We start from the raw sequence: 103,900 nt of genomic DNA, 5'->3' as shown, positions 1-103,900 counted from the left end.
ACCCGCGCCACGTGTTGGACAGGTGGAACTCCGCGGTGCGACGGTCCGGCTGCGGCTGCCCGGCGGTGGAGAAGGTGAAGGACCACTCGGCCACCGCGCCCTCGGCGAGCACGAAGCCCTCCGTCGCCCGCGCGATCACCTCGACGGTCCCGACACCCGGGTAGGTCCCCGCCGGCACGACCTCACCGTCCACCAGGTACTCCACACCCTCGACCGCGGGGATCGTGAACGTGTCGTTGGCGAAGCCGGCCCGGTCGGTGAAGGTCACCGCGAGCGGCGTCACCTCCACCGGCTCCGCCGGCCCACCATCGGTGGAGAAGGTGTGCACCCACTCGGCGGTCGCGCCCTCGGCGAGCACGTAACCCTCGAGGGCACGTGCGGTGACGGTGACCGTCCCGGAGCCCGGGTAGGTCCCGGCCGGCACGACCTCACCGTCGACGAGGTACTCCACGCCGGTGGTGGCGGGGATCGTGTACGTGTCGTCCGCGGTGCCGTCCTCGTCGGAGAACGTCACCGGTGCGGGCGTCACCTCCACCGGCTCGGGCTCCCCGTCGGTGAACGTGTGGGTCCACGTCGTCGTCGCGCCGTCCGCGATGACGAAGCCCGCGAGAGCACGGGCGGTGACCGTCACCTCACCGGAGCCCTGCACGGTCCCCGGCTCGACGACGTCGCCGTCGACGAGGTACTCCACGCCCGGGCTCCACGGCACCGTGTACGTGTCGTCCTCGGTGCCCTCCTGGTCGGAGAAGGTCACCGCGGCGGGGGTCACCTCCACGGGGCGGGAGCCCTCCTCGCCGGCCGGCTGGCCGGTGAGGTACTCGAACCCGGTCTCGACGAAGTCCTCGCCCTGCGGCGCCACGTCGTACTCCATGACGTAGTAGGCGATGTCCGCGTGCTCCTGCGCCGCGGCGAGGATCTCCTGCAGCGGCACGTCTCCCTCACCGAGGTTCGTGAAGGCGATGCTGCCGCCGAGGCCCGTGGCGTCCTTGATGTGGAGCAGCTCGATGCGGTCCCCGTGCTCCGCGAGGAGCGCCGGGACGTCCACGCCCGCGTGCGCCGCCCAGGCCACGTCCACCTGGAAGGTGACGTACTCCGGGTTCGTCTCCTCGACGAGGATCTCCCACGCCGACATCTGCTCACCCTCGTGCTCGTACATGGTGGTGAACTCGACCGCGTGGTTGTGGCCGAAGAACTTCCCGATCCCGGCCTCCACGGACCGCTCGCCGAGACGGTCCATCGCCTCGGCCGTCGCCAGGGTGTTCTCGTAGCTGCCGATGCCCGGGGCGGGGAAGCCGCCGGACCCGACGTACTCCTGGCCGATCGTCTCGACGTACGCGAGCGTCTCGTCGAAGCTCGCCTCGCCGACGTTGTAGTGCGACGAGGGGACCCGCAGGCCGATCTCGTCGACCAGGGCACGGAACTGCTCGGCCGTGTAGCCGTTGAAGTTCGCGCCGTAGGGCTCGATGTTCTCCAGCCCGATCTCGGCCAGACGCGCGAGGACCGTGGGCAGGCCCTCCGCGTTCACCCACGGGATGAGGGAGTACAGCCCGATCGACACCTTCTCCACCGGCACGAGCACCGGCTCGGTCGGCTCGTCACCGAGGACGCGGAAGTAGTCGAAGCGGAGCGTCGGCTCCTCCTGTGAGGCGGCGCCGAGCGCGAAGAGACCCACGCGCCCGTCCGCTGCGACGCCCGCGTTGGTGACCGACGGCAGGTCGGTCCACGTCTCGCCACCGTCGACGGAGTAGGACCCGGTGAAGGTGTCCCCCGCCTTGGTGAGCCGCAGGTGCACGGTCGTCGCCGTGATCGCCGGCGAGTTCGGCTGCGGGTCCTGGACCGCGCTGTCGATCTCGCTGCGGATCTCGACCAGCCGCGACACCGCTGCGCCGGGGCTGTTGGTCGTGAGCACGTCGAGCTTGACGTAGTTGTCGTCGTCGACGTACGCGATGAGGCCGCCCTGCTCGTACTGGCGGGTGGTCTCGGAGGTGTCGACGACCGTCTCCACCGTCCAGTCCTCGTCGCCGAGGTCCTGGACCACGAAGTTGGCCGGCGTCTGGTTGTCGCCCCCGTAGATGTCACCAGGGGTGGCGTCCAGCTCGAGGTGACCGTCGACGACCCGCAGGTGCTCCGGGTCGGGGCGCACGACCTCCCAGCGGCACTCGTCGAGCGCGGTGCCGCTGAACTCGTCGCTCGGGTCGACCTCACCGGAGGCGTCGACCGACGAGATCGACACGAAGTCGAAGGAGGCGTCGACCGGCGCCTGCGGCCGGTCACCACCCTGGACGGCGAAGACACCGACCCGCGGGTTGTCGATGCCGGCGAGCGACTTAGTCTCCGACATCTCGGTAAAGGTGACCCCGTCCGCGCTGTAGGACGCGTTGAGGTTCTCCCCGTCACTCGTGAAGCGCACCCACCCGGTGGAGGGGTAGTCCGCACCGAGGGCGGGGCTGTTGGAGGCCCCGACCTCGTTCGGCGACCCGGCCTCCTCACGGATGAACTGGTACACCCGCTCGGCCCGGTTGTCGCTGCGCTCCTGGAGCACCATCTTGGCGTAGTTGTCGTCGTCGCCGTAGATGAGAAGCCCGGCCTGCTGGTAGGCGCCGGTGCCCTCCATGGTCACCTTGGTGGTGACCGTGAACGGACCGTCCGGCAGGTCCCGCAGGACGAGGTTGGGCGAGTCGCTGTTGTTCGTGCCGTAGATGTCGGTGCCCGACGTCGGCATGATGAGGCTGCCGCCGCTCACCCGGAGGTTGTGGTCCCTGCGGACCACGGTCCACGACTCGGCGTCGAGGGTGTCGCCGTCGAAGTCGTCGGTCCACACGTCGACGCACTGCGCCGGGGGCGCCCCGACGGTGATGGTGACCGTGGCCGTGGCCGCGGCTCCACCCTCGTCGGTCGCCGTGACCGTCGCCGTGTACGTGCCGGCCTCGGTGTAGGTGTGGGTCACCTCGGCGCCCTCACCCGTGGCCCCGTCGCCGAAGTCCCACGTGAGGGTGACGTCGTCACCGTCGGGGTCGGACGCCGTCGCCGTGAAGGTCACCTCGAGAGGTGCCTCCCCGGACGTCGGGGTGGCCTCGACCTGGATCGTCGGCGCGACGTTGTCCGCCGCTCCGCGGCCGGAGAAACGGATCTCGTCGATGTCGAACAGCGCGTCCTCGGTGTCACCGGTGAACACGAAGAACACCGGCCCGCTGCCGGGCTCGGCGTCGACGGCGACCGTCTCGCTGACGTCCCAGGTCTCCCAGCCGCCCGTGCTCGCGAGCTCGACGGAGGCGACGACGGGACCGTCGACCGCTCCCTGACGCACCTCGACCGTGCCCCCGGCGCCGCCGGAGGAGTACCGGAAGGAGATGCCGTCGATGCCCGTGAAGTTCAGCGGGTCGAGGGAGATCCAGTCTCCGTCGTGGATGTCACCGACCTGACGGCCGCCGGCGGCGCCGTCCTTGGTGACGACGTTGACGCCGGAGGCGTCGTCGTAGAACTCCGCCTGCTGGCGGCGCAGCCGCAGCATCGCCTCGTCGTCACCGGTGAGGCTGGGCACGCCGTCCGCGCCCTGGTCGGCGTAGCGGGCGTTGATGATGCCGAAGACGTTGGCGTCCAGGCCGTGGCCCTCGTCGGCCGCCGTCGCGATCGACCCCTCGCAGCCCGTGGTCCGCGAGAGCGGGTGCCCGTGGCTGTCGTGGCCGAGGATGTACTCGACGATGACGTCGTCGCAGTCGATGTCACCGTCCTCCACGTCGGTGACGTTGACCCGGAAGGGCACCGTGTCACCGAAGTAGAAGACCGAGCCGTCCTCGGGGATCTCGAGCTCGACGACCGGCGCGGTGTTGCCCGCCGTGATGTTGACGGTCGCCGTCCCCACCCGGCCGTCCTCGCTCACCGCGTTGAGGCGCACGGTGTGCACGCCCGGCTCGGTGAACGTGTGGGAGGTCGTCACACCTGTCGCGTCGATCTCGCCGTCGTTCTCGAAGTCCCACTCGAAGGTGAGGTCCGACCCCTCGGGATCGGTCGAGGTGGACGCGTCGAAGTTGACTGTCAGCGGCAGGGCGCCGTTGGTCGTCGAGGTCTCGATGCGCGCGACCGGGTTGAGCGTGCCGACGTAGTCGATGCGGTAGAGCGCCGAGAACTGGTCACCACCGAACCAGCTCCGCCCGTAGTCGAGGACGTACAGGGCACCGTCGGGACCGAACTCGACGTTCATCGGCCACGAGAGCTCGAGCCAGTCGAAGGACGGGACGATGTCGACAAGACCACCCTCCTCGTCGATGACGAACTCACGGATCCATCCGCGGCCCCACTCGTAGTTGAAGGTCTTCCCGTCGTAGTACTCGGGCCACTTGGTGTCCGAGTCCAGCTCGGGGTCGTAGTTGTAGGTCGGGCCGCCCATGGGCGACTCGCTGCCGGAGCCGAGCTGCGGCTCGGAGCCGCCGTCGTAGGGCAGCCACGCCGGCACGGCCGGCGGGAGCTCGGTCAGCCCGGTGTTGTGCGGACTGTCGTTGACGAGGTTCTCGCAGTCGAACTTCGGGCCGGAGGTGCCGGTGGCGAAGTCGTAGTCGTTGTACGCGTCGTTCGCGCCGTGGCAGAAGGGCCAGCCGAAGTTCCCGGGCTCCTTGATGAGGTTGAACTCCACCTGCCCGCCCGGCCCGCGGTTCGGGTTCGCCGCACCGGCGTCCGGACCGTAGTCACCGAGGTGGACCCAGCCGGTCTCCTTGTCGACGGCGAAGCGGAACGGGTTGCGGAAGCCCATCGCGTAGACCTCCTCGCGCACGAGGTCCGCGTCCCCGGAGTACTCGTCGAAGAGGTTGCCGCTGGGGATGGTGTACGTGCTGCCCGGGCCCGGCTCTGCGTCCTCGGCGATCTCGTCCAGGACGTCGATCCGGATGAGCTTGCCGCGCAGGTCGTTGGTGTTGCCCGAGGTGCGACGCGCGTCGAACGCCGGGTTGCGGGTGGCCCGCTCGTCCAGCGGCGAGTAGCCGTCGGAGGCGAAGGGGTTGGTGTCGTCGCCGGTGGACAGGTAGAGGTTGCCCTCGGCGTCGAAGTCGATCTCGCCGCCGGCGTGGCAGCAGATGCCGCGGTCGGCCTCCACCCGGATGATCTCCTGCTCCGAGGCGAGGTCGAGAACGCCGTCCTCGCTCAGCTGGAAGCGGGAGAGGCTGTTGTACCCCTCGAAAGCGGCGAACTGCTCGGCGGTGCCGTCCTCGGGCGCGTCACCCGGCGGCGTGTCGAGCGGGGGTGCGTAGTAGATGTACACCCACCGGTTCTCCTCGAAGTTCGGGTCGATCGCGATGCCCTGGAGACCGTCCTCGTCGTGGCTGTAGACGGGGATCGTCGCGGCCGTGCGGGTCGAGGCGTCGGCGGTCGTGTAGAAGACCCGGCCGTCGCGGGCCGTGTGCAGGACGTCGCCGTTCGGCAGGACGGCGAGCGCGATCGGCTCACCGATCGTCGCCCCGCCCCGTGCCAGGGTCACCTGCTCGAAGGAGCTCTCCACGGTGGCGGTGCAGTCCGCCCCCTCGACGCCCGCCGCGGTGCGCAGGCCGCCGAGGATGTGCTCGACGAACTCCGGCTCGGAGAAGGACGCGCTGGTGTGGCCGCCACCGGTGTACCAGGACCGACCGCCGTCATGGTTGTGGCACCAGGCGATGGGGTGGTCGGTGCCCATGGCGTTGTTGCCGGGCGCGTAGGTCGTCTCGTCCAGCGTGGCGAGGACGTGGACGTCACCGCGCGGGTTGTCGCGGTAGTTGTACCACTCGTCGGTGCGGTTCCACCTCATCGGCAGGTGCGCGGTGGACGGGTGGACCTGGTCGACGACCGCGACGTCAGCGTTCGGCGTGCCGGGAGGGTGGCTGGCGAAGTAGGCGCCGACGAGCTCCCCGTACCAGGGCCAGTCGTACTCGGTGTCGCTGGCCGCGTGGATGCCGGCGTAACCGCCACCGCCCTGGATGTACTCCTCGAAGGCGGCCTGCTGCTCGTCGTTGAGCACGTCTCCCGTCGTGGACAGCCAGACGACGACGTCGTACTGGGCGAGATTGTCGGTGGTGAAGTCGGTGGCGTCCTCGGTGGCGTCCACCGAGAAGTTGTGCTCCTCGCCGAGCTGCTCGATCGCGGCGATCCCCGCCGGGATCGAGTTGTGGCGGAAGCCGGCGGTCTTGCTGAAGACGAGCGCGCTGAACTCCGCGTCGTCCGTCGGTGGCGGTTCAACGTCTGCATTGGCGCCGCTCACGGCGAGCGGCAGTACGAGGGCGCTGGCGAGCACCGTGCTCGCGCCTCGGGCCCACCACCGCCCGCCCATCGGTCGTCTGGTCACGCTTCCTCCTCGAATCGTGGACACGTCCGGCCTGTCGGCCGGTGCCAGGCCCGGCGTCCTCGCATCGGTGCGGGGAGCCAGGCCGTGTGCGTTAGATCACAGGCGGTCACAGCCTAGGGTCAGTTTTGCGTGCAGGTCAACAAAAGTCGGTAGCCGAGGTCTGGTGATCGGCGACCCTCTCGTCCTTTCGGAGGAGCCGGGACACGGCGCAGGGCCCCGCAGCCGGGACGGCTGCGGGGCCCTGGGCCCAGCTCTCGGATCAGCCGATCTTGCTCAGCGAGCTGATCGTCTTGGCAGCGGCGGCACCGCCGACGGGGCGACGGATCCCGAGGGTGTCGGTCCCGTCCCCGTTCCAGTCACCGACGTACACCTCGTCACCGAGGCGGCCGAAGGTGAGGACCGTGTCCGCGTCCCCGCCACGCAGGGAGTTGTTCACGTGGAAGACCCGACCGCGCTGGATGGCGAAGGTGTCGACGCCGTCGCCGTCCCAGTCACCCGCGTGGGTGACGTCCGAGGGACGGCCGTAGGTGAAGACCACGTCGGCGTCGCCGCCGATGACCGAGTTCTTCACGTGGTAGGTCGCACCACGGCGGATCGCCAGGGTGTCGTTGCCGTTGCCGTCCCAGTCACCGACGAGCACCTCGTCGTCCGCGCGGCCGTAGGTGAAGCTCACGTCGGCCGGACCACCCCGGAGGCTGTTCTTGACGTGGTACTCCGCACCGCGGCGCACCGCGAAGGTGTCCCGGCCGTCACCGTCCCAGTCACCCGCGAGGATGACGTCACCGGGCCGGCCGTAGGTGAACACGGCGTCGGCGTCACCGCCGCGCTGCGCGTTGGACACGTGGAACACGTTGCCGCGGCGCACCGCGATCGTGTCCCGGCCGTCGCCGTCCCAGTCACCGATGAGCACCTCGTCGGTCATCCGGCCGTACATGAAGTGGACGTCGGTGGTGCCGCGCCAGGTGTTGGACAGATGGAACTCCGCCGTCCGACGGTCGGGTGGCGGGGCACCCTCGGTCGAGAAGGTGTGGCTCCACTCGGTGGCCGAGCCGTCGGCGAGCACGAAGCCCTCCGCGGCCTGCGCGGTGACGGTCACCGTGCCCGCGCCCGGGTACGTCCCGGGTGCCACGACCTCACCGTCGACGAGGTAGACGACACCGGTGGAGCGCGGCACCGTGAAGGTGTCGGCGTCCGTGCCGTACTCGTCGGTGAAGGTCACCGGTGCGGGCGTCACCTCGACCGGGCGCGAGCCCTCCTCGCCGGCCGCCTGGCCGGTGAGGTACTCGAACCCGGTCTCGACGAAGTCCTCGCCCTCCGGGGCGACGTCGTACTCCATCACGTAGTACGCGATCTCGGCGTGCTCCTCCGCCGCGGCGAGGATGTCCTGGAGCGGGACGTCACCGTCACCGAGATTGGTGAAGTTCGGCCCGTCCTCCTCACCGAGACCGGTCGCGTCCTTGACGTGCAGGAGCTCGATGCGGTCGCCGTGCTCCTCGATGAGAGCAGGAACGTCGACCCCGGCGTGCGCGGCCCAGGCAACGTCCAGCTGGAAGGTCACGTACTCGGGGTTGGTCTCCTCGACGAGGATCTCCCACGCCGACATCTCCTCACCGCCGTGGTTGTACACGGTGGTGAACTCGACCGCGTGGTTGTGGCCGAAGAACTTGCCGATGCCGGCCTCGACCGAGCGCTGGCCGAGGCGGTTCATCGTCTGAGCCGTCTCGAGCACCCGCCCGTAGGAGCTGATCCCCGGCTGGGCGAACCCTCCCGAGCCGACGTACTCCTGCCCCAGCGTCTCGACGTAGTCCAGCGTCTCGTCGAAGGTGCCCTCGTTCGTGTTGTAGTGCGAGGAGGGCACGTCGAGCCCGATGAGGTCGACCATCGCGCGGAACTCCTCGGCGGTGTAGCCGGCGAAGTTCCCGCCGAAGGGCTCGATGTTCTCCAGCCCGATCTCCGCGAGCCGGGCGAGCACCGACGGTAGTCCGGCCTCCTCGACCCACGGGATGAGGGAGAACATCTGGACCGAGACCCTCTCCACGGGGATCTCGACCCGGTCAGGGTCCGGATCCTCGGCGGACATGCCCTGGCCCTCGAAGTGGATCTCGTCGATCTCCACGGCCGCGTCACCGGTGACGACGAAGTACACCGGGTCGGGTCCGCCGACGGGGCTCACGGCCGCGGTGGCGGAGCTCGTCCAGCCGTCGGTCGCCTCGAGCTCGACCGTCGCCATGAGCTCGCCGTCGACAGCGCCCTTGCGCACCTCGACGGTGCCCGTGCCCGTCGAGGTGTAACGCAGCGAGACCCCGTCGATGTTCGTGAGGTCCATCGGCGCGAAGGAGATCCAGTCGCCGTCACCGGCCTCGCCCACGGCGCTGCCGCCGCCGGCACCCTCACGGTCGACGACCTCCACGCCCTCACCCTCGGTGAAGAACTCGGCCTGCTGGTGCCGCAGCCGCAGCACGGCCTCGTCGTCCGCCGAGAGGGCGGGCAGGTCCTCGGCACCGAGGTCGGTGTACGAGGCGTTGATGACGCCGAAGACGTTGGCGTCCAGACCGTGCCCCTCGTCGCGCGGTGTGGTGATCGTGCCCTCGCAGCCGGTCGCCGAGCTCAGCGGGTGGCCGTGCTCGTCGTGGCCGAGGATGTACTCGACGCGGACGCGGGAGCAGTCGATCTCGCCGTCCTCGACGTCGGTGACGGTGACCCGGAAGGGCACCTCGTCACCGAAGCTGAAGATGCCGCCGTCGACCGGGAGCTCGAGGGTGACCTCGGGGGCGGTGTTGCCGACGATGACGTTCGTCGTGATCGTGCCTGTCCGCAGCTCCTCCCCCTCGCCGGCGCTCACCGTGAGCCGCGCGGTGAACACGCCGGCCGTCTCGTAGGTGAAGCTGGCGGTCGGCTCGGTCGAGTCGATCTCGCCGTCGTTGTCGAAGTCCCACGCGTAGGACAGCGGCATCTCCTGCGGGTCGGTCGACCCGGTGCCGTCGAACTCGACGGTCAGCGGGGGCTGGCCGTTGTTCGTCGACGTCTCGATCCGGGCGACGGGGTTGGGGCTGTCGGCCACGTAGTCCACGCGGTACACCGCGGAGTCCCAGGCGCCGGAGAAGAACCCGCCGCTGCCGTAGTCGAGGACGTACAGCGCACCGTCGGGTCCGAACTCGACGGCCATCGGCGTGGACGGCTCGAGCCAGTCGAGGGACGGGACGATGTCGACGAGACCACCGTCGTCGTCGATGACGAACTCGCGGATCCAGTCCCGCCCCCACTCGTAGTTGAGCGTCTTGCCGTCCCAGTACTCCGGCCACTTGCGGTCGGAGTCGAGCTCGGGGTCGTAGCGGTAGGTCGGGCCGCCCATGGGCGACTCGCTGCCGTCACCCAGGTCGGGGACCGAGCCACCGTCGTAGGGCAACCATGCCGGGATCGCGGGCGGGAGCTCGGTGAGACCGGTGTTGTTGGGGCTCTCGTTCACGGGGTTGTCGCAGTCGAAGGCCTCCCCGGACTCACCCGAGCCCGCGGGCTCGCCCTGCGGCGGGAACTCGTAGTCGATGTAGGCGTCGTTGTCGCCGTGGCAGTACGGCCAGCCGTAGTTGCCGGGCTCCTTGATGAGGTTGAACTCGACCTGGCCGCCGGGGCCACGGTCGGGGTCGGCGCTGCCGGCGTCGGGGCCGTAGTCACCGAGGTGGACCCAGCCGGTCTCCTTGTCGACCGCGAAGCGGAAGGGGTTGCGGAAGCCCATCCCGTAGATCTCCGGCCGCGTGAGCTCCGTGCCGGGCGCGAAGAGGTTGCCGTCGGGGATCTCGTAGGTGCTGCCCGGGCCCGGCTCGGCGCCCTCGGGGATCTCCTCGAGCACGCTCACCCGCAGCAGCTTGCCGCGCAGGTCGTTGGTGTTGGCCGAGGAGCGCTGGGCGTCCCACGCGGGGTTGCGGCCCTCGCGCTCGTCGATGGGCGTGTAGCCCTCGGACGCGAAGGGGTTGGTGTCGTCACCGGTGGACAGGTAGAGGTTGCCCTCGGCGTCGAAGTCGATCTCGCCGCCCGCGTGGCAGCACGTGCCGCGGTCCGCCTCGACCCGGAGGATCTCCTGCTCGGACGCGAGGTCGAGCACGCCCTCCTCGCTCAGACGGAAGCGGGAGAGCCGGTTGTAGCCGTCGAAGGCGGCGAACTCCTCCGGGGTCCCCCACTCAGGGGCGTCCCCGGGCGGGGTGTCCAGCGGCGGGGCGTAGTAGGCGTAGACCCACCGGTTCTCCGCGAAGTTCGGGTCGATGGCGATGCCCTGCATGCCGTCCTCGTCGTGCGTGTACACGGGGACGGTGCCGGCGACGCGCGTGCCGCCGTCGCCCTCGGTGTAGAAGATCCGGCCGTCACGGGCCGTGTGGAGCACGTCCCCGTTCGGCAGGACCGCGAGGGCCATCGGCTCGCCGACGTTCTGCTCGCCCTGGACGAGGGTGACCTTCTGGTAGGAGCTGGCGACGGTCGCGGCGCAGTTCGCGTCCTCGACACCCGCCGCCGTGCGGAGACCGCCGAGGATGTGCTCGAGGAAGGCCGGCTCGGCGAAGGAGGCCTCGGTGTGCCCGCCGCCGGTGTACCAGGACCGGCCGCCGTCGTAGTCGTGGCACCACGCGATCGGGTGGTCCGAGCCCATGGCCAGGTCGCCCGGGTCGTAGCTCGTCTCGTCGAGCGTGGCGAGGACGTGGACGTCACCGCGCACGTTCTCGTCGTAGGTGTACCACTCGTCGGTGCGGTCCCACTCGAAGGGCAGGTGCGCGGTCGAGGGGTGCACACGGTCGGCGACGTCGACCGTGCCGTCCGGGGTGCCCGGTGGGTGGCCCGCGAAGTAGGCGCCGACGAGCTCGCCGTACCAGGGCCAGTCGTACTCGGTGTCGCTGGCGGCGTGGATGCCGGCGTACCCACCGCCACCCTGGATGTACTGCTCGAAGGCGGCCTGCTGCTCGTCGTCGAGCACGTCGCCGGTGGTGGAGAGCCAGACGACGACGTCGTAGTCGGCGAGGTTCTCCTCGGTGAAGTCTGCGGCGTCCTCGGTGTGGTCCACCGTGAAGCCGTTGTCGGCGCCGAGCTGCTCGATCGCGGCGACGCCCTCCTCGATGGACCCGTGCCGGAAGCCGGCGGTCTTGCTGAACACCAGCGCGCTGAACTCGCTGTCGTCCGGTGGTGGTTCGACGTCCGCGCCCGCACCGGTGGCAGCGAGCGGAAGGACGAGCGTGCTGGCGAGGACGGCGCCCGCGGCGCGGGCCCATCCTCGAGAGCCTGTTGGTCGATCGACCACGGCAATCTCCTTGGAGTCGCGTTCACGTGCGGGCCGCGCCGGGGCGCGGCCTTCTTCGGCCGGACAGCGTCCAGCTGGACGTCGCCCCCTGCGTCTGCACAGAACTCAGCGACCCCCACCGAGCACACGATCAGTGTGTGCTACGTCACTTCGTCGCCCGAGCGTATGGCCGGCGCCCCGCGACGTCAACGGCTCCGGGTGCACGGGCAGGGGCCCCCAGCCGGCTGGCTGGGGGCCCCTGTGTCGAGCGGTGGTGCAGGTCAGCCGATCTTGCTCAGCGAGCTGATCGTCTTGGCGGCGGAAGCGCCACCGACCGGGCGGCGGACACCGAGGGTGTCGGTCCCGTCGCCGTTCCAGTCACCGACGTACACCTCGTCACCGAGGCGGCCGAAGGTGAGGACCGTGTCCGCGTCCCCGCCACGCAGGGAGTTGGTCACGTGGTACGTACGCCCACGCTGGAGGGCGAAGGTGTCCACACCGTCGCCGTCCCAGTCACCCGCGAGGGTGACGTCCGAGGCCCGACCGTAGGTGAAGACCACGTCGGCGTCGCCGCCGATGACCGAGTTCTTCACGTGGTAGGTCGCACCACGGCGGATCGCCAGGGTGTCGACGTCGTTGCCGTTCCAGTCACCGACGAGCACCTGGTCGTCGGCGCGGCCGTAGGTGAAGCTCACGTCGGCCGGACCACCCCGGAGGGTGTTCTTGACGTGGTACTCCGCACCGCGGCGCACCGCGAAGGTGTCCTTGCCGTCGCCGTCCCAGTCACCGACGAGGATGACGTCGCCGGGGCGGCCGTAGGTGAACACCGAGTCGGGGTTCCCGCCACGCTGGCTGTTGGACACGTGGAACTCGTTGCCCTTGCGGACCGCGATCGTGTCCTTGCCGTCGCCGTTCCAGTCACCGATGAGCACCTCGTCGGCCCAGCGGCCGTACATGAAGTGGACGTCGGTGGTGCCGCGCCAGGTGTTGGACAGGTGGAACTCCGCCGTCCGGCGGTCGGGGGCCGGGGCACCCGCCGTCGAGAAGGTGTAGGTCCACTCGGCGTCAGCGGCGAGCACGAAGCCCTCCGCGGCCTGCGCGGTGACGGTCACCGTGCCGGCGCCCGGGTACGTCCCGGGTGCCACGACCTCACCGTCGACGAGGTAGACGACACCGGTGGAGCGCGGCACCGTGAAGGTGTCGGCGTCCGTGCCGTACTCGTCGGTGAAGGTCACCGGTGCGGGCGTCACCTCGACCGGACGCGAGCCCTCCTCGCCGGCCTCCTGGCCGGTGAGGTACTCGAACCCGGTCTCGGCGAAGTCCTCGCCCTGCGGGGCGACGTCGTACTCCAGGACGTACAGGGCGATGTCCGCGTGGTCGCGGGCGGCGCGCAGGATGTCCTGGAGCGGGACGTCACCGTCACCGAGGTTGGTGAAGGTGGGGTTGGTCGAGCCACCCAGACCGGTCGCGTCCTTGACGTGCAGCAGCTCGATGCGGTCGCCGTGCTCCTCGATGAGAGCAGGGACGTCCACCCCGGCGTGCGCAGCCCAGGCCACGTCCAGCTGGAAGGTCACGTACCGCGGGTCGGTGAGGTCGACGAGGATCTCCCACGCCGACATCTCCTCACCGCCGTGGTTGTACACGGTGGTGAACTCCGTCGCGTGGTTGTGACCGAAGAGCTTGCCGACGCCCGCCTCGACCGAGAGTCGACCGAGCCGGTTCATCGCATCGGCAGTCTGGAGCACCTTGCCGTAGGAGGAGATCCCGGGCTGGGGGAACCCTCCCGAGCCGACGTACTCCTGACCCAGCGTGTCCACGTACGCCAGCGTCGCGTCGAAGGTGTCCTCCGCGACGTTGTAGTGCGAGGAGGGCACGTTGAGACCGATGAGGTCGACCATCGCGCGGAACTGCTCCGCGGTGTAGCCGTTGAAGTTGCTGCCGAAGGGCTCGACGTTCTCGAAGCCGATCTCCGCCAGGCGGGCGAGCACCGACGGCAGGCCGTCGCTGTTCACCCACGGGATGAGGGAGAACATGCCGATCGAGACATCCTCGGTCTCCACCCGGACGGGGACGAGGTCCTCGCCCGTGAGGTAGGAGAAACCGGTCTCGGCGAAGAGCTCGCCGAGCGGGGCCTGGTCGTACTCGAGGACGTAGAGCGCGATGTCCGCGTGCTCCTCGGCCGCGGCCAGGATCTCCTGCAGCGGGACCTCACCCTCACCGAGGTTGGTGAAGGTCGGACGACCCTCACCCGCCACGTTGACGGCGTCCTTGACGTGCAGCAGCTCGATACGGTCGCCGTACTCCTCGATGAGAGCAGGGACGTCCACACCAGCGTGCGCAGCCCAGGCCACGTCCAGCTGGAAGGTCACGTACTCGGGGTTCGTCTCACGGACGAGGATCTCCCACACCGAGAGCTCCTCACCCTCGTGCTCGTACGTCCTGCGGAACTCACCGTCGTGGTTGTGACCGAAGAACTTGCCGATCCCGGCCTCCACCGAACGCTCGCCCAGACGGTCCATCGCCTCGGCCACCGCGAGGGTGGACTCGTAGGTGTCGAAGTTCAGGCCCTGGACGAAGCCACCCGAGCCCACGTACTCCTGGCCCAGCGTGTCGACGAACTCCAGCGTCTGGTCGAAGGTCGCCTCGGCGGTGTTGTAGTGCGAGGACGGAACCTTCAGACCGATCTCGTCGACCATCGCACGGAACTCCTCGGCGGTGTAGCCGTTGAAGTTGCTGCCGAAGGGCTCGACGTTCTGGAAGCCGATCTCCGCCAGCCGCTCGAGGACGGTCGGCAGACCTGCCTCACGGACCCACGGGATGAGGGAGAACATGCCGATCGAGACCTTCTCCGCGGGGATGCGGATGTTCTCGGCCGGGGGCTGCTCGCCCGAGGCGGTGAAGGCCAGGTAGTCCAGGTCGACGTCACCGGTGCTGGTGACGACGACCTCGCCCGAGCCCTCGGGGATGCTCGTGAAGCGGACCTCGACGTCCTGCCAGCCACCGTCACCGGGGGCAGCGGGGGCGTTCTGGTACGCCTCGACGAGCTCGGCGATCGCGTGCGCGGAGATCTGCCCCTCGGAGAGCTCGACGAGGTCCTCGAGCGGGACATCGCGAACGGCGTCGTGGAACTCCTCCGGGACGAGTCCGCTGACGAACTCGGCGCCGACCGGGTCGGCGAGCCACTGACCGACCGTGGACTGAGCGGTGAGGTTCCGCTCGGCCGGCTCCGCGCCGCCGAACTCGATGTCGGCGAACGGGGTGTCCTCGCCGGCCCAGGTGAGGGAGACGGTGCCCTCGCCCGCGCCGCGGGCGGTGACGGTGTCGATGACGTCGCCGGTGGGGGCGTGGGTCATGGCCATCGGGCGGAAGGTGATGGAGCCCTCGCCCAGCTCGACGTACGAGCCGGCGCCGGCCTCGGCGTCGTCGACGACGGTGACGCCCTCAGCGGCGTCGTACCACTCGGCCTGCTGCACCTCGGGCTTGAGGATGAGCGTGGCCTCACCGGTGATGGACGGGACGTCCGGCTGCGCCTGGTCGGCGTAGGTGACGACGAGGGTGCCGTAGATCTTCTCGCCCTCGCCGTGCTCGACGGCGTCCTCGCTGGTCTGGAGGGTGAACTCGCAGCCGCGCCCGGACTGCTCCGGGTGCGCGTGCTCGTTGTGTCCCAGACCGAAGGTCCAGCGCACGTTGTTGCAGACGAAGTCGTCGCCGTCCTCCGCGTCGGTGACCGACACGGAGACCGGGACGGCGTCGCCCCAGTTGAAGATGGCGCCGTCGTCCACGCTCAGCGTGATCTCGGGGGCCGTGTTGCCGACGCTGATCTGCGACGTGGCCAGGCCGGCCTTGCCCTGGGGGTCGACCGCGCGCAGCGCGACGTTGTACAGGCCGCGCTCCTCGTAGGTGTAGGTCGGGCTCACGCCGGTGGCGTCGTCGTACTGACCGTCGCCGTCGAGGTCCCACTCGAAGGTGAGCTCCTCACCCTCCGGGTCACGGGACGCCGAGGCGTCGAAGGTGACCTCGAGGGGGGCGTCGCTGCTGGACGCCGGGCTGGCCGTGAAGGCAGCCTGCGGAGTCTTGTTGCCGTCACCGACGTAGTCGATGCGGTACAGGCCCGCGTCGGGGTTCTGGCGGAAGAAGCCGTCGCCGTACTCGAGCACGTACATCGAGCCGTCCGGTCCGAACTCCATGTCCATGACGTTGTCCCAGATGGGCTGGTTCACCGTCTCGAGGTGGAGGTTCGGCAGGAAGTCGATGATGTCGGTGACGGTGCCCTCGGAGGAGAGCTCGTCCATCGTGATCGACACCACGTAGTCCTGGGAGAACTCCGCCAGGAAGGGCTTGCCGTCCCAGTACTCGGGGAACTTCGTCTCCGAGTCGTACTGGTCGGCACGGTAGATCGGGCCGCCCATGGGGGCCTGACCGCCGCCGCCGAGCTCGACGAGGATGTCCCACGGCTGGTCGCCCGGGTTGTCGCCGTAGTAGACCTGCGGCTCGGTGACCGGCGGGAGCTGCTCGAGGCCGGTGTTCCAGGTGGAGCGGTTGACCGGACCCTCGTCGCAGTCGAAGAAGCCGTTCTCGCCCGGGGCGTTGTTGGCGAAGTCCCACTCGTTGTAGGCGCCGCCGTCGTTCGGGCCGTGGCAGTAGGGCCACCCGCCGTTCATCGGCTCGGTGGTCAGCTGCCATTCGACGTAGCCCATCGGGCCACGGTCGGCCTGGGCCGCACCGGCGTCGGGGCCGTAGTCGCCCCAGAACAGGGCGCCGGACTCGGCGTCGTAGTCGATGCGGAACGGGTTGCGCAGGCCCATGACGTAGATCTCTTCGCGGACCAGCTCGGGGTCGACCTCACCCGTGTCGAAGAGGTTGCCCTCGGGGACCGTGTACGACGTACCGGGGCCGGGCTCGACGCCCGCCTCGATCTCGTCGTTGACGTTGATCCGGAGGATCGCACCGCGCAGGTCGTTGGTGCTGCCGGCGCCGCGACGGGCGTCGAAGCCCGGGTTCATGCCGGGGGCGTTGTTGATCGGCGTGTAGCCGTTCGCACCGGGGGTGCCGGCGGGGGTGTTGTCACCCGTCGACAGGAAGAGGTTGCCGTCCTCGTCGAAGGCGATGTCCGCGCCGACGTGGCAGCACTGGCCGCGCTGGGCGTCGACCTTGATGATCTCCTGCTCGGACTCGAGGTCGAGCGTGTTCGTCTCGGCGTCCCACTTGAAACGCGAGAGGAGGTTGTACCCGAGCCACTGGTCCCAGTAGGTCTCGGGGTCAGCGCCCTCGGGGAGGCTGTTGGGGGCGTTCCCGGAGGGGGTGGTCTCCGGGTAGGGCGTGCCGTCCTCGGTGGTCCCGGACATGACCCGGGGCGCGTAGACGAGGTAGACCCATCTGTTCTCCTCGAAGTCGGGGTCCAGCGCGATGCCCTGGAGGCCGTCCTCGGAGTTGGCGTACACGTCGAGCTGCGCGACCTGGGACGTCCCACCCGTCGTGGGGTCCGTCAGGCGGACGACGCCGTTGCGCGCGGTGTGGAGGACGCGCGAGTCCGGCAGCACGGCGAGGTCGATCGGCTCGCCCGTGTTCTTGGTGAGCAGGACCTTCTCGTAGTTGTTCCAGTCCAGCGCCGGGTCCTCGACCGGGGCTGGCTCCGCTTCCGGCGGCTCGGTTTGTGCTTGCGCACCGCTCATCGCGAGCGGCAGCACGAGAGCGCTGGTCAGCAGCGCACTCGCACCTCGGGTCGCCCAGCGGCGCCCCGTTGATCGTCTGACCACGATTCCTCCTTGAGTCGCGCACGCGGAGGTCCCGCTGTCGTCGACAGCGGGACCTGACCGGATCGATGACTGGCGGGCGGTCCGCCAAACTGCCACTCGGCCCAGCTAGTGGGGGCGGCGACAGCACACACTTCGTGGTGTGTGGGGCGCCCTCCCCACCAACGTGCTCCAGATCACGACCCGGCCCACGATAGACAGCGAGTTAAGGAACCGTCAATTCAAAAGTCAGCATGTAGACGACCATGTTCGGTCATCCAGTCGGCGCGGCGCGCGAACGGGGCCCCCAGCCGGATCGGCTGGGGGCCCCGGTGGAGCTCACGGGTGTCAGCCCACCTTGCTCAGGGCTCGCACCTCCCCAGTCGCCGCAGCTGCCGACGAGGGCACGACCTGCGCCGGACGACGGATACCGAGCGTGTCGGTGCCGTTGCCGTTCCAGTCACCGACGAACACCTCGTCACCGAGGCGACCGAAGGTCACGACCTGGTCGGCCGCCCCGCCTCGCAGCGCGTGGTTCACGTAGAACGTGCGACCACGCTGGACCGCGAAGGTGTCGCGTCCGTCACCGTTCCAGTCACCCGCCAGGGTGATGTCAGCGGCACGACCGTAGGCGAAGACGACATCGGCGGGGCCGCCGGACATCGAGTTCTTCACGTAGTAGGTCGCTCCTCGGCGCACCGCGAAGGTGTCCCGGGAATCACCGTTCCAGTCGCCCACGAGCACCTGGTCGGCCTCACGGCCGTAGCGGATGACCGTGTCGGCCTCACCGCCGCTGTGGGAGTTCTTCACGTGGTACTCCGCCCCGCGACGCACTGCGAAGGTGTCGCGGCCGTCACCGTTCCAGTCACCGACCAGGACGTCGTCACCGGGCCGACCGTAGGGGAACACCCGGTCCGCGTCGCCGCCACGCAGACTGTTGGACACGTGGAAGGTGTTCCCGCGGCGCAGCGCCACGGTGTCCCTGCCGTCACCGTCCCAGTCGCCGATGAAGACCTCGTCAGTCGTCCGACCGTACGGGAAGCGCACGTCAGTGGTGCCAGCCCACGTGTTGGACAGGTGGAACTCGGCGGTCCGCGCGGCCACCTCGGTGGAGAAGGTGTGGCTCCACTGCGCAGTGCTTCCCTCCGCCAGGACGTAGCCCTCCGCGGGGCGCGCCGTCACCGTCACCGTACCCGCGCCCGGGTAGGTACCCGGCGCGACGACGTCGCCGTCGACGAGGTACTCCACCCCGACCACGCGCGGCACCGTGAAGGTGTCGTTCTCCGTGCCCGGCAGGTCGGTGAAGGTCACCGCGGCAGGCGTGACCTCGACCGGGGCAGGCACCTCCCCGGGCTCCCGCCCGGTGAGGTACTCGAAGCCCGTCTCGACGAAGGTCTCGCCGTCGGCGGCGCGGTCGAGCTCCATGACGTAGTACGCGATGTCCGCGTGCTCCTCGGCGGCCGCCAGGATGCCCTGGAGGTCCACGTCGCCCTCGCCGAGGTTGACGAAGGTCGGGTTGGACGACCCACCGAGGTTGGTGGCGTCCTTGACGTGGAGCAGCTCGATGCGGTCCCCGTGCTCCTCGATCAGAGCCGGGACGTCAACCCCGGCGTGCGCGGCCCAGGCCACGTCGAGCTGGAAGGTCACGTACTCGGGGTTGGTGTTCTCCACGAGGATCTCCCACGCCGACATCTGCCCCTCGTTGCCGTGGTCACCGGGGATGTCGTGCACCGTGGTGAACTCGCTCGCGTGGTTGTGGCCGAAGAACTTCCCGACCCCGGCCTCGACGGAACGCTGACCGAGGCGGTCCATCGCCTCAGCGACCGCGACAGTGGACTCGTAGGTGTCGAGGTTCATGCCCTGGACGAAGCCGCCCGAGCCGACGTACTCCTGACCGAGCGTCTCGACGAACTCGAGCGTCTCATCGAAGGTTGCCTCGGCGGTGTTGTAGTGCGAGCTCGGCACGCTCAGGCCGAGCTCGTCGACCATGGTCCGGAACTCCGCGGCGGTGTAGCCGGAGAAGTTGCTGCCGAAGGGCTCGATGTTCTCGAAGCCGATCTCCGCCAGGCGTGCGAGCACAGCCGGGAGACCGACCTCGTCCACCCAGTTCGTCAGGGAGAACATGCCGATCGAGACCTGCTCGGCCGGGACGACGATGTTCTCGCCGGGCTCACCCGGCTCGCCCGGGGCCTCGCCGGAGGCGAGGAACTCGAGCGAGTCGAGGTCGACGTCACCGGTCGCGGTGACGACGACCGAGCCGGAACCCTCGGGGATCTCGGTCAGTGTCGTCTCGACGTCCTGCCAGCCGTCCTCATCGGTGAACGGGAACTCGGCGAACGGGGTCTCCGCCTCGCCCCAGCTGAGCGAGAGGGTCCCCTCGCCCTGTCCACGGGCGGTGACGGTGTCGATGACGTCGCCCGTCGGGGCGTGGCTGAAGGCCATCGGCGCGAAGGTGATCGACCCGCTGTCGAGGTCGGTGACGTACGCACCGGCCCCGGCGCCACTGTCGCTCACGACGGTCGCGCCGTCGATCGCGTCGAACCACTGAGCCTGCTGCACCTGAGGCTTGAGGACGAGCGTGGTCTCACCGGTGGTGGCGGGGACCTCCCCCTGCGGCTCGTCGGTGTAGGAGACGACGAGCGTGCCGAAGAGCTTCTCCCCCTCGCCGTGCTCGCGGGCGCTCTCGCGGGTCTCGACAGTGATCGTGCACCCCGTGCCGGACAGCTCGGGGTGAGCGTGGTCGTCGTGCCCGAGACCGAAGATCCAGCTGACCCGCTCGCAGTCCGGGTCGTCGCCGTCCTCGGCGTCACTCACGCGCACCTCGGCGGTGAACGTGTCACCCCAGTCGAAGATGGCGCCGTCGTCGATCGTCAGGCTGACCTCGGGCGCGGTGTTGCCCACGGTGATCTGGCCGACGGCCAGACCGAAGAGACCCTGCGGGTCGGAGACACGCAGGACGACCGTGTACTGCCCGCGCTCCTCGTAGGTGTAGGTGAGCGTCTCGCCGGTGGCGTCGATCTCACCGTTGCCGTAGAGGTCCCACTCGTAGGTGAGGTCCTCACCCTCCGGGTCGAAGGACGCGGAGGCGTCGAAGTTCACCGTGAGCGGTGCGTCGCTGCCGGAGACCGGGTCGGCCGTGAAGGACGCGCGGGGCGCCTGGTTGCCCTCGTTGTAGTCGATCCGGTAGAGCCCGGCGTCCGGGTTCTGGCGGAAGAAGCCCTTGCCGTACTCAAGCACGTAGAGGCTGCCGTCCGGGCCGAACTCCATGTCGATGATGCCGCGCCACTCCGGCACGGCCTGCTCGTACAGGTGCGCGTTGGGCAGGAAGTTCGTCACCCCGGTGACCTCACCGGCGCTCGTCGGCTCGTCCATCTCGAGGACGGCCATGTAGTCCTGGGAGAACTCCCCCATGAAGATCTTCCCGTCCCAGTACTCGGGGAACTTCGTCGGCGAGGAGCTGGCCGGGTCGTAGCGGTACATGGGGCCCCCCATGGGAGCCTGTCCACCTCGGTCGGCGAAGGTGACGAACTCGTCCCACGGCTGATCACCCGGGTTGTCGCCGTACCAGATCTGCGGCTCGGTCACCGGGGGCATCTGCACCATGCCGGTGTTCCAGGTCGAGTTGTTCACCGGGCCGGCGTCGCAGTCGAAGAAGCCGGTCTCCGTGGGGGCGCCCGTCTCGAAGTCCCACTCGCTGTAGGGCTCGTCGTTGGGGCCGTGGCAGTAGGGCCAGCCACCGTTCATCGGCTCGGTGGTGAGCTGCCACTCGACGTAGCCCATGGGGCCACGGTCGTCCTGCGCCTGAGGCGCGTCGGGACCGTACTCACCCCAGAAGAGCGCCTCGCTCTCGATGTCGTAGGCGATGCGGAAGGGGTTGCGCAGACCGAAGACGTAGATCTCCTCGCGCACCGGCTCGTCCGCGTACTCCTCGCCGGAGAACAGGTTGCCCTCGGGGATCGTGTACGTGCTGCCCTCGCCCGGCTCGGCGTCGGCGTCGGCGGCAATCTCCTCGTTCGGCGTGATCCGGAGGATCGCACCGCGCAGGTCGTTCGTGTTGCCCGCGCCACGGCGCGCGTCGAAACCGGGGTTGAAGCCCTCGCGGTTGTTGATCGGCGTGTAGGCGTTGGCGCCCGGCGTACCTGCCGGCGTGTTGTCACCCGTGGAGAGGAAGAGGTTGCCCTCGCCGTCGAAGGCGATGTCGGCGCCGACGTGGCAGCACTGCCCACGCTCGACCTCGAAACGGATGATCTCCTGCTCGGAGTCGACGTCGAAGGTGCCGGTCTCGGCGTCGAGCTGGAACCGGGAGAGCACGTTGTACCCGAGCCACTGGTCCCAGTATCCGATGTCCTCGCCCGCGGGCAGCTGCTCCGGGGCACTGCCCGCCGGGGTGGTCTCGGGGTAGGGGTCGCCCTTGGAGTTGAGCCCGTCCATCACGCGCGGCGCGTAGACGGTGTAGACCCAGCCGTTCTCCTCGAAGTTCGGGTCGAGCGCGATGCCCTGGAGTCCGTCCTCCGAGTTCGCGTAGACATCGATGTCCGCGATGAGTTCGGTGAGGCCCGTCTCGGGGTTGGTCAGCCGAATCTCGCCGTTGCGGGCGGTGTGGATCACCCTGCTGTCCGGGAGCACGGCCATGCCGATCGGCTCCCCGGTCTCCTTGGAGAGCAGGACGCGCTCGTAGTTGTTCCAGTCCAGTGCTGGGTCATCGGCTGGTGCCGCCGGTGGCGGCTCGGACTGAGCATGTGCTCCGCTCATCGCGAGCGGCAGCGCCAGCACTCCGGCGAGCAGCGCACTCGCCCCTCGGCTCGCCCAGCGGCGCCCCGTTGGTCGTTGGGTCACGATTCCTCCTTGAGTCGCACACGCACGGCGCCCATCACGCAGCGGGACGGGCTCGTACCGGTCCGATGACTGACGGGAGGTCCGCCACAACTACCGTCGGCCGGTGAGGGAGCAGGCGGCGTCACAGCCACCTCGGCGCGTAGCGCACCCTCCCCCGAGCGTGTTCTTGATCACGACCCCATCGACCATACGAACCAATTACGCCATCGTCAATCCAAAAGTCGGTAAGCCTTTGGCGAGGTTCGGTAACTCAACTCCTCACGAACTGGACGAGCCACGGACGCGCAGGGCGCAGGCGGTCCACCTCCCGGCTCCAGCAGATCAGCAGGTCAGGCGGCGGCGCGGACGTGGGTCAGGGCGCCCTCGAGACTGGTGGCGACGACGGCCCGGGCGGACCCGATGACGTCGGCCGCCGGGGCGAGGAGGGCGGAACCGTCGAGCACGCGGTCGACGCTGGCGAGCTCCTCGCGCGCCTGTCGCGCCACGCGCTCCGGTGCCTCGGACCGGGCGAGCTCACGGCGGATGACCGCTGCTGTGCCCTCGTCCAGGTCGACGCGCCCGACGTCCGCCCCGATCCGCGCCCAGACCGGCAGGGTGCGGGCGTGCAGGACGAGTGTCGTCGCCTTGCCCTCGCGCAGGTCCGACAGGGCACTCTTGCCCGTCACCGACTCGGGTGCGAAGACGCCGAGGAGGTCGTCGACGAGCTGGAAGGCCTTGCCGAGGGCGAGGCCCACGGCCTCGACCTCGCCCCGCAGCGCCGCCGGTGCCCCCGCGAGGATCGCCCCGGCGCGCAGGGGCGCCTGGAAGGAGTACAGCGCCGTCTTCTCCGCGGCGATGCGCAGCGCGTCCTCCAGCGAGACGTCCTGGAGCCCCAGAGCGGCGGCCACGTCGCCGAGCTCGCCCGCGACGCTGACGAAGACGGTGTCCCACAGGAGCTGCTGGAGACGGGCGTGCACGTCCGGCGGGGCGTCCACCGTGGCGACCAGCCGGTGCGCCAGGGAGATCGCCAGGTCACCGGCCAGCACGGCCGCCCCCTCGGCGAGCTCGTGCGCGGTCTCCTCGTCGGCGCCGCCGGCGCGTGCGGCAGCGGCCATGCGGGCCGCGAGGTTCGGCTCACCGCGGCGCATCGTGTCGTGGTCGATGAGGTCGTCGTGGACGAGGAACCCCACGTGGAGGAGCTCGAAGGCGGCCCCCACCTGCGCCGCGGCCGCTCTCCGCGTCCCCCCGAGCGCGTCGTGCAGCTCGACGACCAGACGCCCCCGGAAGCGCTTGCCGCCCGCGGCCGCCCGGCCGAGCTCGTCCCACAGCCGACCGTAGAGTTGCCCGTGCCGTTGCGCGGCGGGCCGCAGCTCGGTGAGGAGGTCGGTGAGCACGGCGCTGATGTCCGCCTCGGCGGGTCGCGCGGCGCCCGCGCGCGTCGGCGTCCTGTCCACTCCGTCTCCTCTCACGAGCTCGTGCACGGCCCGCAGCGTGCCGCGGGCCCGGCGACGACGAAGTAGGCTAAGGACAAGAGCACGATGTGTTAACGTCTTTTGTCAAGCCGTGTTTCGCGTCGACAACACTGTCTTACGTAACATTGCGGAGTTCGGGAACCACAGTCGGTTGCCCAAGCACATACAACGAGGTGATGTGATGACCCAGCCTAATGCCGTCCACGACCAGCGGGTCGGCGTGTGGTTCGTCGGCGCTCGTGGCTCGGTCGCGACCACCGCCACCATCGGCGCCCTGGCCATGGCGAGCGGGCTGGCCCAGCGCACGGGCCTTGTCAGCGAGCTGCCCGAGGTCGCCGTCGCCGGGTTGCCGCCCCTCGAGGGGCTCGTCACCGGCGGCCACGACATCCTCGAGACGCCGCTCGCGCACCGTGCACAGGTGCTCGCGGACTCCGGCGTCTTCCCGCCCTCACTCGTGACCGCTCTGGCGGACGAGCTCGCCGCCGCCGACTCGCGCATCCGCATCGCCCCCCGGCTCGGCACCCAGCGGGAGACCGCGCGGGCCGTCGAGCAGGACATCCGCGCCTTCCGCGAGGACAACGACCTGGAGCGCGTCGTCGTCGTCGACGTCTCCAACACCGAGCCGCCGGTCAGCCCGCGGCCCGAGCTCGACAGCCTCGCCGCGCTGGAGGAGGCCCTCGACGCCGGGCGCGCCCCGCTGCCCACGAGCTCCCTGTACGCGTACGCCGCGTTCCGCGCCGAGTGCCCGCTCGTGTCCTTCACCCCCAGCCCCGGTGCGACGCTCGGTGCGCTCACCGAGCTCGGCAAGGAGCAGGCGCTGCCCTGGGCCGGGCGTGACGGGAAGACTGGCGAGACGCTGGTGAAGTCGGCACTCGCCCCGATGTTCGGCACCCGCGCGCTCAAGGTCCGCTCCTGGGCGTCCTACAACATGCTCGGCGGCGGTGACGGCCAGACGCTGTCCGACCCGCGCGCCGCGGTGAGCAAGACGACGACGAAGGGCGCAGGCCTGGACGCCATGCTCGGCTACCACGTCGACGGCCCGATGCACATCGACTACGTCGAGGACCTCGGCGACTGGAAGACCGCCTGGGACAACATCTCCTTCGAGGGGTTCCTCGGCACGCGGATGACCATGCAGTTCACCTGGCAGGGCTGCGACTCGGCCCTGGCCGCCCCGCTCGTCATCGACCTCGTCCGGCTCGCCGCCCGCGCGCACGAGCGCGGGGAGAACGGTGTCGTCGGGGCGCTCGCCTTCTTCTTCAAGGACCCGCTCGGCGGCATCGACCACACCCTCGCCGGGCAGTGGCGCACGCTTGCCCAGTGGTGCGAGAACCTGGGCGCGTCGGCGTGACCACCGCACGCGACATCGCCGAGCTCGTCCGGCTGCCCGCCGCCCTGTCGGTGCCCGGCGACGCGCTCGCCGGCGCCGCCGTCACCGGCACGCTGGGCTGGCGCACGGCCGGCCTGGCCGCGTCCTCCACGTGCCTGTACTGGGCCGGCATGGCGCTCAACGACTACGCCGACCGGGACCTCGACGCGGTCGAGCGGCCCGAGCGCCCCATCCCCTCGGGCCGGGTGAGCCCGACGACGGCGCTCGGGGTCGCCGGTGGCCTCACCGCCGCGGGGATCGGGCTGGCAGCCCTCGGCGGACGGCGCGCCGTCGCCGTCGCCGTGCCGCTCGCCGCGACCGTGTGGGCCTACGACATGCTCGCCAAGCCGACCCCGCTCGGCCCGGTCGTCATGGCCGCCGCCCGCAGCCTCGACGTCGTGCTCGGCGGGTCGGCCGCCCCGCGGCGCGCGGTCCCGGCCGCCCTCGCTCTCGGCGCCCACACGTGCGCCGTCACCGTGCTCAGCCGCGGGGAGGTCCACGGCTCGAGCCCCGCCGTCGCGCGCGCCGCCCTCGCGACGACGACGGCGGTCGGCGCTGCCGTCGCGGGCACCGGGCTGCGCCGCGGCCGGGCCGGGGCGCTCGGGCGACTCGCCTCCGCCGCGCTCGCGGGCACCTACGCCCTCACGGTGGGCCGGGCCCAGGCGGCGGCCGCCGCCAGCCCGGACGCGGTCACCGTCCGCCGCGCCACCGGCACGGGGATCCGTGGCATGGTGCCCCTCCAGGCGGCGCTCGTCGCCGGCGGCGGCGCTGTCGCGACCGCCGTCGGCCTCATGGCCGCCGGCCCGGCACTCCGCGCCGCAGCGAAGGGAATCTCACCGACATGACCATGCGCCTGTCTTACGGGACCAACGGATTCACCGACCACCGCCTGCCCGAGGCCCTGGCGATCATGGCCGAGCTCGGCTACGAGGGTGTCGCGCTCACCCTCGACCACCAGCACCTGGACCCGTTCGCAGCGGACCTCGCCGCGCGGGTGTCGCAGACCGCGGGCCTGCTCGAGCGCTACGGCCTCGCGGTCGCCGTCGAGACCGGTGCCCGCTACGTGCTGGACCCCTGGCGCAAGCACGAGCCCACCTTCCTCTCCGAGGAGGGCGCCGGGGAGCGGGCGGGTCTCATCCGCGTGGCCGTCGACGTCGCCGTCGACCTGGGCTGCGACATCGTCCACCTGTGGTCGGGCGCGGTGCCGCCGGGGACCCCGGACGACGTCGCCTGGGAGCGGCTGGTCTCCGGTCTCGCGCCGGTGCTCGAGCACGCCGAGAACGCCGGTGTGCGCCTCGCCTTCGAGCCCGAGCCGGGCATGTTCGTCAGCCGCCTGTCCGGGGTGCGCGAGCTCCGCTCCCGTCTCGGCGACCCCGCCGCGCTCGTCGCGACCGTCGACGTCGGGCACGCCGTCGTCAACGAGGAGACCAGCCCGCAGGAGTGCATCCGCGAGAACGCCGAGCTCGTCGCCCACGTCCAGATCGAGGACATGCGGCGCGGGGTCCACGACCACCTCGAGTTCGGGGAGGGCGAGGTCGACGTCCCCGCCGCCCTGCGCGCCCTCCTCGACATCGGCTACGACGGCCTCGTCTCCGTCGAGCTGACCCGCCACAGCCACGACGCTCCCCGCGTCGCGGCCCGCTCCATCGCCGTCCTGCGCAGCGCCCTCGACGCCGCCCAGGCCTGACGTCCCCGCCCGTCCCCAGGAGCCCACATGAGCCGCACCCAGCAGATGCGCGACGCCATCGCCGCGGACCTCTCCCCCGCCGCCGCGAGCCGGCTGTCGCAGATGACGGCCGAGATCGCCGCCGACCCGTCCACCGCCGCCCGCCTGTTCCCGGCGGCGGCCCGGGAGGTCGCACGCGGTCCCCTCGACCACGCCGACCCCAGCGGCATCCACGGCCCGACCCTCGACGACGCCGTGCGTGGCGTGCTCCTCGCCGCCCTCGCCGAGAGCCTCGGTGACCACGCCCGCCTGCTGCGCGAGGTCAGCGACCTGTACCGCTACGGCGACGGCGACGAGAAGCGGGCCGTGCTGCGCGCCCTCGACCTCCTCGGCCCCGAGGCGCAGCCGATCGTCGAGGACGCGCTGCGCACCAACGACATCCGGATCGTCGCCGCCGCCATGGGCGCCTGGGCGGGCGCCCACCTGGACGACGCCACGTGGCGCCAGGGCGTGCTCAAGTGCCTCTTCGTCGGTGTCCCCCTCACCGCCGTCGACCGCCTCGGCGAGCGGACCGACCCCGAGCTCGCCCGCATGGTGGCCGCCTACGCCCACGAGCGGCTGGCCGCCGGCCGCAGCGTGCCCGACGACGTCCATCTCGTCCTCGACCAGGAGCCCCAGGCCCTGGACCAGTTCCCCGACGTCGCGGCAGCGCTGCGCCCGTCCGCCTGACCCCTTCACCTCATCAGGAGCCCCTCCATGCGCATCTTCGACCCGCACATCCACATGACGTCCCGCACCACGGACGACTACGAGGCCATGCACGCGGCCGGCGTGCGGGCCCTGGTCGAGCCGGCGTTCTGGCTCGGGCAGCCGCGCACGAGCGTGGAGTCCTTCGTCGACTACTTCGACAGCCTCGTGGGCTGGGAACGCTTCCGTGCCTCGCAGTTCGGCATCGCGCACCACGCGACCATCGCGCTCAACCCCAAGGAGGCCAACGACCCGCGCTGCCGGGGCATCCTGGACCTCCTGCCCCGCTACCTCGCCAAGGACGGCGTCGTCGCGGTCGGCGAGGTCGGCTTCGACTCGATGACGCAGGCCGAGGAGGAGGTCTTCGTCCGCCAGCTCGAGCTGGCCGGCGAGCACGGGCTGCCGGCCATGGTCCACACCCCGCACCGCGACAAGGCGGCGGGCACCCAGCGCACCCTGGACCTCGTGGCCCAGGTGGGCATCGCACCCGGGATGATCGTCGTCGACCACCTCAACGAGACCACCGTCGACATCGTCGACGACGCCGGGGCGTGGATGGGCTTCTCCGTCTACCCGGACACCAAGATGGACGAGCACCGCATGGTCGCGATCCTCCAGCAGCGCGGCCTGGAGCGGGTGCTGGTCAACTCCGCCGCGGACTGGGGCCGCAGCGACCCGCTCAAGACCTTCAAGACCGGGCAGGCCATGCTCGCCGCCGGCTTCACCGAGGACGACGTCGACCGCGTCCTGTGGCGCAACCCCGTGGAGTTCTTCGGGCAGAGTGGCCGCCTCATGCTCGGCTACGACACCTCCGACACCACGGCCGCCACCTTCGAGGGGAACTCCATCCTCCGCGGTGAGCGCAAGACCGCCGAGGCCTGAGCCGTGCGCCTGCGTCACCGCGACGGCACCGTCGTCCACCTCGCCTACTGCAGCAACGTCCACCCCGCCGAGGACCTCGCCGGCATCCACGAGCAGCTGCGGCGCTTCGCCGGACCGGTGCGGGCGCGTCTCGGCGTCGAGCGCCTCGGCCTGGGCCTGTGGCTCCCGGCCGCCGCGGCGGGCCGCCTCGCCGCCGAGCCCGCCGAGCTCGACGAGCTGCGCCGCGTCCTGGACGAGCAGGGCCTGGAGGTCGTCACCCTCAACGCGTTCCCCTACGGCGGCTTCCACGACCCCGTCGTCAAGCACCGCGTCTACCGTCCCGACTGGACCGAGCGTGCGCGGCTCGACTACACGCTGGCCGCCGCCCGCGTGCTGGCGGGCCTGCTGCCCGCCGACGCCGCTCGCGGGAGCATCAGCACCCTGCCGCTGGCGTGGTGGACGCCGTGGTCGGACGAGGCGGCGCAGGCTGCCCGGGCCAAACTCGACACGCTCGCGACCGGGCTGGCCCGGCTGCGGGAGGAGACCGGCCGCACCGTGCGGGTGGGCTTCGAGCCCGAGCCCGGCTGCGTCGTCGAGACGACGACGGACGCCGTGCGCGAGCTGGCCGGCATCGACACCGAGCACCTGGGGGTCTGTGTCGACACCGCCCACCTCGCCACCGCGTTCGAGGACGCCGACGAGGCGATGGGCCGGCTCACCGGTGCGGGGCTGCCGGTCGTCAAGGCGCAGCTGTCCGCCGCGCTGCACGTCGCCGACCCGGCCTCGGCCGCGGCCGAGGGCCTGCTCGACGACTTCGTCGAGGACCGCTTCCTCCACCAGGTGCGCGAGCCCGTCGCCGCCGGGGTGGCCGGCCGGGACGACCTGCCCGACGCGCTCGGCGGCTCCCCGCTGCCGGCGCAGGCGCCGTGGCGGGTGCACTTCCACCTGCCGCTGCACTCCGCGCCCCGCTCCCCGCTCGCAGCGACGACCACCGAGCTCAGCGCCTCCGCGCGGGCCCTCGTGGGCGGCGAGCGAGCACTGACCGACCACCTCGAGGTGGAGACCTACACGTGGTCGGTGCTGCCCGCCGACCAGCGGCCGACCGACGACGCCGGACTCGTCGCCGGCATCGCCGCCGAGCTGGACCACGCGCGCGCTGAGCTCCACGCGCTCGGACTGGAGGACGCATGACCGACAAGCTGCTCGTACTCAACGTCGTCGCGCTCACCCCGCGGCTGCTGGAGCACATGCCCCGCCTCAAGCGGGTCGCCCAGCAGGGCTACCGCGCGCAGCTCGACACCGTGCTCCCGGCGGTCACCTGCACCGCCCAGTCGACCTATCTCACCGGCCTGCCGCCGAGCGAGCACGGCATCGTCGCCAACGGGTGGTTCTTCCGCGACCTCGGCGACATCCTCCTGTGGCGCCAGCACAGCGGCCTCGTCGAGGGCGAGCGGGTGTGGGAGACGATCCGCCGTCACCGCCCCGACTACCGGGTCGCCAACGTGTGCTGGTGGTACGCGATGGGCGCCGACGTCGACACGACCGTGACCCCGCGCCCGGAGTACCACGCCGACGGGCGCAAGGAGCCGGACTGCTGGACCTGGCCGCCGTCGCTGCACGACCAGCTCGTCGCCGAGCTCGGCCCCTTCCCGCTGTTCACCTTCTGGGGCCCGGGCGCGAACATCGAGTCCTCGAAGTGGATCGTCGGCGCCACACGCCGCGTCATGCCCGACCACGACCTCACCCTCGCCTACATCCCCCACCTCGACTACGACCTCCAGCGCTTCGGTCCCTCCGGGCCGGAGGCCGTGCGCGCCGCCCAGGAGGTCGACGAGGCCCTCACCCCGCTGCTGGACGACGCCGAGCGGATGGGGGCGACCGTCGTCGTGCTCAGCGAGTACGGGATCACCGACGTCGACCGCCCCGTCGACGTCAACCGCGTGCTGCGCCGCGCGGGCCTGCTCCACGTCCACCGCAACTCCACCGGTGAGCTCCTCGACCCGTGGACGTCCAAGGCCTTCGCCGTGGCCGACCACCAGCTCGCCCACGTCTACGTCCGCGACCCCGATGACGTCGCGACCGTCCGGGACCTGCTCACCGGGCTGCCGGGCGTCGAGCAGGTGCTCGACGAGGACGGCAAGAAGGCCGCGGGCCTGGACCACCCGCGCTCGGGTGAGCTCGTGCTCGTCGCCGAGCCGGGCGCGTGGTTCACGTACTACTACTGGCTCGACGACAAGAACGCCCCCGACTTCGCCAAGCTCGTGGAGATCCACAAGAAGCCCGGGTACGACCCCGTCGAGCTGTTCATGGACCCGAAGGACAAGTGGGTCAAGCTGCGTGCCGGCAAGGCGCTGGCGCGCAAGAAGCTCGGTATGCGCTACCTGATGGACGTCGTGCCGCTGGACCCGGCGCCGCTGCGCGGCAGCCACGGCCGCCTGCCGGACACACCGGACGAGGGCCCGGTGCTCCTGTGCTCCGACCCCTCGGCGGCGACGGACCACGTGCGGGCGACCGAGGTCCGCGACCTCATCCTCCGGCTCGCCGGCGTCCCCGTCCCCGCCTGACGCCTCCCGCCCCACCCCCGACGGCCCACTCCTGCCGGAGGGCCCACCGGCCCGGCCGGGGGGTCAGGGGACGTCGGCCTGGACGAGCGTGCCGGCGCCGCGGACGGTGAGCGGGCCGTCGTCGGCGCGGACGAAGGCGGCCTGCCCGCGGCGGAGGGGCAGGCCACCTGACGCGGCCGCGACCTCCACCTCGCCCTCGATGCACACGAGCATCCGGGGGCCGCGGCCGGGGAGCGGACGTGCGCCGTCGGCACAGTCACCGTCGGCCAGCGTCGTGACGGACAGCTCGAAGTCGTCCACGGGCGCGTAGAACACGCGGGTGGCGCCGTGGAAGACCTCCGGCGCCACCCGGATCGGAGGTGCGGCGACGTAGTCGACGCAGTCGAGGACCTCACCGACGTCCACGTGCTTGCTCGTGAGCCCGGCGCGCAGGACGTTGTCCGAGGAGGCCATGACCTCCACCCCGATGCCCGAGAGGTAGGCGTGCACGCCGCCGGCCGGGACGAAGAGCGAGTCCCCCGGCTGCAGCGTCACCGGGTTGAGCAGGAGCGAGGCGACGACGCCGGGGTCGTGCGGGTGCTCCTCGGCCAGCCGTCCGACGATCGCGTCGGCACGCGGCGAGGGCGACCCGTCCGCGGCGCGCCGGCGGCACGCGTCGACGACGTCGGCCACCTCGGGTGCCGAGGGCCGGGTGGCCGGGTCGAGCAGGGAGGTGAAGGCCGTGCGCATCCCGCCGGGGGTGGGGTCCGTGAGGAGGGCGGCGTGGAGCGCCCGGGTGAGCGGCGCGTCGAGGTCGGCGAGGAGCTCGGCCGCACGCCGCGGCGCCCGGAAGCCGGACACGGCCTCGAAGGTCGTGAGCGCGAAGACGAGCTCGGGCTTGTGGTTGGGGTCGCGGTAGTTCCGCCACGGGGCATCCAGCGGCACGCCCGCGCGGTTCTCGGCGGCGAAGCGGGCACGGGCCCGCTCGAGGTCGGGGTGCACCTGGAGGGAGAGCGGCCGGCGCGGGGCGATGAGCTTGAGCAGGTAGGGCAGCTGGGCGCCGAAGCGGGCCAGCACGTCGCGGCCCAGGGTGCCGGCCGGATCGGACTCGATGAGGCCGCGCACGTCGCCGGCGCCGTCCTCGGCGACCGCGGGGCCGCTGGGGTGTGCCCCGAACCACAGCTCGGCGAGCGGGCGGCCGTCCGGCTCGGTGCCCATGAGCTCGTGGATCGCCGACGGGGAGCCCCACGCGTAGTCGCGCCGGACGCCGAGCACTCGCCGCATCTGCACCTCTCCCCGCCGCAGGCGGGCGCCTGCCGGCTCGCCTACCGTAGCGGTCGGCTCGGCGGGCATGCCGCACCCCGCGCGCCGGTGTGGTCGCGCGGGGTGCGGGCCGGACTCAGGAGCAGCTGCTGGCGAAACGCTGGGTGTTGTACACGTTGCCGTTGTCCGCCTGCGCCGACCCGGCCGCGAAGAAGCGGTGCGCGGGGTTGAGGATGTTGGCGCGGTGGCCCGGGGAGTTCATGTACGCCTCGACGGCGGCGTCCGGGTCGTCGGCGTAGCCGCGGGTGCCCCAGAAGATGTTCTCCGCGGCGGCGGTGCACCCGACGGCGCGGGCGTCGGACCGGATCGTCTCCGTGGTCGCGTGCTCGAAGTTGCCGGTGCGTCCCATCCACTGCGAGTGAGACAGCGCCCCCGTCCGCAGCCCCGGCCACAGGCGCATCGGCGCGACGCCCGCGGCCACGCGCTCCTCGTTCACCAGCCGGAACATCCGCTCGTCGTAGGCGGTGAGCCCGCCCTGCGCCGGTGGCTGCTCGACCTGCCCGGCGCGCTGGGTGCGCAGGCCGATCGTGTCGGTGCCGTTGCGGTTCCAGTCCCCCACGAGGACGGCGTCAGTGGTGCGGCCGTAGCTCATCACCCGGTCGGCGTCGCCGCCGGAGATCGAGTTCTTGATGTGGAAGACGTTGCCTCGGCGGATGCCGAGGGTGTCCCGCCCGTTGCCGTCCCAGTCCCCGACGACGACCTCGTCGCGCTGGCGACCGTAGCTGACGACGGAGTCGGCGTCACCGCCGCTGATGGAGTTCTTCAGGTGGTAGACCGAGCCGCGCCGCACACCCAGGGTGTCGCGGCCGTCGCCGTTCCAGTCCCCGACGATGACGACGTCGCTCCGCCTGCCGTAGGTGGCCACCCGGTCGGCGTCGCCGCCGGAGAGGCTGTTCCTGAAGTGGTAGGTGGCGCCGCGCCGCACGGCCGGGGTGTCGACGCCGTCGCCGTCCCAGTCGCCCATGAGGACGGTGTCCCCCGCCCGGCCGTAGGTGACGACGCGGTCCGCCTCACCGCCGGTGAGGCGGTTGGTGAAGTGGTACGTCGCCCCTCGACGGACGGCGAGGGTGTCCACGCGGTCCCCGTTCCAGTCCCCGACGTAGACGACGTCCCGCTCGCGGCCGTAGGCGAAGGCGACGTCGGTGCGCCCCTGCCAGCCGTTGGTGAGGTGGTACTGGTCCCCCCGGCCGCCGATCTCCCCGCCGCTCGCCCCGGCCGCCGGCGCACCGACGGCGAGCAGCGAGGCGGTCAGCGAGGCCGCGATGACGGCCACTCGTCGCAAAGTCATGTTCCCCCCGACCCGCGCCGCCGACGGCGACGCCCTGTTTGTGACGTGCTCCACTCTAGGTGGCCCTCACGACATCGTCACCCGCCGTCCTCGCTGGTGGATCACAGCGGTCCGATGGGCAACACTGGCCCCATGCGCGGGATCATTCTGGCAGGTGGCTCTGGGACACGACTGCACCCGATCACCCTGGGGGTGAGCAAGCAGCTGGTGCCGGTGTACGACAAGCCGATGGTGTACTACCCGCTGACCACGCTCATGCTGGCGGGAGTCCGGGACGTCCTGGTCATCACCACGCCCCACGACCAGGAGGCCTTCCAGCGCCTACTGGGCGACGGCTCCCAGTTCGGGATCTCGATCTCCTACCAGGTGCAGGAGGTCCCCAACGGCCTGGCGCAGGCCTTCGTCCTGGGTGAGGAGTTCATCGGCGGGGAGCCGGCCGCCCTCGTCCTGGGCGACAACATCTTCTACGGCCCGGGCCTGGGCCAGACGCTCTCGCGCTTCTCCGACGTGCACGGCGGGGCGATCTTCGCCTACCACGTGGCCGAGCCCAGCGCCTACGGCGTCGTGGAGTTCGACGCCGACTTCAAGGCCGTCTCCCTGGAGGAGAAGCCCGCGCGCCCGAGGAGCTCCTACGCCGTGCCGGGCATGTACTTCTACGACAACGACGTCGTGGAGATCGCCAAGAACCTGCAGCCTTCCGCGCGCGGGGAGTACGAGATCACCGACGTCAACCGCGTCTACCTCGAGCGTGGGGACCTCCACGTCGAGGTGCTGCCCCGCGGCACGGCCTGGCTGGACACCGGCACCTTCGACTCCCTGGCCGACGCCACCGCCTTCGTCCGCACCGTCGAGGCCCGCCAGGGCCTGAAGATGGGCTGCCCCGAGGAGGTCGCCTGGCGTCAGGGCTTCCTCACCGACACCGAGCTCGCCGAACGCGCCGAGGCCCTGAGCAAGTCCGGGTACGGGAACTACCTGCGCAGCCTCCTCGAGCACGGCTAGCCTCGGTCGGGACCTCATCCAGCCGAGCACCGGAGCCCGCCTTGTCGATCGAGCACACCGTCGCCTTCCGCCTGTCCCACCCCGCCGGGTCCGCCGACGAGGCGGCCTTCCTCGAGGAGGGGCGCACGGTCCTCACCTCGATCTCCGGCGTGGAGGACTTCGCGGTCATGCGCCAGGTCAGCGCCAAGAGCCCGCTGACCTGGCAGTTCCGGATGCGCTTCGCCGACCAGGCCACCTTCGACGCCTACGACGCGCACCCCTCCCACGTCGACTTCGTCGCACGCCGGTGGGTGCCGGAGGTCGCCGAGTTCCAGGAGCTCGACTTCGTCGCCCCCTCCGCGTAGGAGGGCGACCGGTCAGCCGCCCGCGAGCACCGTGGGCGCCGCGACGGTCCAGCGCTCCGCCCAGTGGCCGATCGGCTCGACCCCGGCCGCGAGCAGCGCCTCGTGGCCGAGGACCGAGTAGGCCGGCCTCGGCGCGGGCCGCGGGAAGTCCGCGGACGTCGTCTCCCGCACCATCGCCGGGTCCTTGCCCAGCGTCCGGACGATCTCCTGGGTGAAGCCGTGCCACGACGTCTCCCCGGAGGACGTGCCGTGGTACGTGCCGGCGGGAGCACCGGCGTCGACGAGTCGCACCAGCAGGTCGGCGAGGTCGGCCGTCCACGTCGGCTGGCCGACCTGGTCGGCGACGACGGTCAGCGCGTCCCGCTCGCCGGCGAGCCGCGCCATCGTGCGCGGGAAGCACGGGCCGTGGGCGCCGTAGAGCCAGGCGGTGCGCACGACGAGGTGGTCGGGGCACTCGACGCGCACCGCCCACTCCCCCGCCGCCTTGGTCCGCCCGTACGCGGACCGCGGCGCCAGGGCCGCGGACTCGGCATAGGGCCGGGAGGCGTCGCCGGCGAAGACGTAGTCCGTGGAGACGTGGACCATCCGCGCACCGGCGAGCCGCGCGGCGCGCGCGAGGAGCTGGGGTGCCACGGCGTTGAGGGTGAAGGCCTCGTCCTCGAGCCCCTCGGCGTCGTCGACGGCGGTCCACGCGGCGCAGTTGACGATGACGTCCACGTCCCTGATCAGCTCGGCCACCTGACCGGGGTCGGTGACATCGAGGTCCTGCCGGCCCAGCGCCGTCACCTGGGCACCACGGGCACGCAGCAGCGCGACGAGGTCGGTGCCGAGCATGCCGCCGGCACCCGTGACGATCCACCGCTTCTGCTCAAGGCTCACGTCGGCAGCCTACGTGCCCTAGCCTGAGCCCGACGTCGAGCGCAGGAGGAGTGTCCGCGTGGAGTTCCGCGAGCTGGCAGTGCCCGGAGCCTGGGAGATCACCCCGAGGCAGTTCACCGACCCTCGAGGGACCTTCCTCGAGGCCTTCAGCGAGCCACGGTTCGTCGAGGCCGTCGGCCACCCGCTCGACCTGCGGCAGGCCAACTCCTCGGTGTCTGCCGCGGGCGTGGTGCGCGGCATCCACTTCGCCGACGTCCCGCCGTCACAGGCGAAGTACGTCATGTGCCCGCGCGGTGCGGTGCTCGACGTCGTCGTCGACATCCGCGTCGGCTCACCGACGTTCGGGCAGTGGGACAGCGTCCTGCTCGACGACGTCGACCGGCGCGCCATCTACGTCTCCGAGGGGCTGGGGCACGCGTTCTGCTCCCTCGAGGACGGCTCCACCGTCCTCTACCTGTGCTCGGCGACCTACGCCCCGGGTCGGGAGCACGGCATCGACCCGCTCGACCCGGCGGTCGGTATCGAGTGGCCGACGACGGACCGTCAGGGCCGTCCGCTCGCGCCGCTGCTGTCGGACAAGGACCGCGACGCCCCCGGGCTCGAGGAGGCCGCGGCCGCCGGCCTGCTGCCCCGGTGGGAGGACGTGCAGGCCCACCTGGACGGCCTGCGGGCGCAGGCCCGGGACTGACCCCGGGCCTGCGCCACGCACTCTAGATCCGGCGCCAGGTGCCGCAGTCCTCGGACCTGAAGCCGGCGTCCGAGCCGGAGATCGTCACGATCGGGCGTCGGTCGCCGTAGCTGTTGGCGATGATCTCGTCGAAGTACCCGCTGAACCCGGAGACCCTCTCCCAGTAGCAGTTGTCACCACCTGCTGCCTGGTAGGTCCCGGGCTTGATGTGGCCACCGACGACGAAGGAGCCGCTCGTGAACGCAGTGGCGGGCGCCTTCGGGTACGTCGCCTCGACGCTCGTCCACGTGCCGCAGTCCTCGGTGAGGAACCCGGCGTCGGACCGCTCGATCCGCACGATCGGGCTCGTGTCCCCGTAGCCGTTGGCGATGATCTCGTCGAACGTGCCGCCGAAGCCGGACACCTTCTCCCAGTAGCACTGGTCCCCACCCGGGGCGCGGTAGACGCCGGGCTGCACCGACGTACCCACGCGGTGGGCCCCGTCCTTGATGGTGCGGACCGGCGCGGGAGCGGGCTCGGCCGGGCGCGGCGTCGCGACCCGGCGCAGGCCGAGGGTGTCCTTGCCGTCCCTGTTCCAGTCACCGACGAACACCGTGTCGTCGGCGCGTCCGAAGGTCTCGACGCGGTCAGCGGAGCCGCCGCGGATCTTGTTGGCGATGTGGTACTCGTTCCCGCGGCGCACCGCGAAGGTGTCGTCGCCGTCGCCGTCCCAGTCACCGACGAGGATGACGTCACGCTCACGGCCGTAGCTGACCACCTGGTCGGCGTCCCCGCCCCGCAGGGCGTTCTTCACGTGGTAGACGTTGCCGCGGCGCACCGCGAAGGTGTCGCGGCGGTCCCGGTCCCAGTCCCCGACGAGGATGGTGTCCTGGGCGCGGCCGTAGCGGAAGACGCGGTCGGCGTCGCCGCCCGTCACCGAGTTCTTCACGTGGTACTCGGCCCCGCGGCGCACCGCGAAGGTGTCCTTGCCGTCCCCGTTCCAGTCACCGACGAGGATGACGTCCCCGCGGCGGCCGTACCTGAAGGTCTTGTCGGCTGTGCCGCCCGTGAGGGAGTTGGACACGTAGAACGTGTTCCCGCGGCGGATCGCCAGCGTATCCCTGCCGTCGCCGTCCCAGTCGCCGACGAGGAGCTCGTCGGTGGCCTTCCCGTAGGTGAACCGGTGGGCGGTGCCGGAGAAGTTGTTGGTGAGGAAGTACTCGTTGCCGTTCCCACGGACGACATCACCCTTGGCCAGGGCAGGGGACCCGGCGCCGAGCGCCAGCCCCAGGGAAAGTGCCGCCACCGCCGCAGCGGACAGCGAACGTCGAAGGTTCACGTGGACTCCATTGTGGTGAAAAGGGCCCCCGTGCGGGCTGAGCGTACCGCTCCACTACGGCTGTCGACGGCATTTCCCCGCGATCCGGTCCTCAGCCGCTGCGCCGCACCCCGAAGGTGTCGCGTCCGTCGCCGTTCCAGTCACCCACGAGGACGACGTCGTCGGCCTTGCCGTAGGTGAGCACGACGTGCGCGTCGCCCCCGGTGAGGGAGTTGCGCACGTGGTACTCCCGGCCGCGCCGGACGGCGAAGGTGTCGGTGCCGTTGCGGTCCCAGTCGCCCACGAGGACGACGTCGTCGGCACGTCCGTACCGGAGGACGACGTCCGCGTCGCCACCGGCGATGCGGTTCTTCACGTGGTAGTCCGCTCCGCGGCGCACCGCCAGGGTGTCGCGCCGGTCCCCGTCCCAGTCGCCGACGAGGACGTCGTCGCCCGGGCGTCCGTAGTGGATGACGGCGTCGGCGTCCCCGCCCGTCATCGAGTTCTTCACGTGGTACGTCCGTCCCCGTCGCACGGCGAAGGAGTCCGTGCCGTCGCCGTTCCAGTCCCCGACGAGGACGACGTCGTCGGGTCGCCCGTAGCGCACCGTGCGGAAGCGCTGGCCCGGGTGGGCGTCGTAGACGAGGTAGGTGTTGCCACGGCGCAGCGCGAGGGTGTCCCTGCCGTCTCCGTCCCAGTCACCGACGAGCACCTCGTCGGTGGACAGGCCGAGCCGGAAGGCGAGGTCGGCGTCGCCGCCGGTGAGGCTGTTGCGCAGGTGGTACTCGTCGCCGTCGACGAGGGTGGCGACCTGCTCGTTGAGCCACGGGATGCGCGCGTAGATGTTGTTGCCGGGGCACGTGGTCGCACCGACGTCGCGGTGGGCGAAGACGCGCGGGAGGTTCTGGCCCGCGGGCCGATGGGCCGTGCCGGGTGAGGTCATGCCGCTCGGGGCGCTCATGTCGATGTCGGCGGCGTCGAACTTCCACGCGATGACGCGGGCCATGGTGGTGAGGACGGAGTCGGGGGCGTAGAGGCTCGAGTAGTCGCCGAGCACGGAGATGCCGAGCGTGCCGCGGTTGAAGCCGCGGGCGTGGGCCGCCTCGGGCATGCGGCCGGGCGGCGCGTCGAGCGAGCCCGCCCGCCCCTCGAAGACCTGGCCGTACTTGTCGACGAGGAAGTTGTACCCGATGTCGCCCCAGGCCCGGCTCACCGCGTGGTAGTGGTAGATGCCCCGGACGATGCCGGCGGACTGGGCGGCGGTGTAGCTGTTCGAGCCGGCCGTGTGGTGGACGACGGCCGCCCGCAGCGGGTCGTGGCGCGGCGTCCACGTCATCGTCGACTCGTCGGCGCCCCAGCCGGCGCGGCTGATGACGCGCGGGGCGGACACGGCCGCCCGAGTGGTGGCGGCCGCGGGGGCGGCGCCCTGCGCCCCTGCCGTCTCCGTGCGGACGGATGCGGCCCTGGGGGCGCCGGCAGCTGCGTCGGCGGCGAGCTGTGCGGTCTCCCGCGCCGTTGCCGCGACCGTCTCCTCCCCGCCCGGCTCGGGCGGGATGAGGTGCAGGCGCAGGTCGTGGGGCAGCACGCCGTCGCCGGCCGCCACCCGCAGCTGCACCCCGGTCGCACCGCCGACGATGTAGGGCTCCGTCCCACCGACGTCCCCAGCCTCGGCGGCGTCGGGCTCCAGCCCGGTCCACGCCGACCACTCCCCGCCCGTGCGCACCCGCACGGAGAAGGTCTCGTCGGGTGCGTCCAGCCCGTCCCAGGTGACGGCGGCGACGGAGAACTCCGGGACGGCGAGCTCGTCGGTGAGCACCGCCCCGTCCACCTGCCGGCCCGCGGCCAGGTCCGTCGGGACGCCGTCGCCGTCGGTGAGCTCGAGGACGACGACGGCGTCACCACCTGGCGCCGCGTCCGCCCCCTGGGCGGCCGGTGCGAGCGCACCGACGGTGGTGAGTCCGGCAATTGTGCAGCACAGAGCGATCCGCCCCCCGCGAACAGTCATGCCTCAGAATGTACCTCGGGCGCAGCAGACGGACCGTGAGCCGTACGCCCCGACCGAAGTCTCATCTTCCTCACACGTTCGCATGGCTAGTGTGTCCCCCATGCAGATTTCGGTGATCGGTTGTGGGTACCTGGGTGCGGTGCACGCGGCGTCGATGGCGGAGCTGGGCCATGACGTCGTGGGGATCGACGTGAACGAGGAGAAGGTCGCCCTGCTCAACGCGGGCAGGGCCCCGTTCCACGAGCCGGGCTTCACCGAGCTGCTCGAGCGCAACGTCCAGGCCGGGCGGCTGCGTTTCTCCACCGACTTCGCCGACGTCGCCGGGGCCCGGGTCCACTTCATCGGGGTGGGTACCCCCCAGCAGGCCGGCTCCTACGCCGCGGACATGTCCCAGGTCAACGGGGCGGTCGCGGGGCTGCTGCCCCACCTGGCCCCCACCGAGGCGGGCCCGGTGCTCGTGGTGGGCAAGTCCACCGTGCCGGTGGGCACCGCCGCCGGCATCGCCGAGCAGGTCACCGCCGCCGGTGGCGTGCTGGTGTGGAACCCCGAGTTCCTGCGCGAGGGCTTCGCGGTCCAGGACACCATCTCCCCCGACCGCCTCGTCTACGGCCTCTCCCCTGACCCCGAGGCCGCCCGCGTGGGTCAGGAGGTCCTGGACGAGGTCTACGACAACCTCATCACCACCCAGGCCATCCCCCGCCTGCTCACCGACTACGCCACCGCCGAGCTCGTCAAGGTCGCCGCGAACTCCTTCCTGGCCACGAAGATCTCCTTCATCAACGCCATGGCCGAGCTGTGCGAGGCCACCGGCGCCGACGTCACCCAGCTCGCCGCCGCCATCGGCCACGACGACCGCATCGGGCACAAGTTCCTGCGCGCCGGCGTCGGCTTCGGCGGGGGCTGCCTGCCCAAGGACATCCGCGCCTTCATGGCCCGCGCCGAGGAGCTCGGCGTGGACGAGGCCCTGGGCTTCCTGCGCGAGGTCGACTCCATCAACGACCGCCGCCGCGACCACGTCATCACCCTGGCCACCGACCTCCTCGACGGGCAGCCCGCCGGCAAGCGCGTCGCCGTGCTGGGCGCCTCCTTCAAGCCCGACACCGACGACATGCGCAACTCCCCGGCCCTGGACATCGCCCACCGCCTGTCCGCCGCCGGCGCCCACGTCGCGGTCACCGACCCCCAGGCCGGCCCCATCCTCGCCGCCCAGGACCACCACAGCTTCACCGTCGCCGACTCCGCCGAGGACGCCATCACCGGCGCCGACCTCGTCCTGCTCCTCACCGAGTGGCGCCAGTTCCGCGACCTCGACCCCACCGCCGTCAAGACCCTCGCCGGCCGCCCCGTCGTCATCGACGGACGCAACGTCCTGGACCCCGCCCGGTGGCGCGCCGCCGGCTGGACCTACCACGGCATGGGCCGACCCTGACCGCCTCACCGACCAAGGAGTAACCCCGTGCGCGTGCTCGTGACCGGTGGTGCCGGGTTCATCGGTGCCAACTTCGTCCGCCAGACCCTGACCGAGCGTCCCGACGCCCAGGTCACCGTCCTCGACAAGCTCACCTACGCGGGCAACCGCCAGTCCCTGGCCGGGCTGGACGTCGAGCTCGTCGAGGGCGACGTCGCCGACCGCGACGTCGTCGACCCGCTCGTGGCCCAGGCCGACGTCGTCGTCCACTTCGCCGCCGAGTCCCACAACGACAACTCCCTGGGCGACCCGTGGCCCTTCGTCCACACCAACGTCGTGGGGACGTTCACGGTGCTCGAGGCGGTGCGCCGCCACGGCACCCGCCTGCACCACATCTCCACCGACGAGGTGTACGGCGACCTCGAGCTCGACGACCCGGCCAAGTTCACCGCCACCACCCCCTACAACCCCTCCTCCCCGTACTCCTCGACCAAGGCCGGCTCGGACATGCTCGTGCGCGCCTGGGTCCGTTCCTTCGGGGTGGCCGCGACCCTGTCGAACTGCTCCAACAACTACGGTCCCTACCAGCACATCGAGAAGTTCATCCCCCGCCAGATCACCAACGTGCTCGACGGGCGCCGCCCCAAGCTCTACGGCGCCGGCCTCAACGTGCGTGACTGGATCCACGTCGCCGACCACAACGCCGCCGTGTGGGACATCATCGACCGCGGCCAGCCCGGCCGCACCTACCTCATCGGTGCCGACGGGGAGATGAGCAACAAGGCCGTCGTCGAGCTGGTCCTCGAGCTCCTGGGCAAGGATCCCGGCGACTACGACCACGTCGCCGACCGCCCCGGTCACGACCTGCGCTACGCCATCGACTCCCGCCCCCTGCGCGAGGAGCTCGGCTGGGAGCCCCGCTTCCGCGACTTCCGCGCCGGCCTGGCCGACACCATCGAGTGGTACCGCACCAACGAGGCCTGGTGGCGCCCGCAGAAGGACGCCGTCGAGGCCAAGTACGCCGCCACCGGCCAGTAGCCCTCCACCGTCGGTCCCCCCTCCCCCGCCGACAGCCGACTTGCCGCCGACAGCCGACTTGCCGCCGACAGCCGACTTGCCGCCGACAGCCGACTTGCCGCCGACAGCCGACTTGCCGACGTCTCCCCAGGTCTGTCGCGCCGCACGGCGCTCTGCCAGACTGCTCGGGTGCCCGAGCTTCCGGAGGTGCAGGCCCTGGTGCAGGTGCTCGCCGCCCGCGCCGGCGGCCGAACGGTGCGCGCCCTGCACGTCACCTCCTTCCCCGCCCTCAAGACGTACGACCCGCCGCCGACGGCGCTGGTCGGGGCCACCGTCACCGGCGCCTCCCGGCACGGGAAGTGGCTCGACCTCACGACGACGACCCCCGACGGCGACCTCCACCTCGTCTTCCACCTCGCCCGGGCGGGCTGGGTGCGCTGGCACGAGACCGCTCCCGCCGGCGTGCCCAAGGCCGGCAGGTCGGGGCTCGCGGCGCGCGTCGTCCTCGACGAGGGTGCCTTCGACCTCACCGAGGCCGGCACGAAGAAGAGCCTGGCCATCCACGTCGTGCGCGACCCCGCCGATGTCGAGCGGATCGCGACCCTCGGCGTGGAACCGCTGTCACCGGAGTTCACGCGAGAGCGCTTCGACGAGCTCCTCGACGCGCGGAACCAGCAGGTCAAGGGCCTGCTCCGGGACCAGGGCGTCATCGCCGGGATCGGCAACGCCTACTCCGACGAGATCCTCCACGCCGCCCGGCTCAGCCCCTTCGCGCTGACCCGGACCCTCGACGCCACCGCCCGGGACCACCTGTACGGCAGCATCGGCGGCGTGCTCGAGGCGGCGATCACCGCGGCGGCGGGTCGGGACGCCGCCGAGCTCAAGGACGTCAAGCGCTCGGGAATGGCCGTGCACGGGCGTACGGGACACCCGTGCCCACGGTGCGGGGACACCGTGGCCGAGGTGTCCTTCGCCGACTCCTCGCTCCAGTACTGCCCCACCTGCCAGACCGGCGGCAAACCTCTCGCCGACAGGCGAATGTCCAAGCTGTTGCGCTGAATCCCGGGCGGGTCCTGTTCTCGTGAATTCCGTGACGTGCTGGCACGCCTTTCCGGTTGCCGACCGTCACGACGTGTGGAACGGTCATTTCGGGCGGAAACGACGTATCCGCCCGTTGACACCGAACCGACAACGCAAAGGAGCGTTCCTCATGGCTCAGGACGACTACATCGGCGCAAACCGCGCTCAGGTCGGACGGACCGACGCCGGGACGAATGTCCTCTCGATCGTCTCTTTCGTGCTCGCGGCTGTCGCCGTCCTCTTCATTCCCATCCTGTTCGGCGCGCTCGCGATCATCGCGGCCGTCATCGGACTGGTCCGCAAGGAACGCCTCGCCAAGGTCGCCGTCGTCGTGGCCATTGTGGCGACGATTCTCGGCATCGTGCTCGGGAACATCGTGCTCAACGCGATGTCCTAGAGCCCGACAGTCGTCCCCTCGCGGGCGGCCTGGAGGATGGCCTCGATGACGGTGAGGGTGTGGACGCCCTGGTCCATGGTGACGATGTCGGCGCCGTTGCCCAGGACGGCGTCGCGGAAGTTCTCCTGCTCCACGGCCAGGGGCTCGCGCTTGGGCAGGGCGTAGCGCACGACGTCGCCCTCGGTGACGCCGCGGAAGTGGGCCACCCGGTCCCAGGTCGTGGGGACGGTGCCGTTGGCGTAGAAGATGAGGTCCCCGCTCATCGTGTCGGCAACGAAGGCCCCGCGCTCACCGGTGACGACGGTGGTGCGCTCCTTCATCGGCGAGAGCCAGTTGACGACGTGGTTGACGATGACACCGGACTCCAGCACCCCGGTGGCCACGACCATGTCCTCGTGCTCACGGCCCGACCGGTGCGTCACCTGGGCGGAGACCTGCCGGTAGGTGGACCCGGCGATGAACGCGGTGAGGTCGACGTCGTGGGTGGCGAGGTCCTTGACCACCCCGACGTCGGAGATCCGCGCCGGGAACGGCCCCTGGCGACGGGTCTGGATCTGGTACACCTGGCCCAGCTCACCGGCCGCCAGGCGACGGCGCAGCTCCATGATCGCGGGGTTGCACCGCTCGACGTAGCCCACCGCCCCCACCAGGCCGGCCTCGCTGAACGCCTGCGCGACGCGGCGTCCGGCCTCCACGGTGTGCGCGATCGGCTTCTCGATCATCGTGTGGACCCCGGCCGCGGCCAGCGCCAGCCCCACCTGCTCGTGGTAGACCGTCGGCACCGCGACCATCGCCGCCTCGATCCCGGCCGCGACGAGCGCCTCGACGTCCGGAAGCACCTCCAGGGACCCGGCCACGCCGTGGACGTCACCGGCCGGGTCGGCCACCGCCACCAGCTCCACACCCTCGGTCTGGCGGATCACCCGGGCGTGGTGGCGGCCCATCGACCCCAGCCCGATGAGACCCACCCGCACCGGGCCGCGCGCCGTCGTCGTCATCACGCGCCCGCCCCGGCGACGGCGTTGACCCCCGCCACCACCCGCTCCAGGTCACCCTGGGACAGGGAGGGGTGCACCGGCAGGGAGATGACCTCACCGGCCGCGCGGTCGGTCTCGCCCATGTCCACCGTCGGCGCGTACTGCTCCAGGGAGGGCAGCCGGTGGGAGGGGGTGGGGTAGTACACGCCCGTGCCGATCCCGTGCTCCTCGCGCAGCGCGGTGACCATCCGGTCCCGCTCGGCGGCCTCCACCCGCACCGTGTACTGGTGGTAGACGTGCACCGCACCCGCCCGCACCGGCGGGGTCACCACACCGTTCAGGTGCGCGTCGAGGAACGCCGCGTTCGCCTGCCGCTGCGCCGTCCAGGCGGGGAGCTTGCCCAGCTGCACCCGCCCGATCGCCGCGTGGATGTCGGTCATCCGCACGTTGAGGCCCACGACCTCGTTCGCGTACTGCCGCTCCATGCCCTGGTTGCGCAGCAGCCGCACCCGGCGGGCGACCTCCTCGTCCGCGCAGGCCACCATCCCGCCCTCACCGGAGGTCATGTTCTTCGTCGGGTACAGGGAGAACATCGCGAACCGGCCCCACGTGCCCACCCGGCGCCCGTCCAGGCTCGCCCCGTGCGCCTGCGCGGCGTCCTCGAAGACCTCCAGGCCGTGCTCGGCGGCCACCGCCCCGATGCCGTCCATGTCCGCCGGGTGCCCGTACAGGTGCACCGGCATCACCGCCCGCGTCCGCCCGGTGACCGCCGCGGCCACCGACTCCGCCGACAGGCAGAACGTGTCCGGGTCGATGTCCGCGAACACCGGCGTCGCGCCGGTCAGCGCGACCGAGTTCGCCGTCGCCGCGAACGTGAAGGACGGGACGATCACCTCGTCCCCCGGGCCGATGCCGCACGCGAGCAGGCCCACGTGCAGGCCCGCCGTGCCCGAGCTCACCGCCTGGCACCGCCGCCCCGCGACGAGCGCGGCCGCGAACTCCTCCTCGAAGGCCGCCACCTGCGGCCCCTGGGCCACCATGCCCGAGCGCAGCACCGCATCGACAGCGGCCCGTTCCTCGTCCCCGATGAGGGGCTTGGCTGCGGGGATGAGGGACTGGTTCATTCGGTGACCTCGCGAAGCTCGTCGTCGTGGATCTCGTAGCGCCGGCCGGTGGCCGGGCAGCGCAGCTGGTCGCCGTCGGGCTGGAGCCGCTGGCCGGCGTGGCCGACCCAGCCGATCTGCCGGGCCGGGACCCCGGCCACGAGGGCGTGGGGTGGGACGTCGCGGGTGACGACGGCGCCGGCCGCGACCGTGGCCCACGCCCCGATCGTCACGGGGGCGACGCAGACGGCGCGCGCGCCGATGGCGGCACCGGTCCCGATCCGCACGCCCACCGGCTGCCAGTCCTCGGCGGACTTGAGCGAGCCGTCGGGGTTGATGGCGCGCGGGTGGGTGTCGTTGGTGAGGACGGCCGCCGGACCGATGAAGACGCCGTCGGCGAGCTCGGCGGGCTCGTAGACGAGCGCGTAGTTCTGCACCTTGCAGTGGCGTCCCATCCGGACGCCGGTCCCGATGTACGCGCCGCGGCCGACGACGCAGCCCTCGCCGATGACGGCGCCCTCGCGGACCTGGGCCAGGTGCCAGACGCTCGAGCCGTCGCCGATCTCGGCGTCCGGCGCGACGTCGGCGGTGTCGGTGATCCGTGCGGTCATGCGTCCCTTCCCTGCTGCCGTGGCGCAGCGCTGGGGCTCAGGCTAACGGAGCGGGGCGACGGCTGGCCGGGACCCACGGCCGGGAGGTCGGTCCTCGGCGGTGGGTGGGTGAGAATGGGCGCCATGAGCGCGACGCCGGTGACCGACGCGTGGCTCGTCGTCCCGCTGTACCAGGAGGCGTCCGTCATCGGTGACGTCGTCCGGCAGGCCCGGGCGACCTTCCCGTACGTCGTGTGCGTCGACGACGGCAGCGCGGACGAGTCCGCCGAACGGGCGCGCGAGGCGGGTGCCGTCGTCGTGCGCCACCCCGTCAACCTCGGCCAGGGCGCCGCACTGCAGACCGGGATCGACTTCGTCCTCTCGCGCACCGACGCCGCCTACCTCGTGACCTTCGACGCGGACGGCCAGCACCAGGTGAGCGACGCCGCCGAGATGGTGCGCCGCGCGCGGGAGGAGGACCTCGCCGTCGTCTTCGGCTCACGCTTCCTCGACCGCCGCACCCGGCCCGGCCTGCTCAAGCGGATCGTGCTCAAGCTCGCCGTGTGGGTGACCAACCGCAGCACCGGCCTGCGGCTCACCGACGCGCACAACGGGCTGCGCGTCATCCGCCGCGACGCCGCCGAGCGCGTGGCGCTGCGGCAGGACCGGATGGCGCACGCGACGGAGATCGTCGCCCAGCTCGGACGCACCGGGCTACCGTGGGCCGAGCACCCCGTGCACCTGCTCTACACCGACTACTCCCGCGCCAAGGGGCAGTCCCTGCTCAACTCGGTGAACATCCTCGTCGACCTCGTCTTCCGCTGACCGGAGCCCCATGTCCGACCAGATCGTCATCCAGGTCATCCTGCTCGTCTGCGTCGGTGTCGTCGCCGCACTGCTCACCCGGACGACGGCGAACGCACGCCACCAGGCGATCCGGCGGATCCTCCTCGTGGGCTTCGTCGCCGTGGCCGCCGCCTCGGTGGTCTTCCCCGACTGGCTCACCTGGCTGGCCCGGCGCGTGGGCGTCGGCCGAGGTGCGGACCTGCTCCTGTACGCGCTCGTCATCGCCTTCCTCTCCTTCATCGCCACGAGCTACCGGCGCCTGGGGGAGCTCGAGCGCCGGATCACCGTCCTCACCCGCGAGCTCGCCCTCACCCGCTCCCGGCTGGAGGCGGCCGAGACGGAGGGCTCTCGGGACCCCGACCCGGCCCGTCCTGCACAAACCCTCCACGATCACCGCACGGCGTTGCCGCCAGCAGAGCGCTGACCGGGCCTAAGATCGACACTTGTGTCTGTCCGTACCCCGCGCCACGCCGCGTCCCACCGCCGCCCCTCCCGCTGGGCGCGCGGCGCCGGCCTCGCCGCGCTGAGCGTCGCGCTGTTCGGGACGAGCACGTTCGCGATCGCGTACAACGACATCCAGACGAACATCGACCGGCACGACATCGACGACCTCCTCGGTGACCGGCCCACGCAGGCCGGCCAGGAGGAGCCCGCACCGCTGGACCCCTCGGCCGGGAAGCCCATCAACATCCTCGTCCTGGGCTCGGACACCCGCGCCGGCGACGTCAACGACGAGTACGGGACGACGCCGGAGGCCGGGCAGCGCTCGGACACGACGATGATCGCCCACATCTCCGCCGACCGGGAGCGGGTGGAGATCGTCTCCATCCCCCGCGACTCCCTGGTCACCATCCCCGCCTGCCGCATGGCCGACGGGAGCTGGACCGAGCCGCAGTACGAGACGATGTTCAACCGCGCCTTCTCCACCGGGGCCGACGGCGGTGACCTCGGCACCGCCGCAGCCTGCACCATCGGAGCCGTCGAGGAGCTGACCGACGTCTACATCGACGACTTCGTCGTCGTCGACTTCGCCGGGTTCATCAACGTCATCGACGCGCTGGGCGGGGTGCCGATGTGCATCCCCGAGGCGATCAGCGACCCCAAGGCCAAGCTCGACCTCGAGGCCGGCGAGCAGGTGCTCGACGGGCGCGACGCCCTCGGTTTCGCCCGCGCCCGGTACACCCTGGGTGACGGCTCGGACATCGCCCGGATCGGCCGCCAGCAGGAGCTCGTCGGTGCGATCGCCCGCGAGGCGCTGTCGAAGAACCTCCTCACCGACCTGCCCAAGCTCTACCGCTTCCTCGACGCGGCGACCTCCACGCTGACGACGGGCACCGAGCTCGGCTCGATCCCGACGATGGCCGGGCTGGCCTACTCGCTGCGGGGCATCAACCTCGAGAACATCGTCTTCGAGACGATGCCCTTCGAGTGGGCGGGCAACCGGGTGCGTCCCGCCGCGGAGGCCGAGGAGCTGTGGGAGGCCCTGCGCACCGACGAGCCCATCGAGGGCGCGCTCAACGCGACCGGCGAGGAGCCCACCGAGGAGCCGTCGGACGACGGGACCGACGCGCCGGAGGAGCCGACCACCGAGGAGCCGCCGGTCGTGGCGGACCCCGAGCCGATCTGCCCCTGAGCGCCTCCCACGCGCACGCACGCGGGCGCACTACATTGGCCCAGCACGGACAGTCGGGAGTGAGATGAGTCAGGACGGACCTCGGGCGCGCGGACGCCGGCCACGGTCGGACGAATCTGCCATGCCCCCGAGCTTCGCGCCCGGCGGCTCCGCTCCTCGCCCCGACGCCCGCGGCGCCCGCCCCGTCGGTCCGCCGCCCGGTGGCGCCGACGCCACCCGCGCGATGCCCACGTCCCGCCCCGCCGGACCCGAGCGCCGGTCCCTCCACGGCCAGGCGAGGCCCACGTCCCCGCCGCAGTCGGGGGCCCAGGCGTCCCGGCCCGCCGGGGCCCAGCGGGCCACACCCTCGCAGCGCCCGGCGGCGTACGCCCCCCGCACCACGACCCCGGCGGAGGCCGCCACTCCCCCGCGCCAGCCGCAGCCGCAGCGCGGGCCTGCCGCGTCCCCGGCCCCCCGCAAGCGCCGCCGCCGCGGACGGTGGGTGGCCGCCGTCGTCGTCGTCCTGCTCGTGCTCGTCCTCGCCTGGCCCGTCGGGCTGCTGTGGTGGGCCAACGGGCGCATCTCCCACGTCTCGGCACTGTCGGGGGCGGCGAACACGCCCGGCACGACCTACCTGCTGGCGGGCTCGGACTCCCGCGCCGACGGCGCCGCGGACGACGCGACCGAGGGGCAGCGGTCCGACACCATCATGCTGCTCCACAAGCCGGAGTCGGGACCGACGGCGCTCGTCTCGCTGCCGCGCGACACCTACACCGACATCCCGGGGCGTGGCGCCGCCAAGCTCAACGCGGCCTACTCCTACGGCGGGCCCGAGCTGCTCGTCGAGACCGTCGAGGGGCTGACCGGCCTCACCGTCGACCACTACGTCGAGATCGGCATGGCCGGCGTCCGCGACGTCGTCGACGCCGTCGGTGGCGTGGAGCTGTGTCTCGACTACGACGTCGACGACTGGCGCAGCGACCTCGTGTGGGAGGCCGGCTGCCACCCGGCCGACGGCGCGACGGCCCTCGCCTTCAGCCGGATGCGCTACTCCGACCCCGACGGCGACATCGGACGCACCGCGCGCCAGCGCCAGCTCGTCTCCTCGATCATCTCCGAGGTCGCGACCCCGAGCACCGTCCTGGACCCGCGCGGGCACGTCGAGCTCATCGACTCCGCACTCAGCGCGATCGTCGTCGACGACGACACCGGCATCATCGACCTCGCCCGGATGGGGCTCGCCTTCCGCTCCGCCAGCGGATCCGGCGGCCTCGTGGGCCCGCCGCCGATCGCGGACCCCAACTACCGCCCCGGCGGCGTCGGCTCGACGGTCCTCCTCGACCCGAACCTCGCGCCCGACTTCTTCGCCCGCCTGGCGACCGGCGACCTCACCGCAGCCGACTTCGACTAGCCACCCCCTCCCAACCGTCGCAATTGGTGACTTCGACGACGAGGTAAGCGTTATCCCGCGTCACCGAACTCGCCAATTGCGAAGTTGGTGGTGGTGGTGGGGAGGGAGGGGGTCAGGCGGGTGGCAGGCGGGGGTACTCGATCGCGGGGCAGGTGTCCATGACGACGTCGAGGCCGGCCGCCGTCGCTCGTGCCGCCGCGGCCTCGTCGACGACGCCGAGCTGGAGCCACACCGCCCTCGCTCCTGCCGCGATCGCCTCGTCCACCACGCCGCCGGCGAGGGAGGAGTTGACGAAGACGTCGACGACGTCGATCTCGCCGGGCACGTCGGCCAGGCGCGCGTAGCCCTGCGCCCCGTGGACCGCCTCGGCGCGCGGGTGCACCGGCACGACCTCCATGCCCAGCTTCTGCACGTAGGCCGCGATGCCGTACGCGGTGCGGGCGCGGTTGCCCGAGAGGCCGACGACCGCCCAGCGGCCCGGGGTCCGCAGGAGGCGCTCGATGACGGCGGGGTCGTTGCGGTGGCTCATGCCGGGGCAACGCCGCCACCCGCACCGGCATTCCGGCGCCGGATGGCCACCGGCGGTTCACCACCGGTTCACGACGGGTCCGTAGCGTCCCCGCCGAGGGTCAGCGGCGTGGAAACTCCTTTCTTCAAACCGTTGCTCGCGTCAAGCATTGCCCAATAGGGTGAGGGCCGTCACGCCGGGGGGCGCTGCCGCCGGCCGTCATCGCAGACCAGGAGGAAGCGTGTCACCACTCACGTCCGTCCCCCGGCACACACGGCTGGCGGCCACCGCGACCGCCGCCGTGCTGCTGGCCGGGGGCGTCATCACCGCGGTACCCGCCGCCGCGCAGGCCGCGCCGGAACCCGTCATCGTCGCCGGCATGCGGCTGGACGACGACGGCACCGCCATCGTCACCGACGTCGAGCACACCGTCGTCGCCCCCGGGCTCGACCACGTCCGCCTCGAACGCCTCGACGCCGAGGGCTGGCTCCAGGTCAACGTCCTCAAGGCCGAGCTCGGCGGCACGATCCGCGCCGACCACATCGCCCCGCTCACCCTGACCGAGGGCGGCACGGTGACCGACATGGCCGAGCGCGCCGGCGCCGTCGCTGCCGTCAACGGCGACTTCTTCGACATCAACAACTCCTGGGCACCGGCCGGCTTCGCGGTCGACGCCGAGGACGGCATCCTCAAGTCGGGCAACCCCGGCCGCAGCCAGGCGGTCGCCTTCGACGAGGACGGCCTCGGCCGCGTGACGCGGCTGCTGCTCGAGGGCACCGTCGAGCTGCCGGGCGCGAGCCTCCCGCTCGCCGGCGTCAACCTCTTCGCCGCGCCCGCGGGCGGTGTCACCGTCTACACGAGCCAGTGGGGCGAGTACACCCGTACCCGCACGCTGGCGGCCGGCGAGACGGGCGTCGAGGTGCTCCTCGACGCTGCGGGCCAGGTCACTACCGTCGGTGAGCCCGGCGAGGGGCAGCTGGCCGACGGCGTCCAGGCGGTCGTCGCCCGCCCGGGTGACGCGGCCGACGCCCTCGCGGCGCTCGAGCCCGGCGACGAGGTGGGCGTGAGCTACGCCCTGGACCAGGACGACGTGCGCGTGGCCGTCGGCGGCCAGCCCGAGGGCGAGCCTCCCGTGCTCGCCGACGGCGTCGTCGGCAGCGCCGGCGGGGAGTACAGCACGACCCGCCACCCGCGCACCGCGGTCGGCTTCAGCGAGGACGGCGCCACCGCGTACCTTGCCGTCGTCGACGGCCGGCAGGCCACCTCCCGCGGCCTGTCGCTCAGCGAGCTCGGCAAGCTCATGCTCGACCTGGGCGCGCACGACGCCCTCAACCTCGACGGCGGCGGCTCCTCGCAGATGAACACCCGCGAGCCGGGTGGCCAGGGGACGACGGTCCGCAACAGCCCCTCGGACGGCTACGAGCGCGACGACGCCAACGGCCTGGGCCTGTTCCTCGCCACGGCTGGGTCCGGCGATCTCACCGGCTACCGCCTCGAGACCCTCGCAGCCGGTGACGACGCCACCCGCGTCTTCCCCGGCCTGCACCGCACCCTCACGGCCTTCGGCCACGACGAGACCCTCTCCCCCGTCGACGGGGCCCCCCAGACGTGGACGGCCAGCACCGGTGCCGCCACCGTCAGCGACGGTGTCGTGCGGGGCGAGGAGCCGGGCCGCGCGACCGTCACCGCCGCGAGCGGCGACGCCACCGGGGAGCTCGCCGTCGAGGTCCTCGGCCCGCTCATGCACCTCACCGCGTCGGAGACCGTCGTCAACCTCGAGGCCGAGGGCTCGACCGCCGAGCTCGTCCTCACCGGACACGACGCCGAGGGCTTCACCGCACCCGTCGAGGGCCACGACGTCACCGTGAGCAACCCGGCGCCCGAGACCTTCAGCGTCGAGCCGACGGACACGGGGACGTTTCTCGTCACCGCCACCGGCGCGGAGGGCTCGGCGGCGCTCACCTTCACCGTCGGCGCGACCGAGGTCGAGGTCGTGGTCGCCGTCCCGCTCGAGCTGCGCGTCATCGACGACCTCACCGAGGCCGAGGCGTGGACCTCCGCGCACGACCGCGCCCCCGGCGGCACCGTGACCGCCGGCGAGGGCCATGACGGCGGCAGCGGGCTGCGGATGACCTACGACTTCACCCAGTCGACCGGCACCCGCGGCCAGTACGCCGTCGCGCCGGGCGGGGCGATCGAGATCCCGGGCCGCCCGCAGAAGCTGTCCCTGTGGGTCGACGGGGACGGCAACGGCTCGCTCCTGCGGCTGCAGGTGCGCCAGGCCAACGGCGTCGTCGGCTGGATCGACGGCCCCGGCGGATCGCAGTCCCTCCACGTCACGTGGGAGGGCTGGCAGCGCGTGGACTTCGTCGTCCCGCCGTCGTTCGAGACGCCCCTCACCCTCGAGCGGATCCGACTCCTCGAGACGGTCGCCGCCAAGCAGTACGCGGGCGAGGTCGGCTTCTCCGACATCTACGCCTACCTCCCGCCCGAGGGCGTGCCGGCGCCGACGACGCAGCGGGTCACCGACCCCCTCGTCGTCCCGACCGGAGAGACGGACGATGACGACCTGCGCGTCGCCGTCATGTCCGACGCACAGTTCGTCGCGGCCGACCCCGACAGCGGCGCCGTCGAGGGCGCCCGCGACGCCTTCCGCGAGATCGTCGCGGAGGACCCGGACCTGCTCCTCATCAACGGCGACCTCGTCGACGAGGCGGCACCCGAGGACTTCGACCTCGCCCGCACGATCATCGAGGAGGAGCTCGGCGACGCCGACTTCCCGTGGACCTACGTGCCGGGCAACCACGAGGTCATGGGCGCCTCCATCGACAACTTCGTCGCCGAGTTCGGGGACACGGCCGGTGTCCTCGAGCTCGAGGGGACGCGGGTCATCACGCTCAGCTCCGCCAGCGGCCGGTTGGCCACGGACTTCGAGCAGGTGCGCATGCTCCGCGACCAGCTCGACGACGCCGCGGAGGACGACGCCGTCACCGGCGTCCTCGTCGTCAGCCACCACCCGACCAACGACCCGCTGCCGACGAAGAACAGCCAGCTCACCGACCGCCACGAGGCCGAGATGATCGACGGGTGGCTCGCGGACTGGCGGGCGCAGACCGGCAAGTCGGTCGCGTACGTCGGTGCGCACGTCGGCGTCTTCGACGTCTCCCGGGTGGACGGCGTCCCGTACGTCGTCAACGGCAACGCGGGCAAGAGCCCGTCCTCGACGCCCGCGAACGGCGGCTTCACCGGCTGGACGATGCTCGGCCTCGACCCCGACGCGGGCCGCTGGCAGGACACCGAGGACCGGTGGCTGTCCGTCGAGGTGCAGACCCGCGTGGACGAGCTCGAGCTCACCGCGCCGCAGGCACCGCTCGAGGCTGGAGAGTCCCTCACCCTCGACGCCCAGGTCACCCAGGACGACACCCGCACCTTCGGGCTGGCCTGGCCGATGAGCTGGGCGTGGAGCGGTTCCGACGGCGTGCACGTCGGTGCCGCCGCGGACGCACCCGCGGGCGCCGTCGCCGCCCTCGACCCGCGCACCGGTGAGCTCACCGGCCTGCGCACCGGCACCGTCGAGGTCACCCTCGCGGTCAACGACGCGACGGAGACCGTCCCGGTCGAGGTCGTCGGTGACGACGGCGAGGAGCCGGTCGAGCCGGACCCTGGCTCCCGCACCGCGGAGTTCCACCTGTCCAACACCTGGCGTGGGTCGACGGACACCTCGTTCATGTACGGCCGCTGGGCCGACGAGGTCCTCATCGGTGACTGGGACGGGGACGGCGCCGACACCATCGCCGTGCGCCGCGGAAACGTCTTCCACGTGTCCAACGCCCAGCGCGGCGGGGCCGCCGACGTCGTGCTCACCTACGGACGGCCCGACGACGTCATCCTCGTCGGCGACTGGGACGCGGACGGCACCGACACCTTCGCGGTGCGCCGGGACAACGAGTACCACGTGAAGAACTCCCTGCGCGGCGGTCAGGCGGACGTCGCCTTCCGCTACGGCCGGTCCGGTGACGTCGTCATGGTCGGCGACTGGGACGGCGACGGGAGGGACACGCTCGCCGTGCGCCGCGGGGCGGACTACCACGTGCGGAACTCGGTGACGCCGGGCGACGCGGACCGCGTCATCCGCTACGGCCGCGCGGACGACGTCACCCTCGCCGGGGACTGGGACGGCAACGGGACCGACACCTTCGCCGTCCAGCGCGGGCGGACCTACCACGTGAAGAACTCCCTGCGCGGTGGCGACGCCGACCACGTGGTGACCTTCGGCCGCGACGGCGACGAGGTCCACGTGGGCGACTGGGACGGCAACGGCACCGACACCCTCGGCATCCGCCGCCCGTCCTGACGCGCCTGCTCCGCGCGCAGCCTCAGACGCCGACAGCCGGATTCCTCCTCGCGAGGGGTCCGGCTGTCGGCGCGTGCGGGGCTGGGCCGGGCGGTCAGCCGATGCGGCGGGGGCCGGCCTGCCAGGCCTCCCAGGCACTGGCGATGATGTCGTCCAGCCCGTGCCGGGCCTTCCACCCGAGGACGGCGCCGATGCGGTCGGCGGAGGCGACCAGCCGGGGCGGGTCACCGGCCCGGCGCTCGGCGACGTCGGCCGTGACGTCCAGCCCGGAGGCCCGGCCGATCGCGGCGATCACCTCGGCGACCGACGCGCCCTGGCCCGTGCCGACGTTGAAGAGCCGCTCCTCGCCCTGCCCGAGCTGGTCGAGGGCCGCGAGGTGCGCGTGGGCGAGGTCGAGCACGTGGATGTAGTCGCGCACGCAGGTGCCGTCCGGCGTGGGGTAGTCGTCCCCGAAGATCGTCGGCCGCCGCCCCTCGGCGAGGCGGTCGAGGACCATGGGCACGAGGTTGAGCACGGCGGGGTCGCCGAGGTCGGGCCAGCCGGCACCCGCGACGTTGAAGTACCGCAGGCTCGCCGAGCGCAGGCCCCAGGCGCGCTCGGCATCCGCGATGAGCCACTCGCCCACGAGCTTGGTCTCCCCGTAGGGGTTGATCGGCTGCGGTGCCGTGTCCTCGGTGACGACCTCGACGTCCGGCATGCCGTAGACCGCCGCGGAGGAGGAGAAGATGAGCCGCCGCGCCCCGACCGTCTCCATCGCGGCAAGGACGTTGGCCAGGCCGGTGACGTTCTGCTGGTAGTACCAGGCCGGTCGCTGGACCGACTCGCCCACCTGCTTGCGGGCGGCGAAGTGGATGACGCCGTCGACCTCGCGCTCGCTCATGACGAGCTCGAGCCGCTGCTGGGCGTCACCGGCGGCGACGTCGAGCTCGACGAGGGTCGCCTCCCCGACGCGGTCCGCACGGCCCGTGGACAGGTCGTCGACGACGACGACGTCCTCGCCCCGCTCCAGCAGCAGCCGCACGACGTGCGCGCCGATGTACCCGGCTCCACCGGTAACCATGATGCTCATGGGCTCAGGCTACCCGCCACGGTCGCCCGCGGTCCATCAAATCCGAACAGGTTCGATCAGACCGAGAAGCCGGGCGTGTGGCGGCGGCTCGAGCGCAGGCGCGTGCCCTTGTCCTCGGCCTGCTGGCGCAGGGTGTCCTGGAAGGCGGACATCCGCGCCCGCAGCGCGAGAGCCGCGTCCGTGGTCCCGGCGCCGAGGATGCGTGCGGCGAGCAGGCCCGCGTTGCGCGCACCGCCGATGGAGACGGTCGCCACCGGCACGCCGGCCGGCATCTGGACGATCGACAGGAGGGAGTCCATGCCGTCGAGGTGGCGCAGCGGCACGGGAACGCCGATCACCGGCAGCGGGGTGACGGCGGCGAGCATGCCCGGCAGGTGGGCGGCACCCCCCGCGCCGGCGACGATGACGCGCAGACCGCGCGCGTCGGCCTCACGCCCGTAGGTGATCATCGCGTCGGGCATCCGGTGGGCCGACACGACGTCGACCTCGAAGGAGATCCCCAGCTCCTCCAGCGCGTCGGCGGCGGCCTCCATGACCGGCCAGTCCGAGTCCGACCCCATGACGATCCCGACGTCCATCCTGATCTCCCTCTCGCTCAGCCCGTGTGCTCGTCCTCGCCGCGCAGCAGCGCGACCGCGGTGCGCGCCTCGGCCCGGACGGACTCGAGGTCCTCACCGTAGACCGTGACGTGACCCAGCTTGCGCCCCGGCCGCACCTCCTTGCCGTACAGCTCCACCCGTGCGCCCGGGCAGCGGGCGAGCACCTCACCGAGTGCGGCTCCCGGCTCGGGCAGCTCGCTGCCGAGGAGGTTGACCATGACGCTCACCGGCGCACGCGGGTCTGTCGGTCCCAGCGGCAGGTCGAGCACCGCGCGCAGGTGCTGCTCGAACTGGCTCGTCACGGCGCCGTCGATGGTCCAGTGGCCGGAGTTGTGCGGGCGCATCGCCAGCTCGTTGACCGCGATCCGCGAGCCGCCGTCGTCGTCGGCCGGGTACTCGAACATCTCGACGGCGAGCACCCCGGTGACGTCGAGGCCCTCGGCGATGCGGGTGGCGACGTCGACGGCGGTGGCCGCGAGGTCGGGGTCCAGGCCCGGCGCCGGAGCGAGCACCTCGGCGCACACGCCGTCGCGCTGGATCGTCTCGACGACCGGCCACGCGCGCATCTCACCGCTGGGGCGGCGGGCGACGAGGACGGCGAGCTCGCGGGTGAAGGGGACGCGCTCCTCGGCGAGAAGGGCGTCCTCGCCGGTGAGGGCGTCGAGCCAGTCACCGGCGTCCTCGGCGGTGGGGACGACCCGCACCCCCTTGCCGTCGTAGCCGCCGCGGGCGGTCTTGACGACGACGGGCCAGCCCGTCTCGTCACCGAAGGCGGTCAGCTCCTCGCGGGTGCGGACCGCTGCCCAGCGGGGGCACGGGACGCCGAGCTCGGTGAGGGCGGCGCGCATGACGATCTTGTCCTGGGCGTGGCGCAGGGCGCGGGAGCCGGGGCGCACGGCGACCCCCTCGGCCTCGAGCTGCCGGAGCAGCTCGCCGGGGACGTGCTCGTGCTCGAAGGTCAGCACGGCCGCGCCGGGAAGGATGCCTCGGACGGCGGCGCCGTCGTCGGCGCGGCCCACGGGCGCGTCCGGGACCACCTGCCCCGTCGCGCCGTCCGCGGCCTCGACCAGCACGCGCAGGCGGACGTCGAGCCCGATCGCCGCCTGCTGCATCATGCGGGCCAGCTGCCCGCCTCCCACGACTGCCACCACTGCTGCCACGGTTGGCGAGCCTACTGCCGGTACGCTGGCGAGGTGACCTCGTCCCACACCGCGGCGGAACTGCCCACCGGCAGCCGGGAGGACCGAGAGGCCGTCGGCGCCCGGGTTGTGGCGGGCACCCGGTGGCTGCGCTGGCGCCAGCGGATGATCGAGATGCTCAAGTTCGGTGCTGTCGGCGGGGTGGCCTTCGTCGTCGACGTCGGGTTGATGAACCTGCTCCGCTTCGGCCCGGGCGAGGTGCTGGGCCACAAGCCGCTCACCGCGAAGGTGCTGTCCGTCGTCGTGGCGACGCTCGTGTCCTGGCTGGGCAACCGGTACTGGGCCTTCGCGGCCTCCCGACGCGAGGAGCGCGGTCGCGAGCTCATGTGGTTCCTCCTCGTCAACGCCGGCGGCATGCTCCTCGCCGTGGGAACCCTCGCCGTCTCCCACTACGTCCTCGGCTTCACCTCACCGCTCGCGGACAACATCGCGGCGAACGGGGTCGGCCTCGCGCTGGGGACGCTGTTCCGGTACTTCTGCTACCGCCACATCGTCTTCACCTCCCGCGACTGACCGCCCCAGCGGCCTCCCCCCTCCTCACCGACAGCCGAGTTACCGCCGACAGCCGACTTACCGCCGACAGCCGAGTTACCGACCACGCAGTCCACCTCCCGCCCAGAGCCGAGCTATCGACGACGCAGCGGCAACGAGCGAGCTCGCCGACAACTCGGCTACCGACGACAACTCAGCTGTCGACACCAATTCAGCTGTCGACGCCAACTCGGCTCTCGACGACAACTCGGCTGTCGACGACAACTCGGCTGTCGGCGGGAGGGTGTGGCAGGAGGGTGGGGCGGGAGGGTGGGCGGGCTACCAGCGGCGGCGGCGGCGGCCCATGCTCACGAGGGACCCCTGCGGGAGGACGACGGCGGGGTCGAAGGTCTTCGGGACGGCTGAGAGGAAGATCGCGAAGACCGGCGGGCGCCGCTGCGCGAGCTCGAGCCGCCCGCCGTCGGCTGCGACGAGGTCGCGCGCCAGGGCCAGCCCACGGCCGGTCCCCTTCCCCGCGGTGACGTAACGCTCGAAGATGTCGGGGGCGAGGTCGTCGGACACGCCCGCACCCTCGTCACCGACCTCGATGACCACGCCGTGCTCGGAGGCGGAGGACCGCGCGCTGACCGTCGTCGTGCCCTCGCCGTACTTGAGGGAGTTCTCCAGCAGCGTCGACAGCACCTGGGCCAGCGCCCCGGGCGTCGCGAGCACCGCGAGGTCGGTCTCGCCCGGCAGCACGAGGTCGCGGCCCGCCGCGGCGAAGGTCGGCGCCCACTCCTCGGCCTGCTGCGCGAAGACGTCCTCGAGGCGCAGCGCCTCCGTGGTCCCGCCACCCGCCTGCCGGGAGTTGCGGAGCAGGTCGTCGACGACGCCGGTGAGCCGCTCGACGAGCTCGAGGCTGATGCGCGCCTCCTCGGCGATGTCGTCGTCGGAGGCGATCGCCTGGATCTCCTCCAGCCGCATCGACAGCGCGGCCAGGGGCGTGCGCAGCTGGTGGGAGGCGTCCGCGGCGAACTGCCGCTCGGCCGCGAGCCGCCCGGCGAGGCGGTCGCCGGTGCGGGTGAGCTCGGCGGCGACGAGGTCAATCTCCTCGATCCCGGACTTGCGCAGGTGGGGGCGGACCTGGCCGGAGCCGATCTGCTCGGCGCTGGCCGCGAGGTAGATGAGGGGCGCGGCGAGCTTGCGCGCCTGGCGCCGGGCGACGAGAACGCTCACGCCGAGCGCGACCGTCGCCGCGACGACGACGAGCGCGACGACCCGCACGACCATCCACTGGACCTCACCGGCGCGCACCTCCATCCGGACGGTCGCGCCGCTCGGCGTGGTCTCCAGGGAGCGCACGACGTGCCCCTCGATGACCGGGCCCGCGACGAAGCGCCGCCCCAGGGCGTCCTGGACGACGATGCGCGCCTCGAGGTTGCTGTCGCCGCCCACCCAGGGGGCGAGCATCGCGTCGTCGAGCTCCTCGCCGTTGGAGACGCGGCGCTCGACGGAGCGCGCCAGCGAGGACGCCCGGAGGTCCAGCGTGGCGCGTTCGGCGTCCCAGATCATGAGCCCACCGAAGACGGCGAGCGGCACCCCGAGGAGCAGGACCGCGACGGTGACCGCCACGAGCGTCATCGTCACTGCACGACGACGCACGCTGCCTCAGCCCTCGCCGGAGGTCTCGAAGCGGAAGCCCATCCCCCGCACCGTGGTGATGTACCGGGGGTCGTTGGCGTCGTCACCGAGCTTGCGACGCAGCCAGGAGACGTGCATGTCCAGCGTCTTGGTCGACCCGGTGGGGTCCGAGCCCCACACCTCGCGCATGAGCGCGTCACGGGCGACGACGGAGCCCGCCTCGCGCACGAGCACCCGCAGGAGCTCGAACTCCTTGGCGGTCAGCTGCAGCTCCCGGTTGCCCTGGAAGGCACGGTGGGCGGCGACGTCGACGCGCACGTCCTGGGCGTCGAGCTCGTCCTCGTCGGTCAGCTCGCCCCCGGCGCGGCGCAGCAGCGCCCGTACCCGGGCGAGCAGCTCGGCCAGCCGGAAGGGCTTGGTCACGTAGTCGTCGGCGCCGGCGTCGAGGCCGACGACGAGATCGACCTCGTCCGCGCGTGCGGTGAGCACGAGGATCGGGGTGGTCATCCCCTGGCCGCGCACCCAGCGGGCGACGTCCAGGCCGTCCATGTCCGGCAGACCGAGGTCCAGCACGATGAGGTCCATGCCGGAGGAGTTGTCGATCGCCCCCTGACCCGTGCTGAAAGCCCGCACGTCATAGCCCTCACGCGTGAGTGCGCGGGCCAGCGGCTCGGCGATCGCCGGATCGTCCTCGACAAGAAGTACGTTGGTCACGCGGCCATCGTAAAGGGTTCTTCGCAGTGGCGGGCCGAGAGCACACCGACGTTTGACTCACTCGATGCCTCCCCGGACGTGCCGACAGCCGGGTCCCCTCGTGGCGGGAACCCGGCTGTCGACGGTCAGCAGGGCGGATCAGCCCAGCTTGGCGGCGCTGCCCACCTCCTTGGCGACGGGCGCCGGGCCGACCGGGCGACGGATGCCGAGGGTGTCGGTGCCGTTGCCGTCCCAGTCACCCACGTGCACCTCGTCACTGGCGCGACCGAAGGTCACGACGGTGTCCGGGGCCCCGCCACGCAGGGCGTTGCTCACGTGGTAGGTCGCCCCGCGACGCACCGTGAAGGTGTCCCGGCCGTCCCCGTCCCAGTCACCCGCGAGGGTCACGTCACCGGCGCGGCCGTAGGTGAAGACCGTGTCGGCGTCGCCGCCGCGCAGGGAGTTCTTCACGTGGTAGGTGGCGCCACGGCGCACCGCGAAGGTGTCCGTGCCGTTGCCGTCCCAGTCACCGACCATGACGGAGTCGTTCTCGCGGCCGTAGCGGAACACCGAGTCCGCGTCCCCGCCACGCAGCGAGTTCTTCACGTGGTACTCGTTGCCACGGCGCACCGCGAAGGTGTCCGTGCCGTCCCCGTTCCAGTCACCCACGAGGATGACGTCACCGGGCCGGCCGTAGGTGAGGACCACGTCCGCGTCCCCACCCTGCTGGGCGTTGGACACGTGGAACTGGTTCCCGCGACGGACCGCGATGGTGTCCTTGCCGTCCCCGTCCCAGTCACCGATGAGCACCTCGTCGGCCCAGCGGCCGTACATGAAGTGCACGTCCGTCGATCCGCGCCACGTGTTGGACAGGTGGAACTCCGCGGTGCGACGGTCGGGTGCGGGGGGCTGTCCCCCATCGGTGGTGAAGGTGAAGACCCACTCCGCCGCGGCGCCCTCGGCCAGGACGTAGCCGTCCAGGGCACGGGCGACGACGGTCACGGTCCCCGACGCGGGGTGCGTCCCGGGAGCCGTGACCTCGCCGTTGACGAGGTACTCGACCCCGACCACGGAGGGGATCATCACCGTGTCGTTCTCGGCTCCGGGGCCGTCGGCGAAGACGACGGCCCCGGGGGTCACCTCGACGAGCTCCGGCTCGCCGCCCTCGTCGGTGAACGTGTGCGTCCACTCGGCGACAGCGCCCTCGGGGAAGACGAAGCCCTCGGCCGGGCGGGCCGTGACGGTCACCGTGCCGGCGCCGTCGTACTCGCCTGCCGGGACGACCTCACCGTCGACGACGTACTCGACGCCCTCGACCGCGGGGACCGTGTACGTGTCGTTCTCGGTGCCGTCCTCGTCGGTGAAGGTCACCGGCGCGGGCGTCACCTCGACGAGCTCCGGCTCACCGCCGTCCTCGGAGAAGGTGTGCGTCCACTCGGCGGTGGCGTCGTCGGCGAGGACGAAGCCCGCCAGGGGGCGCACCGTCACCGTGACGGTCCCGGTACCGGCCTGCTCGCCCGGCTCCACGACCTCACCGTTGATGAGGTACTCCACTCCCACGCTCCACGGGACCGTGTAGGTGTCGGCCTCCGTGCCGTCCTCGTCGGTGAAGGTCACCGCCGCGGGTGTCACCTCGACCGGACGCGAGCCCTCCTCGCCGGCCGCCTGGCCGGTGAGGTACTCGAACCCGGTCTCGGCGAAGTTCTCGCCCTGAGGGGCGACGTCGTACTCGAGGACGTAGAGCGCGATGTCCGCGTGCTCCTCGGCCGCGGCCAGGATCTCCTGCAGCGGGACCTCACCCTCACCGAGGTTGGTGAAGGTCGGACGACCCTCACCCGCCACGTTGACGGCGTCCTTGACGTGCAGCAGCTCGATACGGTCGCCGTACTCCTCGATGAGAGCAGGGACGTCCACACCAGCGTGCGCAGCCCAGGCCACGTCCAGCTGGAAGGTCACGTACTCGGGGTTCGTCTCACGGACGAGGATCTCCCACACCGAGAGCTCCTCACCCTCGTGCTCGTACGTCCTGCGGAACTCACCGTCGTGGTTGTGACCGAAGAACTTGCCGATCCCGGCCTCCACCGAACGCTCGCCCAGACGGTCCATCGCCTCGGCCACCGCGAGGGTGGACTCGTAGGTGTCGAAGTTCAGGCCCTGGACGAAGCCACCCGAGCCCACGTACTCCTGGCCCAGCGTGTCGACGAACTCCAGCGTCTGGTCGAAGGTCGCCTCGGCGGTGTTGTAGTGCGAGGACGGAACCTTCAGACCGATCTCGTCGACCATCGCACGGAACTCCTCGGCCGTGTAGCCGTTGAAGTTGCTGCCGAAGGGCTCGACGTTCTGGAAGCCGATCTCCGCCAGGCGGGCGAGCACCGACGGCAGACCGTCGCTGCCGACCCATGGGATGAGGGAGAACATCCCGATCGAGACCTTGTCGGCCGGGACGAGCACGGGCCCGCTGCCGTCGGTGGAGAAGGTGGCGCTCCATTCGGTGGTGGCCCCCTCGGCCAGGACGTAGCCGTCCAGGGCGCGTGCCGTCACCGTGACCGTGCCGGTGCCCGGGTGGGTGCCGGCGGGGACGACCTCGCCGTCGACGACGTACTCGACGCCCTCGACCGCGGGAACCGTGAACGTGTCGTTCTCGGTGCCGGCCTCGTCGGCGAAGGTCACCGCCTCGGGCGTCACCTCAACTGCGGCGAGGTCCTTGACCTGGATGTTGCGGTAGAAGACGGTCTCGCCGCCGCCGTGGTTCTGGATCCCGATGAACCCGGAGCTGAGGTCACGAGCCGGGTCGGTGCTCGTGAAGTCGTTGACGAGGACGTCGTTGAGGTAGATCTTGATGTTGTCGCCCTGGACGCGGATGTCGTAGCTGTTCCACGACCCGACGGGGTTGAGGGCGGCGTCGCGGGCCTCGAGGTCGGCGCCCTGGAAGGTGTAGATCGCACCGGTGGTGCGGTCGTCCGCGTCCGTCGCGTCGATCTGGATCTCGTACCCCTCGTTGACGGCGACCCACGGGTCGTTGCCCGGGTCGGGGAATCCGACGAACACGCCGCCGTTGTCGTCCTTCACGAGCTTCCAGTCGAGCTTGAGGCTGTACTCGCCCAGCTCCTCCGGGTGCCAGAGCAGGCCCATGCCACCGGAGGTGCGCAGCGAGCAGTCGTCCCAGCGCCCGAACGAGCCGGCACCGGCGAGGCGCCAGTCGGAGAAGCTCTCGAGCGTGCCGTCGAAGAGGGCGGTGTAGCCCGCCTCCGGCGTCATCGGCTCGCAGATGTCCGGGGCCCCGACGGACAGGACGTCGAGGTTGACGTTGCCGTCGTCGCCCTCGTCGTACCGCAGCGCGACGGTGTTCGCGCCGGCGTCGAGCTCGACGTCGCGGCTCACGGTCGCCCACGTCTTCCAGTCGCCGAGGCGAGGCAGCTCCCAGGGGCCGACCTTCTCCCCGTTGACGTAAAGCGACATCGTCTTGTCCATGTCGGACGGGTGCGGACCGTTGGCGTAGCGCAGGTGGATCGGGTGGGTGCCCGCCTCGTCCACGGTGACGGTGAAGCGCACCTCGGCGCCGACGTTCTGGATGTTCTGGGCGAAGCCGGTGCCGGAGTACCCGTTGTGCTCGTTCTGCGTGTTCGCGCCACCGAGGAGGGTGGCCTCCTCCGCCTCGTAGTAGCCGAGGTCGGCGGGACCGGTGTAGCCGGGCAGGGAGTTGAGCGTGTACCAGGCCTCGGTGCTCCACAGCTCGTCACCGTCCGCGTCCGTGAACGGGCGGGGTGAGCGGAGGTGGACGACGTGACCGGGCTTGAGGCCGTCGATGGCCAGGGTCACGGTCGTGCCGTCCTCGGAGAGGTCCGCGCCGGAGACGAGGAGGGACTCCTCGCCGACCTTCGGGCCGCCGTAGGACGGGGTGGGGATGTAGCGCCACTGGGTGACGTCGTAGGCCTCGGAGAGGTTCTCGGCCGTCTCCTCCGACAGCGGCTGGGTGTACTCGACCTCGAAGCCGCCCTCGACGACGCGCACCTCGGCGATGTCGAATGTGTCGTCGCCGACGACCTCGAGCTTCTGCAGGCCGTAACGGAGCTTGCCCGCCTCGCCCCAGTTGCCGCCCTCGCCGATGCCACCGACGTAGATGGCGCCGTCCGGGCCGACGATCGTGCGGTTGACGCCGGCCTCGAGGCCCGCGGTGTGGCGGAAGACGGCACCCTGGTACTCGCCGTCGACCTCCTCGAGGAAGGCGCGCTGCAGGCCGCCGTAGGTGACGTCACCGAAGAGCATCTGGCCCGCGAACGGGCCCTCGGTCAGCTGGAACGGGGCGCTCGGGGAGTTGCCGATCTCGTTCTGGGGCACCCACACGGCCGGCGGGGACACCGGCTGGTCGTCAAAGGGACCGGCCGGGTTCGTGTAGTGGTTGAAGAACCGGCCCTCCTTGATGTGGACGAGCTTGGAGCTGGGCAGCCAGTCGCCCTGGTTGTCCATGGCGAAGAGGTCGGTGCCCTCGGTGCCGCCCCAGCCGATGCCGTTGGGGGTGCGCAGGCCGCCGGCGATGAAGTCGACCTCACCGGTCTCCCGGTCGATCGCGATCGTCGTGCCGCGGTTCTCCGCGGGCTGCGGGTTCGTCGACGCGCCGCCGTTGTTGATGGCGACGGACAGGTTGACGTAGAAGTTCTCCTCGTCGTGGACGAGGCCGAAAGCGAACTCGTGGAAGTTACCGCCGTCGGGCCACGTGGCGAACTTGCCGTCCGTGTACTCCGGGTTGCGGATGTAGGTGGGGTTCTCCGGGTCCGCCGACGCCGGGTCGGGGACGAGCTCGGTGAGGCCGTCCCGCTCGGAGACGAAGATCGAGTCACCGATGACGTCCACGCCCATGGGGTTGAAGAGCCCCTCGTGGACGAGCCGGTAGCTCACGTCCTCGGGGCCGTCGGCGTCCTGGACGCCGTCCATGAGGTAGACCTGCCCGGTGTAGGGGTCGGGCTGCCAGCCGCCGGGGCTCACCTGTCCGGCGGTGACGACGACGAGCTCGCCCTCGTCCGTGAAGTCGAGCGCCGAGACCGCGGGGGCGAAGCCCTCCGGGCGCAGGTCGACGAGCTCGTAGTTGGGGTTGACGTCGAACAGGCGCAGGCCGTCACCGGGGGTGTCGGTCGCGCCCTCGCAGAACTTGACGCCGGGGGCCGTGACGCGGACGACGCCGGCCTCGGTGCTCAGCGCGGAGGTCGGCACGACCTCCCACTGCGTGCTGCCCGGGGTCTGCCACGAGAAGGTCAGCCGCTGGTTGTAGCCACCCTCGTAGTGCTCGATGCGCAGGTCGTACGTCGACCCGGCGGTGAGGGGGACGGTCGTCTCCACGGACGTCGAGTCCTGGGGGCCGTCGTTGTCGAGGATGAGCTGGTCGTCGAGGTAGACGAGCGCGCCGTCGTCGTTGGTGACGCGGAAGCCGTAGTTGCCGTCCTCGGGAGCGGTGAGGGTGGCCAGCGCGTGGGTGATGAAGTTGTCGGAGGCGCCGAAGTCGGCGTCGGTACGCCAGTCGATCGTCGGCATGAGCTTGTCGACGTTCGGCGTCGTGGCCGAGCGCAGGGTGCAGACCCCGCCCGGGTCACTGGCGAGCTGGAAGGTGCGGAGGGTGACGCCCGGCTCCTGGGGAGGGAGGACGTCGGCGGCGGCGGGTGCCGCCAGGCCTGCCCCGATGACAGCGGTCGCGGCGAGTGCCGCCACGATCCGCCGCCCGGTGGAGGCTCGCGGCGCTCGGCCGCGAGAGGGCAGGACAGAGGGGATGAGCATCATTACTCCTTCGGTCGTCCACGAAGCCTGACGGACGCGTCCCTGACGACGTCGCCGGGCACGAGCACGCTAGCCCACGCTTTTCGCTCCCGTCAACCAACTTCCGCCCACCAAAGTGCAAAAGACCCGCGACGGCCCAGCCCCCCGAAACGTCGCAACTGGTGAGTTCGGCGACGCCTGCGGGCACTCCTCCGTCGCCGAACTCACCAGTTGCGCAGTTGGGGGACGCCGCTCAGGCGCGGCGGAGCTCCACCGGACTCATCTGACCGATGCCGGGCATGTCGACCGGACGACGGGGCAGGAGCTGGAACTCCGCCGCCGCCGAGGAGGTGGCCAGCCGCTCGCTCGTCGCGGGGTCGGTGATGACGGTGTCGGGCTCGGCGACGTCGGCCAGCCGGGAGGCGAGGTTGACGACGGGGCCGAACACGTCGCCGGACCGGGAGATGACCCGGCCCCACACGACCGAGCCGCGCACGGGGAGCAGCCCGGGCTGCGCGCGGATCTCGGCGACGAGGGCCACGGCCACGCGGGCGGCCGTGGGGAGGTCGTCGGCGATAAAAAGGACGGCGTCGCCGATCGTCTTGACCACGCGGGCGCCGTGGGAGGTGATGACGTCCCGGGCGGTGAACTCGAAGCCCTGGACGAGCTCGGCCAGCTCGCGTGAGCCGAGGCGGGCCGAGCTGGAGGTGAAGGAGACCATGTCGATGAAGCCCAGCGCGCGCGGCAGCGGGAGGGAGTCCTTCGTCGTCTCCTCCACCGACCGGCTCGCGACCTCGGCGTCCATCCGGACCGCGAGCGCCGCGAGCTGCCGACGCCAGGCGTAGACGAGCTGGCCCTCGAGCATGCCCGCGACATCGGCGATGTGGTCGAGGACGACGAGGCGCGCGCCGGTGTCGTCCAGCCGGTGCCGTCGGCTGGCGTCCTCGACGAGCGCCTCCACCTGCCACAGGGCGAGCCGGTCGGCGAGATAGCTCTGTGCGCGGAGCAGCGAGACGGCGGTGGCGCGGTCGACGTGCACGCCGCCGACGAGCGAGTCGATCGACCTCAGTGCCTCGACGTCCCGCTCGGTGAACGTGACGGCGTCGTCGGAGACGTTCTGGAAGCCCATGGCCCGCCAGAAGAGCCGCGCGGTCGGGAGGTCGACCCCCGCGCGCTCGGCGAGCTCGACCATGGTGAGACTCGGCGCGCCGCCGACGAGCGCGGCCACGCGCTCCTCGACGGTGGACCGCCCCTGCGGCGCCTGCTCGGAGGGTCGCTCCGCCGGCGCGGTCGTCTCCCCGAGGTCTGCGGCATCCGTCACAGTTCCAGGTTAACGTCCGTCCCGGCGTCCGCCGACCCGGTGTCCGACCGTACGTGGAGGACGTCGCCCGCCAGCACCCGGTGGAGCACGCCCGCGGCGTCGCGCACCCGCAGGCTGCCGTCGTCGTCGAGCGCCTCGGCGCGACCGTGGAGCACCCCGCCACCGGGCTGCTCGACGCGCACGTCTCGGCCCAGGGTGAGGCAGTCCACGGCCACCTCGGCGAGCAGGCCGGCCACCCGCGCGTCGCCGTCGTGCGCCTCCCAGCGGCGCACGAGCCGACCCAGCTCGCGGCCGACGGCGTCGAGCAGCGCCTCGGGAACTGGAACCGGCAGGCCGGCGAGCGCCAGCGAGGCCGCCGACTCCACCGGCAGGGCGGCGGTGTCCTGGCTGAGGTTGACGCCGATCCCGACGACGGCGACCGGCCGGCCGTCGGGTGCCGGCGGGAGCAGCTCGGTGAGGATGCCGCCGAGCTTGCGGGCGGTGCCCCACCCCGCGAGCGCCGGCCCGCCGTCGTCGACGAGGACGTCGTTGGGCCACTTGAGCCCGACGGCACCGGCCCGGTCGCCGCCGCCGCGGCGGACCGCCCGCACCACCGCGAGGCCGGCGAGGAGGGTGAGCCACGGGGCACGCTCGAGCGGCACCTGCGGGCGCAGGAGGATCGAGGCGGTGAGGGCGGCGCCCGGCGGGGTGAGCCAGCTGCGGCCGGTGCGGCCTCGCCCGGCGGTCTGGTGCCCGGCGACGAGCGCCGACAGGTGGGGCCACGCGCCGGGGTCGGCGGCGACGGCCTCACGCAGGGCGGTGCTCGTCGAGCCCACCTCGGCCAGCCGCACCACCCGCGGGAAGGGCTGCTCGGTCACGGTCCCACCCAACCACAGCCCCCGCGGGACGGGGCTTAGCATGGCCGGACCGCCTACCCCTGGAGCCCGTCCATGCCCGCGTCCCGCGCCCGGACCCTCGTTCCCGTGCTGCTGCTCCTCGTCGTTGTGGCGGTGGTGGGTGGGCTTCTCGTGGGCAGCAGCGGCGACGACGACGGCGCGGCGCCCGCGCCGAGCGCCAGCCCCTCCGTCGCGGTCGAGGAGCCGACGGCGACGGCTCCCGCCGTGGCACCGACCGACGACGCCGTCGCCGCGGCGCCGAGCGACGACGCCCCGGACCTCGCGCGCCGCGTCGAGGGCGACCCCATGGCCGCGGGACCGGTCGACGCACCGGTGAGCGTCATCGTCTACTCCGACTACAGCTGCCCCTACTGCCAGAGCTGGGCCGTGGAGACGCAGCCGACGCTCCTCGACTACGCCGAGGAGGGCACGGTCCGCCTCGAGTGGCGCGACGTGAGCATCCTCGGCGAGGACTCCACCCGCGCCGCCGTCGCGGCTACGGCCGCCGCGGAGCAGGGCCGCTACCCCGAGTTCCACGACCTCCTCTTCGCCGACATGGAGGCGCGCTCCCCCGCCCACCTCACCGCCATGGCCGAACAGCTCGGCCTGGACGTCGAGCAGTTCACCGCCGACCTCACCGACCCCGCCGTCCTCGGGGCCGTGCAGCGCACCATGGACGAGGCCCGGAGCCTGGGCCTGCAGTCCACGCCGAGCTTCATCGTCGCCGGGACGCCTGTCGTGGGCGCCCAGCCGGCGGAGGTCTTCGTCGAGCTCATCGAGGCGGCCCTGGCCCCCTAGGCGCCGGCCGCCCGTTTGTCGGGGCTCCACAACCGCGCCTCACCGAAACGCCGCGTCCAGGCAGCGAGGGTGGTGGCCCGCCACACGTACGCTCGCCGGGTGACCTCCGAACCGACAGACCTCACCGGCACCGCTGCCCGGCTCGCCGATCTCGCTGCCCGGAACGCCGAGCTCGAGCGCGCCGAGGCCGTGGCGCAGGACAAGCAGCACGGGCGCGGCAAGAAGAGCGCCCGCGAGCGCATCGCCGCCCTGCTCGACGAGGGCAGCTTCGTCGAGCTCGACGCCTTCGCCACGCACCGCTCGACGAACTTTGGGCTGGACAAGCGCAAGCCCGCCGGCGACGGCGTCGTCGTCGGCTACGGCACGGTCGACGGCCGCCAGGTGTGCATCTACTCCCAGGACTTCTCCGTCTTCGGCGGCAGCCTCGGTGAGGTCCACGGGCAGAAGATCACCAAGGTCATGGACCTCGCGCTGCGCACCGGGGTCCCGCTCATCGGGATCTCCGACGGCGGTGGCGCGCGGATCCAGGAGGGCGTCGCCGCCCTCACCCAGTTCGCCGAGATCTTCCGCCGCAACGTCGCGGCCTCCGGTGTCATCCCGCAGATCTCGCTCATCCTGGGCCCGAGCGCCGGGGGCGCGGTCTACTCCCCCGCGCTCACCGACTTCATCGTCATGGCGGACAAGACGTCCAACATGTTCATCACCGGGCCGGACGTCATCAAGGCCGTCACCGGCGAGGAGGTCGGTTTCGAGGAGCTCGGTGGCGCCGCGACGCACAACGAGCGCTCCGGCGTCGCCCACTACCTCGCCGAGGACGAGGACGACGCGCTCGACTTCGTCCGCGCCCTCCTCGCCTTCCTCCCCGCCAACAACCTCAGCGAGCCGCCCACCTGGCCCGCGGAGACCGAGCCGCTCGAGGTCGCCGACGCCGACCTCGAGCTCGACGCGCTCGTGCCGGACTCCGACAACCAGCCCTACGACATGCGCACCGTCGTCGAGCACGTCGTCGACGACGGCGAGCTGCTCGAGGTCCAGCACCTGTACGCGCCCAACATCGTCACGGCCTTCGGGCACGTCGAGGGCCGGCCGGTGGGCATCGTTGCCAACCAGCCGCTGCAGATGGCCGGCACCCTCGACATCGCCGCCTCGGAGAAGGCCGCGCGCTTCGTGCGCACCTGCGACGCCTTCAACATCCCTGTCCTCACCTTCGTCGACGTGCCGGGCTTCCTGCCGGGCACCGACCAGGAGTGGAACGGCATCATCCGCCGCGGCGCCAAGCTCATCTACGCCTACGCGGAGGCGACCGTCCCGCTCGTCACCGTCATCACCCGCAAGGCCTACGGCGGGGCGTACATCGTCATGGGCTCCAAGCAGCTGGGCGCGGACGTCAACCTCGCGTGGCCGACGGCGCAGATCGCCGTCATGGGGTCCGGCGGCGCGGTCAACATCCTCCAGCGCGGCGCGCTGAAGAAGGTCGCCGACGAGGGCGGGGACGTCGAGGCGGAGCGGGCACGGCTCACCGCCGAGTACGAGGACGCGATCGTCAACCCGTGGGACGCCGCCGCGCGCGGCTACGTCGACGCCGTCATCGCGCCGTCCGAGACGCGCGTCCAGGTGGTCCGCGCGCTGCGCGCGCTGAGGACCAAGCGCGCCTCGCTGCCGGCGAAGAAGCACGGGAACATCCCGCTGTGAGCAGCGCGACGGGCGAGTCCGGGGACCTCACCGGCGCGCAGCTGCGTGTCGTGCGGGGAGAGCCCGACGACGTCGAGCTGGCGGCGCTCGTCGCCGGCATCGTCGCGGCCCGGGCAGCGGTCGCCGACGACGACGGCCCCACTCCCGTCCGCGCGCCCTCCCCGTGGTCCGACCACGGGCGCCGGCTCGGCCGCCCCCCGGTGGCTGGCCCCGGCGCCTGGCGGTGGTCCCTGCACCCCTGAGCGGCGCACCGGCGGCTCGTGGCTAGCGGCGGTCGGGACGGCGGAAGATCGTCCAGTACATGAGTCCGATCATGACCCCGCCGCCGACGACGTTGCCCAGGGTCACGGGCAGCAGGTTCCCCACGAGGACCGCGTCCCACGTCAGCGCGGCGTGGTCGCCGGCGCTCCCGAGCTCCGCAGCCGCCGCCCCGCGCAGGAGCAGCGAGAGCGGCAGGAGGAACATGTTCGCCACCGAGTGCTCGAACCCGGCGGAGACGAACAGCGCGACGGGCATGGTGAGGGCGAGGACCTTGTCGGTCGTCGTGCGCCCGGAGTAGGCGGCCCACACGGCCACGCAGACCATGAGGTTGCACAGCACCCCGAGGACGAAGGCCTCGACGGCGGAGTGCCCGACCTTGCCGGCGGCGGTGTCGAGGACGACCCTGGCCCAGGCGCCGTCGGCGGCGTGCCACGTGCCCCCGACGTAGACGAGGACGACGACGGTGAGCGCACCGACGACGTTGCCGGCGTAGACGACCGCCCAGTTGCGCAGCAGCTGGGCCCAGGTGATCCGGCCGCTCGCCCGCGCGGTGAGGGTGAGCGTGGAGGAGGTGAACAGCTCCGCGCCGGTGAGGACGACGAGCACGATCCCGGTGGAGAACACGATCCCGCCGAGCACCTTCGCCACGCCCCACGGCAGCGCCTGCGCGCCCACCTGGCTCGTGGTCCAGAAGACGAAGGCGAGGGCGATGTAGCCGCCTGCGGTGATCGCGAGGAGGAAGGACGCCATGGGGCGGCTCGTGGCCTTGGCGCAGGCGGCGTCCTCGGCCGCCCGGGCCAGCTGGGCCGGGGAGGGCATCCCGGGGGCCTGCGGGACTGCGCTGGTCATGGCTCTCCTGTCCGCGCCGGGGGACCGGCCGCGGGCACATCCTCGCGCGCGGGAGGAGCCCGGACCGGGGCCCTTGGACCCGGGGGCGGCCCCGCGCCGGCCCGCACCGTGGTGCTGCTGGCGGGCGTGGGCAGGCCCGTCGACCAGGTCCTCCGTGGAGGGTGCCGGTCCTCCCGGGACAGGAGATCTCTCGCTTCACCCCGGTCCTCACCCCGGAGGCGCGCCGGACGTGACCTGCCTCTCAGCCTGCACACCCGTGTGGTGCCCGCCGCGAGCGCGATGGTGAGGGCCTACGCTCAATCGAGTGAGCACCTCCCGCGCCGGCACGGCCCTCGACACCATCGCCGACCAGTACGTCGACCGTCTCGCCGCGCTCGACCCGATCGCAGCGACCTCGCTGGGGATCCCCGGCCACGACGACGAGCTCCCCGACCTGTCCCCCGACGGCCACCTCGCGCGCGCGGAGGCGGCCATGGAGGCGGTGGCCCGGGTGGCCGCGACCGACGCCGTCGACGAGGTCGATGCGACGACGAAGGCCGCCATGGCCGAGCGGCTGGGCCTCGAGAGCGAGCTCTACATGGCCGGTGAGGTGGGCCGCGAGCTCAACGTCATCGCCTCCCCGGTCCAGGACCTCCGCGACGTCTTCGACCTCATGCCGACCACCACCGCCGAGGACTGGGAGTGTGTCGCGAGACGGCTGGCGGCCCTCCCCGAGGCGATGTCCGGCTACCAGGCCTCGCTGCGCACCTCGGCCACTGACGGGAAGGTCGCCGCCCTGCGGCAGGTCGAGGCGTGCATCGCCCAGGCGGAGGAGCTCGCCGCGGAGGGCACCTCCTTCTTCGACACCTTCGTCACCGGCGCCCGGCCGGACGGTGCCGAGCCCACCGGCGCGCTCGGTGAGGCGCTGCTCCACGGTGCCGCCGCCGCACGCCGCGCCTACGGTGAGCTCGCCCAGATGCTCCGGGAGGAGCTGGCGCCGCGCGCCGGCACGCAGGACGCCGTCGGCCGCGAGCGCTACTCGCTGTGGTCGCGCCACTTCCTCGGCGCCGTCGTCGACCTCGACGAGACCTACGAGTGGGGTCTGGAGGAGCTCGCCCGCGTCACCGCCGAGCAGGAGGCCGTCGCCACGCGGCTCTACGGCCCGGGCACGAGCCCGGCCGAGGCGATGGCCCGCCTCGATGCCGACCCGAGCCGCCAGCTGCACGGCACCGCGGCCCTGCAGGCCTGGATGCAGGAGACCTCCGACCGCGCCGTCAGCGAGCTCGCCGGCACCCAGTTCGACATCCCCGAGCCGGTCCGCCGTCTGGAGTGCCGCATCGCCCCGACGCAGAGCGGTGGCATCTACTACACCGGGCCCAGTGCCGACTTCTCCCGGCCCGGGCGGATGTGGTGGTCCGTCCCGGCGGGCGTCACCGAGTTCAGCACGTGGCGCGAGCTCACGACCGTCTACCACGAGGGCGTCCCCGGTCACCACCTCCAGATCGGCCAGACCGCCCACCGCTCGGAGCTGCTCAACACCTGGCGTCGTCTCGCCTGCTGGGTGAGCGGCCACGGTGAGGGCTGGGCCCTGTACGCCGAGCGGCTCATGGCCGACCTCGGCTACCTCGACGACCCCGCCGACTACCTCGGCATGCTCGACGGCCAGCGCCTGCGCGCGGCGCGCGTCGTGCTCGACATCGGCGTCCACCTCGGCAAGCCCGCCCCGGCGCAGTGGGGCGGGGGCACGTGGGACGCACCCAAGGCGTGGGAGTTCCTCAAGGAGAACGCGAACATGGCCGAGGGCTTCCTCGCCTTCGAGCTCGACCGCTACCTCGGCTGGCCCGCCCAGGCGCCGTCCTACAAGGTGGGGCAGCGGCTGTGGGAGCAGCTGCGCGACTCCGCCCGGGAGGAGTCCGTCGCGCGCGGGGAGGCCTTCGACCTCAAGGCCTTCCACCGCCGGGCGCTCGACGTCGGCTCGGTGGGCCTGGACGTCCTGCGCTCCGCCGTCCTCGGCCGGCCCGACGCGTCCGTCCGAGGCTGACCACTCCTTTCCGCCGACAGCCGACTTACCGCCGACAGCCGACTTACCGCCGACAGCCGACTTACCGCCGACAGCCGACTTACCGCCGACAGCCGACTTACCGACCTGGTGTCGGCGGCCTCCCGTAGGCTCTCTGCCCGTGAAGCTCGTCCTCGCCTCGGCCTCCCCCGCCCGCCTCGCCACCCTCCGCTCCGCCGGACTCGAGCCGGAGGTCCAGGTCTCCGCCGTCGACGAGCCCGCCCTGCTCCGCGCCGCCGGCGCCGCCGTCACCCCGGCCGACCAGGTGCTCCTCCTCGCCCGCGCCAAGGCGAGGGACGTCGCCCCCACCCAGCCGGGCGCCGTCGTCGTCGGCTGCGACTCCATGCTCGAGCTTGGCGGCGAGGTGCACGGCAAGCCCGCACACGCGGACGAGGCGGTCGCCCGCTGGCGACGCATGCGCGGCCGCTCAGGCGTCCTTCACACCGGGCACTGGATCGTCGACACCCGCCGCACGCCCGCACCCGAGGTCGGCGACGTCTCCTCGACGACCGTCCACTTCGCCGACCTCAGCGACGCCGAGATCGACGCCTACGTCGCGACCGGCGAGCCGCTCGCCGTCGCCGGCGCCTTCACCGTCGACGGGCTCGGCGGAGCCTTCGTCACGCGCATCGAGGGGGACCACCACGGCGTCGTCGGCATCAGCCTGCCGCTCCTGCGCACGTTGCTCGCCGATCTCGGCGTCTCCGTCACCGAGCTGTGGACCCGCTGAGCGGCGACCACCGCCGCCCGTCCGCGTCGATCTCGAAGGCGACGCCGCCTGCCACGTCCCCGGGGAGGACGAGCCGGCCTGGGCGCGAGCACCGTCGCCGGGACGACGACGGCGGCGCACTCGCCCCGGTACTCGTCGGCGACGCCGTCGGGGGCTCGCACCAACACGGCGGGTGAGGGGGGCGCACCCTCCCGCGCGGGCGCCGTCGCGGCGACAACTCGACTGTCGGCGACAACTCGACTGTCGGCGACAACTCGGCTGTCGGCGGGATGGGGGGCTGTGAGGGCGCGACAAGGTGTCCTCCGCCACCCCGCGCCCGTGCCCGTCGCAGTTGTAGAGTCACCACAACTCACCTGCGGACGACTTGCGCCTGCCGACAGACTTGCGCGGCACAGTGGGCAGTGAATAGGACGCGCGCCGCCGGGCGGCTACCGTGGGTCGGTCCGGGCGCTGGTCCCGGGGCCTTGGCGAACAGATCGGAGCATCCATGACGAGCACCTCTGGAGCGTCGTCCACCCGGCGCCCGTTGACGAAGGTGCTCATCGCCAACCGGGGCGAGATCGCGGTGCGCGTGACGCGCGCCTGCACGGACGCCGGGATCGCCACCGTCGCCGTCTACGCCGACTCCGACCGCGACGCCCTCCACGTGCGGCTGAGCGACGAGGCCTTCGGCCTCGGCGGCTCCCGCGCGGCCGAGACGTACCTCGACGCCGGCAAGCTGCTCGACGTCGCTCGCCGCAGCGGCGCGGACGCCGTCCACCCCGGGTACGGCTTCCTCTCCGAGAACGCCGAGTTCGCCCAGCGGGTCATCGACGCCGGGCTCGTGTGGATCGGCCCCCCGCCCGCCGCCATCCGCGCCCTCGGTGACAAGGTCAGCGCCCGGCACATCGCCAGCGCCGCGGGCGCCCCGCTCGTCGCGGGCACGCCCGACCCCGTCGACTCCGCCGACGAGGTCGTCGCCTTCGCCGCCGCGCACGGCCTGCCGGTCGCGATCAAGGCCGCCCACGGTGGTGGTGGGCGCGGCCTCAAGGTCGCCCGCACCCGGGAGGAGGTCCCCGAGCTCTTCGACTCCGCGGTGCGCGAGGCCAAGGCCGCCTTCGGCCGCGGGGAGTGCTTCGTCGAGCGCTTCCTCGACCGCCCCCGCCACGTCGAGACCCAGTGCCTCGCTGACGAGCACGGCACCGTCGTCGTCGTCTCCACCCGCGACTGCTCCCTGCAGCGGCGCCACCAGAAGCTCGTCGAGGAGGCGCCCGCCCCCTTCCTCACCCCCGAGCAGGACGCCCTGCTGCGCGAGGCGTCGACCGCGATCATGCGCGAGGCCGGCTACGTGGGGGCCGGGACCTGCGAGTTCCTCATCGGCGCCGACGGCACCGTCTCCTTCCTCGAGGTCAACACCCGCCTCCAGGTCGAGCACCCGGTGACCGAGGAGGTCACCGGCATCGACCTCGTCCGCGAGCAGCTGCGTGTCGCGGCCGGCGAGCCGCTGGGCTACACCGAGGTGCCCACCCGCGGCCACAGCATCGAGTTCCGCATCAACGGGGAGAACCCGGCCGCCGGCTTCCTGCCCGCGCCCGGCACCATCTCCTCCCTCACGTGGCCTGGCGGCCCGGGGGTGCGCGTCGACACCGGCGTATCCGCCGGCGACACCGTCTCCGGGGCCTTCGACTCCATGCTCGCCAAGCTCATCGTCACCGGCGCCGACCGGCAGCAGGCGCTGCAGCGTGCCCGCCGCGCGCTCCGCGAGCTCGAGATCAGCGGCATCCCCACGGTCCTGCCCTTCGCGCGGGCCGTCCTGGACGCCCCGGAGTTCGCCGCGGACGACCCCTCCGCCTTCACCGTCCACACGACGTGGATCGAGACGGACTTCGCCGAGCGCCTCGCGCAGCTCGGCGCGCCGCAGGTCCCGACCGCCGTCACCCCCGACGCGCCCGACGACGCGACCGAGCGCGTCGTCGTCGAGGTCGGCGGCAAGCGGCTGGAGGTCGTGCTGCCGGCCGGCCTCGGGATCGGCGCCGGCCGCGGTGGCCGCGGCGCGGTCCGCCGCCCCGCGCGCCGCAGCGGCACCCGCGCCGCCGCCTCGAGCAACGGGTCCCTCACCTCGCCCATGCAGGGCACCATCGTCAAGGTCGCCGTCGAGGACGGCGCGACGGTGGCGGCCGGCGAGCTCGTCGTCGTCCTCGAGGCGATGAAGATGGAGCAGCCGCTCGTAGCGCACCGCGCCGGCACGGTGCGCGGGCTGCAGGCGGCCGTCGGTCAGAACGTCTCGGCCGGCACCGTCATCTGCGACATCGACGAGTAGGACTACCCCAGCACGAGGGAGGGTCCGGCGACCCGCGCGCCGCTCCCCACGACGCGTCCGCGCAGCTCGCGGTCCGCCGTCACGACGACGACGTCCGCCCCCTCCCGCACGTGCCGCCCTGCCAGGGCGGCGATCTCGTCGTCGCCCTCCCCCGGCGCGTCGACGACGTCCACCCGGCCCACGCCGTCGGCGGCCCGGACCCCGGCGGCACCTCGCCCGCGCCCCTCGGCCACGAGGACGACGTGCGGGTACCAGGTGTGGCCGGGCAGACCGACGTCCGCGGCGGGCAGGCCGTCGGCAGCGAGCGCGACGAGCTCGTCCCGCAGGCGCACGGTCGCGGCCGCGCGGTCCCGCCACCAGCCGTCCGGCCGCGACCCCATGGTGTTGGCGCCGTCGACGACGAGCACGAGGCGGCGGCCGAGCAGCTCGCGCAGCGCCGGCAGCGCGTCGGCGAAGGCCGGCAGCAGCCGGCGGTCGCGCACGGCCGCCCCCTCGACCCACGCCACCTCCAGGCTCTCCGGGTCGCTGACGCGCGGCTCGATCTCCTCCACGGCCTCGGCCACGACGGTCGTGTAGGACCAGTCCGGGTGGTCGAGGCGGTGGCTCGCGCGCACGGCCATGCCCGACGGCGGCAGCGCGGCCTCCTCGTGGGCCTCCCGCAACGCCCCCGCGACGTCAGTCTCGTCCGGGTCGACCGCCCCGCCCGGCAGGCCCCACGTGCCGCCGTGATGGCTCCACAGCGCCCGGTGCTGGAGGACGACGGCGTAGTCGTGCGGGTCGCGCGGTCCGCTGGTCCCGCCGGGCTCGCGCAGCGGTCGCCACAGGAGCAGCCCGGCCGCGCCGTGCCGGCCCCAGTGCCGGTGCCCGCAGCGGCACTCGACCCAGCCGTCGCCGGGCCGGTGCGGCGTGCGCGGGTCCGGCGGTGTCAGCGAGTCGGCCACCACCTCACCCTCGCGCCCCACCCCCACCCCGCGCAATTGGTGAGCCGACCGACGGCTCCGGCCCGGGAAGCGTCGCCGAGTCGACCAGTTGCGAGGTTCGAGGGGTGAGGCGGGGCACGTGGACGGCGTCGAGAGAGTGGCCCCGGTGCTCGTAGGCTGTCCCCATGGCACGTCTCGCGCGCGGAACCGGTCTGGCCACGATCACGGACGAGGGCATGGTCCTCGACGTCTGGTACCCCGACCCCACGGTCGACGACGGTGAGGGCTCCGGCTCCCCCGCGACCACCGCACTCCCGGTCGCCGAGCGGCGTGACGAGGCGCGCGGTGTCCACAGCCGGGTCGTCACCGCGGAGATCGACCTCGACGCCCCGCCGACGAGCACCGTGGACGCCTACCTGCGCCTCCACCTCCTGTCCCACCGGGTCGTCACGCCGAACTCCCTCAACCTCGACGGGATCTTCGGGGTGCTCCCCAACGTCGTGTGGACCTCCGCCGGCCCCTGCGCCGTCGAGGGCTTCGACCAGACGCGGGTGCGGCTGCGGGCCCGCGACGGGCACCTCACCGTCCACGGGGTCGACAAGTTCCCCCGGATGACCGACTACGTCGTCCCCAGCGGCGTGCGCGTCGCCGACTCCTCCCGCGTGCGCCTGGGTGCCCACCTCGCACCAGGCACCACCGTCATGCACGAGGGCTTCGTCAACTTCAACGCGGGCACGCTGGGCCGCTCGATGGTCGAGGGCCGCATCTCGCAGGGTGTCGTCGTCGGGGACGGCACGGACGTCGGCGGCGGCGCCTCGATCATGGGCACGCTCTCGGGCGGTGGCGAGGAGCGCATCACCCTCGGTCAGCGCTGCCTGCTCGGCGCCAACAGCGGCATCGGGATCTCCCTCGGTGACGACTGCGTCGTCGAGGCCGGCCTCTACGTCACCGCCGGCACGAAGGTCACCGTCCTCGCGGCGTCCGGGGACGCCGCCGCCTCGGTGGTCGCCGCCCGCGAGCTGTCCGGCCTGCCCAACCTGCTGCTGCGGCGTCACTCCGTGACCGGCGCCGTCGAGGCACTGACGCGGACGGGGACGGGCATCACGCTCAACGACGCCCTCCATGCGTAACGGGCTCCTGCGCGGCACGCTGGGTGTGCTCGCGCTGGTCGCCCTCGCCGTCGGCGGGGTCGCGCTCCTCCTCACGCGGCTCGTGCCGGACCGTGCCAGCGAGACCTGCGCCGTCGTCCTCGAGGACGGCACGCGCCACGTCCTGGACGCCGACCAGGCCGACAACGCGGCCCTCATCACCGCGATCACGGTGCGCCGTGAGCTGCCCGCCCGCGCCGCGACCATCGCGCTCGCCACCGCGGTCCAGGAGTCGAAGCTGCGCAACATCGACTACGGCGACCGCGACTCGCTCGGCCTCTTCCAGCAGCGCCCCTCCCAGGGGTGGGGCACGCCGGAGCAGGTCACCGACCCGGTCTACGCGACCAACGCGTTCCTCGACGGCCTCGTCCAGGTCCCCGGGTACACCGAGCTGCCCGTCACCGAGGCCGCCCAGACCGTCCAGCGCTCGGGCTACCCCGAGGCCTACGCCGACCACGAGCCGGAGGGCCGGGCCTTCGCCTCCGCGCTCACCGGGCACTCCGCGGCCTCCCTCACCTGCCACCTGCCCGAGACCGAGGACGCCGCGTCCCCCGCCGAGGCGGTCAGCGCTCGGCTGGAGCAGGACTTCGGGATCACGACGACGGCGACCGGCGGCGCCGTCGTCGTCGAGCCCTCCACCCTCCCCGGGGAGGACCCGCAGCGGCTCGCCTGGGCGGTGGCCCACTGGGCGGTGGCGACGGCCGTCGACACCGGCGCCGGCACGGTCGCGGTGGGCGACCAGGTGTGGCAGCGCTCGGAGGGGAACGAGGCGCAGTGGCGCCCCGCAGGGAGGGCGCCGGCGCCCGCCGGCACCGTCCGTATCTCCTGACCTCTCGGATCCCGCCACAGTCGCTGCGTGCAGGTGGCGGGATCCCGCAGGCGGCCGCGCCCACGTACGACGCCGCCCCGGTGGCCCGTCCCGTGGGGGACCGGGCCGCCGGGGCGGCGTCGGGCGCGTGGTCAGCGGCCGGCGGGGTACTCCCGCTCGGTCTCACCGGTGTAGACCTGGCGCGGGCGCCCGATCTTCGTCGTGGGGTCGGCGATCATCTCGCGGTACTGGGCGATCCAGCCGGGCAGACGCCCCATCGCGAACAGCGGGGTGAACATCTGCGTCGGGAAGCCCATGGCCTTGTAGATGAGGCCGGTGTAGAAGTCGACGTTCGGGTAGAGCTTGCGCTCGATGAAGTAGTCGTCGTTGAGCGCGATCTCCTCCAGGCCCATGGCGATGTCGAGCAGCTCGTCGGACTTGCCGAGCTTGCCGAGCACCTCGTGGGCGGCGTCCTTGACGATGGCCGCGCGGGGGTCGTAGTTCTTGTAGACCCGGTGGCCGAAGCCCATGAGGCGGACGCCGTCCTCCTTGTTCTTCACCTTGCGCATGAACTCCGAGGCGTCGCCGCCGGAGGCCTGGATGGCGGTGAGCATCTCGAGGACGGACTCGTTCGCGCCGCCGTGGAGCGGGCCGGACAGGGCGCCGACGCCGGCCGACACGGCCGAGTAGATGTTGGCGTTCGAGGAGCCCACCATGCGCACGGTCGACGTCGAGCAGTTCTGCTCGTGGTCGGCGTGGAGGATGAGGAGCATGTCCAGCGCCTTGGTCAGGGCGGGGTCGACGTCGTGGTCCTGGTAGGGCAGGTGGAAGGTGAGCCGGTAGAAGTCCTCGACGTAGGACTTCGAGGCGTCCGGGTAGAGCAGCGGCAGGCCCAGCGCGCGCTTGGCGATGTAGGCGATCATCGTCGGCACCTTGGCCATGAGCAGCACCGTGGCGAGCTCGACCTGCTCCTCGTCCCGGGGGTCGAGGGTGTGCTGGTAGTACGTGGCCAGCGCCGAGACGCCGGACTGGAGGATCGCCATCGGGTGACCGTTGGCGGGGAAGGCGGTGAAGAACGCCTTAAAGTCCTCGTGGAGCAGACGGTGCTTGTGGATCCGGGAGGTGAAGGCCTCGAGCTCGTCGGCGGTCGGCAGCTCACCCTTGATGAGGAGGTGGGCGACCTCGAGGAAGGAGGAGCCCTTGGCGAGCTGGTCGATCGGGTACCCCCGGTAGCGCAGGATGCCGGCGTCACCGTCGATGTAGGTGATCGCCGACGTCGTGGACGCCGTGTTCATGAAGCCGGGGTCGAGCGTGACCAGGCCGGTCTCCTTGAGCAGCGAGGAGATCTTCACCCCGTCGTTGCCCTCGGCCGCCGGCACCCGGTCGAACTCCAGTCGCGTTCCGTCGACCTCGAACGTTGCCGGGGTGGGGGTGGCCTCGGACATGTACTGCCTCCTCAGGGATCGGTACGCCGGGTGCTCGTGGCCCCGGCACCGTCCGCACCGTCGGAGGCGGAGGCCTCATCGGTCCGCACGGTCATATGTGGTGGTTCCTCCATGAAGGGTAAGCCATGCCACGCGCTGGTCCGGAACCGGGAAGCCGCCCGACATGTCGGTCACGGAGTGACCCGCGCCACGCCCCCTCAGGGCAGCAGCGGACCCGCGGAGAGCCGCTCCGCGGCGGCGGCGACCCGCTCGTCGCTCGCGGTGAGCGCGATGCGCACGTGCCGGGCACCCGCGGGCCCGTAGAACTCACCGGGCGCCGCGAGGATGCCGCGCTCCGCCAGGGCGGCGACGATCTCGCGGCAGTCCGCCTCCCCCGCGGTCGTGGCCCACAGGTACAGCCCGGCCTCGCTCTCCGGCGCGACGACCAGCCCGGCGGGCGCGCACGCGGCGAGCAGCACCTCGCGCCGGGCGCGGTAGCGCTCACGCTGCGCGGCGACGTGCTCGTCGTCGTCCATCGCGGCGGCGAGTGCCGCCTGGACGGGCGCAGGCATCATCATGCCGGCGTGCTTGCGCAGCTCGAGGAGCCGGCCCACGAGGGCGGGGTCCCCGGCCGCGAAGGCGGCGCGGTAGCCGGCGAGGTTGGACTGCTTGCTCGCCGAGTACAGGACGAGCAGGCCCTCGTGGCTGTCCCCGCACACGCGCGGGTCGAGGAGGCTGGGCACCCCCTCGGAGGCCCACGGCTCGGCCCAGCCGAGCTCGGCGTAGCACTCGTCGCTCGCGACGACGGCACCACGGGCCCGCGCCCACTCCACGACCTTGCGCAGGTGCTCGACGCCGAGCACCCGGCCGGTCGGGTTGGACGGGGAGTTGAGCCACACGAGCCGCACCGGACCGGGCCCGACGGCGGTGGTCGCGTCGGCCGGGAAGGCCTCGGCACCGGCCAGGCGCGCCCCCACGTCGTAGGTGGGGTAGGCGATCTGCGGGTGGACGACGACGTCCCCGGCTCCCAGCCCGAGCATGGCGGGGAGCAGGGCCACGAGCTCCTTGGAGCCGATGGTCGGCAGCACCTGCTCGGGGGTCAGGCCGGGCACGCCGCGACGGCGGGCGAACCACCCGGCGACCGACTCGCGCAGCCGGGCGGTGCCGTGCGTCGTCGGGTAGCCGGGTGAGTCGGCCGCGGCGACGAGCGCGTCACGGACCACCTGCGGGGTGGGGTCGACGGGGGTGCCGACCGAGAGGTCGACGATCCCGCCCGGGTGCGCCCGCGCCCGGTCCCGGGCGCCGGCGAGGCTGTCCCAGGGAAAGCTCGGCAGCGCGTCGCCGAACAGCGCCACCTCAGGCCTGCGGCGGGAGGGCGGCAACCAGCGGGTGGTCCCTGTCGATGAGACCCATCTTGGCCGCACCGCCCGGGGAGCCGATCTCGTCGAAGAAGTTGACGTTGGCGCCGTAGAAGGCCGACCACTGCTCAGGCGTGTCGTCCTCGTAGTAGATCGCCTCGACGGGGCACACGGGCTCGCAGGCGCCGCAGTCGACGCACTCGTCGGGGTGGATGTAGAGCATGCGCTTGCCCTCGTAGATGCAGTCCACGGGGCACTCGTCGACGCATGCCAGGTCCTTGACGTCCACGCAGGGCTGCGCGATGACGTAGGTCACGGTTCCCTCCCTCTGCGGCGTCGTCCCGCCGCCTGTTTGGTGCCCACCCAGTATCCCTCATCGGGCCGACCCCGCAGTGCGTCCCGCCCGCTGGACGGGCGGGGGACAATGGCCGGGTGAGACCTCTGTGGGCGGACTGGCCGGTGGGCACGCGCGTGGTGATCCGCTACCGCCGCGCCGAGGGCGGCTTCTCCGACGCGCTCGGTGACCTCGTCGCGGCCGACGACGCCGCCGCCGTCGTCCGCACGCGGCGCGGGCCCGTGCGGGTGGCGGCTGGCGACGCGGTCATCGGCAAGCCGGTCCCCCCGCCCCCGGCGCCGCGCGGGCGCCGGGGCGCCGACGCCTGAGGTCTAGTCGCCACTCGGGGCGGAGCCGCACACGACGCGGTCCCACGGGATGTAGCGCGTGGTCCACGAGTTGCGGTCGACCTCCGCGCCGTCGAGGGAGACGGTGCGCGTCACGGTCACGCTGAAGCCCGGCTCGGGCGAGTTGTGCGGCACGCAGCCCGGCGCGGAGTTGTAGACGGTCGAGGGCTGGGTGAAGTTGAACCGCTCGCTCGTGTCGCTCGTGACGTCGAAGTGCTCGGTGCCCCACAGCCGGACGTGGAGCCGCCCGCCGGACACCCAGGACTGGACGAGCGCGCCGTACGGCGTGGTGTTCGTCCAGCGCAGGTCGACGCTCGGGGTGAAGAGCGTGGCCTCGCGGCCCTCGGGGTAGCGCGGGTAGTGGTGGGAGTGGGTCTGGAACTGGTCGAGCTGCATGCCGGCGAAGAAGGCGGCGTTGAAGACCGTGGTGGAGACCTGGGACAGGCCACCGCCCATCCCGCTCGTCTCCAGACCGTCGACGACGACGCCCGAGGACACGAAGCCCCGTTCGGCGGTGATCGGCCCCAGGGCGTCGATGAGGCTGAAGGTCTCCCCCGGCTTGATCAGCGTGTTCGAGATCTTCTCCGCCCCGACGACGAGGTTGCGCGTGCGCTGGGCGTCGTTGTGGAACGGCGTGGAGAACTCCGAGACGACCTCGGTGACCCGGAGCGCCTCGGCGTCGGCGACCGTGAACTCGGGGGCGACCTCGACGAGCCGTGCCTCGGCGGTGCGGTCGGAGCCGGAGAGGGCGGCCGCGGCCACGGTCTCGACGAGGACCTCCTCGTCGACGTCCATGCCGGTCGCGCCCGGCACGATGGTGGGGCGACCGTCCTCGAGGACGATGCGGGCGTCACGGGCCTCGGTGCGCACCTCGGGGTCGAGCTCGAGGACGAGGTCGACGAGCGCCTCGCCGTCGAGCCGGAGCTCGAGGGCGCCGTCGTCGGTGGGCTCCAGGGTGGACACGGAGGTGAGGTGCGCGGGGGTGAGCTCGACGAGCCGGCCCTCGATGTCGACGGCCACCGGGGAGCGGGTGAGCGGGCGCGCGATCTCGTCCATCGCCGTCTGGACGGCGTCGGCGGTGATGGCGGGGGTGACCTCCTCGCTCGGCAGGACGAGCGGGCGCTCCCCGGTGAGCCACGTGTCGGCGACGACGTCGACGGCGGCGTCGACGTCGACGGACGTGCCGGCCACCGGCTCGGTCACCTGGGCCTCGCCGTCGGTGAGGGCGATGGCGCCGTCCACCGGGGCGACCGCGAGGGTCTCGGCCACCCGCTCGACCTCGGCGCGCAGCGCGTCCTCGTCCACCCGGACGACGGGCTCGTGGCTCTCGGTGCCGAACAGGTGGGCGACGACGCTGCGGGGGTCGAAGGACAGGCCCGCGAGCCGGTCGACGGTCGCGGCGGCGTCCAGCTCGAGACCCGCGGCGGCCGGGTCGAGGGTCGTCTCGTTGTCGGCGAGGGAGACCGGGACGGGATCGGTCGACGTCGCGGCGAGCGCCTCCTCGAGCCGCTCGGTCGCCTCCTGCGCGGTGAGGCCGCCGATGTCGACGCCGGCGACCGTCGCGCCGCGCGGCACGCGGTCACCGAGGTACCAGGCCGCGCCGGCGTAGCCGGCGAGCAGCAGGACGAGGACGACGACGGCGATGATCCACCCGCGGCGACGGCGTCGCGGGGTCTCCTCGGCGAAGTCGACGAGCAGCGAGTCGTCGGTCGACGTGTCCGTTCCCATACGTGTTTCCCTCCGGGCTCGCGTCAGGATACGACGCGCAGATCAGGCGTCCCCGAGCGGCCGCAGCCGCCCGAGGTAGTGGACGAGGGCACCGGTGGCGGTGCGGCCGAGCGTGGCGTCGAGGACCTCACCGACGACGACGTCGTGGTCGCCGGCGGTGCGGATCCAGTGGGTGCGGCACTCGAGCCAGCCCTGGGCCTGGTCGACGAGTGCGGCGCCGCTGAGGCGCCCGCGGCTGTGGTCGACGCCGATGAGCTGCCCGATGGCGGGCCGGCCCGGGCTGGCGAGGCGCTCGGCGGCAACCTTCGCGTCGGCGTCGAGGAGGCTCACCGCCCACGTGTCGACGTCGTCCAGCGCCTCGCGCAGGCGGGCGTCGGTGTGGACGCAGAAGAGGACCATCGGGGGCCGCAGGGACACCGAGGTGAGCGCGGTGGCCGTCATCGCGAGGTCGGTGGAGCCGTGGCGCAGGGATACCGCCGCGACTCCCCCGGCGAGGCGCTGCATGGTCGTGCGGTACCGCTCGACGAGCGCCTCGCTCATGTCCGCCTCCGGCGCGAGTGGTCGCCGAACCAGCGGGCCGGCAGGAGCGCCGCCGCCACGCACGCCAGGGGCGCGCCGAAGAGCCAGGCGTAGCTGATGACCTCGTTGGTGACGAGGACGTCACCGCCGGGGCGGAGGAAGGCCATGGCCTGGGTGACGCCGACGGCGGCGAGCGCGGCGAGCAGGAGCCCGCCGCCTCCCGCGATCGCCCGCGCCGCGACGGCCGCCGCGAGCACGCCGGCCAGCCCCAGGACGATGCCCGCGGGGAGGCCGTCGAGGGTGAAGCGGTGGACGACCGTCCCCAGCGCGCCCATGACGAGCCCGGCGAGGACCGAGACGAGGACACCGACCGTGCCGCCGCTCGCGACGAGCCGGCCGAGGGCGCCACGGCGGGGCTCGGCGGACGGGGTGGCGGCGGCCGTGCCGCCGCCGAGGGAGGCGTCGGCCGGGTGCTCGGAGAGGACCGGTGCGGGGGCGACGGGAGCCGACGACGGGACCGGGGTGGCGCCGTCGTCGTCCGCGCGGGTGAGGACCGCGGCGAGGGCGGAGGCGTCGGAGCCGGGGGCGGCACGCAGGTGGACACGGTCGAGGACCGGCACGAGCACCGCGTTGCTCAGCCCGAAGTACCCGACGAGGCGCTCACCGTCGATCGGCGCGACGGCCTGGACCTGGGTGCGGTGGTGGCGCAGGGCCGCGAGGACCTGCTCGGCGACCGGTCGCACGTCGACGGAGGCGGTGACCTCACCGGCGGGGACGGCGAGCGACGACATCTCCCCGGCGGGGTCGAGCACCGTGAGGACGGTGCCGTCCGGGGCGTGGCGGGGAGCGTGGCGGCCCAGGGTGTCGGCCAGCTCGGCGAGCGCCGCCCGCAGGTGGGACTCCTCCTGCGCCACCCACAGGACGGTCGGCACCGGCCAGGCGGCCAGGCCACCGAGCGGTTCGGCGGCGTCGGCGGCGATCTCGACCGCGCGGGCGGTGACGCGGTGCGCGTGGACGTGGTCGGGGTGCCCGTACCCACCGCCCGGCTCCTCGGTGAGCACCGCCGTCGGGCGCACGTGACGGATGACGACGGCCAGCAGCCCGGCGGCGACGTCGACGTCGAGGGTGCTGAAGGCGTCCGGGCCGGCGTCCTCGGCCGGTCCGGCGAGGCCGGGGCGGACCCACCGCATGCCGGAGTCGCGGATCCGCGCGGGCCGCCGCCCCTCGAGCGCGGGGACCTGGTCGAGGAAGAGGTGCCGGTGGGCGCCGAGCTCGGCGAGGGCGGCGGACAGCTCCGCCTCGCGGTGACGGGCCAGCTGCTCGTGGTCGGCGGCGAGGTGGGCGAGGTCCGGGGGGATCACCTCACCGCGCTCACCGCGCGTGCACGTGACGACGGAGACGTCGACGCCGGCGCGGGCGGCGAGCGCAAGCAGGCCACCCGCACCGATCGTCTCGTCGTCGGGGTGGGCGAAGACGGCGAGCAGCCGGTGCTCGGGTTGCGTCGTCATCACCCCATTCTTGCCCAGGCCGCCGTGCGGCCCGGTGTCAGGCGCGGCGCAGGCGGGCCGCCGCCTTGGCGCGCTCGGTCGCGTCGAGGACGACCTTGCGGATCCGGATGGACTCCGGCGTCACCTCGACGCACTCGTCGTTGCCGGCGAACTCGAGCGACTCCTCGAGGGTGAGCTTGCGCGGCGGGACGAGGTTCTCGAAGGAGTCCGACGACGCGGCGCGCATGTTCGTCAGCTTCTTCTCCTTGGTGATGTTGACGTCCATGTCGTCGACGCGGGAGTTCTCCCCGACGACCTGGCCCTCGTACACCGTGGAGGTGGGCTCGACGAAGAAGGAGCCACGCTCCTGGAGGTTGATCATCGCGAAGGGGGTGACCGAGCCGGCGCGGTCGGCGACCATCGAGCCGTTCGTGCGCAGCTCGATGGGGCCGTGCCACGGCTCGTAGCCCTCGGCGATCGAGGACGCGATGCCGGTGCCGCGCGTCTCGGTGAGGAAACGGGTGCGGAAACCGATGAGCCCGCGGGCGGGGACGACGAACTCCATGCGCACCCAGCCGGTGCCGTGGTTCGTCATCGTCTCCATGCGGCCCTTGCGCTGGGCGAGGAGCTGGGTGACGGCCCCGAGGAACTCCTCGGGCACGTCGATGGTCATCCGCTCCATCGGCTCGTGGACCTTGCCGTCGACGGTCTTGGTGACGACCTGCGGCTTGCCGACGGTGAGCTCGAAGCCCTCGCGGCGCATCTGCTCGACGAGGATCGCCAGGGCGAGCTCACCACGGCCCTGGACCTCCCAGGCGTCCGGGCGATCGGTGGGGAGGACCTTGAGCGAGACGTTGCCGATGAGCTCACGGTCGAGGCGGTCCTTGACCTGGCGGGCGGTGACCTTGGCGCCCTTGACCTTGCCGGCCAGCGGGGAGGTGTTGATGCCGATGGTCATCGAGATGGCGGGGTCGTCGACCGTGATGAGGGGCAGCGGACGCGGGTCCTCGAGGTCGACGAGCGACTCACCGATCGTGATGTCCTCGATGCCGGCGACGGCGACGATGTCACCGGCGTGGGCGGCCTCGGCGGGCACCCGGGTGAGGGCCTCAGTCTTGAGCAGCTCGGAGATGCGGACCGGCTTCACGGTGCCGTCGCGGCGGGCCCAGCCCACGCTCTGGCCCTTGCGGAGCTCACCGTTGAAGATGCGCAGCAGCGCGAGGCGGCCGAGGAACGGCGAGGCGTCGAGGTTCGTGACGTGCGCCTGGAGGGGGGCGCCCTCGTCGTAGGTCGGGGCGGGGATGTTCTCGAGGATCGTCGCGAAGAGCGGCTCGAGGTCGTCGTTGTTCGGCAGCTCGCCGTCGAGGGGCTGGTCGAGGGAGGCGCGACGGGCCTTGGCGGAGGCGTAGACGACCGGGACGTCGAGGACGGCGTCGAGGTCGAGGTCGGGGACCTCGTCGGCGAGGTCGCTGGCCAGGCCCAGGAGCAGGTCGGTGGACTCGGCGACGACCTCGGTGATGCGGGCGTCGGGGCGGTCGACCTTGTTGACGACGATGATGACCGGGAGCTTCGCGGCCAGCGCCTTGCGCAGGACGAAGCGGGTCTGGGGCAGGGGGCCCTCGCTCGCGTCGACCAGGAGGACGACGCCGTCGACCATCGACAGGCCGCGCTCGACCTCGCCACCGAAGTCGGCGTGGCCAGGGGTGTCGATGACGTTGATGGTCACTCCGTCGGGGGCGCCGAGGGCCGCGGCTGCGGGGCCGCGGTAGTTGACCGTCGTGTTCTTCGCGAGAATGGTGATGCCCTTCTCGCGCTCGAGGTCACCTGAGTCCATCGCCCGCTCGTCGACGTGCTGGTGGTCCCCGAAGGCGCCCGACTGCCAGAGCATGGCGTCGACCAGCGTGGTCTTGCCGTGGTCGACGTGGGCGACGATCGCGACGTTGCGCAGGTCGGAACGAACGGGCATACGCGGAGCTCCTCCGGTGAAGGGGTGCCCGGGCGGCGCCGGCATCGCTCGCAGAGCGGGAACGGTGCGCCGAGTGACGGGCAGGATTGGCACCCGAGGCCCGAGTGCCGCCGGTAAATTCTACAACCGCCAAGCCCGAACACCAGAAGGTGTGACCGACCTTACGGCCGGCTCGGCATCCCCTTCACGCGTGCGTCGCCCTTTCCGATCGTGCGTCGCACTTTCCAGCGCCCTTGTCGGAGTGAAAGGTGCGACCCACCGAGCGTGGACGGTGCTCCACGCTGCACACTCGCACCGCCCCGCTCCACCGGACGAGGGTGACCCGGCGGCACGGCTCGAGCCCGCACGGCACCGTCACTCCATGGCCGTCGCCCTGGGCCCCCAGCCGCTCCCCCGCGTCACGCTGAGCCGTGACTTCGGTGCCAACGCCACGCGTGAGGCGAGACGAGCCGGTCTCGTCCAGGTCTGCCACGGCGCCTTCGTCGAGCCCCTCGCCGACACGAGCACATGGGCCGAGGCCGATCACCTGGCGCGCGCCCGTGTCGCCGCAGCGGCGCGGCGCCTGACCGGAGGCGCCGTCCTCAGCCACGAGTCGGCCGCCCTCGTCCACGGCCTGTGGCTTCTCCGGGCGCCGGACCAGGTCCACGTGACGCAGGAGTACCGGCCTCGGCGGCAGAGCGTCGCCCTCGTGCGGCATGCGGGCGCGCTGCCGGCCGAGGAGGTCACGGAGGTCGACGGCCGGACGGTGACGTCGGTGGAGCGGACGATCGTCGACTGCGCCAAGAAGCTCCACCCGCGCGATGCCCTCGTCGTCGCCGACAGTGGCATGCGTCTGCTCCTCCAGCCTCGGCGCAACCGCAGGGACGAGGGCGCCGACCGGATGGAGTCCCTCCGCGCCCGGCTGCTGGCGATGGTCGAGCAGGGCGCGCGCCATGGCCGAGTCCGGGCCCGGGCCGTGCTCACCCACGCCGATCCGCTCTCCGAGTCTCCGTACGAGACGGTCATCCGATGGATCGCGGTCTCCCTCGGGCTGCCACCTCCGGTCCTGCAGGCGCGCTTCGACGTGCGTGGACGCACCTACTACACCGACCTGTGCTGGGAGTTCGCCATCGAGGTCGACGGCACGTGGTTCCGCCTGCAGCTGCTCGTGGAGTACGACGGCGAGGTGAAGTACGTCGTCGAGGGGCCCCTCACGGCGGCGACAGCGCGGGAGGTCTCGACGGTGGTGGTCGCGGAGAAGCGCCGTGAGGACGATCTGCGCAGCATGCCGCACACGCAGGTCATCCGGTTCGACAAGAAGGACGCCTACCGGGAGGAGGCGACGTTCCGTCGGCTCTGCGCGTCGCTGCCGCCCTCCTACGTCGCGAGCCTGCACCCCGTCCCCGCACTGCTGGGTCCCTAGGGGATTCGCATGCGTCGCACTTTCCGCTCACTTCGCAATGTCGAGAAGTGCGACCCGTGATCGAGAAGTGCGACCCAAGCCGAGGGGAAGGTCGGCGAGCCGAGGCCCGCCCGGCCCGGGGGCTTAGGGCACGGGGTGGCCGTCTCTCAGCTCGACGACCGTGTCGGCGCGCTGCATGAGGACGGGGTCGTGGGTGGAGACGACGGCGGCGAGGCCGCGGGCGTGGGTGAGGTCCTGGAGGAGCTCCATGATCGTGGCCGCGGTGCGGGAGTCGAGCTGGCCGGTGGGCTCGTCGGCGATGAGGACCTCCGGCTCGGCGACGAGGGCCCGGGCGATGCCGACGCGCTGCTGCTGGCCGCCGGACAGCTCGTAGGGTCGCTGGCGCACGTGGCCGGCGAGCCCGACGAGCTCCAGCGCGCCCGCCACCCGCTCCTCACGCTCGGCCGGGTCGACCTCGAGGAGCCGCAGCGGCACCTCGACGTTCTCCGCTGCCGAGAGCACGGGGATGAGACCGAAGGACTGGAAGACGTAGCCGATCCGCGTGCGGCGCACCTCGAGGACGTCCTTCTCCGGCAGGGCGGACAGCTCGCGTCCGTCACCGAGGAGCACCCGCCCGCTCGTGGGCCGGTCCAGCCCGCCGAGCAGGTTGAGGAGGGTCGTCTTGCCCGACCCCGACGGCCCGCGCACGACGACGAGCTCGCCGCGGGTCACCTTCATGCTCACGTCCGTGAGCGCGTGGACCTCCCCCGCGCCGGTCGTGAACACCCGGCTCACCGCCTCGGCGGCCAGCAGTGCCTCAGCCACCGGTGCCCTCCCCGCGCAGGTCGCGGCGGCGCAGGCGTCGGGACGACGCCGCCGTCGCGTCGCCCGACGATGGTGCCGGGCCCGCCGGTCGCGCGCCGCCCTGGGGCGTCGCGCCCGAGCCCACCGGCACGTCCGCCCCGCCGGCCGGCTCCGGGTCCGCCCGCCCCACGCCGTCGGGCCACACCCCGACGTGGTCGGTCTCCAGCGCCAGGCGCACCCGCTCGCGCAGGTCGAGGGCGGTGACGAAGTCCTCGGGCAGCTGGAGGCGCCCGGTGCGGTCGAGGACGGCGAACTCCTCCGCGACGTGCACCTCGGCGCCGGAGTCGTCGCGCTCGGTACGTCGCAGCACCTCGGTGGAGGTGCGTCCGTCGCGGATCTGCACGGTCCGGCGCACGTGCTCCGACACGGTGGGGTCGTGGGTGACGACGAGGACGGTGACACCCAGGCGCTCGGACGCCCCGCGCAGCGCCTCGAGCACCTCGGCGCTCGTCGCGTCGTCGAGCTCGCCGGTGGGCTCGTCGGCGAGGAGGACGCGCGGGGAGTTGGCCAGCGCGACGGCGATCGCGGTGCGCTGCTGCTCCCCGCCGCTCATCTGCTCGGGCCGGCGGTCGCGGCAGTGCTCGATCCCGAGGAGCCCGAGCAGCTCCTCCACCCGCTCCGCGCGCGCCTTCGCGCCGGCCAGGACGAGTGGGACGGCGATGTTCTCCGCCGCGGTGAGGTAGGGCAGGAGGTTGCGCGAGGTCTGCTGCCACACGAAGCCGACGGTGTGCCGCTGGTAGTGCACCCGGTCCGCGCGGCCCATGGCGCCGATGTCGGTGCCGGCGACGACGGCGCTGCCGCCCGTGGGCCGGTCGAGCCCCGACAGGATGCTGAGGAGGGTCGACTTCCCCGACCCGGACGCGCCGACGATCGCGACGACGTCACCGCGCTCCACGCGCAGGTCCAGCCCCTGCAGCGCCTGCACCTCCACCCCCTCGGTGGAGAAGATCCGCACGAGCCCGTGACACAGGATGTCGGGCTCACGGGCCTGCTCGGTCATCGTCATGCGCACCTCGTCACTGTCGTCCGTCCGGTCGCAGGCGCCATCGTCTCACCGCCCGCGTGCCCACCGTGCCGGTCCGCGGGTCATGCCGCCGGGGCCCGCCTCGCCCCCCGGGCCGCCGCGGCGAACTCCCGCTCCATCTCCTCGTTCGGCTGGTGGGTGAGCCTGCTGACGACGACGGCGACGAGCAGGTTGGCGAGGAAGCCGGGCACGATCTCGTACAGCGTCGCGCCGAGGATCTGCGGCCCGAGCTGCTTCCACAGGATGACCGTCACGGCCCCCGTCACCATGCCGGCGAGCGCCCCCCAGGTGCTGAGCCGGCGCCAGAAGAGGCTGAGGAGGATCGCCGGGCCGAAGGAGGCGCCGAACCCCGCCCAGGCGAAGGCCACCAGGCCCAGGATCGTGTCGGTCGGGTTGAGCGCGAGCACGGTGGCGACGACCGCCACCGCGAGGACGGCCACCCGCCCGAGGACGACGAGGTTGCGCGGCGAGGCGTCCTTGCGGACGATCCGGTAGAGGTCCTCGACGAAGGCCGAGGAGCACACGATGAGCTGGCTGGAGACGGTGCTCATGATCGCGGCGAGGGCGGCCGCGAAGATCGCGCCGACGAGCAGCGGGTGCAGCAGGGCCTGCGACAGCGCCAGCACCACCTGCTCCGGGTCCCCCAGGTCCAGGCCGATGCGGTTGACGTAGGCGATGCCGAGGAGGCCGGTCACCACCGCGCCGACCAGCGAGATGACCATCCAGCCGATCCCGATCCGCCGCGCCCGGCCCGCCGAGAGGGCGTCGCGCATCGCCATGAAGCGCACGATGATGTGCGGCTGGCCGAAGTAGCCCAGGCCCCACGCGAGCGCCGAGACCACACCCACGACCGAGGCCCCCGTGAGCCCGGCGCCCGCCAGCGGTGACAGCCGCGCGGGGTCCACCTCGCGGATCCCCTCGAGCGCCTCCCCGACCCCGCCGAGCGAGACGACCACGACGACCGGCACGACCAGCAGCGCGATCATCATCATCGTGCCCTGGACGACGTCGGTGAGCGAGGCGCCGAGGAAGCCGCCGATGAGCGTGTAGGCCAGCGTGACCGCGGCGACGATGAGCATGCCCGTGCGGTAGGGGGTGTCGAAGGCGACCTCGAAGAACACCCCGCCGGCGACCATCATCGAGGAGACGTAGAAAGTGAAGAACACGAGGACGATGGCGCCGGACGCCACGCGCAGCGACCGCGAGGTGTCGTGCAGGCGGTTCTCGAAGAAGCTCGGGATGGTGATCGAGTTCTTCGCGGTCTCCGTGTACGAGCGCAGCCGCGGTGCCACGAGCCGCCAGTTGAAGTAGGCGCCGATGGTGAGCCCGACGGCGATCCACCCCTCGATGAGCCCGCTGACGTAGATGGCGCCCGGCAGCCCCATCATGAGCCAGCCGGACATGTCCGAGGCGCCGGCGCTGAGGGCCGCCGTCGTCGGCGACAGCCTGCGCCCGCCGAGCATGTAGTCCTCGTGGCCGCTCGTGCGGCGGTAGGCGTAGTAGCCGATCGCGAGCATCACGACGAAGTACGCGACCAGGGCGATGAACTGGTAGGTGCGGTCAGCCATCGTCGTCTCCTCCCCGAGGGCACCGTGCCCCCAGTGTGTGGCACGCGCCACAGACACACCCGCCGGGGCAGGCGGCGTCAGGTCTCCTCGCCCATCCGCAGCTCGCTCGCGACGTCGGCCCGGCTGCTCACCACGGTGGAGACGAGCACCGCCAGCGCCGTCACGGCCACCACCCCGCCCAGCACCCCGCCGACGACGAGCGGGTCGACGACCAGCCCGGGCTGCTCCTGCCCGCCGGTGAGCGCGCGCAGGTCCATTCCGCCGAGCAGGACCCACGGCACGAGCACCCCGAGGACCCCGCCGGCGAGCACCGACACCGCGGCCAGCGGCACGAGCTCCCAGGCGACGATCCCGCGTGCCCGCCGCCGGTCCAGCCCGAGCGTCCGCAGCACCGCGAGCAGCCGCGCGCGAGCCGGGGCGCCGACGAGCTGGGTCATGACGACGGCGACGACGACGAGCCCCAGGCTCAGGACGACGGCGACCGTCAGGGCCGCATTCATCCCGCCGGCCATCGGCGAGGAGAGGAAACCGCTCGCGTCGCCCGCCGGGTTCTGCGCCAGCGCGACGGGCTCGACCTCCCGGATGCGCTCGAGCACGGCCGTCGGGTCCGCGCCGTCGGCGACGTCCACGAGCGCGGTGCGGGGCAGCACGGCCCGCTCGGTCGCGGTGGCGAAGGCGGCGGCGTCGACGACGACGTCCCCCGTCGTGCCGGCGCCGGCGAGCCGCTCGACCGTCCCGACCACCTCGAGCGCCACCCCGTCCCCGACGGCGGCCCGCACCGTGTCCCCGACCTCGGCCCCGAGCGCCTCGGCCGCCGCCGCGGACAGCACCGCGGGAACGGCGTCACCCGCGGCCGCGGGCAGGTCCGCGGGGAGGTGGTCGATCCCCACGCCGTCGGCCTGGACGGCGCGCACCGCGGCGAGGTCGGTGACGGCGAGGTCCAGCCGCTCCCCCGACACGCTGACGGTGCCGGCGTCCCCGATCGTCGCCACCCCGGCGACGCCCGGCACCGCGGCGATCGCGGCGGCCTGGTCGTCGTCGATCACCGGGCCGGAGAGGCGCAGGTCGGCGCCCACCGACTGCCAGGCCGTCGCCTGCACGCCGGTGCTGATCGTCGAGCCCAGGACCGCGGAGAACATCGCGACCGAGACGCCGATGACGAGCGCGACGGCGGGGACGAGGCCGCCGGAGGGGTCGCGGACCGCGCGCGCCGAGCCGAGGAACGCCGTGACGCCGCGCCGGCGGCGCAGCATCCCGGCCAGCGCGCGGACCGGCAGCGGGTACACGCGCAGGACGACGACGCATGTCGCCCCCGCCAGCAGGAGCGGCACCCCGGTGAGGAGGACGTCGGTCGCCCCGGTGCCGGGCACGACGCCGCGCTGGACGAGGAGGACGACCGCGACGGCGGTGAGGGCGAGCAGCACCGCCTCGGCGACCCACCGCCACCGGCCGGGCCGGCCCCCGAGGTCCGTGCGGCCCTCGCGCAGGCCGCGTGGGGAGGTGCTGACGGCGAGCAGGACGGCGGGGACGAGGGCGAGGGCGCCGGTGACGGCGAGGTCGGCCGGTGCGGTGCGCCCCGGCAGGAGGAGCACCGCGAGCAGTGCCCCGACGGCTGCTGCGGGCACGCCGAGGACGAGGCCCTCGAGAGCGAGCACGGACCTCAGCTGCCGCCCCGACCCGCCGCGCGCCGACAGGAGCGCCAGCCCGGGCCGTCGGCGCGCGACGAGCAGCCGCGCCGCCAGGAGGAGCACCGCGAGGGTCACCCCGAGCGGGCCGACCGCGATGACGGTGAGCACGGTCGAGGTGATCGCCTGCTGCTGCCGGACCCGGTCGAGCACCTCCCCCAGCCCGCTGGCGAAGCGGACCTCCGGTGCGGCCTCCGCCTGCCCGCCGTCGCCCAGGGGCTGGGGGGTGGTGAAGCGGACGAGCTGGGCGGCGGCGGCGTCGACGTCGTCGGCCGTCAGCGCCGCGACGGGGACGGGGAACACCATCTGGGTGCGGTAGCTGCCGACGTGGGCGGGGAAGCCGGGCGGCAGCTGCCCGTCCCAGGAGGGGGCGAGGTAGGCAGCCGCGGTGGCGGAGGTGCCGAGGTTGAGGTCGTCGACGACGTGCGGCTCGGCGGAGTACAGGGCGTGGTCCCAGTGGTCCGCGCCGGGGTCGGTCACCTCGTAGGTGCCGGTGAGCAGCGCCGGGACGGTGTTGCCGGCGAAGCGCCGCTCCGCGCCGACCTCCCACTCGAGCACCTCGGCCGCCGGCGCGGACAGGACGAGCTCCAGAGGCCCGCTGGCCGCGATGGCGGCGTCGACGAGCGCGGCCTCCTCGTCCAGGGTGAGGAGGACGCGCTCGGCGTCGGTGAGCCCGGCGAAGGGGTCGACGGGGACGGGCGGCTCGGGCCAGCGTCCGGCGACGACCCTCACCCGGTCCCCCAGCTGGGGGTCGACGGTGAGGCGCAGCAGCTGCCGGCCGATGACCGGGTCGGGCGGGGGCACGACCTCCGCCGGCTCGCTCTGCACCCAGAAGCTCGGGTCGCCGAGCAGGCTGCGCAGCGGCTCCGGCTGGGCGGCGCGCAGCTCCTCGAGCGCGACGTGGATCCCGCCGAGGCTCGCCTCGACGTCCGGCGGGTAGGGCGTGGAGCCCGGCGGGGGCGGGTCCAGGCGCGGCCACACCGAGGGCAGGACGCCGACGACGTCGCGGGACAGCGGGCTCGCCCCGGCGACCTCGTGGGTGACCTGGCGGTCGTCGACGCCGGTGAGCAGCCGCGGCCACGCCGTGACGACGCCGGCGACGAGGAGGACGAGCAGCGCGAGCGCGACCGGCACCGCGCGGTGGGCGGTGGCCTGGCGGCGCGCGAGGCCGAGGAGACCGGTCACCGCACCTCCTCCCGGTACTCCGCGTCCAGCGCCTGGGCCCGCACGCGAGCCGCGAGCACCGCGGCGACGACGGCGAGACCCCCGGCGAGCAGGGCGAGCACCGCGAGCCCCGGGAGGAGGTCGAGCCGGCCGCCCAGCGGCAGCGGCGAGGGCTGGGTCGCGGCGGCCCGCGCGAGCGTCGGCACGAGGAGGACCGAGGCCGCCCACCCGGCGAGGACGCCGAGGACGACGCCGAGCCCGCCCACCCCGAGCAGCTCGGCCACCCGGGTGCGGGCCTGCGCGGCCGGTGGCACGCCGAGCGCGCGCAGCACGACGACCTCGCTGCGCCGCTCCCGGGTGAGCGCGAGGACGACGGCCGCCACCCCGGTGAGGGCGAGGAGGGCGGCACCCGCGGCGACGATCCAGAAGGTGTGACGCACGGACCCGGCCGAGTCGGTGAGGCCGTCCCCCGCCACCTCGACGTCGGCCTCCCGGCCCGCGATCGCGCCCGCCGCCGCGGCGACGTCGACGGGGTCGACCCCCTCCGCGACGGTGAGCCACACCTGGCCCGGGAGCACCGGGCGCTCCTGGCGCCCGAGCACGTGGGCGCCGAGCGCGGCGAGGTCGAGGAGGACGGCGTCCTCGTCCAGGCCGCCCGGGACGGCGTCGACGACGGCGCTCACCTCGAGGTCGACCGCGGTCCCACCCATGGTCACGGCGGCCGTGTCTCCCACGGCGAGGTCCGCCGTCGTGGCGAGGTGGGAGGTGACGGCCGCGGGGACGGCCGCGGCACCGCCGTCGGGCACGAACCGGACCGTGACGTCCTCGGTCCCCGCGAACGTGCCCCGCGCGCCGACCACGCCGACCGGCTCGAGACCGGGTGTGGCCAGGGTCTGCTGCCAGGGCGCAGGCCCGAGGTCGACCGCGGCGCCGTCGGCGGTGAGGGAGGTGAGCTCCACCGCCAGGTCGTAGCCGACGAACGGCCCGGTAGCGGCGACGTCGAGCGCGACGAGCCGGTGCTCGGAGGTGGCGGGCAGCTCCAGCCGCAGCGTGTGCTCGGTGGACTCGGGCCCGAGGAGCCCGCCCTCGCCGAAGGGTTCGGCCGGGAGGCGCCCGCCGTCGAGCATGCTCAGCCCGCCGTCCGGGTCTGCCACCCAGGCCACGACGCCGAGTCCGTGGTCCCCCGCGCGCTGCCGGTCCCGGTCCTCCTCGAGGAGCTCGTCGGCCTCCTCCTCGGTGACGCCCAAGGCCTCGACGTAGTACTCCCGGGCGGACTCGAGCATCACCTCCTCCGCCTCCCGCGCCGCGGCGGACAGCCCGAGCCGCGCCCGGAGCGTGAGGTCGAGGGTCCGCGTCCCGGCCGGCAGGGCCGTGCCCCACGCGCCGGGTGCGAGTCCGGTGACGGCGTCACCGGGCACGCGCGCGACCTCCGCGAGGCGCGCGGTGTCCAGCGCCGTCACGGCGAGCGGCAGCTCACCGAACGTGCCGGTGGCGCGCAGGACGCTGCCGGCGCTGCGGACCCCGGCGATCTCGCGATACGGGGCGGCCGAGACGGCCTGCGGCTCACGGGCGGTGGAGGGCGCCGGCACGGTGACGCGCACGTCGGTGCCGGTGGCGAGCGCGGCGACGTGCTCGCGCTGGACGGCGGTGGCACCGGCGAAGGAGGAGGCGACGGTCGTCGTGCCGACGGCGAGGACCACGAGGACGAGCGGGACGGCGTAGGCCCGCACGCGGCGGGAGACCTGGCGGGCGGCGAGGACGCCGGGCAGGGCCCGTCCCCGCTCCCGCGCCCGGGCGGCGCCGCGGGTGAGCGGGCCGAGCAGCGCGAGCGCGAGCACGGCGAGGAAGGCGAGCACGGCCCCCAGGGACACGACGGCGAGCACGTCCGCCCCGCCGTCGTCGATGAGGGGGGTGCCGTGCCGGAGCAGCTGCCAGGCGGACAGCGCCGCCGCGGCACCGGTGAGCACGACCGTCCCGGCGGCCGCGGCACCGCGGAGCCGGCCGGAGCGGTCGGTGACCATCCGGCGGGCGGTGCCCCGCGCGCGCAGGCCGGCCACGACCGTGCCGGTCACGACGGTGAGGACGACGACGGCGGCGCCCGTCGTGACGATGACCCCGCGCTGCGCGGCCCCGCCGTCCAGCCGGCCCACGACGACGGCGGCCACCACCGTGCCGACCGCGCCACCGACGACGGCGACGACGGCGAGCTCGACCGCCGACCACACCGTCACCTGCCGGGCCGCCGCCCCGCGCGCGACGAGGATCTCGGTCTCGCGGTCGCGCGTCTGCCCGAGCAGGCGCACGACCTGGACGAGGGCGACGAGGGAGACCACCGCGAGGAGCGCGACCGGCACGAGCCCGACGGCGGCGGCCGTCGCGGTCGCGTCCACGAGGTCGTCGACGGTGGCGGCGAGATCCCCGGTCACGGACAGACCGCGGACCGCGACGGCGTCGTCTCCCAGGGCGTAGTCGAGGCGCGCGAGACCGTCGGCGAGGGCCGGGAGGTCCGCGACGGTGAGCGACTCCACGCGCGGGTGGACCGTCCAGCGGACGAAGGGCGCGCTGACGACGTCGCGGACCGTGGCCGCACCGGTGAGGAGCGGGCCGACCGCGTCCTCGGTGTGCGGGTCGGTGAACCAGGCACGCTCGTCACCGGTGCGCCACGTGCCGGACACGGTGAGCGTGGCGCCGTCGACGACGAGCTCCGCGCCCGTCCCCAGACCCGCCGCGGCGGCGTCCTGCTCGGGCACGAGCACCTCACCCGAACCGGGCGCCGCGCCGTCGGCGAGGACCACGCCGTCGCCGGCGGGAAGCTCCGCGAGGACGACGCGCAGCTGCTGCCCGCCCGCCTCCGCGCCGAGCGCCTCGCTCCACAGCGTGCGGGCCACGTCGGTGCCGGGGCCGAGGAGCGTGGCGACGGTGTCGCGCACGGCCGCGTCCTGCGCCTCCGGATCCGCGGCGAGCCGGGTCTGGACCTGGACCCCGGCGTCGCTCGGCGCCGCCTCGGCGAGCGTCGCGCGCACCGTGGCGACCCCCGCCGCCCGCGTGTAGCCGATGCTGCCGGCGAGGATCGCGGCGACGGTCGCGGTGAGGACGAGCAGGGTGAGGAGGGCGCCCCGCTGTGCACGGCCGCGCCGCAGCAGGAGACGGGGCGCCCTCACCGCTACTCGCGGGTGGACTCGTCCAGCGGCCCGGAGCCGATGGTGCCCTCGTCGAGCCGGAGCTCGGTGACACTCTCCCCGAAGGAGGCGAGCAGGGCGTGGCGCTCCTCGCGGCGGCGGCGCTGCTCCCCGGGCTCGGGCACGGGCGCCGCGGCGAGCAGCCGCTGCGTGTACTCCTCCTGCGGGTTCTGCAGGACGTCCTCGCGGCTGCCCTTCTCGACGATCTTGCCGTTCTGCAGCACGACCACCCGGTGGGCGAGCAGGTCGACGACGGCGAGGTCGTGGGAGACGAAGAGGCAGGCGAAGCGGTAGCGCTGCTGGAGCTCGGTGAACATGGCGAGGACGCTGGCCTGGACGGAGACGTCGAGCGCGGAGGTCGGCTCGTCGGCGACGAGCAGCTCGGGCTCGAGGACGAGCGCACGCGCCACGGAGACACGCTGGCGCTGGCCGCCGGAGAGCTCGTGCGGGTAGCGGTTGTACACGCTGCGGGGCAGCTCGACGGCCTCGAGGAGCTCGTGGACCTTGCGCTCGCGCGACCTCCGGTCCCCGACCTTGTGGACGACCATCGGCTCGGCGATGATGTCGCCGATCGGCAGGCGCGGGTTCAGCGAGGCGGCGGGGTCCTGGAAGACCACGCCGATCCGCTTGCGCAGCGCCTTGGCGTCGCGGCGCTTGAGGGCGCCGAAGTCCTCACCGAACATGCGGATCGTGCCCGACGCCGCGGGGATGAGTCCCAGCGCGCAGCGGCCGATCGTCGACTTGCCCGAACCGGACTCACCGACGAGGCCGACGACCTCGCCCTGGCGCACGGAGAAGGAGACGTCGTCGACGGCGCGGAACGGCGGCTTGCCGGCGCGCTGGTACTCGATGACGAGGTTCTCCATGCGCAGCGCGTGGATCTCGTCCTCCTCGACCGGGGGCGCCGCGACGTGGGTGATGCCGAGCTGGTCGCGGCCGCGGCCGAGGTGGGGCACGGCGTCGAGCAGGCGCTTGGTGTAGGCGTGCTGCGGGTGGTTGAGGACCTGGTCGGCCGTGCCCGTCTCGACGAGGTTGCCCTTGAACATCACCGCGACGCGGTCGGCCATGTCGGCGACGACGCCCATGTTGTGGGTGATGAGGAGGATGCCGGTGTTGAGCTTGTCCTTGAGGGAGCGGAGCAGGTCGAGGATCTCGGCCTGGACGGTGACGTCCAGGGCCGTCGTCGGCTCGTCGGCGATGATGACGCGCGGGTCGCAGCTGATGGCGATCGCGATGACGACGCGCTGACGCTGACCGCCGGAGAGCTCGTGCGGGTACTGCTTGAGGCGCCGCTCGGGCTCGGGGATGCCGACCATCCGCAGCAGCTCGGCCGCACGCTCGTCCGCGGCCTTGCCGAAGGCGATGCCGTGGAGCTCGAGGGCCTCGGTGAGCTGCGTGCCGATCGTCAGGACCGGGTTGAGCGCCGTCATCGGCTCCTGGAAGACCATGGCGACGTCGTTGCCCCGCATGCGGCGCAGCTCGCGGTCGTCGAGCTCGCCGACCTTCCGGTCCCCGACGACGATGCCGCCGGCGGTGCGGGCGTTCTTCGGGAGGAGCCCGAGCGCCGTCATCGAGGTGACGGACTTGCCGGAGCCGGACTCGCCGACGAGCGCGACCACCTCACCGGGGTGCACCTCCAGGGAGATGCCCTTGACGGCGTGGACGGAGCCGAACTCGGTCTTGAAGCGGACATCGAGGTCGGTGAAGGAGAGGACCGGCCCGCTGGACTGCTCGGAGGTGGTGGTCATCAGTCCTTGTTCCTGTTCTGCCGGGGGTCGAACGCGTCGCGCAGCCCGTCACCGATGAAGTTCACGCTCAGCGCGATGCCGAGGATGAAGATGCCGGGCCACCAGAACAGCCAGGGCCGGGAGGTGAAGGACGCCTGGTAGGTGTTGATGAGCACGCCCAGGGAGGTGTCGGGCGGCGCGACCCCGAAACCGAGGAACGACAGCGAGGTCTCGAGGAGGATCGCCGCCGCGATCGCCAGGGTGGCCGACACGATGATCGTGCCGAGCGTGTTCGGCAGGATGTGCTTGATGATGATCCGCCACGGCGAGGTGCCGACGGCGCGCGCCGCGGCGACGAACTCGCGCTCGCGCAGGGAGAGCACCTCACCACGCACGAGCCGGGCCAGACCGGTCCACGTGACGATGCCCAGCATGAGCGAGAGGGTCCAGATCGACCCGCCGCTGATCTGGCCGAGGACGGCGGCGAGGACGAGCAGCGGGATGACGATGAGGAGGTCGGTGAGGCGCATGAGGACGGCCTCGACCCACCCGCGGAAGTACCCCGCCGCCGCACCGATCGCCGTGCCGATGATCGTCGAGACGATGCCGACGACGAAGGCGATGATGAGGGACCGCTGCGTGCCGCGCATGACGAGCGCGAAGTAGTCCTTGCCCACGTTGTCCTGCCCGAAGGGCTGGTCACCGATCTGGAAGGGCCACAGGCTCAGCGAGGGACGGCCGCCGTCGGTGACGGTGCCGGCCAGCGTGTAGCCATGCTTCCACCAGCCGGGGAACGGCCCGAAGCCGATCGACGTGTACGCGAGCAGCGTGATGAAGACGAGCACGCCCAGGGACACCATCGCGCCGCGGTGGCGCAGGAACCGCCGCAGGACGAGCTGCCCCTGCGAGTAGGACCTGTCGGTCTTGCCCTCGAGGTCCTCCTCGACGGACAGCTGGTCGACGTTCTGCACGGTGCCCGGGTCGGCGCCCTGCATCCCCGGCTGCGGCACGATGTGCTCCGGCCGGTTGTTCTTCCTGAACCTTCTCATCGCTGCCTCCGGGTCGCGGGGCTGGTACGGGTGCCTGCGTCGCTCACTGCGCTCACCGCCGGATCCGGGGGTCGAGGAAGGCGTAGGCGATGTCGGCCAGCATGTTCATCACGACGGCGGCGGTGCCGGTGACGAGGAAGAAGGCCATGACGGGTGCGGGGTCGACCTGCTCGAGCCCGGTCCGGAACAGCTCGCCCATGCCCTTCCACCCGAAGACCGTCTCGGTGAGCACCGCCCCGCCGATGAGGCCGGCGAAGTCGAAGGCGACGATCGTCGTGATCGGGATGAGCGCGTTGCGGAACGCGTGCTTGGTGATGACGACGCGCTCGGACAGGCCCTTGGACCGGGCGGTGCGCACGTAGTCCTGCTCGAGGACCTCGAGCATGGACGAGCGGGTGTAGCGGCTGTAGCTGGCGACCGACACGAGGGTGAGGAGGATCGTCGGCAGCAGCAGCTGGGTGCCCTTGTCGAGGAACTCCTGCCAGAACGTGCCGTCGTAGTTCGGGGTCTCGGCACCGATCGTTGAGATCGGCCGGCCGTTGCGGACCGAGCCGAGGTAGCCGGCCCAGGCCGACAACGCCCTGTCGGTGACGATGACGAGGCTCATCACGGTGGCGGTCGCGACCGACACCCAGATCGCGACCCGGCGGGAGTAGCCGCCCCACAGCGCGCCGCTGAGGACGGCGATGACGATCGCGAGGGCGAAGAGCCCGAAGAGGACACCCCAGCTGGGGTCCTCGAGCGGACCGGAGAAGACGAAGTAGGTGACGATCCCGGCGCCCACCGTGGTGAGGGCGGCGTACAGGACGTTCTTGTTCCCCAGGCCCGAGGTGAGCATGACGATGAGGAGCGCCGCGCCGAGGGAGGCGACGGCGACGACGCCGATGCCCAGGGCCGGCTGGCGGAACCAGTTGACGGCGTCGAAGTAGAACATCGCCGCGAAGACGAAGAGGAAGGTCCCGCCACCGGTGAGGAGCCGGCGTCGGGCGTCACCGCCGAGGGACCCGGCGATGACGACGGCGAGCACGAGCGCGACGAGAGCGATCTG

Annotated in this window: 69 protein-coding genes (1 of these 69 running past the window's edge); 30 read left to right on the top strand and 39 right to left on the bottom strand. The window is 72.5% G+C overall.

From position 1 onward, the window contains the following. The 5 genes from GD632_RS09975 to GD632_RS09955 all read right to left on the bottom strand — a co-directional run. On the bottom strand, positions 1-6,304 hold a 6,304-nt coding region (locus tag GD632_RS09975), incomplete at its 3' end, for a ThuA domain-containing protein (RefSeq protein ID WP_193311430.1). A 259-nt stretch (positions 6,305-6,563) separates the two neighbouring features. Next, a complete protein-coding gene (locus tag GD632_RS16225; RefSeq protein WP_226924793.1) occupies positions 6,564-11,582 on the bottom strand; it encodes a ThuA domain-containing protein in 5,019 nt (1,672 codons plus the stop codon). 260 nt (positions 11,583-11,842) lie between these two features. Further along, entirely contained in the window at positions 11,843-17,317 is a 5,475-nt protein-coding gene (locus GD632_RS09965; protein WP_152191599.1) for a TIM barrel protein, read from the bottom strand. Between the two features lie 324 nt (positions 17,318-17,641). Then, complete coding sequence (locus GD632_RS09960) at positions 17,642-22,129, bottom strand: PQQ-dependent sugar dehydrogenase (RefSeq protein ID WP_152191597.1); 4,488 nt, start codon at positions 22,127-22,129, stop codon at positions 17,642-17,644. Positions 22,130-22,458: 329 nt separating this feature from the next. After that, entirely contained in the window at positions 22,459-23,562 is a 1,104-nt protein-coding gene (locus GD632_RS09955) for a polyprenyl synthetase family protein (RefSeq protein ID WP_152191595.1), read from the bottom strand. Positions 23,563-23,761: 199 nt separating this feature from the next. Between GD632_RS09955 and GD632_RS09950 the strand changes: the two genes are divergently transcribed. From GD632_RS09950 to GD632_RS09920, 7 genes are read left to right on the top strand one after another with little or no spacing between them, the layout of a single operon-like run. Next, entirely contained in the window at positions 23,762-24,931 is a 1,170-nt protein-coding gene (locus GD632_RS09950; protein ID WP_152191593.1) for an inositol-3-phosphate synthase, read from the top strand. Further along, positions 24,928-25,794 (top strand): SCO3242 family prenyltransferase, encoded by an 867-nt coding sequence (locus GD632_RS09945; protein WP_152191591.1) that lies wholly within the window; start codon positions 24,928-24,930, stop codon positions 25,792-25,794. The genes GD632_RS09950 and GD632_RS09945 overlap by 4 nt, the downstream gene beginning before the upstream one ends. Further along, positions 25,791-26,636: a sugar phosphate isomerase/epimerase family protein gene (locus GD632_RS09940; RefSeq protein ID WP_152191589.1), complete on the top strand. Its 846-nt coding sequence runs from the start codon at positions 25,791-25,793 to the stop codon at positions 26,634-26,636. The genes GD632_RS09945 and GD632_RS09940 overlap by 4 nt, the downstream gene beginning before the upstream one ends. Before the next feature lie 27 nt (positions 26,637-26,663). Further along, on the top strand, positions 26,664-27,344 hold the full coding sequence (locus tag GD632_RS09935) for an EboA domain-containing protein (RefSeq protein WP_193311429.1): 681 nt from the start codon (positions 26,664-26,666) through the stop codon (positions 27,342-27,344). 27 nt (positions 27,345-27,371) lie between these two features. After that, on the top strand, positions 27,372-28,244 hold the full coding sequence (locus GD632_RS09930; protein ID WP_152191587.1) for a TatD family hydrolase: 873 nt from the start codon (positions 27,372-27,374) through the stop codon (positions 28,242-28,244). Between the two features lie 3 nt (positions 28,245-28,247). After that, positions 28,248-29,414 (top strand): metabolite traffic protein EboE, encoded by a 1,167-nt coding sequence (gene eboE / locus GD632_RS09925; protein ID WP_152191585.1) that lies wholly within the window; start codon positions 28,248-28,250, stop codon positions 29,412-29,414. Continuing rightward, on the top strand, positions 29,411-30,787 hold the full coding sequence (locus GD632_RS09920) for an alkaline phosphatase family protein (RefSeq protein ID WP_152191583.1): 1,377 nt from the start codon (positions 29,411-29,413) through the stop codon (positions 30,785-30,787). Before eboE ends, GD632_RS09920 begins: the two co-directional genes overlap by 4 nt. Positions 30,788-30,850: 63 nt before the next feature. On the opposite strand, the gene manA is transcribed toward GD632_RS09920, so the two are convergent. Further along, positions 30,851-32,050, bottom strand: coding sequence for a mannose-6-phosphate isomerase, class I (manA, locus tag GD632_RS09915; RefSeq protein WP_152191580.1), 1,200 nt, complete (start codon positions 32,048-32,050; stop codon positions 30,851-30,853). Between the two features lie 115 nt (positions 32,051-32,165). Further along, the gene (locus GD632_RS09910; protein WP_152191578.1) at positions 32,166-33,377 is read right to left on the bottom strand and encodes a CAP domain-containing protein; all 1,212 of its coding nucleotides are present in this window, start codon (positions 33,375-33,377) and stop codon (positions 32,166-32,168) included. Between the two features lie 132 nt (positions 33,378-33,509). On the opposite strand from GD632_RS09910, the gene rfbA reads away from it, so the two are divergent. After that, complete coding sequence (gene rfbA, locus GD632_RS09905) at positions 33,510-34,376, top strand: glucose-1-phosphate thymidylyltransferase RfbA (protein WP_152191571.1); 867 nt, start codon at positions 33,510-33,512, stop codon at positions 34,374-34,376. Between the two features lie 41 nt (positions 34,377-34,417). Further along, on the top strand, positions 34,418-34,720 hold the full coding sequence (locus tag GD632_RS09900; RefSeq protein ID WP_152191569.1) for a Dabb family protein: 303 nt from the start codon (positions 34,418-34,420) through the stop codon (positions 34,718-34,720). A 12-nt stretch (positions 34,721-34,732) separates the two neighbouring features. Here GD632_RS09900 and rfbD read toward each other — a convergent pair whose 3' ends face one another. Beyond that, the gene (gene rfbD / locus GD632_RS09895) at positions 34,733-35,599 is read right to left on the bottom strand and encodes a dTDP-4-dehydrorhamnose reductase (protein WP_226924792.1); all 867 of its coding nucleotides are present in this window, start codon (positions 35,597-35,599) and stop codon (positions 34,733-34,735) included. A 58-nt stretch (positions 35,600-35,657) separates the two neighbouring features. Here rfbD and GD632_RS09890 point away from each other — a divergent pair, with 58 nt between their 5' ends. After that, positions 35,658-36,287 carry a dTDP-4-dehydrorhamnose 3,5-epimerase family protein gene (locus tag GD632_RS09890; protein WP_152191562.1) on the top strand — a complete coding sequence of 210 codons (630 nt, stop codon included), beginning with the start codon at positions 35,658-35,660 and terminating at the stop codon, positions 36,285-36,287. A gap of 22 nt (positions 36,288-36,309) precedes the next feature. Here GD632_RS09890 and GD632_RS09885 read toward each other — a convergent pair whose 3' ends face one another. Beyond that, positions 36,310-37,605: a hypothetical protein gene (locus GD632_RS09885; RefSeq protein WP_152191560.1), complete on the bottom strand. Its 1,296-nt coding sequence runs from the start codon at positions 37,603-37,605 to the stop codon at positions 36,310-36,312. Between the two features lie 91 nt (positions 37,606-37,696). Beyond that, positions 37,697-39,589 (bottom strand): N-acetylmuramoyl-L-alanine amidase, encoded by a 1,893-nt coding sequence (locus GD632_RS09880; protein ID WP_152191558.1) that lies wholly within the window; start codon positions 39,587-39,589, stop codon positions 37,697-37,699. A gap of 100 nt (positions 39,590-39,689) precedes the next feature. On the opposite strand from GD632_RS09880, the gene GD632_RS09875 reads away from it, so the two are divergent. From GD632_RS09875 to GD632_RS09860, 4 genes are all read left to right on the top strand, one after another. Next, a complete protein-coding gene (locus GD632_RS09875; protein WP_152191556.1) occupies positions 39,690-41,018 on the top strand; it encodes a UDP-glucose dehydrogenase family protein in 1,329 nt (442 codons plus the stop codon). Between the two features lie 27 nt (positions 41,019-41,045). Beyond that, complete coding sequence (gene rfbB, locus GD632_RS09870; protein WP_152191554.1) at positions 41,046-42,035, top strand: dTDP-glucose 4,6-dehydratase; 990 nt, start codon at positions 41,046-41,048, stop codon at positions 42,033-42,035. A gap of 168 nt (positions 42,036-42,203) precedes the next feature. Further along, on the top strand, positions 42,204-43,073 hold the full coding sequence (locus GD632_RS09865) for an Fpg/Nei family DNA glycosylase (protein ID WP_152191552.1): 870 nt from the start codon (positions 42,204-42,206) through the stop codon (positions 43,071-43,073). A 151-nt stretch (positions 43,074-43,224) separates the two neighbouring features. Continuing rightward, a complete protein-coding gene (locus GD632_RS09860) occupies positions 43,225-43,491 on the top strand; it encodes a hypothetical protein (RefSeq protein WP_152191550.1) in 267 nt (88 codons plus the stop codon). Here the strand turns inward: GD632_RS09860 and GD632_RS09855 are convergent. Genes GD632_RS09855 through GD632_RS09845 form a run of 3 tightly spaced genes read right to left on the bottom strand, consistent with a single transcriptional unit; the run spans position 43,488 to position 46,182 of the window. Then, complete coding sequence (locus GD632_RS09855; protein WP_152191547.1) at positions 43,488-44,489, bottom strand: Gfo/Idh/MocA family protein; 1,002 nt, start codon at positions 44,487-44,489, stop codon at positions 43,488-43,490. The two genes, GD632_RS09860 and GD632_RS09855, sit on opposite strands and share 4 nt — an antisense overlap. Next, a complete protein-coding gene (locus GD632_RS09850; RefSeq protein ID WP_152191545.1) occupies positions 44,489-45,592 on the bottom strand; it encodes a DegT/DnrJ/EryC1/StrS family aminotransferase in 1,104 nt (367 codons plus the stop codon). Before GD632_RS09850 ends, GD632_RS09855 begins: the two co-directional genes overlap by 1 nt. Beyond that, entirely contained in the window at positions 45,589-46,182 is a 594-nt protein-coding gene (locus GD632_RS09845; RefSeq protein WP_152191543.1) for an acyltransferase, read from the bottom strand. The genes GD632_RS09850 and GD632_RS09845 overlap by 4 nt, the downstream gene beginning before the upstream one ends. Positions 46,183-46,305: 123 nt before the next feature. Between GD632_RS09845 and GD632_RS09840 the strand changes: the two genes are divergently transcribed. The 4 genes from GD632_RS09840 (at position 46,306) to GD632_RS09825 (ending at position 50,030) form a co-directional block, all read left to right on the top strand. Continuing rightward, positions 46,306-46,986 carry a glycosyltransferase family 2 protein gene (locus GD632_RS09840; RefSeq protein WP_226924791.1) on the top strand — a complete coding sequence of 227 codons (681 nt, stop codon included), beginning with the start codon at positions 46,306-46,308 and terminating at the stop codon, positions 46,984-46,986. A gap of 10 nt (positions 46,987-46,996) precedes the next feature. Next, complete coding sequence (locus GD632_RS09835) at positions 46,997-47,431, top strand: DUF2304 domain-containing protein (RefSeq protein ID WP_226924790.1); 435 nt, start codon at positions 46,997-46,999, stop codon at positions 47,429-47,431. A gap of 21 nt (positions 47,432-47,452) precedes the next feature. Beyond that, positions 47,453-48,640 carry an LCP family protein gene (locus GD632_RS09830; RefSeq protein WP_152191539.1) on the top strand — a complete coding sequence of 396 codons (1,188 nt, stop codon included), beginning with the start codon at positions 47,453-47,455 and terminating at the stop codon, positions 48,638-48,640. Positions 48,641-48,761: 121 nt separating this feature from the next. Continuing rightward, entirely contained in the window at positions 48,762-50,030 is a 1,269-nt protein-coding gene (locus GD632_RS09825; protein WP_226924789.1) for an LCP family protein, read from the top strand. Positions 50,031-50,142: 112 nt separating this feature from the next. Here GD632_RS09825 and GD632_RS09820 read toward each other — a convergent pair whose 3' ends face one another. Further along, entirely contained in the window at positions 50,143-50,559 is a 417-nt protein-coding gene (locus GD632_RS09820) for a CoA-binding protein (protein WP_152191537.1), read from the bottom strand. 220 nt (positions 50,560-50,779) lie between these two features. On the opposite strand from GD632_RS09820, the gene GD632_RS09815 reads away from it, so the two are divergent. After that, entirely contained in the window at positions 50,780-54,892 is a 4,113-nt protein-coding gene (locus GD632_RS09815) for a phosphodiester glycosidase family protein (RefSeq protein WP_152191535.1), read from the top strand. A gap of 94 nt (positions 54,893-54,986) precedes the next feature. On the opposite strand, the gene galE is transcribed toward GD632_RS09815, so the two are convergent. Genes galE through GD632_RS09800 form a run of 3 tightly spaced genes read right to left on the bottom strand, consistent with a single transcriptional unit; the run spans position 54,987 to position 57,711 of the window. Next, positions 54,987-55,961 (bottom strand): UDP-glucose 4-epimerase GalE, encoded by a 975-nt coding sequence (gene galE / locus GD632_RS09810; protein WP_152191533.1) that lies wholly within the window; start codon positions 55,959-55,961, stop codon positions 54,987-54,989. A gap of 56 nt (positions 55,962-56,017) precedes the next feature. Continuing rightward, the gene (purE, locus tag GD632_RS09805) at positions 56,018-56,539 is read right to left on the bottom strand and encodes a 5-(carboxyamino)imidazole ribonucleotide mutase (protein WP_152191531.1); all 522 of its coding nucleotides are present in this window, start codon (positions 56,537-56,539) and stop codon (positions 56,018-56,020) included. Positions 56,540-56,556: 17 nt separating this feature from the next. After that, entirely contained in the window at positions 56,557-57,711 is a 1,155-nt protein-coding gene (locus GD632_RS09800; protein ID WP_152191627.1) for a 5-(carboxyamino)imidazole ribonucleotide synthase, read from the bottom strand. A gap of 42 nt (positions 57,712-57,753) precedes the next feature. Between GD632_RS09800 and GD632_RS09795 the strand changes: the two genes are divergently transcribed. Further along, positions 57,754-58,272 carry a GtrA family protein gene (locus tag GD632_RS09795; protein ID WP_226924788.1) on the top strand — a complete coding sequence of 173 codons (519 nt, stop codon included), beginning with the start codon at positions 57,754-57,756 and terminating at the stop codon, positions 58,270-58,272. A gap of 297 nt (positions 58,273-58,569) precedes the next feature. On the opposite strand, the gene GD632_RS09790 is transcribed toward GD632_RS09795, so the two are convergent. The 5 genes from GD632_RS09790 to GD632_RS09770 form a co-directional block, all read right to left on the bottom strand. Beyond that, positions 58,570-59,871, bottom strand: a complete 1,302-nt coding sequence (locus tag GD632_RS09790; RefSeq protein ID WP_319633113.1) for an ATP-binding protein — start codon at positions 59,869-59,871, stop codon at positions 58,570-58,572. A gap of 27 nt (positions 59,872-59,898) precedes the next feature. Beyond that, entirely contained in the window at positions 59,899-60,585 is a 687-nt protein-coding gene (locus GD632_RS09785; protein WP_152191527.1) for a response regulator transcription factor, read from the bottom strand. A gap of 138 nt (positions 60,586-60,723) precedes the next feature. Then, the gene (locus tag GD632_RS09780) at positions 60,724-66,330 is read right to left on the bottom strand and encodes a family 16 glycoside hydrolase (RefSeq protein ID WP_226924787.1); all 5,607 of its coding nucleotides are present in this window, start codon (positions 66,328-66,330) and stop codon (positions 60,724-60,726) included. 232 nt (positions 66,331-66,562) lie between these two features. Further along, positions 66,563-67,630, bottom strand: a complete 1,068-nt coding sequence (locus GD632_RS09775; protein WP_152191522.1) for an adenylate/guanylate cyclase domain-containing protein — start codon at positions 67,628-67,630, stop codon at positions 66,563-66,565. Beyond that, positions 67,627-68,487 (bottom strand): biotin--[acetyl-CoA-carboxylase] ligase, encoded by an 861-nt coding sequence (locus GD632_RS09770; RefSeq protein ID WP_193311428.1) that lies wholly within the window; start codon positions 68,485-68,487, stop codon positions 67,627-67,629. The genes GD632_RS09775 and GD632_RS09770 overlap by 4 nt, the downstream gene beginning before the upstream one ends. 72 nt (positions 68,488-68,559) lie before the next feature. Between GD632_RS09770 and GD632_RS09765 the strand changes: the two genes are divergently transcribed. The 3 genes from GD632_RS09765 to GD632_RS09755 all read left to right on the top strand — a co-directional run bounded on the left by GD632_RS09765 (position 68,560) and on the right by GD632_RS09755 (position 71,237). Beyond that, complete coding sequence (locus GD632_RS09765) at positions 68,560-69,303, top strand: DsbA family protein (protein ID WP_152191517.1); 744 nt, start codon at positions 68,560-68,562, stop codon at positions 69,301-69,303. A 99-nt stretch (positions 69,304-69,402) separates the two neighbouring features. Further along, entirely contained in the window at positions 69,403-70,995 is a 1,593-nt protein-coding gene (locus GD632_RS09760) for an acyl-CoA carboxylase subunit beta (RefSeq protein WP_152191514.1), read from the top strand. Next, positions 70,992-71,237: an acyl-CoA carboxylase subunit epsilon gene (locus GD632_RS09755; protein ID WP_152191511.1), complete on the top strand. Its 246-nt coding sequence runs from the start codon at positions 70,992-70,994 to the stop codon at positions 71,235-71,237. The genes GD632_RS09760 and GD632_RS09755 overlap by 4 nt, the downstream gene beginning before the upstream one ends. Positions 71,238-71,259: 22 nt before the next feature. On the opposite strand, the gene focA is transcribed toward GD632_RS09755, so the two are convergent. Then, positions 71,260-72,105: a formate transporter FocA gene (gene focA / locus GD632_RS09750; RefSeq protein ID WP_226924786.1), complete on the bottom strand. Its 846-nt coding sequence runs from the start codon at positions 72,103-72,105 to the stop codon at positions 71,260-71,262. A 304-nt stretch (positions 72,106-72,409) separates the two neighbouring features. Between focA and GD632_RS09745 the strand changes: the two genes are divergently transcribed. From GD632_RS09745 to GD632_RS09735, 3 genes are all read left to right on the top strand, one after another. Beyond that, positions 72,410-74,125, top strand: coding sequence for a DUF885 domain-containing protein (locus tag GD632_RS09745; RefSeq protein ID WP_152191508.1), 1,716 nt, complete (start codon positions 72,410-72,412; stop codon positions 74,123-74,125). A gap of 139 nt (positions 74,126-74,264) precedes the next feature. Beyond that, on the top strand, positions 74,265-74,873 hold the full coding sequence (locus tag GD632_RS09740; protein WP_152191506.1) for a Maf family protein: 609 nt from the start codon (positions 74,265-74,267) through the stop codon (positions 74,871-74,873). Between the two features lie 487 nt (positions 74,874-75,360). After that, the gene (locus GD632_RS09735) at positions 75,361-77,172 is read left to right on the top strand and encodes an acetyl/propionyl/methylcrotonyl-CoA carboxylase subunit alpha (RefSeq protein ID WP_152191504.1); all 1,812 of its coding nucleotides are present in this window, start codon (positions 75,361-75,363) and stop codon (positions 77,170-77,172) included. Between the two features lie 2 nt (positions 77,173-77,174). On the opposite strand, the gene GD632_RS09730 is transcribed toward GD632_RS09735, so the two are convergent. Then, on the bottom strand, positions 77,175-78,113 hold the full coding sequence (locus GD632_RS09730) for an NUDIX domain-containing protein (protein WP_226924785.1): 939 nt from the start codon (positions 78,111-78,113) through the stop codon (positions 77,175-77,177). A gap of 164 nt (positions 78,114-78,277) precedes the next feature. Between GD632_RS09730 and dapD the strand changes: the two genes are divergently transcribed. Together dapD and GD632_RS09720 are read left to right on the top strand one after the other, a co-directional pair. Continuing rightward, positions 78,278-79,222, top strand: a complete 945-nt coding sequence (gene dapD, locus GD632_RS09725; RefSeq protein WP_152191502.1) for a 2,3,4,5-tetrahydropyridine-2,6-dicarboxylate N-succinyltransferase — start codon at positions 78,278-78,280, stop codon at positions 79,220-79,222. Then, the gene (locus GD632_RS09720) at positions 79,215-80,069 is read left to right on the top strand and encodes a hypothetical protein (RefSeq protein ID WP_152191500.1); all 855 of its coding nucleotides are present in this window, start codon (positions 79,215-79,217) and stop codon (positions 80,067-80,069) included. The genes dapD and GD632_RS09720 overlap by 8 nt, the downstream gene beginning before the upstream one ends. Positions 80,070-80,200: 131 nt before the next feature. On the opposite strand, the gene GD632_RS09715 is transcribed toward GD632_RS09720, so the two are convergent. From GD632_RS09715 to fdxA, 3 genes are all read right to left on the bottom strand, one after another. After that, on the bottom strand, positions 80,201-81,493 hold the full coding sequence (locus tag GD632_RS09715; protein WP_152191498.1) for a citrate synthase: 1,293 nt from the start codon (positions 81,491-81,493) through the stop codon (positions 80,201-80,203). Positions 81,494-81,690: 197 nt separating this feature from the next. Next, a complete protein-coding gene (gene dapC / locus GD632_RS09710; protein WP_226924784.1) occupies positions 81,691-82,827 on the bottom strand; it encodes a succinyldiaminopimelate transaminase in 1,137 nt (378 codons plus the stop codon). Between the two features lies 1 nt (position 82,828). Beyond that, the gene (gene fdxA / locus GD632_RS09705; protein ID WP_110853646.1) at positions 82,829-83,146 is read right to left on the bottom strand and encodes a ferredoxin; all 318 of its coding nucleotides are present in this window, start codon (positions 83,144-83,146) and stop codon (positions 82,829-82,831) included. A gap of 116 nt (positions 83,147-83,262) precedes the next feature. On the opposite strand from fdxA, the gene GD632_RS09700 reads away from it, so the two are divergent. Further along, positions 83,263-83,493, top strand: coding sequence for a putative acetyltransferase (locus GD632_RS09700; protein WP_226924783.1), 231 nt, complete (start codon positions 83,263-83,265; stop codon positions 83,491-83,493). Positions 83,494-83,496: 3 nt separating this feature from the next. On the opposite strand, the gene GD632_RS09695 is transcribed toward GD632_RS09700, so the two are convergent. Genes GD632_RS09695 through typA form a run of 4 tightly spaced genes read right to left on the bottom strand, consistent with a single transcriptional unit; the run spans position 83,497 to position 89,211 of the window. After that, positions 83,497-85,239, bottom strand: coding sequence for a VanW family protein (locus GD632_RS09695; RefSeq protein WP_152191496.1), 1,743 nt, complete (start codon positions 85,237-85,239; stop codon positions 83,497-83,499). A 42-nt stretch (positions 85,240-85,281) separates the two neighbouring features. Beyond that, positions 85,282-85,779 (bottom strand): flavin reductase family protein, encoded by a 498-nt coding sequence (locus GD632_RS09690; RefSeq protein ID WP_152191494.1) that lies wholly within the window; start codon positions 85,777-85,779, stop codon positions 85,282-85,284. After that, entirely contained in the window at positions 85,776-87,266 is a 1,491-nt protein-coding gene (locus GD632_RS16005) for a PIG-L family deacetylase (RefSeq protein WP_193311427.1), read from the bottom strand. The genes GD632_RS09690 and GD632_RS16005 overlap by 4 nt, the downstream gene beginning before the upstream one ends. 37 nt (positions 87,267-87,303) lie before the next feature. Then, positions 87,304-89,211 (bottom strand): translational GTPase TypA, encoded by a 1,908-nt coding sequence (typA, locus tag GD632_RS09680; RefSeq protein ID WP_152191492.1) that lies wholly within the window; start codon positions 89,209-89,211, stop codon positions 87,304-87,306. A gap of 361 nt (positions 89,212-89,572) precedes the next feature. Between typA and GD632_RS09675 the strand changes: the two genes are divergently transcribed. Continuing rightward, complete coding sequence (locus tag GD632_RS09675; protein WP_152191489.1) at positions 89,573-90,613, top strand: type IV toxin-antitoxin system AbiEi family antitoxin domain-containing protein; 1,041 nt, start codon at positions 89,573-89,575, stop codon at positions 90,611-90,613. A gap of 123 nt (positions 90,614-90,736) precedes the next feature. Here the strand turns inward: GD632_RS09675 and GD632_RS09670 are convergent, their stop codons facing one another. From GD632_RS09670 to GD632_RS09625, 8 genes are all read right to left on the bottom strand, one after another. Continuing rightward, entirely contained in the window at positions 90,737-91,417 is a 681-nt protein-coding gene (locus tag GD632_RS09670; protein WP_226924782.1) for an ABC transporter ATP-binding protein, read from the bottom strand. Next, a complete protein-coding gene (locus GD632_RS09665) occupies positions 91,410-92,462 on the bottom strand; it encodes an ABC transporter ATP-binding protein (protein ID WP_152191487.1) in 1,053 nt (350 codons plus the stop codon). Before GD632_RS09665 ends, GD632_RS09670 begins: the two co-directional genes overlap by 8 nt. Positions 92,463-92,542: 80 nt before the next feature. Then, positions 92,543-94,048 carry a sodium/proline symporter PutP gene (gene putP, locus GD632_RS09660; RefSeq protein ID WP_152191484.1) on the bottom strand — a complete coding sequence of 502 codons (1,506 nt, stop codon included), beginning with the start codon at positions 94,046-94,048 and terminating at the stop codon, positions 92,543-92,545. Between the two features lie 77 nt (positions 94,049-94,125). Further along, the gene (locus GD632_RS09655) at positions 94,126-96,918 is read right to left on the bottom strand and encodes an FtsX-like permease family protein (protein WP_152191482.1); all 2,793 of its coding nucleotides are present in this window, start codon (positions 96,916-96,918) and stop codon (positions 94,126-94,128) included. After that, entirely contained in the window at positions 96,915-100,058 is a 3,144-nt protein-coding gene (locus GD632_RS16000; protein WP_193311426.1) for an FtsX-like permease family protein, read from the bottom strand. Before GD632_RS16000 ends, GD632_RS09655 begins: the two co-directional genes overlap by 4 nt. A 2-nt stretch (positions 100,059-100,060) precedes the next feature. Continuing rightward, entirely contained in the window at positions 100,061-101,824 is a 1,764-nt protein-coding gene (locus GD632_RS09635) for an ABC transporter ATP-binding protein (protein WP_152191480.1), read from the bottom strand. Next, the gene (locus GD632_RS09630; protein WP_152191609.1) at positions 101,824-102,798 is read right to left on the bottom strand and encodes an ABC transporter permease; all 975 of its coding nucleotides are present in this window, start codon (positions 102,796-102,798) and stop codon (positions 101,824-101,826) included. The genes GD632_RS09635 and GD632_RS09630 overlap by 1 nt, the downstream gene beginning before the upstream one ends. 106 nt (positions 102,799-102,904) lie before the next feature. Then, positions 102,905-103,900, bottom strand: the 3' portion of a protein-coding gene (locus tag GD632_RS09625; protein WP_152191478.1) for an ABC transporter permease. It continues 528 nt past the right edge of the window; the window shows 996 of its 1,524 coding nt (coding positions 529-1,524); its start codon lies beyond the right edge, outside the window; it ends in the stop codon at positions 102,905-102,907.

The organism is Georgenia satyanarayanai, from assembly GCF_009193135.1.
Lineage (GTDB): Bacteria > Actinomycetota > Actinomycetes > Actinomycetales > Actinomycetaceae > Oceanitalea > Oceanitalea satyanarayanai.
The sequence above is the reverse complement of the archived record's forward strand: the minus strand, read 5'-3'. Positions and strand labels throughout refer to the sequence as shown.

Excerpts from the sequence above, each read along its gene's own strand:
- purE (WP_152191531.1), bottom strand. The coding sequence starts at position 56,539 with ATGGACGTCGGGATCGTCATGGGGTCGGACTCGGACTGGCCGGTCATG.
- GD632_RS09825 (WP_226924789.1), top strand. The coding sequence starts at position 48,762 with ATGCCCCCGAGCTTCGCGCCCGGCGGCTCCGCTCCTCGCCCCGACGCC.
- GD632_RS09935 (WP_193311429.1), top strand. The coding sequence starts at position 26,664 with ATGAGCCGCACCCAGCAGATGCGCGACGCCATCGCCGCGGACCTCTCC.
- GD632_RS09735 (WP_152191504.1), top strand. The coding sequence starts at position 75,361 with ATGACGAGCACCTCTGGAGCGTCGTCCACCCGGCGCCCGTTGACGAAG.
- GD632_RS09630 (WP_152191609.1), bottom strand. The coding sequence starts at position 102,798 with ATGCAGGGCGCCGACCCGGGCACCGTGCAGAACGTCGACCAGCTGTCC.
- galE (WP_152191533.1), bottom strand. The coding sequence starts at position 55,961 with ATGAGCATCATGGTTACCGGTGGAGCCGGGTACATCGGCGCGCACGTC.
- dapD (WP_152191502.1), top strand. The coding sequence starts at position 78,278 with ATGGCACGTCTCGCGCGCGGAACCGGTCTGGCCACGATCACGGACGAG.
- GD632_RS09940 (WP_152191589.1), top strand. The coding sequence starts at position 25,791 with ATGACCATGCGCCTGTCTTACGGGACCAACGGATTCACCGACCACCGC.
- GD632_RS09910 (WP_152191578.1), bottom strand. The coding sequence starts at position 33,377 with ATGACTTTGCGACGAGTGGCCGTCATCGCGGCCTCGCTGACCGCCTCG.
- GD632_RS09880 (WP_152191558.1), bottom strand. The coding sequence starts at position 39,589 with ATGACTGTTCGCGGGGGGCGGATCGCTCTGTGCTGCACAATTGCCGGA.
- GD632_RS09930 (WP_152191587.1), top strand. The coding sequence starts at position 27,372 with ATGCGCATCTTCGACCCGCACATCCACATGACGTCCCGCACCACGGAC.
- rfbA (WP_152191571.1), top strand. The coding sequence starts at position 33,510 with ATGCGCGGGATCATTCTGGCAGGTGGCTCTGGGACACGACTGCACCCG.
- GD632_RS09765 (WP_152191517.1), top strand. The coding sequence starts at position 68,560 with ATGCCCGCGTCCCGCGCCCGGACCCTCGTTCCCGTGCTGCTGCTCCTC.
- GD632_RS09690 (WP_152191494.1), bottom strand. The coding sequence starts at position 85,779 with ATGAGCGAGGCGCTCGTCGAGCGGTACCGCACGACCATGCAGCGCCTC.
- GD632_RS09695 (WP_152191496.1), bottom strand. The coding sequence starts at position 85,239 with ATGGGAACGGACACGTCGACCGACGACTCGCTGCTCGTCGACTTCGCC.
- GD632_RS09875 (WP_152191556.1), top strand. The coding sequence starts at position 39,690 with ATGCAGATTTCGGTGATCGGTTGTGGGTACCTGGGTGCGGTGCACGCG.
- typA (WP_152191492.1), bottom strand. The coding sequence starts at position 89,211 with ATGCCCGTTCGTTCCGACCTGCGCAACGTCGCGATCGTCGCCCACGTC.
- GD632_RS09850 (WP_152191545.1), bottom strand. The coding sequence starts at position 45,592 with ATGAACCAGTCCCTCATCCCCGCAGCCAAGCCCCTCATCGGGGACGAG.
- GD632_RS09665 (WP_152191487.1), bottom strand. The coding sequence starts at position 92,462 with ATGACGATGACCGAGCAGGCCCGTGAGCCCGACATCCTGTGTCACGGG.
- GD632_RS09790 (WP_319633113.1), bottom strand. The coding sequence starts at position 59,871 with ATGACGCTCGTGGCGGTCACCGTCGCGGTCCTGCTCCTCGGGGTGCCG.
- GD632_RS16005 (WP_193311427.1), bottom strand. The coding sequence starts at position 87,266 with ATGACGACGCAACCCGAGCACCGGCTGCTCGCCGTCTTCGCCCACCCC.
- GD632_RS09820 (WP_152191537.1), bottom strand. The coding sequence starts at position 50,559 with ATGAGCCACCGCAACGACCCCGCCGTCATCGAGCGCCTCCTGCGGACC.
- GD632_RS09780 (WP_226924787.1), bottom strand. The coding sequence starts at position 66,330 with ATGCTCATCCCCTCTGTCCTGCCCTCTCGCGGCCGAGCGCCGCGAGCC.
- GD632_RS09950 (WP_152191593.1), top strand. The coding sequence starts at position 23,762 with ATGACCCAGCCTAATGCCGTCCACGACCAGCGGGTCGGCGTGTGGTTC.
- putP (WP_152191484.1), bottom strand. The coding sequence starts at position 94,048 with ATGGCTGACCGCACCTACCAGTTCATCGCCCTGGTCGCGTACTTCGTC.
- GD632_RS09635 (WP_152191480.1), bottom strand. The coding sequence starts at position 101,824 with ATGACCACCACCTCCGAGCAGTCCAGCGGGCCGGTCCTCTCCTTCACC.
- GD632_RS09860 (WP_152191550.1), top strand. The coding sequence starts at position 43,225 with ATGGCTCAGGACGACTACATCGGCGCAAACCGCGCTCAGGTCGGACGG.
- GD632_RS09920 (WP_152191583.1), top strand. The coding sequence starts at position 29,411 with ATGACCGACAAGCTGCTCGTACTCAACGTCGTCGCGCTCACCCCGCGG.
- manA (WP_152191580.1), bottom strand. The coding sequence starts at position 32,050 with ATGCGGCGAGTGCTCGGCGTCCGGCGCGACTACGCGTGGGGCTCCCCG.
- focA (WP_226924786.1), bottom strand. The coding sequence starts at position 72,105 with ATGACCAGCGCAGTCCCGCAGGCCCCCGGGATGCCCTCCCCGGCCCAG.
- GD632_RS09845 (WP_152191543.1), bottom strand. The coding sequence starts at position 46,182 with ATGACCGCACGGATCACCGACACCGCCGACGTCGCGCCGGACGCCGAG.
- GD632_RS09835 (WP_226924790.1), top strand. The coding sequence starts at position 46,997 with ATGTCCGACCAGATCGTCATCCAGGTCATCCTGCTCGTCTGCGTCGGT.
- GD632_RS09675 (WP_152191489.1), top strand. The coding sequence starts at position 89,573 with ATGGCCGTCGCCCTGGGCCCCCAGCCGCTCCCCCGCGTCACGCTGAGC.
- GD632_RS09715 (WP_152191498.1), bottom strand. The coding sequence starts at position 81,493 with ATGTCCGAGGCCACCCCCACCCCGGCAACGTTCGAGGTCGACGGAACG.
- GD632_RS09720 (WP_152191500.1), top strand. The coding sequence starts at position 79,215 with ATGCGTAACGGGCTCCTGCGCGGCACGCTGGGTGTGCTCGCGCTGGTC.
- GD632_RS09855 (WP_152191547.1), bottom strand. The coding sequence starts at position 44,489 with ATGACGACGACGGCGCGCGGCCCGGTGCGGGTGGGTCTCATCGGGCTG.
- GD632_RS09840 (WP_226924791.1), top strand. The coding sequence starts at position 46,306 with ATGAGCGCGACGCCGGTGACCGACGCGTGGCTCGTCGTCCCGCTGTAC.